The sequence below is a fragment of the Pseudomonas sp. LAIL14HWK12:I7 genome, from assembly GCF_000483465.1.
In the GTDB taxonomy this organism is placed as follows: domain Bacteria; phylum Pseudomonadota; class Gammaproteobacteria; order Pseudomonadales; family Pseudomonadaceae; genus Aquipseudomonas; species Aquipseudomonas kermanshahensis.
Window position 1 is genome coordinate 1 of the sequence record NZ_AXYZ01000012.1, and the last position, 115,006, is coordinate 115,006.

Below are 115,006 nucleotides of genomic sequence, written 5' to 3' on the forward strand. Positions count from 1 at the left end.
TGCTCATCGGAAATGGTGCGTGGTCGGCCAGAGCGCGGTTCATCGTTCAACCCCAACAGCCCCAACTTAGAGAAACGCTGTCGCCATCGTGACACCACATCCTTACTGGTACCCAAGCGCTGAGCGATGTCATTTCCTGACTCGCCTGCGGCACAGGCGAGGATTATCTCCGCGCGCAATCGAGCGTCCTGAGCGCCTTTACGGAGCTTGATGCGGCGTAGCAGCTCTGACTTTTCAGTTTCGGAAAGGATAATGACGGTTGCTGGTCGACCCATGTCGATGCCCTTGGATAGTGAGCTTCTACAGAGCCTAGCTCAGATTTTCAGCGGTACTTCTGAAACACCAGACTAGAAACGCAAAAGCCCCGTATTACGGGGCTTTGAGAGGTGGTGCCGGCACCAGGAATCGAACCCGGGACCTACTGATTACAAGTCAGTTGCTCTACCATCTGAGCTATACCGGCAATGGGGCGTCATTATAACGATCGTTTGGCGCCTGTAAACCACTTCCTTGCGATTGTTTGCAAATGAGCTAAGTCACCGGCTTAAAAGGAGATTTTTCCTACCAGCCGCGGTGGATCGTGTTGACGTTTGGCTCGGTTTTGCCGGGGTTGAAAAACAGCTTGTCGTTGTCGCAGCCGCGCTTTCGGCACGGGGTGTCGGCGCGCAGGGGGAGGCCTCGGTCGCCGCCCAGTTGCATGGCGGGGGTGTCCCAGCCCAAATTGCTGGAAGGTTGGCTTGGGGTGCCGCCGGCACACGCGGTCAGGGCCATGGCGAGGGTCAACAGGGCAAGGGGCTTGGCTTGGGTCACGATAAGGGTCCGTTGTTCCATTGTCGGCTCTGGCGCAACGCCAGAAGGTCGCAGGGCTGGCGGTCAGCGTGCGACGTGTCTTTTTAATGATTTGGGGGGCGGATAATACACCCTGGAAGGGGAGGCGGTGCGTGACCTGTAAGGCATTTCTGAAGCTGAAACCAAATGCTTCGGGGTTGGCCTGCTTCGGACCTATCCTACGCGGGCTGCCGAAGTATCGCTGTTGTCGGGGAAGTGCCTCACGGATACCGTTTTCGGGTCGTTTCGGCGACCGGGTGTGAGAACCCGATTATGAATGAGTGCTACCTCGTAATGGTGGCTGTACGCGGGCAGGCTTCGGTCTGGCCGGGCTTCCTTATTCACTCGGTTTCTCACCCCGCGTACGGCTGCCACCTAAATCCGTGAGAAAGATTCAGTGGCAGTACCTTAATTGAATAAGGACTTACGCCATGATCAAGATCGTCCCCGATCCACCCCAGCCCCACATTGAGATCACCACCGCAGGCCTGGAAACCTTCCTCGAAGTCGGCAACCCACCGGTTAACCTGCTGCGCGTACAACCCGGCATCCCCATCGACGACGCCTACGAGCAGGTGTCGATCCTGCTCGGCTATATCAAGCACCTGCTCAGGGAGGGCGATATGGAAGACGACCATAAGCAGTTGGGCGCAGCCGATTACCTGGCGGCGCTGGCCAAGGCGTTGATGAACGATATCGAGCTGGCCAAGAACAAAAACCGTTGACGCATCGGGCCGCTTTGTGGCCCCTGCAGAAAGCACAACAAAAGTTTATGCACAAGTAGCATTGCCAACTTGCGCGAAAGGCATGCCGAACCCATACGCCGCTGGTCTTTGCGCAAATGCCTGTTTTTGCGGGCCTTGAACTGCCTGCAGGAATAAGCCAAACGCTTGAAATAGCGCTTGGATCCAACCATTCATCAAAAGCTTGTGCACAGACTTATCCACAGGTTGTGCTGCGGCTAACGGTCGCGTTCCGCGAGGATGAGCAGGTTGCGTGGCGTGAGTGGATAGTCGCAGAACAAGCCAAGGCGCACGGCATAGCCTTGTTCTTCCATGAACAGGGCGCGGTCGAGTACCAGCCACAGTTCCAGGGGGCGGCGGAACAGGTTGCGCACCCGTTCGAGGTTGCGGACTTCGGCCAAGCGCTGCCAGCCGGCCGCCTCAAGGGCAGCCCAGTCTGGCGTGCCGCTTAGCGGGAGTTGCTTGAGTGCGGCCAGGTCGCGGCAATACGCCTCGAAGGGCTTGTCCAGCCAGGCCACCGGCAGCGACGGGGTGGGCAGGTAATCATCACACTGGCGCTGTTGGCGTTGCAGCAGGTCGAAGCCCAGGCGACGCGCCATCGAGGTGTCGCGCTGGCGGCGCACGCGGGCGCCGGCGGTGACGGTTTCACTCAATGGCAGGCCGAGGTCGTCCAGCGAAAGCTGTAGGTTGGAGGCGTGGGCGGCTGTGGATAACGGCTGGTAGTGCTGCGCTTCGATGCGGTTGTAGCAGCAGGGGGCCACCGCGACTTGGCGGCAGCCTTGCTGGCTGGCAAGGCGCAGCAGGCGTACGTGCAGGTCGCCGCAGGCGTGCAGGGCGACCACGGTTTTGTCGCTGTCGAGGTGGCGGGCGCTGTCGGCGGCCATTACGTCTTGATGCACATGGCGCGCGGGCAGGTGGTGGTGGTCACTCAGGGCTTGGCCGGCGGCGACGAGCTCGGCGTCGTATTCCAGGCAGGTCAGTTGCTGGCCGGGCTGCAGCAGGCGGCGGCCGAGGTGGCCTTTGCCGGAGCACCAGTCCAGCCAGTGCTGGGGTTGCTCGTTGAAGGCCAGACGGCGGGTAAAGGCTTCGATCTGCTGCCACTTGCGGCCGGGTACGCCGACGTCGAGGCGGTGGGCGGCGGGCGGCAGGCCGGCGTCGGGGAGTGTATCCAGGGCGCTGAGGTGGTGGGCTTGCCGGGCCAGTTGTGGGAAGGGCGCGGGCAGGGTGGTTGGGTCGGGCTCGGCGTCGACATCGGCCAGGGGGGATTGGCGCAGGTGGGCGGCGAGCGCTGGGTGTTTGGCTTCCCATTCCAGGCGCAGGGTGGTGAATGGCCTGGGTTTCCACAGGTGCTGGTGCTCGGTCAGGAACTGGTCGAGTGCCTGGAAGCGGTCGCTTAGCGGGTGGCTGTGGAGGATGGGGGGTGGGGTCATGGTTGTGGTCGGCAGGGTTGGGGCTGCTTTGCAGCCCTTCGCGGGCAAGCCCGCTCCTACAGGTGGGGCGCAAGGTTTGCGCCCGGTGGCATTCCTGTGGGAGCGGGCTTGCCCGCGAAGAGGCCAGTAAGGTTTAGCGCCCTTGGCAGGCGTCTACCCGCAACCAGCGCTCCAGCAGTTTGAAGCCTTGCACCAGCACAAACGAGATCAGCAGGTAGAACAACCCGGCAGCAAAGAAGATCTCCACCGGCAGGTAGGTGCGGGCGATGATGGTACGCGCCATGCCGGTCAGTTCCAGCAGGGTGACGGTACTGGCCAGGGCGCTGGCCTTGAGCATCAGGATCACTTCGTTGCTGTAGGCCGGCAGGCCGATCCGGGCGGCGCGCGGCAGCATGATGTAGAACAGGGTCTTGCCCCGCGACATGCCCAACGCCCGTGCTGCTTCGATCTCACCTTTGGGGATCGACTGCAACGCGCCGCGCAGGATCTCGGCGATGTAGGCGGCAGTGTGCAGGGTCATGGTCAGCACGGTGCACCAGAACGGATCGCGCAGGTAAGGCCACAACGAACTGTTGCGCACGGCGTCGAACTGGGCCAGGCCGTAATAGACCAGGAACAGCTGCACCAGCAGCGGGGTACCGCGGAAGAAGAAGATGTAGCTGAACGGCAGGGCGCGCACGTACCAGTGGCGGGACGAGCGGGCGATGCCCAGCGGGATGGCCAGGATCAGCCCGGCAACCACCGCGATGGCCACCAGCTCCAGGGTCAGGGTCGCGCCCTGCGCCAGGCGTGGCAGCCATTTGATGATGACTTCCCAATTCATGATTCAGCCCTCGCAAAGCCGCGAGCGGCGCGTTTTTCCATGAAGTGCATGCCGGTCATGGCGATGACGGTCAAGCCCAGGTAGATGCAGGCCGCGACCATGTAGAAGGTGAACGGCTCTTTGGTCATGGTCACGCCGATCTGCGCGTGGCGCATGATTTCTTCCAGGCCGATGACCGACACCAGCGCGGTGTCTTTCATCAGGATCATGAACAGGTTGCCCAGGCCAGGCAGGGCGATGCGCCACATCTGCGGCAGGATGATCCGCGACAGAATGCGCGCCTTGGACAGGCCCAATGCCAGGCCGGCTTCGCGGTGGCCCTTGGGGATTGCCAGGATGGCGCCACGGAACACTTCGGTGGCGTAGGCGCCGAAGCACAGGCCGAGGGCGATGACGCCGGCGGCGAAGGCACTGAGCTCAAGGCCGGGCATGTTGAGCGCCTCGCCGAGGCTGTTCATCATGCCGACGGTGCCGAAATAAATAAGCAGGACCCAAAGCAGTTCGGGCACGCCGCGAACCAAGGTCGAGTAGAAGCCGCCAAGCCATTGCAGTGGCTTGACCGGGGACGTTTTGGCGAGGGCACCGAGCAGGCCCAGGATCAGCCCCAGCAGCAAGGCGCAGAGCGCCAGTTTTACGGTCATCAAGGTGCCAGCCGCAAGGGCCGGACCGAATCCGTGCAGGTCGATAGTCATGGGTAGGGTCGTTCTAGGGACCAGCACGCCTCAAGGGCGTGCCGGTCGGGGCGAATCAATAGATGCTGAACGGGAAGTACTTGTCGTTGATCTTTTTGTAGGTGCCGTCGGCGACAATTTCCTTGAGTGCGGCATTGAGCTTGTTGCGCAGCTCATTGTCGCCTTTGCGTACGGCAATGCCGACCTTGTCGCTGTCGTTTACCGGTTCGCCTTTGAACTCGAAGTTTTTGCCGGCAGCGGACTTCAGCCAGTCGTAGTTGGCGTACTTGTCAGCGAGGATGGCGTCGAGGCGGCCGGAGGTCAGGTCCAGGTAGGCGTTTTCCTGGCCATCGTACAGGTTGACCTTGAACTCGCCGTCCATGCCGCCGTTGTCATCCAGCCAGGTGGCTGCCTGGGTGGCGCGCTGGGTACCGATGGTCTTGCCTTTGAGCGAGGCGAGGTCGGTTTTGAAGTCGACGTTTTTCGGGGCGATGAACTGCTGCTTGTTCGAGTAGTACGGGTCGGTGAAGTCGACGGCCTGCTTGCGCTCATCGGTGATCGACAGCGACGAGATCAGAAAGTCGAACTTCTTGGCGTTCAACGCCGGGATGATGCCGTCCCAGTCAGAGGTGACCACTTCGCATTCGACTTTCATCTTGGCGCACAGGGCGTCGCCGATGTCTTTGTCAAAGCCGACCACTTGGCCGCTGGCATCCTTGTTGTTGAACGGCGGGTAGGCCGCCTCGATGCCCATTTTGAGTTTTTCGGCTGCCATGGCATTTGCCGAGAACACCAGGGTGGCGGCAGCGGCCAGGAGGAATTTCTTATAGGTCTGCATTCGTGTTGCTCCGTTAGCGGTGGCTGGACATGAATTGCTTGCAACGCGCCGAGGTCGGGTTCTCGAAGACCTGCTGCGGCGATCCTTGCTCTTCAACCAGGCCCTGGTGCAGGAAGACGACTTCACTGGACACATGGCGGGCAAAGTTCATCTCGTGCGTGACCAGCAGCATGGTACGGCCTTCTTCGGCCAATGCGCGGATAACGTTTAGCACTTCCTGGACCATTTCCGGATCGAGCGCCGAAGTTGGCTCGTCGAACAGGATGACCTTGGGTTTCATGGCCAGGGTACGGGCAATGGCGGCACGTTGTTGCTGGCCACCGGAAAGTTGCGCGGGGTAGCTGTGGCGCTTGTCGAAAATGCCGACCTTGTTCAGCAAGGCTTCTGCGGCTTCGATGGCTTCGGCCTTGCTTTGGCCGAGCACGCGGCGCGGTGCCTCGATGATGTTGTCGAGGATCGACATGTGCGGCCACAGGTTGAAGTTCTGGAAGACAAAGCCGATCTCGCTGCGCAGGCGGTTGATCTGGCGGTTGTCGGCAGCGATCAGGTCGCCGTTTTTGGCGGCCTTGAGTTTGAGCGATTCACCGGCCACCAGGATTTCGCCCTGGTGCGGGTTTTCGAGCAGGTTGATGCAGCGCAGCAAGGTGGACTTGCCGGAACCGGACGACCCCAGGATGGAGATCACGTCACCGTCGCGTGCGGTCAGCGAAATGCCCTTGAGAATTTCCTGCTCGCCGTAGCGTTTGTGCAGATTGCGGATTTCCAGCGCGGGCGTGGCCTGAGCCATGTGCGGTCCTCATGTGTTCGGGTGCGTTCCCAGCTGTTGGCGGCCTTCCTGGCGTGCGCCAAGCTAGCATAGCGGCATTATGGCGGCCAACAGGGTCGCTAGGGGCTCGGGTCGCTGTCGGGGCAGATTGTCGCATCGCTGCAGTGCAACGTCGCGAGGATGACCGCGAAGGTCTAGCCCAACACCAGAGCCTTGATGAAAAAAGGCGCGATGGTGCCAGCTTTGGCCCGCGCTTGGAAGCGGTTTTGGACCATTCGCGGGTAATCCCCCTCTAGGCCATTGCTGACGCTTGCCAGGCAGGGTTGTACCTGCCGGTTGTACTTTTCTGCATTGCAGCGGTGCATAGGTGTTACCTGGGAGCACCTTTGGTGCATTTGTAAGTGGGTATTTCAGTAATCCGGACCTTGCACGGCGATTTGGCGGCCTTTCGGTCAACGCATGGCCGAAAGCCCTGCAAGCCGCGCCCTTTACGGTTGCCAGATTTTTCTGACGAATGCATTCAGCTGATGGCTCACTTATTGCCAGTAGGAAACCGCCGATTGCAGCGACGCTTAACTAACCCCAGGCGCGCTTCGTTCCCGTAGTCGGAGTGGTCCACTCCTTACAAAGGTAGTTTTATGAGCGGTAACAATTCCAATGACCTCGCTCAGGGGCTCAAATCGCGGCATGTCACCATGCTGTCCATCGCTGGCGTGATTGGCGCCGGTCTGTTCGTTGGCTCCGGCCACGCCATCGCCGCCGCTGGCCCGGCCGTACTGCTGGCCTACGCCGCCGCCGGTACCTTGGTCGTACTGGTCATGCGCATGCTTGGCGAAATGGCCATTGCTTCACCTGACACCGGTTCTTTCTCTACCTATGCCGACCGCGCCATTGGGCGCTGGGCCGGCTTCACCATTGGCTGGCTGTACTGGTGGTTCTGGGTGCTGGTGATTCCGCTGGAGGCCAACGCGGCCGCGGCCATTCTGCATGCCTGGTTCCCCGCTGTTGATCTGTGGGCCTTCTCCTTGATCATCACGCTGGTGCTGACCCTGACCAACCTGTGCAGTGTGAAGAACTACGGCGAATTCGAGTTCTGGTTCGCCTTGCTCAAGGTCCTGGCGATCATTGGCTTCATCGTCGTGGGTTGCGTGGCCATGTTCGGCCTGGCGCCTGGCAGCCAGGTAAGCGGTGTCAGCCACCTGTTCGACACCCAAGGCTTCATGCCCAATGGCCTGGGCGCGGTGCTGGCAGCCATGCTGACCACCATGTTCTCGTTCATGGGTACCGAAATCGTCACCATCGCCGCTGCCGAGTCCAAAGACCCGGGCAAGCAGATCAGCCGCGCGACCAATTCGGTGATCTGGCGTATCTGCTTGTTCTACCTGGTGTCGATCTTCCTGGTTGTGGCGCTGGTGCCGTGGAACGATCCGGCCCTGGCTGAACTGGGCTCTTACCAGACTGTGCTGAGCCGCATCGGTGTGCCGAATGCCAAGCTGATCGTCGACATCGTCGTGCTGGTCGCCGTCACCAGCTGCCTGAACTCGGCGCTGTACACCTCCTCGCGCATGCTGTTCTCCCTGGGCAAGCGTGGCGATGCCCCTGCCATGTCGCAACGCACCACCAAGGCAGGTACGCCGCATGTGGCGGTGTTGATGTCGACTGCGGCAGCGTTCCTGTGCGTGTTCGCCAACTATGTGGCGCCGGCCCAGGTGTTCGAGTTCTTGCTGGCCAGCTCCGGCGCCATTGCGCTGCTGGTGTACTTGGTGATCGCGGTGTCGCAACTGCGCATGCGCAGCCAGCGTGAAGCGCGTGGCGAGAAGATCGACTTCAAGATGTGGCTGTTCCCGGGCCTGACCTGGGCGACCATCGCCTTCATCGTTGCTGTGCTGGTGGTGATGGGGCTGCGTGAAGATCACCGCGCCGAGATCATCGCCACTGCCTTGCTGAGCATTGGTGTGGTGGCGGCCGGGCTGCTGGTGCATCGCAAGCGCGAAGCGGCTGGGCGGGTGGCGCTGGATAACTGATCTGCGCTGCTTTGAATGAAAAGGCCGCGCCCTGTGTAGGGCGCGGCCTTTGTGCATGTTACGGCCCGCTAGCGAATTCTGCGTCCCGCTGTAGGAGCAGCCTTGTGCTGCGAAGAGGCCGGTGAAAGCAGCCAATAGTTGCGGTGCATTCACCGGCCTCTTCGCAGCACAAGGCTGCTCCTACCCAGGGGTCGGTGCTGGCTTCTTTAGCCGAACTGCTTCTGCTGCTGTTGCTGCTTGGCCACAACTTCCGAGGCGGCGATGTAAGCCTCCTGGAACTCGTCGCTTTCCAGCCAGGCCATGGTGGTGTCTTCGTCGGCGCCATCCAGCCAGGTGCGGTAGGCATTGAACACCAGCACGATGTAGTCGGTGGCGTGCTCTTCCTTGTGCCCCTTGAGCACCAGGGCCAGCAGCGGGTCGACCAGGAACACCGAGATCATCGCGACCAAGCTGGTTTCCTGTGCCGCCTTCATCTTGTCGAACAACTCCTTGTAGCTGTCCGACTCCATGGCCTTGTTGAACACTTGCTCGATGCTGGCGCTGTCGCCGGCGCTGGCCTTGACCGCCTGGCCACTGCGCACCATGCGGTTTTGCTTGGCCTTGCTGGCGGCGCGCTTGGCGCGTTTCTGTTGCTTGGTCGTGGTGGCCATGGGTGAATCCTTGGGTGTGCCTGAAAAAGTGCGCGTATTGAATCGCACTTGCCCGCGAAACCCAAGCGACATGCGAGGGTCTCAGGCAAGCGGCCGGATGTCCGGCATCTACTCATGAGGAATTCAGGGATGAAAACACCGATCTCGCTTTGCCTGCTGGCAGTGGCGCTGGCCGGCTGCGGCAATATTGCCGCGGTCAAATCGTTCAACACGCCTTATGGCTCACCGACTTCAGGCGATACCGCACGCTTGCGGGTGATTGCCGACGGCATGGTGCGCGCTGTGCCGGGCAAGGATTGCGTTGACTGGTACAGCCCCGGCGCCGGGGTAATCGCCGTGCCGAAGGAGGGATTTGCCGACCGCAATGGCGAAACCCTGGGCATGCCCGCCAGCGCCCCGGTCATGCAGGGTGATGCGGTCAGCGAAGTGCTGGTGCCGGCCGGCAAGCCGTTCACCTTGCACTTTCTCGATGGTGGCCGGAGCAGCTACAACAGCGTGACCAACTGTTTGGGCATGTTCTACTTCGTGCCGCAGAAAGGCGCCGATTACGAAGTGGTGGTGCGCGGCTACAGCGCCTGCGGCGTCAAGCTGCGGCAGCTGGGGGTGGAGCAACCCGTACAGACCACCAAGGCTGAATACTGTAGCGCCATGGCCAACTTCTGATTGCCGCTGTCAGTGGGCGGCGGTAGGCGCCTCATCCTCTTCGAAGTCGCGTGATGCGCGCCCCACCAGCAGCGGGTCTGGGGCGTGCGCTACGGCCAGGTCCTTGCCTGGGTAATCCAGCGAGTGCAGGAAGTGCCGGATGCAGTTGATGCGCGCGCGCTTCTTGTCATCGGACTTGATCACCGTCCAGGGTGCATCGGCAGTGTCGGTATGGAAGAACATCGCTTCTTTGGCGGCGGTGTAGTCGTCCCATTTGTCCAGCGACTTGATGTCGATGGGCGACAGCTTCCAGTGCTTGAGCGGGTCGTCGCGGCGTGAGATGAAGCGCCGTAACTGCTCTTCGCGGTTTACCGAGAACCAATACTTGAACAGCAGGATGCCGCTGTTGCACAGCATGCGTTCAAGGTCGGGTGCCTGGCGCATGAACTCCAGGTACTGCAGCGGGCTGCAGAAATCCATCACCTTCTCGACCCCGGCGCGGTTGTACCAGGAGCGGTCGAAGAAGACCATTTCGCCCGCCGTGGGCAGGTGCTGGATATAACGCTGGAAGTACCACTGGCCCTTCTCCTGCTCGGAAGGCTTTTCCAGCGCCACAATCCGCGCGCCACGCGGGTTCAAGTGCTCCATGAAGCGCTTGATGGTGCCCCCTTTGCCCGCCGCGTCGCGCCCTTCGAACAGGATCACCACGCGCTGGCCGGTTTCCTTCGCCCAGCTCTGCACTTTAAGCAGTTCGATCTGCAGCGCGTGCTTGGCCTTTTCGTATTCCTGGCGGTGCATGCGGGTGCGGTACGGGTAGCTGGCCGGTAGGCGTGCGCGGGTGCTGTCTTCGTTACTGCCCTTGGGCGCCCTGGCCACTTCCATGGCTGCCGGTTGCTGGCTGACCTGGGTGATGACGGGGTCGGCGACTGCTTTGATGGCGGGTTTGCGCGGGCGTGCGCGGCGGTTGGGGCTGGTTGACGTGGCGTTCGGCGTGGCGTTCGAGGTGGATGTGAGTAGCAGGGTGGCGTCGTCGCTCATGGAGGTCCTGTCGGTTCTGATGTGCTTTTCCCATGCTAGGGGCGACAGGCCTGGCGCTTATTGATGCGGGTCAATTTACCCGGACAGGTGGGCTCGGCCCCAGCCTCAGGTGGGTGGTTTCCACCTGATACTCAAAGGGCGGGCGCAATAGCCTGATCTGCCCACGCTTAGGTGGGGCTAACAGGAGACGTTCCCATGAAGCATTACTTTCACCTGGTGTTGAGCTGTGTCAGCAACGACGGCACCGGTTACAACGATTGGCTTACCCTGGCCCTGGACGAGTACAAGATCACCGAGGCGGCGTTGGCAAAGGCGGTCGCATCCGTTGATGACGCCAGGGCGCTGCTGAGCATTTCCTATCGGGGGCAGATGACCCCCGAGGAATTCGATAGCCAGGCGTAATGGCTGATTTGTGACGAGGCCCTCTGTGCATTGCTCAGAGGGCTTTTTATTTGGCGGGGTTACAGATGGCCACTGCAAAAATCGCAGGCAACAAAAAACCCGCACTAGGCGGGTTTCTTGTTGTCGCTTCGGGTAACTTTGCAACCACCAGAAGCTGAAGGTGGTGCCCAGAGACGGAGTCGAACCGCCGACACGAGGATTTTCAATCCTCTGCTCTACCGACTGAGCTATCTGGGCGACGAGGTGAATTAAATAGATTTCCAGACCGTCCGTCAACGACTTTTTGAAAAAATTTTAAATTAATTCCGTCGCTTACGTTTTTTGGGGTCATTCAGCAGGCGGAACGTAGCCTTCGGCCTGGGCGTATTCTTCGCCAGCGAAAAACTTGTCCATCTCGGCCTGGAGGAATTTGCGGTCCTCGGCATTCATCATGTTCAGGCGCTTTTCGTTGATCAGCATGGTCTGGTGCTTCTGCCAGTCGGCCCAGGCCTTCTGCGAGATGTGATCGAAGATGTCCTGGCCCTTGGCACCTGGGTAGGGCGGGCGCTCCAGGCCTGGGAGTTCTTCTTTGTACTTGCGGCACATCACGGTGCGGGTCATCGGGCATCTCCTGCAATCAGTTCGTCGGCCGCGCGTTTGAGCAACTTCTTGACCGGGGCAGCGAGGCCCAGGCGCGGCGGGGTGGCGAGGTTATACCAGAGCCAGTCGGGCTCGGCCACGTGCTGGCCGACCGGGTCGACCTTCACCAACCAGGGCTCGATCGCCAGCTGGAAGTGGCTGAAGGTGTGGGTCAGGCCGTCTAGTGCGCGGCTCTCTGCCAGGCGCAGGCCATGCTGGTAGGCGAGGTCGTCGAGCTGCTCGATGTTCTCAAGCTCCGGCAGGCTCCACAAACCACCCCACAGGCCGCTGGACGGTCGGCGGTACAGCAGGATCGCGCCTTCGTGGTTGGCCAGCAGTGGCATCAGCGTCCGGCGTTGCGGCAGCGCCTTGCGTGGCTTGGGCTCGGGGTAGCGGGTTTCTTCGCCGTGCAGGTGCGCTTCGCAGCCGCGTTGCAGCGGGCAGATTAGGCAGCTGGGCTTGCTGCGGGTACACAGCGTGGCGCCCATGTCCATCATCGCCTGGGTGTAGTGGTTGGCGCGGGTTTGCGGGGTGTAGCGCTCTGCGCTGGCCCACAGCTGGTTAGCCACCTTGGGCTCGCCGGGGTAGCCGGCCTGGGCGGTAAAGCGGGCCAGCACGCGCTTGACGTTGCCGTCCAGGATGGGCGCGCGGATGCCCATGCTGATGCTGGCGATGGCACCGGCGGTGGAGCGGCCGATGCCAGGCAGTTCGGTCAGTTGCTCGACGCTACGCGGAAACTCGCCGCCATGCTGCTCGACGACGATTTTCGCGGCCTTCTGCAGGTTGCGCGCGCGGGTGTAATAGCCCAGGCCCGTCCACAGGTGCAGCACTTCGTCCTCCGGCGCTTCGGCCAGGGCCTGCACGGTGGGCAGGGCCTGCATGAAGCGGTCGAAGTAGTTGAGCACGGTGCTGACCTGGGTCTGCTGCAACATGATTTCCGACACCCACACCCGGTACGGGTTGATGCCCTGTTGCCAGGGCAGGTCGTGTCGGCCGTGCGCGTCATACCAGTCCAGCACGGCGCTGGAGAACTGCTCGGGGCTCATCGTTTGAACAGCCCCTTGAGCGCGTCTTTGAGTTCAGGGCTCACTTTGTCTCCGAGTTTTTCGTCGAGTTTTTCATCAATCTTGTCTTTCAGGCGGTTGCCGGCCAGTTTCGCGGCGACCTTGCCTAGGCCGTCCTGGTCCAGGCGGCAGGCCTTGGCGCCAAGCTCCAGCGGGCCGCGGCAGCGCAGCGGCACTTCAACGCCGACATAGCGCTCGTTGACCTGGCAGGCCGGGTCCGGCATGGCGCGTTGGTCGCCTTCGACGACCACGCCGACGTTGTAGTCCATGCCCAACACGCGCAGGTCGAGGTCGCCGTGGCCGTTGACGGTCAGGCCTGGGATGCGGGCCTTGAGGTCTGGGTTGCTGGCCACGCCATTGCGCACCACCAGGCTGCCACGCAGTTCCTCGAAGGGCGTGTCCTTGCCGCGCGGTTCGCCGCTGAGCGTTTTACGGTTCAGGGTGGCGATGGCCTGGCACAGTTGCTGTTCAAGGTTGGCATTGACCAGCACGCCATCGTTGATGGTGAAGTTGGCGCTGCCATTGAGGGTGTCGACCAATGCCTTCTGGCTGTTGCCGGTCGCGGTCAGGTCGCTGGTCAGGGTCAACAGGCCCTTGACCGGTGGCGTTTGCTCTTTGCCCTCGGCCTTGATGAAGTGCTCCACCGGTACCCGGTTGATCTTGGTATTGACGCCAAGCTGCGGCACGGCGGGGCGCACATCGACGGTGCCCTTGGCCTCGAAGCTGCCGTTGTAGAGGCCGCCGCGCAGGGTCTGCAGGGTCACCAGGCCGCCTTGGCCGGTGGCCTTGAGCTGGGCATCCTGAATGGGCAGTTTGTCCAGGGTCAGTGCGCCGAACGTCAGGTCGGCCTGCAGGTCGAGGGCGCGCAGGCGGTCCACCGGCAGCAGCTTGTCGTCGCTCCAGGCGACCTGGGTCGGGGCGTTGGGCAGCGGGGAGCTGCTGGCACCGGCCACGGCGCTGGCCTCCTGTTGCTTGACCTCGGCTTGGCGGGCGGCCGTCGCGCCTTTGGCTTGTTCGCTCTTGGCGGGCAGGTAGCGGTCGGCGTCGAAGGTGTCGGCCTTCAGTTGCAGGCGCAGGGCCTGTTTGGCGAAATCTTCGACAGCCACGCGGCCGGTGAAGGTGCTGTCGTCCAGCTTCACGGCCAGGTCTGCCAGGGCCAGGCTGTTCGACGTGCCTTGCAGGCGCGTGACCAGCTCCAGCTTGGTGAACGCGGCAGGGTCGTTTGTGGCGGGCAGCGGGCGGCCGATGCCGTCGAGGAAGGTGCGCAGGTCGAACTGGGCGATCGACAGGCCGCCGCTGAGTTGCGGTGCCTTGTCCAGGTCGCGCAGGTTGAGTTCACCCAGTGCACGCAGCTGGTTGGCCGAGATTTTCAGGCCGTTCCACGAAGCGACATTGGCTGCCAGGTCGACCAGCAGTTGGCCTTGTGCGGCGAAGGTCACGGTCTTGCCGGCAAACGGCTCGCCCGAGGTTTCGCCCGACAGGCGCATGTCTTCGAAGTTGTAGCGCTTGAGCTTGCGGTCAAAGCGCATTTCGCCGGCAAGCTCGGTGCGGGCCTTGATGCTCGGTTGGGTGGCGCTGAGGAAGGCACTCGCCTTAAGCGCAATGTTCGCGCCTTCGTGGACCGGGCCGGTGCTCAGTTGGATGCTTTCGGCGCTGTAGCTTTGGCCGTTTTTGGCATCGGTGTACTGCACGCGGGCGTTGTTCACGGTCAGGCTGTCGATGTCGAGTTTGACCGCACGCTCGCTGCCGCTGTCGGCTTGCGCCGGGGCCTGTTCGGCAGGTGCCTGGGCCGGTGTATCGGTTGGGGCGCCGTTAGGGGCGGGCAATGGCTTGCCGATGTCTTCCCAGTTGCCATGGCCATTTTCGTCGCGGGCCAGGGTCAGGTTCAGGCCTTCGACGCGCACATCGCTCATCTGCACTTCGCGGCGCAGCAGCGGCAGCACGCGTACCGACAGGCCGAGCATTTTCAGGTCGGCGAACGGCTCGCTGGGTTTGCTCAAGGTCGCGATGCTCGCGTCATGCAGCTCCAGGCCCAACCACGGGAACAGGCTCCAGCCGATGTCACCGTTGAGGGTCAGCTCGACATGAGCCTTGTCGCGCGCCAGCTGGCGAATCTCGTCTTTATAGTCGTTGGGATCAAAGAGGTGGGTCAGGGCGAAGCCCAGCGCCACGATGATCAGCAGCAACCCGAGAAGCCCCAGTCCCAGGATTTTGCCGAACGCTTTCATGGGCGAGTCCTTGTAGTCCGATTTGAATTTCAGCGGCAGAGTATAGCGCCGCAGTGCTTATCCCTGCGTATCCGGCAAGAGATACAGGGCATTTCCCTACGAATGGATCAGATGTTGCGGCTTTCGACAGTTCTCATATCTACAGTTCCAACGGCGCATGCAGCCATTGTAGGAGCAGCCTTGTGCTGCGAAGACGGCAGAGCGAACAACCCAGAATCAAGCTGATTTTTGCCGGCCTCTTCGCAGCACAAGGCTGCTCCTACAAGAATGGGGTGAACTCGAAATACCGTTTCAGCTACAGAAAAATCCACGATATCAGATTGCTTTCATCCCACCGGGTGCTGGTAACCTTGCGCCGCTTTCGGTGTGCCCGCGACCCATTGTCGCGGTGCGTCGCCCAGTAAAGGCCATACAAAAAGGATCAAACCCATGAGCAGTAACGTCACGGCGGGCACCTTGGCCGGTGCGCCGAGCTTCCTGTCGAAGGAGCGCATCATCGCCCGTCCGGGCTTCAACCGTTGGCTGGTGCCACCGGCCGCCTTGGCTATCCACCTGTGTATCGGCATGGCCTACGGCTTCTCGGTGTTCTGGCTGCCCTTGTCGCAAGCCATCGGCATCACCGCGCCGGTGGCCTGCTCGGCGGACATGGGGTTCATCGCCCGCTTGTTCAGCGCCGAGTGCGACTGGCCGATTTCGATGCTGAGCTGGATCTACACCTTGTTCTTCGTGTTCCTCGGCTGCTCGGCCGCGGTGCTTGGCGGCTGGCTGGAACACGCCGGGCCGCGCAAGGCCGGGCTGGTGTCGGCGCTGTGCTGGTGCGGCGGCATGCTGATCTCGGCGATTGGGGTGAAGACCCATCAGCTGTGGCTGATGTGGCTGGGCTCTGGTGTGATCGGGGGCATTGGCCTGGGTCTGGGCTATATTTCGCCGGTCTCGACGCTGATCAAGTGGTTCCCGGACAAACGCGGCATGGCCACCGGCATGGCGATCATGGGGTTTGGCGGTGGCGCGATGGTCGGCGCCCCCCTGGCGACCGCGCTGATGGGCCACTTTGGCAGCGCAGAAGACGTTGGGGTATGGCAAAGCTTCGTGGTGATGGCGGCGATCTACTTCGTGTTCATGACCGCCGGCGCCCTGGGTTACCGCGTGCCACCGACCGGCTGGAAGCCTGAGGGCTGGACCGCCCCGGCGAAAAAGGCCGGCAATGGCATGGTCACCGACCGCCATGTGCACGTCAGCGTGGCCTGGAAAACCCCACAGTTCGCCCTGGTGTGGCTGGTGCTGTGCCTGAACGTCTCTGCCGGCATCGGTATTCTGGGCATGGCGTCGCCGCTGTTGCAGGAAGTGTTTGCCGGCAAGTTGCTGGGCAACGAGCTGAGCTTCAGCGAACTGAACGCCACCCAGCTGGCGCAAATTGCCGCCATCGCAGCGGGCTTCACTGGCTTGCTGAGCCTGTTCAACATTGGCGGGCGCTTCTTCTGGGCGTCGTTCTCTGACTACATTGGCCGCAAGAACACCTACTTTGCCTTCTTCGCCTTGGGCGTGGGCCTCTACAGCCTGGTGCCGAACATGGGCCACCTGGGCAACGTGGCGCTGTTCGTGGCGGCGTTCTGCATCATCCTGTCGATGTACGGTGGTGGCTTTGCCACGGTGCCGGCGTACCTGGCCGACCTGTTCGGCACGCAGATGGTCGGTGCGATTCATGGGCGCCTGCTGACGGCCTGGGCGGCGGCGGGCGTGCTGGGGCCGGTGCTGATCACCTACCTGCGCGAGTCGCAGCTGGCGGCGGGCGTTGAGCGCGCGGCGGCGTATGACATGACCCTGTATATCCTTGCGGGCCTGCTGGTGCTGGGCTTTATCTGCAACATGCTGATTCGCCCGGTGGCCGACAAGCACTTCATGAGCGACCAGCAACTGGCCGCCGAGCGTGCGCTGAGCCATGACAAGGGTGCCGATGGCGCACGTTCGCTGGAGTGGCATGCCGCACCGGGCAGCTTGCCGTTGGTGCTGATCGCCTGGGCTGCGGTGGTTGTGCCGCTGGCTTGGGGGGTGTGGATTACGCTGCAGAAGACGGCTGTACTGTTCCATTGAAGGTAGGGGGGGCGCTGTGCGCCCCTTTCGCGGCGCAAGGCCGCTCCTACAAGGGCGTGGTTGGGTGCAAGAGCCGGCGAAAGGGCTGCAACGCAGCCCCAGATTCACAGCTTGTATAGACCTGTAACGGCATCTACCCCCCGTGATTGCTTGCTTTGCCATATGTCATCCGCGTTTCAAGCTGGCGCGTTCTGGGCCTATAATGGAGCCCTTTTCGCCCAATGATTTTGCGGAGCTGGTGATGGTCGAACGTAAGGCTTCCGTCGAGCGCAATACCCTGGAAACCCAGGTCAAGTGCTCGATCAACCTAGATGGCAGCGGCAAGGCCCGATTTGATATCGGTGTGCCTTTCCTTGAACACATGCTCGACCAGATCGCCCGACATGGGCTGATCGATCTGGACATCGAGTGCAAGGGTGACCTGCACATCGACGATCACCATACCGTCGAAGACGTCGGTATCACCCTGGGCCAGGCATTCGCCCAGGCGATCGGCGATAAAAAAGGCATCTTCCGCTACGGCCATGCCTATGTGCCGCTGGACGAAGCGCTGTCGCGCGTGGTCATCGACTTCTCTGGTCGCCCAGGCCTGCAGATGCACGTGCCGTACACCCGCGCCACGGTCGGTGGCTTCGATGTCGACCTGTTCCAGGAGTTTTTCCAGGGCTTCGTCAACCACGCCCTGGTGAGCCTGCACATCGACAACCTGCGTGGCCACAACACCCACCACCAGATCGAAACCGTGTTCAAGGCGTTCGGCCGCGCGCTGCGCATGGCCATTACCTTGGACGAGCGCATGGCTGGGCAGATGCCTTCCACCAAGGGATGCCTGTAAATGCAGACGGTAGCCGTAATCGACTATGGCATGGGCAACCTGCACTCGGTGGCCAAGGCGCTCGAGCATGTCGGCGCCGGCAAGGTACTGGTCACCAGCGACGCCGCGGTGATCCGCGAGGCTGACCGCGTGGTGTTCCCAGGCGTGGGCGCGATTCGCGACTGCATGGCCGAAATCCGTCGCCTGGGCTTCGACAGCCTGGTGCGTGAAGTCAGCCAGGACCGCCCGTTCCTCGGCATCTGTGTCGGCATGCAAGCGCTGCTCGAACACAGTGAAGAGAACAACGGCGTCGACTGCATCGGCCTGTTCCCAGGGCAGGTGAAGTTTTTCGGCAAGGGCCTGCAAGAGGATGGCGAGCACCTGAAGGTGCCGCACATGGGCTGGAACGAAGTCAGCCAGGCCAACCACCATCCGCTGTGGCACGACATCCCTGACCGCGCACGTTTCTATTTCGTGCACAGCTACTACATCAATGCCGGCAAGCCGAGCCAGGTGGTCGGTCGCGGCCACTATGGCGTCGACTTCGCCGCCGCGCTGGCCGACGGCTCGCGCTTTGCCGTGCAGTTCCACCCAGAGAAGAGCCACACCCATGGCCTGCAGTTGCTGCAGAACTTCGTCGCCTGGGACGGGCGCTGGTAAATGAGCCGATCGAAGACCAAGGCCCCGATCATTACCCTGGCCCCCGAGCAGGAGCGCGAAGCGCTCGATACGCTCAAGCGTTTTCTCGAAGACCGTTTCGAGCTGCAGTTGGGGTCGTTTGAAGTGGCCGAGGTCCTCGACCTGTTCAGCAAAGAGATTGCACCCCATTACTACAACAGGGCGATTGCCGATGTTCAGCTGCACCTCAAGGAGCGGTTCGAGAGCATCGAGAGCGACCTGTGGGCACTCGAGAAGCCCTGAAACCCAACAAATAGACAGGTTCCCAAGATGCTGATTATCCCCGCTATCGATCTGAAGGACGGTGCCTGCGTGCGCCTGCGCCAGGGCCGCATGGAAGACTCCACGGTATTTTCCGATGACCCGGTGAGCATGGCCGCCAAATGGGTCGAGGGTGGCTGCCGCCGCCTGCACCTGGTCGACCTCAACGGCGCCTTCGAAGGCCAGCCGGTCAACGGCGAAGTGGTTACCGCCATCGCCAAGCGTTACCCGACCCTGCCGATCCAGATCGGCGGCGGCATTCGCTCGCTGGAAACCATCGAGCACTACGTCAAGGCGGGCGTCAGCTACGTCATCATCGGCACCAAGGCGGTTAAGCAGCCAGCGTTCGTCGCCGAGGCCTGCAAGGCCTTCCCGGGCAAGGTCATCGTTGGCCTGGACGCCAAGGACGGTTTCGTCGCCACCGACGGCTGGGCTGAAGTCAGCACTGTTCAGGTCATCGACCTGGCCAAGCGTTTCGAGGCCGATGGCGTCTCGGCGATCGTCTACACCGACATCGCCAAAGACGGCATGATGCAGGGCTGCAACGTGCCCTTCACCAAAGCCCTGGCCGAAGCCACGCGCATTCCGGTGATCGCATCGGGTGGCATTCATAACCTGGGCGACATCAAGGCCCTGCTGGACGCCAAGGCCCCTGGCATCATCGGCGCCATCACTGGCCGTGCCATTTACGAAGGCACCCTCGATGTCGCCGAGGCCCAGGCCTTCTGCGACAACTACCAAGGCTGAGGACTGAACCATGGCACTGGCCAAGCGCATCATCCCTTGCCTGGACGTGGATAACGGCCGGGTGGTCAAGGGCGTCAAGTTCGAGAACATCCGTGATGCCGGCGACCCGGTAGAAATTGCCCGTCGCTACAACGAGCAGGGTGCCGACGAAATCACCTTCCTCGACATCACCGCCAGCGTCGATGGCCGCGACACCACGCTGCATACCGTCGAGCGCATGGCCAGCCAAGTGTTCATCCCGCTGACTGTGGGCGGTGGCGTGCGCACCGTGCAGGACATCCGCAACCTGCTCAATGCCGGTGCCGACAAGGTCTCGATCAACACGGCTGCGGTGTTCAACCCGGAGTTCGTGGGCGAGGCGGCGGACCGTTTCGGTTCGCAGTGCATCGTCGTTGCCATCGATGCCAAGAAGGTCTCCGCGCCGGGTGAAACGCCGCGCTGGGAGATTTTCACCCATGGCGGGCGCAAGCCGACCGGGTTGGATGCGGTGGAGTGGGCGAAGAAGATGGAAGGCCTGGGTGCCGGTGAGATCCTGCTGACCAGCATGGACCAGGACGGCATGAAGAACGGCTTTGACCTGGGCGTTACCCGGGCCATCAGCGATGCGCTGGGGATTCCGGTGATTGCGTCGGGTGGGGTGGGTAACCTGCAGCACCTGGCGGACGGGATTCTGGAAGGGCATGCCAGCGCGGTGTTGGCGGCCAGTATCTTCCACTTTGGCGAGTACACCGTTCCGGAAGCCAAGGCCTACATGGCTTCGCGCGGGATCGTCGTTCGCTGAGCCATTGCTGGGAGGGCATTGCCCTCCATTCGCAGCACAAGGCTGCTCCTACAAGAATACGCGCCCCCCTGTAGGGGCAGCCTTGCGCTGCGAATGGGCCGCAACGCGGCCCCAATGGCATCACCCGTGATTCTTGCCCAACAACGCGTGGTAAAGCTCGGTATCCCCAAGAATCCCCACCACCTTGTCGTTATCCTGCAGCACCAGCTTGTTGCCCGTCTGATAACGAATCTGCAGCGCCTCACGCATACCGATATCGGCGTGCACCACCGTCGGCCTGCGCTCCAGCAACTCTACATTCTGCCCTGGCGCCCAATTCTGCATATCCAGGCCGTTCTGGCCTTGGCGTGCGCGCTTGAGCGAGCCGCCTTCGCCAATGTCCAGCCATGAGTCGATACCCGGGTCCAGGCACACCGACCCATTGACCCGTTTGCAGTTGTCCAGGCTGCGCATCAGGCTGCGGCCGCACAGCACGTTCAGCGGGTTGGTGTGGGCAACGAAGGTGCGCACATAGTCGTCCGCCGGGTTCAGTACGATCTCTTCGGGCTTGCTGTACTGGATGATCCGGCCGTCCTTCATGATTGCAATGCGGCTGCCCAGCTTCAACGCTTCGTCCAAGTCGTGGCTGACGAACACGATGGTCTTGCTCAGCTTGCGCTGCAGCTCCAGCAGTTCGTCCTGCAGGCCCTGGCGGATCAGCGGGTCGAGTGCCGAGAACGGTTCGTCCATCAGCAGAATGTCGGCATCCATCGCCAGCGCCCGGGCCAGGCCCACCCGCTGCTGCATACCCCCGGACAGCTCGTCGGGCTTCTTGTTGCGCCACTGGGTCAGGCCAACCAGTTCAAGCTTCTCGTCCACCAGCTTGCGCCGCTCTTTCTCTGGGCGGCCCTGCATTTCCAGGCCAAAGCTGATGTTCTCGCGCACCGTCAGCCAGGGCATCAGGGCGAACTTCTGGAACACCATGGCGATGCGCTTGGTGCGCATCATCTTCAGCTCGGCCGGGGTGCAGTGGGCGATGTCGATGTGCTTGCCTTCATGCTCGACGAACAGCTTGCCGCGGCTGACCGTGTTCAGGCCGTTGATGCAGCGCAGCAGGCTCGACTTGCCCGAGCCGGACAGGCCCATGAGCACGCAAATTTCGCCTTTCTCGATATCCAGGTTGGCTTTTTCGACACCCACCACCAGGCCGGTCTGCTTGAGGATTTGCTCGCGGGTTTTGCCCTGGTCGAGCAGCGACAGCGCCTCGCGCGGTTTGTTGGAGAAGATGACGTCGACGTCTTCGAACCGAATGATGCTCATGCTTCACCCCTTACCGTGACTTCCGGTTGCTTGCAGATACGGTCGAGCATGATCGCCAGCAGCACGATCGCCAGGCCCGCTTCGAAGCCCAGGGAGATATCGGCGGTGTTCAGTGCGTTGACCACAGGTTTGCCCAGGCCGTCGGCGCCCACCAGGGCCGCGATGACTACCATCGACAGCGACAGCATGATGCATTGGGTGACACCGGCCGCGATGCTCGGCATCGCGTGGGGCAGTTCGATGCGGGTCAGCAGCTGACGGCGCGAGCAGCCAAAGGCCTTGCCGGCGTCGAGCAGCTCTTGTGGCACATCGCAAATGCCCAGGTAGGTGAGGCGGATCGGCGCGGCGATGGCGAACACCACCGTCGAGATCAGCCCCGGAACCACGCCCAGGCCGAACAGGGTCAGGGTCGGGATCAGGTAAACGAAGGTGGGTACCGTCTGCATCAGGTCGAGTACCGGGCGCATGGCGGTATAGAACATCGGTTTATGCGCGGCGACGATGCCCAGCGGCACGCCAATGGCCACGCAGACCACGGTGGCGAAGGTCACCTGCGCCAGGGTTTCCATGGTTTCCTGCCAGTAACCCAGGTTGAAGATAAGCAGGAACGACAGCGCAACGAACGCCGTCAGCCCCCACTTGCGCTGAATAACGTGCGCCAGGGCGGCGAACAGGGCGATGAGGACGAACGGGTTGAACCAGGTCAGGGTACTGGTGACGCCATGGATCATGAACTCCAGGCCTTGCGCGATGGCGTCGAAATAATTCGCGCCGTTCTGGGTCAGCCATTCGACGAACGACGCGATGTACTGCCCCAGGGGTATTTTCTGATCGATAAGCATGATAGCGAGCTTCCACCTGCAAAGATTGAAATCAGTCCGGGGCGGGCACGGTCCCGCCCCGAGGTAGCGCTATTGCGTGGTGCGTTATTGCGCCAGCTTGGCCTTGGCCGCCTCAAGGCCGGGTTTGCCATCAACGGTGGTAACGCCCGCCAGCCAGGTATCCAGCTTGCCGGGGTTGTCTTTAAGCCACTTCTTGGCGGCTGCTTCGGGTTTCATCTTGTCGTCCAGGACATAGCCCATCATGGTGCTTTCATCCTTGAGCTCGAACGACAGGTTCTTGAGCAGTTGGCCAACGTTGCTGCATTCCTGCACGTAACCCTTGCGGGTGTTGGTCAATACGGTTGCCTTGCCGAATTCGGGGCCGAAAAAATCATCCCCGCCGGTGAGGTACTGCATCTTGAAACGGGTGTTCATCGGGTGCGGTTCCCAGCCCAGGAACACCACCGACTCGTTGCGTTTCTGCGCCCGGTCGACCTGCGACAGCATGCCGGCCTCGCTCGACTGCACGATCTTGAAGCCCGCGTCCTTCAGGCCGAAGGCGTTCTTGTCGATCATGCTCTGGATGGTGCGGTTGCCGTCGTTACCCGGCTCGATGCCGTAGATCTTGCCGTCCAGTTCTTTCTTGAACTTGGGGATGTCGCTGAAATCCTTCAGGCCCTTGTCATACAGCGCCTGGGGCACGGCCAAGGTGTACTTGGCGTTTTCCAGGTTGGCGCGCACGGTCTCGACGGTGCCGGCGTCGCGGTACTGCTTGATGTCGTTCTCCATGGTCGGCATCCAGTTGCCGAGAAACACGTCCAGGTCCTTGCCGGTGGCCAGCGACTTATAGGTCACCGGTACCGAGATCATGGTGGTGTGGGTCTTGTAACCCAGGGCTTCGAGCACAACGCTTGTGGTGGCTGTCGTCACCGTGATGTCGGTCCAGCCGACATCGGAGAAACGTACCGTCTGGCACTGCTCAGGCTCGGCGGCCTGGGCCAGCAGCGGGGTGGACAACAACGCAACCAACAACAGCGAGGGTGAACCTTTCATGGATGGACTCCTGTGATTTTGTCTTCGGGTTCGCGTGGGTCGCCGGGCGTTCTGAAGGTCCGGTCGACCAGGCCTGCAGAGGGCAGGTTGCGTGGCCGTGCTATACGAGTCGCTTTTGATAATCCTCCAGCGCCGGGCAATCGCCTACTGGTGGGGTCGTATCCAGTACGGAACGGGTCGTATCCAGTACTGGCGATGTCGCATATGGATTTTTCCACCCCCTCGGCCGCGTTTTTGCGTCACCAGGCCGCTGGAAAACGGCGTGAAGACGGCAGTACCTCAGGTAAAAACAGCACGGCGCAGGTGGACAAAACTACGTCGGTTGCAGACGGCGAAGGGGTAGGCAAAAGGCCGATGATGCGTGCATTCATGGCGGCTCGCAGCTTCAGCCTAGCAGTTGCCCCGCCCTGCGCATGGCGCGCAGAGACAAGCCCAGCAAGAGGTGATTCGACAATGGCCATCAGCGTGTTCGACCTGTTCAAGATTGGTGTCGGGCCCTCCAGCTCCCACACCGTCGGCCCCATGCGGGCTGGCGCTCTGTTTGTGCAGGGGTTGCGCGAGCGCGGCGAACTGGAGCAGGTAAAACGGGTCGAGGTGCGGCTGTATGGTTCGCTCTCGGCCACCGGCATCGGCCACGGCACCGACAACGCCACCATCATGGGCCTGATGGGCGAGTGGCCGGACGCCATCGACCCGACCCAGATCGTCCCTCGCATCGCCGACCTGCGCGAAACCAACACCCTGCTGCTGGCCGGCCGCCTGCCCATCGAGTTTGTCTGGGCCCGCGACATGCTGTTGCTGGACGAGAACCTGCCGTACCACCCCAACGCCATGACCTTGATCGCCGAAGGCGCGCAGGGCGAGCTGCACCGTGACACCTACTACTCGGTGGGCGGTGGCTTTGTGGTCGATGCCGCGCAGGCCGCCAGCGGTGTGCTGGACGCCGACCAGACCGTATTGCCCTACGACTTCAACAGTGCCGCCGAGCTGCTGCAACTGTGCAAGCAAAACGACCTCAGCGTGTCGCAATTGATGATGGCCAACGAGAAGGTCTGGCGCAGCGAGGAAGAGATCCACGCCGGCCTGCAGAAGCTCTGGCAAGCCATGCAGGAGTGCGTCACCAACGGCCTGAAATACGAAGGCACGCTGCCCGGCGGCCTCAACGTACGGCGCCGTGCCGCCAAGCTGCACCGCAGCTTGCAAGAGATCGGCAAGCCCAACGTGATCGGCTCGACCATGAGCGCCATGGAGTGGGTCAACCTGTTCGCCCTGGCGGTCAACGAAGAAAACGCCGCCGGCGGGCGCATGGTCACCGCGCCCACCAACGGCGCTGCGGGCATCATCCCGGCGGTGCTGCACTACTACATGCGCTTCAGTGATGTGGTGGACGAGTCGAACGTGACCGACTTCTTCCTCGGGGCGGCAGCGGTCGGCATCCTGTGCAAGAAGAACGCTTCGATTTCCGGCGCCGAAGTCGGCTGCCAGGGCGAGGTCGGTTCGGCCTGTGCCATGGCGGCGGCAGGCCTTGCGCAAGTGTTGGGGGCGACACCCCCACAACTGGAAAACGCTGCCGAAATCGCTTTGGAACACAACCTTGGCCTGACCTGCGACCCGGTCGGTGGCCTGGTGCAGGTGCCGTGCATCGAGCGCAACGCGATTGCCGCAGTCAAGGCGATCAACGCAGTGCAGATGGCCCTGCGCGGTGACGGCGAACACTTCATTTCCCTCGACCAGGTGATCCGCACCATGCGTGACACCGGCGCCGACATGCACGACAAGTACAAAGAGACCTCACGCGGCGGCCTGGCGGTCAGCGCCATCGAATGCTGATGCGCTAATCACGCGCTGCTGGTCACCACGAAGCCCCACTATGGGGCGTTTGTGCATGACCGGCCGTCAGATGTCGCGATGAGTGTGGGCATTGTCGGTGACACTTAAGAGTGTCGTTTCTGGGCAACCCACAAGGCACGTGTCACCAAAGTGCTCAGCAGTTACAAGGAGCGCGCCTAGAACGGCGGTTCCAGAAGTTCAGCCAGCCCGCGCCGCAGGCCCTGATTTGCCGAGTAAAGGCGTCGTTTTCAGGTTTTTTCGGATAGCCGTTCAATTTCAGGCACGGCGTTTGCGTTGTGATTGGCAACAAGCCCCTACCTACGAAGAGGGGGCCATAACAAAAAAATCAGTGCCCGCCTGAGGCACACCCTGCATTTGTGTGAGGAGAAATCGCGATGACGTCGTACACCTCCGGGAATCCAACCCAGAACCGCACAGCTCCCCAGTCCATCGGGTTTCTTCTACTGGACAACTTCACCCTGATTTCCCTGGCGTCGGCGGTAGAGCCGCTGCGCATGGCCAACCAGCTTTCCGGCCGCGAGCTGTACCGCTGGCACACGCTGACCGTCGATGGCGGCCAGGTCTGGGCCAGTGATGGCCTGCAGATCACCCCCGACGCGGCCATGCACAATGCGCCGCCGATCGACACCGTGATCGTCTGCGGCGGTGTCGGCATTCAGCGCACCGTTACCCGTGAACACGTGACCTGGCTGCAGGCGCAGGCTCGCCAGTCGCGGCGCCTGGGCGCGGTGTGTACCGGCAGCTGGGCGCTGGCCTGTGCCGGGCTGCTCGACGGCTTCGATTGCAGCGTGCACTGGGAGTGCCTGGCCGCCATGCAGGAGGCCTACCCACGGGTGAACATGAGCACCCGCCTGTTCACCCTCGACCGCAACCGCTTCACCAGCTCCGGTGGCACCGCGCCGCTGGACATGATGCTGCACCTGATCAGCCGCGATCACGGCCGTGAACTGTCGGCGGCGATCTCCGAGATGTTTGTCTACGAGCGCATTCGCAACGAGCAAGACCACCAGCGCGTGCCGCTCAAGCACATGCTCGGCACCAACCAGCCGAAGCTGCAGGAAATCGTCGCGCTGATGGAGGCCAACCTGGAAGAGCCGATCGACCTCGACGAACTGGCGGTGTATGTGTCGGTGTCGCGGCGCCAGCTCGAGCGCCTGTTCCAGAAGTACCTGCACTGCTCGCCGTCGCGCTATTACCTGAAGCTGCGCCTGATCCGCGCGCGGCAGTTGCTGAAGCAGACGCCGATGTCGATCATCGAAGTGGCCTCGGTGTGTGGCTTCGTCTCTACCCCGCATTTCTCCAAGTGCTACCGCGAGTACTTCGGCATTCCGCCGCGTGATGAGCGCGTGGGCTCCAACACCGCGCAGCAGGTGGCGATGATGCCGATCCCGCAGGCCATGACCCTGTCGCCGCACAGCGGGCCGATGGCGGCCCTGAGCCAGGCACGCAACGAGTCGACGTTCGCCAGCGTAAGGCTGTAAACGCTACGCGCCCGTTTGTAGGAGCAGCCTTGTGCTGCGAAGAGGCCGGTAACAGTGTCATATAACGACCCTGTTTTCACCGGCCTCTTCGCAGCACAAGGCTGCTCCTACAGGTGAACACCGCCCGTGATCATGTATTGATAATGATTCTCGACTACGGGTAACATCGCCGCCCCCGATACTCCCTGGCATACCACCCCGTGGCGGACGACAAACTGCAGCTGTACTTGGCCCATCGGGCGGCGTTGGTCGATTATGCGCGCCCGATTGTTGGCTGCCGTGCCCGCGCCGAGGATGTGGTGCAGGAAGCCTGGCTGCGTTTCAGTGGGCAGCAGGATGATGCCGACATCCGCCACCCCGCCAGCTACCTCTACCGTATCGTGCGTAACCTGGCCCTGGATCAGACCCGCCGCACCGCCACCGAAAAAGCCCAGCCAGACGGCGACGAAATCCTCGCCGAGCTGCCTTCGAGCAGTGCCTCGCCCGAGCAGGCGGTCAGCCAGCAGAACGAGCTGGACGCCATCAGCCGAGCCCTCGAAGAGCTGCCGCAACGCACCCGCATCGCCTTCGAAATGCACCGCCTAGGGGGCTTCACCTTGCAGCAGGTGGCCAACCACCTGAACGTCTCCGTGAGCTTGGTGCATCAACTGGTGCGCGACGCCATGAGCCATTGCATGGCGCGGCTGGAGGACGACCTTTGACGGGGCTGTTGAAAAAACCAGGCGCTGGCGCGTCCTTTGCTCATCGGGCCGACTCTGTGCGACCCTTCGCGCCCCTCAGCCCCCAGGAGACGTGCCGGACATGACGCCAGCAGACCTCGTATCCAGCCGCCGCGAGCAGGCCCTGGACTGGCTCCTGCGCCTGCAGCAGGCCCCGCAGGATGGGCCGCTGCGTGCCGAGTTCGAGCAATGGTGCGCCAGCGATTCGGCCAACGCCGAGGCCTACCGCAAAGCCGAGCGGGTGTGGCAGCTGACGGGGCAACTGGCCCCTGCTACCACCGCGCAATGGCCGCAGGCCGAGGTGCTGCGTCTGCCTGTGCAACGCACATCTCGGCGCCGCTGGTGGCTGGGCGCTGCGGTCGCTGCCTGCTTGTTGGTGGCGCTGGCGCCTTCCTTGAGCCTGCGGCTGCAGGCCGACTACCGCACGGCCCAGGGCGAAACGCGCGACATCACCCTGGCCGATGGCAGCGTGGTGCAGATGGACAGCGACACGGCCATCGCTGTGGACTATGCGGGTGATCACCGTGATGTGCGCCTGCTCACCGGCCAGGCCTTTTTCCAGGTCACCCCCGACAAAGCCAAGCCGTTTCACGTGCGTGCCCAGGCGGTGCAGGTGACGGTGACCGGGACGGCGTTCAACGTCGCACTGCGGCCAGGCAGGGTAGGGGTGGATGTGCAGCACGGGTCGGTGCGGGTCGAGGACAGCGGCGATGGGCATGTGCTGTCCGGTGCGCTGACTGCAGGGCAGCGGCTGCGCTATGACGACGGGCTGGTACAGGTGCACACCTTCGTGCCCGCGCAGGCGGCCGCCTGGCGTCAAGGGCAACTGATTGCCGATGACCAGACGGTGGCCGAACTGGTTGCGGAGCTGGCGCGGTACCTGCCGGGCAAGGTGCTGCTGCGTGACGATGCGCTGGGGGCCAAGCGCGTCACCGGTGTGTATGACCTGCGCAAACCCGAGGCGGCGCTGCGTGCGGTGGTCCGGCCGCATGGCGGAGAGCTGCGTAGCTATGGGCCTTGGATGTTGGTGCTGAGTAAGCCCTGAAATTGCCGGGAGCCGCTTTGCGGCCCCAAAAAACGCGTCACAAAAAAACTAATTTCACAATTTTCTGAAAAATCCCCCCACTGCCCCGTCTTCTTCCCCGCGCGCAATAACTGATACCGATTCGTATTCAATTTTGCAGCCCGGCGATTGCCCGGGGTGGGGATGTGGGATGACTGAAACAACAAGCCGTATGCCTCGCCAAGCGCGGGGGTGGTCGTTGCGCCTGAAGCATTTGGCACGCAGTACGCTGCTTGGCGCAGGCTGTGCCCTGTTCGTGCCTGCAGTGTCGGCAAGTGAGGCCGCCGCCGCTTCGCAATTGGCGCAAGTGCATGCATTTGCTATCCCGGCGCAGGACCTTGCTGCCGCGTTGATCGCCTTCGGCCAGCAAAGCGGTCTGCAAATGACCGCCGATGCGCAGTTGCTGGAGGGCGCGCAAAGCAATGCCGTGCAGGGGCGTTTCAGCAACGAAGCGGCATTGGCTCGCCTGCTTTCTGGCAGTGGCCTGACCTGGGACTACGACGGTGGGGTGGTAAGCCTGCGCCTCCTGCACAGCGATGCAGATGCCGGCCCAATGGAATTGCATGACACCTTGGTGCTGGGCGATAGCGGCGACAATGGTTACCTGGGTGCCACGGTCATCAGCAATCAGGCCATCCGTGCCTTTCCTGGGGCCAACGGCGATATCACGACCCTGCTGCAGATGCACCCGAGCGTGCAATTTTCCAGCGCGCAAAAAAGCTCCAACACCCCGGGCGAAATCGACCCCGCCGACATCAGCATCAACGGCGCCAAGTTCTACCAGAACAACTTCATGATCGATGGCATTTCGATCAATAACGACTTGGACCCTGGCGCCCATGGCTACAGTGAAAACCGCCAATTCGATGCCGCGCCCAGTAACCCCCACGGCATAGCCCTGGACGCTGACCTGCTGCAGGAAGTGAAGGTCTACGACAGCAACGTTCCAGTCGAATACGGTGGCTTCAATGGCGGCGTGATCGATGCCATCACCCGTCGCCCGAGCAGAGAACTGCACGGCAAGATCTCCTATGCACTGACCCGCTCGGAGTGGACCCGCTACCACATTACCGAAGCCGATCAGGAGAGCTTCGACCACGCCTCTTCCGAGCAGTACCAGCCGGAGTTCGAGAAGACCACGTTGCGAGGCATGCTCGAGGGCCACCTGACCGACAATTTCGGTGCCATCTTGAGCTTTTCCCAGCGCCGCTCTGTGATCCCGCTCAACCGTTACGAAAATGGTTACACCAGCCCTAATGCCGACAGCAGCGCGGACCAGACCCGCCAGCTCGACAACTACATGCTCAAGACCTATTGGGACGTCAATGAGCGGTTGACGCTGGAAGGCTCGTTCATCCACGCGCCTCAGGAGAACGTGTTTTTCCGGCAGAATTTTCTCGACTCCGATTTCACCAACACCAATGGCGGCTGGCAGGGTTCGTTGAAGGCCGTCTGGGAAGGTGACCAAGCGCGCTGGACGCACACGCTGGCGCTTACCAACCTGTACAGCTCGCGAGAGGCCGACAGCAAGGACACGGTGTTCTGGTATTACTCCGATGAGAAGAACTGGGGTAACCCCACCGGCAATACAGCCCGCAGCGGTGAGGGCTCGTTCGGCAATCTGGACCAGCGTCAGCGCGGTCTTGATTACACGCTCAAGGGCCAATGGCAGACGTTCGATTTCGCCGGTACCAGCCACGCGTTCACGACAGGCCTTGAGTTGTCGCAAAAGCACGCGGAGTGGGAGCGCGAAGCAACCGGGCAGGGCGTGAGCGGGTTTAGCCGCGACGACGAAAGCCGCTGCGCAGGCGACGATCCGTGGTGCTCCGTCAGCCCGTTGCTCAACGGGAAAAGCCGCCAGTGGGCGAACCTGCGTACCCAGTACAACGCAGGCAAGCTGGACCTGACCGAAAATGCTTACGCCGTGTTCATCGACGACCAGATGCAGATAGGCAAGCTCAGCCTGCGCCCGGGCGTGCGCTTCGAAGGCGATGACTACATGCAGCAGAAGACCCTTTCACCGCGCTTTGCCGGTGACTACGACTTCTTCGGCGACCGCAGCACGGTGCTGGTTTTCGGCGCCAACCGCTATTACGGCCGCAACCTGTTCAAGTACCGCCTTGCCGATGGCCGCCAGGGCTTCAACACCACCTATACCCGCAGCAGCCAGACCAGTGAGTGGGTTGGTCGGCAAACGCTGAACACCAACCGTTTTTCAGACATGAACATCCCTTACGATGATGAACTGATGCTCGGCCTGGAACAGCGCTGGCTGAACACTGACTTTCGCCTGAAGTACGTACACCGCAAGGGCAAGGACCAGGTGGTGCGGTCCTCGTCGCGGGTGCTTGGCCTTGATCCCCTTGAGGGCTACCAGGCCATTTACTACACCTACGTGAATGCGGGTGCGAGCGAGAGCGACAACCTGTCCCTGACCGTTACGCCCAATCAGCCATTGCGGGTGCTGGGCAGTGTCACCAGCCTGCAACTGGCACTGGATTGGTCGCGCAGCAAGAATGCCTACAGCACCTATGAAGCTGGCTTCAATGACGCCGAATACGCGGATGGTGATGTGCTCTACGACGGCAAACGCATGGCTTACAGCCAACTCCCGGCCAGCGACTTCAACCGCCCTTGGACCGCCCGCCTGACCACCATTACCGAGATCCCGCGCTGGCACCTGAGCATCAGCAACTTCTTTCGTTACCGGGGTGCGTACGACCAAATCATCGACACCGGCCGCACCGCCGATGTGGACGGCGAGGCCCTGGCCGTTTACGACACCGCTTCGGTGGCTGGCGCACCCACCTGGGATATGCGCGTGAAATGGGAAATGCCCACCGCCAGGGAGCAGGCGCTGTTTGTTGCTGTGGACGTGACTAACGTCACTGACAAGGTCAACTCGATCGTCAGCAACAGCAGCACCGTCCGCACCACGTATGAAGTCGGCCGCCAGTACTGGCTGGAAGTCGGCTACCGCTTTTGACCCCATAAAAAACCGTGGACACCCTGATGAAAAAGCTCATTGCGGGCCTGCTCGGCCCGCTGCTGCTCGGCGCCTGCACCGCGCTACCCGAACCGGACTCGCCATTGCCTTGGGATGCCCAGGTCAGCCAAGGCACCCTGGCCAACGGCCTGCAATACCGGCTGGTGCGCGAGACCGCCCAGCCTGGCCGGCTCGACCTGCGCCTGACGGTCAATGCCGGTTCCATCGACGAAACCGACGAGCAGGTGGGCGTCGCGCACATGGTCGAACACCTGGTGTTCCACAGCCGCGCCGGGCAGTCGGGCAACCTGCGCCAGCGCATGACGGCGTTGGGCTGGGTGCAAGGCCGCCACTTCAATGCGGTGACCAACTACGAACGCACCCAGTTCATGCTCAGCCCGCCGGCCGGCGTGCGCCAGGCCCCGCAGGCTCTGCAAGCATTGGCCGACCTGGCATTCGCCGGCGACTACAGTGCTGCCGACCTTGAGCGCGAACGGCCGATCGTCATCGAGGAGTGGCGGGGCGGCCTGGGTGTGGCCCAGCGCATGAACCAGCAACGTACCGCGTCGCAACGGGTTGGCTCACGTTACCCAGAGCACCGCACCATCGGCAACGAGGCGGCCATCCGCAATGCCAGCCTGGCCAGCTTGCAAGGCTTTCAGGCGCGCTGGTACCAGGCGCCGAACATGGTGATTTCGGCGGTAGGCGATTTCGAGCCCAAGGCCATGCTGGCGCAGATCGAGCACACCTTCGGCAAGGCCAAAGGTGGTGCCAGCCCGGCTCGCGACTACCGCGACCTGCCGCTGGACAACGCGCTGAAAATCTTCCGCCTGCAAGACCCGCAGTCTGGCAGCAACCAGGTGGCGCTGTTGTTCCGCCTGCATGAACCGGACAGCCGCGGCACCACCCGCGCGGCGCTGCGTGAGCGGTTGATCGACCGCATGGCCTTGGCCGCGCTGCTCGACAGCCTGCGACGCCAGCCGCTGGCGCCCGGGGTGCGCAGCCTGGTGGCACAGAAAACCCTGATCGGCAGCCAGTCGACGGTGCTGGGTATCGCTGCCGGCGTCGAAGGCCAGCAGCACGAACAGGCGCTGCGCCAGCTGCTGACCGAGATCGAGCGCTTGCGTCAGCATGGCTTCAGCGAGCAGGACTACCAAAAACAGCAAGCCCATATTCGCGCCTTGGGCGACAAGACCTTGGCCAACCACGCGCCACGTACATTCGAGCAGTGGGTCGAACAGCTCAACAACGCCACCGCGGCAAAAGGCAGCGTGGTCGAGCGTCATGCTGCTGCCCGTCGCTACCTGCAGGTGCTGCCAGGCATCGAGCGGGAAGACCTCAATCACAGGCTGCGGCATTGGCTTGGCAGTGCCGATCGCGTGTTGCAGTTCAGCGTGCCTGGGCAGTCGCAGGTCGAGTTGCCAAGCGTGGCAGCGGTCGAGGCACTGCGGGTAGAGATCGCCAGCCAGAAGCTCTCCCCACCTGTTCAGCAGTCAGCTGAAACCCCGAGCGTAGCCAGTTACATGCCCGATGCACCGGGTACCGCAGGGCACATTGTCGACCGCAAGGCATTCCCTGCTGAGCACGTCGAACACTGGCGCTTGGGGAACGGCGACCGGCTGGTATGGCTGCGCCGTAACGGCCCAGAGGGCAAGTGGCTGTTACAAGCGGACTCGTCCGCCGGCTACCGCCTCGCCGATGCGCCTGCCTGGCGCTTACAGATGGCTGCCCAACTGGCCGTGCGCAGCGGGCCGGACGGTGCGCAGGCGTGGCGCCAGGCGCAAGGTGCCACCGTCAGCCTTGAGCATCAGCCACAGCGCCTGCAGTTGAACCTCAGCGCCCGCCCCGAGCAGCTTCCGGCCTTGCTGCAGAGCTACCGGCTGAGCCAACAGGCGAGCATCGACGCCACGTTGTTCGACGAGGCGCGCAGCGATCTGCAGCAGCGCCTGCGCAGTCGTCCCGAGGATGTGCGTGCGCGCCAGGAGCGCGAGCAGCGCGTACTCAAGTACGGCGCCGATCATTGGCGAACCCCTGACCAGGCTGCGCTGCAACAGCTCGATCGCAAGCAGTTGCAGGCGGACTGGCAGCGCCTTGCCCGTGCGCCGGTGACTTACTACCTGATGGCCGATGTGCCCGCAGAACAGCTCGAACCGCTGGTGCGCGGCTACCTGGCCAACCTGCCGCGCGGCGTCTCGCCAAACCCGCAAGCCGCGTTGCAGCAACCCGGCCAGCGCCGCAGCGACCTGGCGATAGCGCTCGAGCCCCGCGCTGTGCTGCAGGCCAGCAGCTACCAGCCGCACGCCTGGCAACCGCAGGCCGCCATGCGCGTCGCACTGCTGCGTGAGCTGGCCAACCAGCAGCTCAAACAGCAACTGCGTGGCGAGGCCTCGGGGGTTTATCGCCTGAGCTTCGATGCCCAGCTCGACCCCGATTCGCAGCGCATCGAAAGCACCCTGAGTTTTACCTGCGACCCGGCGCGTGTGGATGAGTTATGGGCACTGGCGCAGCAGACCCTGGCCGGGCTGAAGGTGGATGAGCAGTGGCTGTTGGCCGAGCGTCGCGAGCTGGTGCGCCAGGAGGCTAAACGCCGCGAAGACCCGCAAACCCAATTCAAGCGCTTGATCCTCAGTGAGCGCCACTGGCAGGACCCTCGCTACCTGAGCGAACAGGCGAGGCTGCCCGAGGCACTGACCGTGCCGGCCATGCAGCAACTGGCGCGGAAGTTGTTCCCCGTCGCCAACCAGGTGCAGCTGCGCCTGCTGCCATCGGCTGCCGCGCTGGAGCAGGCGTTGTGAATACCCTGCGCAGGTTCTACCGCCTGAGCCGGCCATTCTGGCAAGCCCGCCAGCAGTGGCTTGCCTGGCTGATGCTGGCGACGATCATCGGGCTTGGCCTGTTGATCGTGCAGATCAACGTGTTGATCAACAGCTGGAGTAAAACTTTCTACGACACGCTGGCGTCTTTCGACACCGAGGGGCTGTACGCGCTGGCCGGTGAGTACGCGCTCTATCTTGGGCTCTACGTGCTGATTTTTGTCGCCCTCGACTACCTGCGCAAAGGGCTGGTACTGCGCTGGCGCCAAGCGATGACCGGGCGTTTGATCGATGCTTGGCTGGGCGACCAGGCGTTCTACCGCCTGGGGCTCAGCGGCGAACCCGACAACCCGGACCAGCGCATCGCCCAGGACGTCGACCTGATGGTGGAGCTGAGCATCGAGCTGGTGGCCTCGCTGGTGGTCAACCTGGCCCAGGTCGGCGCGTTCGTGGTGATCCTGTGGAACCTGTCCGGGGTGCAGACCTTCCACCTGTTCGGCGAACCCTTCACCGTGCATGGCTACCTGCTGTGGATCGTGCTGGCCTACACCTTGATCGGCAGTGTCCTGACCCACCTGATCGGCAAACCCTTGCACGCGCTCAACTATGCGCGTGAGCAACGGGAGGCGGACTTTCGCGCGGGCCTGCTGCGCAAGCGCGACCACGCCGAGCAAATTGCCCTGTACCGAGGCGAGGCGGTCGAGCGCCAGCACTTGGCGCAGCGCTTCCAGGCGATTGCCGAGAACTGGCGACAACTCATGGGCCGTGAGCGTGACCTGAGCCTGTTCACGGTCGCCTACCAGCGCTTCAGCCTGATCGTGCCGGTATTCGCGGCGCTGCCCGCGTTCATGGCCAAGACCATCACCTTGGGTGGCCTGATGCAGATTCGCAGCGCGTTCAATGCCGTGCACGACTCGCTCAGCTGGTTCATCAAGCTGTACCACAAGCTGGTGCGCTGGAGCGCGGCGCTGGAGCGGCTCGACCAGTTCGAGCAGGCCATCGCCGCCAGCCGCCAGCAGGTGATCAAGGCGCCGCAGGGCCATTGCCTGTGCTTGCAAGGGCTGACGGTATGCCGGCCCGACGGCAGTCATTTGCTCCGCGACCTCAAGCTGCGCGTCGGCCAGGGGCAGTGGGTGCGGCTTGCCGGGCACAGCGGGTTGGGCAAGTCGACCTTGCTGCGCACCTTGCAGGGGCTGTGGCCCCATTGCACGGGTGATTGGCAATTGCCGCCGGGGCGCAGCCTGTTGTTGCCGCAGCAGCCGTATCTGCCGCAGATGAGCTTGCGTGGCTTGCTGGCTTATCCACAGGTGCGGTCGATAGACGATGTGCAGTTGGTCGATGTGCTGGGCAAGGTGGGGCTGGGGGGGTTGATTGGGCAACTGGACAGGCAGGTGGAGTGGGAACGGGTGCTTTCTGGCGGCGAGCAGCAGCGGGTGAGCCTGGCGCGGGCGCTGTTGTACCGGCCGGATACGTTGTACCTGGATGAGGCGACCAGTCAGCTGGATATCGGCAGTGCGCAGCGTTTGCTGGGGATGCTCAAGCGGGAGTTGCCGGGGTGTACCGTGGTGGCAGTAACCCACCAGGAAGGGCTGGCAGGGGTGTTTGGGAAAACGCTGGAGCTAGAGCCTGTGTGAACGTGCACCGGCCTCTTCGCGGGTGAACCCGCTCCCACAGGGGGCTCACAGCCTTTGAAGGCTCTGCTGAACCTGGGCTCACAGCCTTTGCAGGCTCTGCTGAACCTGTGGGAGCGGGTTTACCCGCGAAGAGGCCGGTGCAGGATTAATCAGTCAGGTGCGCTTGCTGAACTGCGCCAGCGCAGGCAAAAGCTGTTTGTCGATCGCCTGGCGCACGGCCGGCAGTATCGTCGCGCTGCCGGTATACATCTGCTCGACCATGCCCTTCAGCGCCTTTGCATTGGGCTCGGTCAGCCCACGCACTACCGCCTCGCAGGCCTGCTCGGCGCTGGCCCCGGCGGGGATGTCGAAACCGCGCGCGCGCAGGTGGCCGGCGAGGTCGTCCTGGTCAATCAAATCCGCATGCATCATGGCTGTTGTCCCTTTTATCGCTAAGCGAGTGCTGCTGTGATTTACGACCGATTCTGTGTCCACCGCGACATGCCCGCAAGGGCAGAATGTCGCAATGGCTGCTTTGGCTAAGAACAGGTCGTTTACGGCTAAATCACCCGCCCCTGAAGTGCGCACACTCAAGCCATCTACCGCAACGGAGGGTTTGGTCACCCTCGCTCGTGCACAGTGGATGTTGCTCGCTCTTGGCCCCGGATGCTCACGGCTTTCCGGGGTTATTTTTTGCCCATACTTCGCTGTTTTCCATGCCGCTACCTGACATTTCTGCCAGGTGACTAGCCTGCGTGTTACCTGCTCTGCTAGAGGCGATGGACTTCCAGTGGAGCGGGATTATGAAAATATCTGCCTATAGGGCATGGCTCGTCATAGCAGGGTGCGCGTTGCTCGCGGCTTGCTCGTCATCGACACCGCTAGAGAGCGGAACTTCAAGCGCGGTTACGCAACTGTTCACGCTTGAACCCACCCCAGATCGCAGTACGCTGCAGAAAACAGCCACGGGGTATCTGGCGACTCTGTTGGCGAATCCAGCTAACGAGGAAATAACGCTGGTTGAGGCCAATGCGGAGTTGATCAACAACAGCACTCAGCATTTGGCAGTGACATTGCCTGATGGTAAAATAGCCCAATTCAACGTGCGCGACTTTACTTCAATGGCCGGTGGTTACGAAGGCTGGGTGGGCTATAAACCTTCAGCGTGGAAGCTGAATAACCCTTCACCTGCTGAGATCGATTTTGACCCTCGCTATTACCTGTCGATCGTGCGCCACGGCACCCAGTTGGTCGGTAACTTGATCGTGGATGACCAGCGCTATCAACTGGAATACCTAGGAGGCAGACAGCATGCGTTAATAAAAATTGACAGTTCGAAGTTGCCGCCTGAGGACAGTCAGGATCCAAAGGGGCATGCAAATGAGGTATCGACAGTCAAGACCAACCTGCCGCCAAAATCAGCACACAGTACGATCAGGTTGCTGTTTGTCACTACCAAACAGTCCCGTGCTAAGAATCCAAACTACCGCGCCGCGCTGACCCTTGGGTTGCAGGATGCCAATCAGATCACAAAAAATAGCCAGGTCGCTATAACGTATGAATTAGCCGGTTTTATGGACGCTAATCACGATGAGACCGGCAAAGATTTTGTCACGCTTCTCAATGATCTGACGTACCGGATGCCGGAGGTGAAAGTTGTGCGGGATCGGGTGCGTGCTGATCTCGTCTCGATGTTAGTGGCCAATAACGAGCTGTGTGGTGGCGGTAAACCAGGCCCAGAAAAACATTTAGGTTTTTCGGCAATCTATTGCATCCCTTCATTGTCGCACGAGATCGGTCACAACTTCGGTATGTCCCATAGCTGGGACGGTGTGAGTAATGCTTACACGCATGGATATCAGTATAAACCTGCGTCGGGCTCCCTCAGGTTCCGCACGCAGATGGCTCCCGAGTGCAGCCCTGTCTGCCCTCGGCAATTGTTCTTCTCCAATCCACGCTTGAGTTATCAAGGGCAAGCTCTGGGTACGGTAGCGAACCATGATGTTGCTAGAGCGATGAATGAACGCAGAGAAACGGTCGAGAATTTCTACCCTCCCTTTACGGGTAAGAGAATCAGGAGTGTCGAACGCGCCAAATTAGGGCTTCCAGCCTGCTTGACGGTCACATCAAGTGATGTGCTGACTTTTGCGGATTGCGGAAATATCAGTGAAGGTGATTTTTGGTACTGGAACAACAATGCGCTGACGACCATTCGCGTCCAGCAAGGCGATGTTTTATCATGCCTTCAATGGACGGCAAATGGTGAGGCGGCAGGCATGGGTGCATGCTCAGGTCTGCGGTCAAACTTTAGTTTTGCGGGGGGGATGATTAAGTTTTCAGCCTTGGGTATCTCCAACTGCATGGAAGGTAATGGAAGAAGCGCCAGCCCTAAATTCAGCTATTGTTATGACAGAGATGATGCTCGATGGGAAACTATACCCTGACCGTCTAAAATGTATATTAGGGAACAGGTGGGGCTGCGGTACCTGGTTTGGACTTCGCCCCACCTGCATTACCGTGGCAGCAGGCCAATGATGCGGCCGACGTAGACGGGTGGTGGAATGCCGTATTGGAGCTTCGTTAGGCGTTGTATGCACTCGGTGGTCACATCACCGAATGGAGATGCCTTCGACGCTTTCAAGCAGACGTGCAATAACATCTGTTCACTGGCTGCCAAAGGCCCCTCAACATTTTCGCTGTGCAAGCTGTGATAAACATGCAAGCGCTTGTGATCAAAACCGATGATCTGCGTCTGCACCCACACCTCGGTACCCAGCTTCACTTCATGCAGGTAGTTGATGTGCGCTTCGAGCGTGAACAGCGAATGCCCACTTTGCCCGCGGCTGTCGGCATCCAGGCCGATACGCTCCATCAATGCATCGGTGGCATAGCTGAAAATCAGCAGGTAATAGGCATCGCGCAGGTGCCCGTTGTAATCCACCCAGTCCTCCTGGACCGGGGTGCGGTAGGTGATCAGTGCGGGCATTGCAGTCTCCTTAATCGCCAAAGGCCATGCCGTGCTTGGCCTTGCTGGTTTTCACCGCGTCCAGCACTGCCAACAGGGTGTCATCACGGTAGCGCTCCAGCGCCGCAATACTGCGTTCGCCCAGTTGGTCCGAGGTACCGTCCACTACATCGTCGATCAGCTTGTCGGTCAACTCGGGGGCTGGCAAGTAGGTCCAGGGCAGTTTCAGCGCCGGGCCGAATTGCGACATGAAGTGGCGCATGCCAGCATCGCCACCGGCCAGGGTATAGGTGAGGAAGGTGCCCATGAACGACCAGCGCAGGCCAGCACCAAAGCGGATTGCATCGTCGATCTCGCCGGTGGTCGCCACGCCGTCGTTGACCAGGTGCAGCGCCTCGCGCCACAGCGCTTCGAGCAGGCGGTCGGCAATGAAGCCGGGGACTTCCTTGCGCACATGCAGCGGGCGCATGCCGAGGGCGGTGTAGATGGTTTTTGCCGCGTCGATGGCCTCTGGCGAGGTGCGCTTGCCGCCGACGATTTCGACCAGCGGCAGCAGGTAGACCGGGTTGAAGGGGTGGCCGACTACGCAACGTTCGGGGTGGGTGGACGACTCGTAGAATTCACTGGGCAACAGGCCCGAGGTGCTGGAACCGATGATCGCATCAGGCTTGGCCGCTGCGCTGATCTTCGCGTGCAGGTCGAGCTTGAGGTCCAGGCGCTCTGGTGCGCTTTCCTGGATGAAGTCGGCGTCACGCACGCAGGCTTCGATGGTGCTGACGAAGGTCAAACGTTGTGGCGAAGCGCCTGGCGCCAGGCCTTGTTTTTCCAGCGCCGGCCAGGCGTTGGCGACGCGCTTGCGCAGGGCCTGCTCGGCGCCGGGGGCTGGATCCCAGGCGACGACATCCAGGCCGTGGGCGAGGGCGCGAGCGACCCAGCCGCTGCCGATCACGCCACTACCCAGGGCGGCGAAGGTCTTGATCTCGGTGATGAAAGGCATAGCGGTCTCCAGTGGGATCAGCGGCGTTTGAGGTTCATTTTTTCCCGGCCCTCGGCCGGGGTCAGCACGCGGGCGCCGAGGCGGGAGATGATCTCCACCGCGCGCTCGACCAGTTGGCCGTTGCTGGCCAGCACGCCACGGTCCAGGTACAGGTTGTCTTCCAGGCCGACGCGCACGTTGCCGCCCAGCAGCACGGCCTGCGCGGCCATGGGCATCTGCATGCGGCCGATGCCGAAGCCGGCCCAGGTGACGTTGGCGGGCAGGTTGTCGACCATGGCCTTCATGGTGGTGGTGTCGGCCGGCGCGCCCCATGGGATGCCCAGGCACAGCTGGAACAGCGGGTCGTCGAGCAGGCCTTCCTTGATCATCTGCTTGGCGAACCACAGGTGGCCGGTGTCGAAGATTTCAAGCTCGGCTTTCACGCCCAGCTCGGTGATGCGCTTGGCACCGGCGCGCAGTTGGGCCGGGGTGGAGACGTAGATCGAATTGCCGTCGCCGAAGTTGAGGGTGCCGCAGTCGAGGGTGCAGATTTCCGGCAGCAGCGCTTCGACGTGGGCCAGGCGCTCCAGCGGGCCGATCAGGTCGGTGCCTGGGCCGAATTCCAGGGGCGTTTCGCCTGGGCCGATTTCCAGGTCGCCGCCCATGCCGGCGGTGAGGTTGACGATGATGTCCACGTCGGCTTCGCGGATGCGTTCCATGACTTCGCGGTACAGGTTCACGTCGCGGCTGAAGCGGCCGGTTTGCGGGTCGCGGACGTGGCAGTGGACCACGGTGGCGCCGGCTTTGGCGGCTTCGACGGCGGCTTCGGCGATCTGCTTGGGGGTGACTGGGACCAGGTGGCTTTTGGAGGCGGTGTCGCCGGCACCGGTGAGGGCGCAGGTGATGATGACGTCGTGGTTCATTGTGGTTCCTTGTGATGTCGGTTCTGGCCTTTTCGCGGGTAAACCCGCTCCCACAGGGGATGGTGATGTCCCTGGCATGCGCTGAACCTGTGGGAGCGGGTTTACCCGCGAAAGGGCCGGATCAGTTGGCGGTAAGCTTGAGGTTGTCCGCAGCGGGCTTGCCATCGAAGGTGGTCACACCTTCAAGCCAGCGGGCCTTGTCCTCGGGGTGGTCCTTGAGCCACTGGCGGGCCGACTCCAGCGCGTCCTTGTGGTCGAGCAGCGGCTGCATCATGCGGCTCTCGTCCTCGGCGCTGAAATTCAGGTTGGCCAGCAGGCGGTGAGCGTTGGGGCAGCGTTCGGCGTAGTCCGGCGCGGTGACCGTCCACACCGTGGCGCGGCCTTCGTCAGGGCCGAGCGCGTCCTGGCTGTCGCCCAGGTAGGCCATGTCGATGTTCACGTTCATGGGGTGCGGCGCCCAGCCGAAGAACACCACCGCCTCCTTGCGCCGCACGGCACGGTCGACCGCGGCGAGCATGCCGGCCTCGCTGGACTCGACCAGCTGGAACTTGCCCAGGCCGAACTGGTTCTTGGCGATCATCGCCTTGATCTGGGTATTGGCCCCCGAGCCGGGCTCGATGCCGTAGATTTTCCTACCCAGTTCCTTTTCGAACTTGTGAATGTCGGCGAAGGTCTTCAACCCCTTGTCGGCCAGGTACTTTGGCACTGCCAGGGTCGCCCGGGCGTCTTCCAGGCTCGGCTTGTCGAGCACCTTGACCTGCTTGGCGTCGATGAACGGGGTGATGGTCTGGGTCATGATCGGGTTCCAGTAACCCAGGAACATGTCCAGGCGTTTGTCGCGGATGCCGGCAAAGATGATCTGCTGCGAAGCGCTGGTCTGCTTGGTCTGGTAACCCAGGCCGTCGAGCAGTACCTGGGCCATGGCGCTGGTGGCGATGACGTCGGTCCAGTTGACCACGCCCAGGCGCACGTTCTGGCAGGCGGCGGGCTCGGCGGCTAGAAGCGGGGTAGAGACGATGCTGCTCACGGCAAGGGTCAACAGGCTGCGGCGGATCAAGCTGTGCATGGTGGCTCTCCATCGGCAGTGCATATTGTTATGGGGATCGGTCTCTCTGGACCGTGTGAACACGCTACGCTGCTGTCGGGGTGGAAAATCGCACCCTGGCGACCAACACTTGCACCCAGGCGACCACCTTCACTGTGGAGCACAGCAATGCCGCAGATCATTCATTTCCTGTTGTTGCCCGGCTTCTCGGCCATGGGCTTTATCAGTGCCCTGGAGCCGCTGCGTGTGGCCAACCGCTTCAAGGGCCCGTCGTATCGCTGGCAGGTGCTGAGCCTGGATGGCGGCGCGGTGCAGGCCAGCAATGGGATGTCGGTGAACGCCGATGCGGCATTGGGCGCGGGCGAGGCGGGGGGCATTTTGCTGATCGTCGCCGGCTTCGAGCCTTTGGCCTGTTATGGGCCGCCGCTGCAGCAGGCGCTGCGCCGTCTCGATCATGACGGGGTGATACTGGGTGGCATCGATACTGGGGCGGTGGTGCTGGCCGAGGCGGGCTTGCTCGACGGCCACCGCGCGACCGTGCACTGGGAGGCGCTGGAAGCGTTCAAGGAAAACTACCCAGGTTTGCAGGCGACCCAAGAGTTGTTCGAAATCGACCGGCGGCGCATCACCTGCGCGGGCGGCACCGCCTCGATCGACCTGATGCTCGACTTGATTGCGCAAGCCCACGGCAGTGAGCTGGCGGTGCAGGTGTCGGAGCAGTTCGTGCTCGGGCGTATCCGCCCGCGACAAGACCACCAGCGCATGCAGATCGCCAGCCGCTATGGCATCAGCAACAAGAAGCTGGTGAAAGTGATTGGCGAGATGGAGCGCAATACCGAACAGCCTTTGAATACCCAAGTGCTGGCTGATGCGGTGCAGGTAACGCGGCGGCAGCTGGAGCGGCTGTTTCGGCTACACCTGGACGACACGCCCAGCGGGTTTTACCTGCGGCTGCGGTTGGACAAGGCGCGGCAGTTGTTGCGCCAGACCGACATGAGCGTGCTGGAGGTGGGGGTAGCGTGTGGGTTTGAGTCGGCGTCGTACTTTACCCGCTGTTACCGGGCGCGGTATCAGCGGTGCCCGCGGGAGGATCGGCTGGCCAGAGCGGTGTGAAGTAAACCTGTACCGGCCTCTTCGCGGGCAAGCCCGCTCCCACAGGGACCGCGCCGGTCGTAAGGAATGCGCAGTACCTGTGGGAGCGGGCTTGCCCGCGAAGAGGCCGGTGCAGGTTTACTGCTGCCCGATAGACTGCAGGTACTCCGACCGGTCATCACTGCGCTGCGCCACACAGGTGCCCCACGCCGCCTCGAACGCCTTGCTGCCAGGCTTCTCGGCAAAGGTCTCGACCTTGCAATCGGCATCGCGCAGCTGGGCCCAGAGTTTTTCCGCCGCCTCCATGCGCCCCACCAAGGCATTGGCCTGATCGGCTTCGTCGGCATACTGGTCGCGAATGCGCTGGATCAAGTCATCGTAAGCCGACTTCAGCTCCCGCTCGGCCGTCTGCTTGTTGAAGGCCGCGCACGCGTACGTCTGTTGGTCGGTCTCGACGTTGTCGCACGGGGTGCTTTCTTCCTCGCCGGCCTGGGCGCCCGACACGACGGCCAGCAGTACCAGGCATGCCATTGATTTCATCCTTTATCTCCTCAACAGGCTGACGAATCGCAGGGATTCTCGCTCAGCCGAAGGCAACGCGGTAGCTCCCTGACGAAATGTTCATGAAAGCGAGCAAAATGTCGTTATCGAGACTGTCTCTCATCGCCAGATAGCGTCGCAGAGGGCCTGTTGTCGCGCATTGACGCTTTCGGCAAACCCCCTGTCGTTTTTGCATCGGGGCGCCTCGGGGCACAGGCATATGCTGGCCCCAAAGCGCCGGCACAACGTTCGGCGTGACCCAACTCAATAAAAGGGGACAGCCTGATGAGCCCAGCCGAATTACACGCCGACAGCATCGTCATCGACGGTTTGATCATTGCCAAATGGAACCGCGAGCTGTTCGAAGACATGCGCAAAGGCGGCCTGACTGCGGCCAACTGCACGGTGTCGGTCTGGGAAGGGTTCAAGGCCACGGTCGACCAGATCGCCTCCAGCCAGAAGCTGATCCGCGACAACAGCGACCTGGTCATGCCGGTGCGCACCACCGCCGACATCCGCAAGGCGAAAGAACTGGGCAAGACCGGCATCCTCTTCGGCTTCCAGAACGCCCACGCGTTCGAAGACCAGATCGCCTACGTGGACGTGTTCAAGCAGCTGGGCGTGGGCATCGTGCAGATGTGCTACAACACCCAGAACCTGGTCGGCACCGGCTGCTACGAGCGTGACGGCGGCCTGTCGGGCTTCGGCCGCGAGATCGTCGCCGAAATGAACCGCGTCGGCATCATGTGCGACCTGTCCCATGTGGGCTCCAAGACTTCTGAAGAAGTCATCCTCGAATCGAAGAAGCCGGTCTGCTACTCCCACTGCCTGCCGTCGGGGCTCAAGGAGCACCCGCGCAACAAGTCGGACGAAGAGCTGAAATTCATCGCCGACCACGGCGGCTTCGTTGGCGTGACCATGTTTGCGCCGTTCCTGGCCAAGGGCATCGATTCGACCATCGACGACTACGCCGAAGCCATCGAATACACCATGAACATCGTCGGTGAAGACGCCATCGGCATCGGCACCGACTTCACCCAGGGTCACGGGCAGGACTTCTTCGAATACCTGACCCACGACAAGGGCTACGCCCGTCGCCTGACCAACTTCGGCAAGATCATCAACCCGCTGGGCATTCGCACCGTTGGCGAGTTCCCCAACCTCACCGAGACCTTGCTCAAGCGCGGCCACTCCGAGCGTGTGGTGCGCAAGATCATGGGCGAGAACTGGGTAAACGTCCTCAAGGATGTCTGGGGCGAGTAAGCCGCTCTCCAAGCCTGAAAGCCCCTGCCAGCAACGCCGGGGCATCCCAATAAAAAATTTTATGGAGTTGAGTTTCCATGGCCAAGATCGCCCCGCAATTGCCAATCGAAGTCGACAGTGAGACCGGTGTCTGGACCAGCGACGCCTTGCCAATGCTGTACGTGCCACGCCATTTCTTCGTTAACAACCACATCGGTATCGAGGAAGTGCTGGGCGCCGACGCCTATGCCGAGATCCTCTACAAGGCGGGCTACAAGTCGGCCTGGCACTGGTGTGAAAAAGAAGCCGAGTGCCATGGCCTGGAAGGCGTGGCGGTGTTCGAGCACTACATGAAGCGCCTGTCCCAGCGTGGCTGGGGCCTGTTCGAGATCCAGGACATCGACCTGGACAAAGGCACCTGCAGCGTCAAGCTCAAGCACTCCGCCTTCGTCTACGTGTACGGCAAGGTTGGCCGCAAGGTCGACTACATGTTCACCGGCTGGTTCGCCGGCGCAATGGACCAGATTCTCGCTGCCCGTGGCAGCAAGATCCGCACCGTGGCCGAGCAGGTCTATGGCGGGTCGGAAGAAGGCCACGAAGATGGCCTGTTCGTTACAAAGCCGTTGTAAGCCGGAGATAGCGTCATGGCATTCGAAGCAATGTTCCAGCCGATCCAGATCGGCAAACTGACCATCCGCAACCGCGTGCTCAGCACCGCGCACGCCGAGGTCTACGCCACTGACGGCGGCATGACGACCGACCGCTATGTGAAGTACTACGAAGAGAAGGCCAAGGGCGGCATCGGCCTGGCGATCTGCGGCGGCTCGTCCGTGGTCGCCATCGACAGCCCGCAAGAGTGGTGGGCGTCGGTCAACCTGTCGACCGACCGCATCATTCCGCACTTCCAGAACCTGGCCGACGCCATGCACAAGCATGGCGCCAAGATCATGATCCAGATTACCCACATGGGCCGTCGCTCGCGTTGGGACGGCTTCAACTGGCCGACCCTGATGTCGCCGTCGGGTATCCGTGAACCCGTGCACCGCGCCACCTGCAAAACCATCGAGGTGGAAGAGATCTGGCGAGTGATCGGCAACTACGCGCAGGCTGCGCGTCGTGCCAAAGAAGGCGGCCTGGACGGCGTCGAACTGTCGGCCGTGCACCAGCACATGATCGACCAGTTCTGGAGCCCGCGGGTCAACAAGCGTACGGACGAATGGGGCGGTACGTTCGAAGGCCGCATGAAGTTCGGCATGGAAGTGCTCAAGGCGGTGCGCGCCGAGGTCGGCGACGACTTCTGCGTGGGCATGCGTATCTGCGGCGACGAATTCCACCCCGATGGCCTGAGCCACGAGGACATGAAGCAGATCGCCGCGTACTACGACGCGACCGGCATGCTCGACTTCATCGGCGTGGTGGGCTCGGGTTGCGACACCCACAACACCCTGGCCAACGTTATCCCGAACATGAGCTACCCGCCGGAGCCGTTCCTGCACCTGGCGGCCGGCATCAAGGAAGTGGTCAAGGTCCCGGTGCTGCACGCGCAGAACATCAAAGACCCCAACCAGGCCACGCGCATCCTCGAAGGCGGCTATGTCGACATGGTCGGCATGACCCGCGCGCACATGGCTGACCCGCACCTGATCGCCAAGATCAAGATGGGGCAGATCGACCAGATCAAACAGTGCGTCGGTGCCAACTACTGCATCGACCGCCAGTACCAGGGCCTGGATGTACTGTGCATCCAGAACGCCGCTACCTCCCGTGAATACATGGGCGTGCCGCACATCATCGAGAAGACCACCGGCGTCAAACGCAAGGTAGTGGTGGTTGGCGCCGGCCCTGCCGGCATGGAAGCCGCCCGCGTGGCTGCCGAGCGCGGCCACGACGTGACCCTGTTCGAGAAGAAAGACCAGATCGGCGGGCAGATCACCATCGCCGCCAAGGCACCGCAGCGCGACCAGATCGCCGGTATCACCCGCTGGTACCAACTGGAACTGGCACGCCTGAAAGTCGACCTGCGCTTGGGCACCGCTGCCAGCGTGGACGCGATCCAGGACCTGCGCCCGGACGTTATCGTGCTGGCGGTGGGCGGCCATCCGTTCGTCGAGCAGAACGAGCACTGGGGCGCGGCCGAAGGGCTGGTGGTCAGCAGCTGGGACGTGCTCGATGGCAAGGTTGCGCCGGGCAAGAACGTGCTGGTGTACGACACCATCTGCGAGTTCACCGGCATGTCGACGGCGGACTACATTGCTGACAAGGGCAGCCAGGTCGAAATCGTCACCGACGACATCAAGCCAGGCGTGGCCATGGGCGGCACGACCTTCCCGACCTACTACCGCAGCATGTACCCCAAAGAAGTGATCATGACCGGCGACATGATGCTGGAAAAGGTCTACCGCGAAGGCGACAAGCTGGTGGCGGTGCTGGAGAACGAATACACCGGTGCCAAGGAAGAACGCGTGGTCGACCAGGTGGTGATCGAGAACGGCGTGCGCCCTGACGAGGAGCTGTACTACGCGCTGAAGGATGGCTCGCGCAACAAGGGCCAGATCGATGTGGAGGCGCTGTTTGCCATCAAGCCGCAGCCGATCCTCAGCCAGCCGGGCGAGGGCTACCTGCTGTACCGCATCGGTGACTGCGTGGCCCAGCGCAACGTGCATGCGGCGATCTACGACGCCTTGCGCCTGTGCAAGGATTTCTGATCGTTAACAGTCGCCGCCACTGAGCGCGGCCTCTGTGGGAGCGGGTTTACCCGCGAATGCGTCAGCTCTGACAACGCCGTTGCCTGACCGGACGCATTCGCGGGTAAACCCGCTCCCACAAGGGGCCAGTCTCGTCCTCAAGGCGGCGCAAGAATCCAGCTGTTGTGGGAGCCTCCCATGTTGAACACCCTTCTACCCATTCTGCTGTTCGCTGCCCTTGGCCTGGCGGTGCTCGGCGCCCTGCGCCGGGTGCGTATGTGGCGGCGTGGCCGAGCGTCCAAGGTCAATTTGATCGGCGGCCTGCTGGCCATGCCGCGACGCTACCTGGTCGACCTGCACCACGTGGTCGAACGCGACAAATACATGTCCAAGACCCACGTCGCCACAGCGGGCGGCTTTGTGCTGTCGGCGGCCTTGGCGATCCTGGTGCACGGCTTCGGCCTGCAGAGCAAGATCCTTGGCTACGCGCTGCTGGTCGCCACGGTGATCATGTTCACCGGTGCGATCTTTGTCTTCAAACGCCGCCTTAATCCACCCGCGCGCCTGTCCAAGGGCCCGTGGATGCGCCTGCCGAAAAGCCTGCTGGTGTTTGCTGCAAGCTTCTTCATCGCCACCTTGCCGGTCGCCGGCATTCTGCCCGCCAACACCGGTGGCTGGGTGATGGTCGGTTTGCTTGGCCTGGGTGTGCTGTGGGGCGTGTCGGAGCTGTTCTTCGGCATGACCTGGGGCGGCCCGATGAAACACGCCTTCGCCGGTGCCTTGCACCTGGCCTGGCACCGCCGTGCCGAACGTTTCGGTGGCGGCCGCTCCACCGGCCTCAAGCCGCTGGACCTGGAAGACCCGAATACGCCGCTGGGCGTGGAAAAACCGGTGGACTTCACCTGGAACCAGCTGCTCGGGTTCGATGCCTGCGTGCAGTGCGGTAAATGTGAAGCCATGTGCCCGGCCTATGCGGCCGGCCAGCCGCTGAACCCGAAAAAACTGATTCAGGACATGGTCATCGGCCTGGCCGGTGGCACCGACGCCAAGTTTGCTGGCAGCCCGTACCCGGGCAAGCCGATCGGCGAACATGGTGGCCACCCGCACCAGCCGATCGTCAACGGCCTGGTCGACGCCGAAACGCTGTGGTCGTGCACCACCTGCCGTGCCTGCGTCGAGGAATGCCCGATGATGATCGAGCACGTCGATGCCATCGTCGACATGCGCCGCCACCTTACCCTTGAAAAAGGCGCGACCCCGAACAAAGGCGCGGAAGTACTGGAAAACCTGATCGCCACCGACAACCCAGGCGGCTTCGCCCCAGGCGGGCGGATGAACTGGGCGGCAGACCTCAACCTGAAACTGCTGTCGGACGTGAAAACTACCGAAGTGCTGTTCTGGGTGGGCGACGGCGCCTTCGACATGCGCAACCAGCGCACCCTGCGCTCGTTCGTCAAAGTGCTCAAGGCCTCGGGTGTGGACTTTGCCGTGCTTGGCCTGGAGGAACGCGACAGCGGTGACGTGGCCCGTCGCCTGGGTGATGAAGCAACCTTCCAGCAATTGGCCAAACGCAATATCCAGACCTTGGCCAAATACACGTTCCAGCGCATCGTCACCTGCGACCCGCACAGTTTCCATGTGCTGAAAAACGAGTACGGCGCGCTGGGTGGGGATTACCAGGTGCAGCACCACAGCACCTACATCGCCGAACTGATCGCAGCCAAGAAGCTCAACCTCGGCCAGCACAAGGGCGGCAGTGTCACCTACCACGACCCGTGCTACCTGGGCCGTTACAACGGTGAATACGAAGCGCCCCGTGAAGTGCTCAAGGCGTTGGGTATCGAAGTGCGCGAGATGGAACGCTCGGGCTTCCGTTCCCGTTGCTGTGGCGGTGGCGGCGGTGCGCCGATCACCGACATCCCGGGCAAGCAACGTATCCCCGACATGCGCATGGACGATATTCGCGAGACCCAGGCGGAGCTGGTTGCAGTGGGCTGCCCACAGTGCACCGCGATGCTCGAGGGCGTAGTCGAACCGCGCCCACAGATCAAGGACCTCGCCGAGTTGGTAGCCGATGTGCTGATCGAAGAGGAAACCCCTGCGGCCCCAAAGTCGCCAACGGTTAAACGTGAACCTGCGGAGGTGCACTGATGAGCGACATCATCCGCCGCGACCCACGCGCCGAGTGGATCGCCCGTAACCGTCTGCACCCGCTGCACGCGGCCATGCAGACGCAACAAACCAGCTGGATGGGGCCGAACGGCCTCATGCGCAAGAACCCCCATGCCATCGCCGCCGGTTTCATCGGCCCCAGTGGCATCAAGCGTATCGACCGCAGCGGTGCCCAGCAGGGCACGGGTGTGGGCGGGCGACGCACAGCGGCGGCGGCCGTCCAGTTGCCGCTGCACCAGGTGCCGGCGCCGGCGTTCTACATTGCTGTGGTGCCGGACATGGTCGGTGGCCGCCTGAGCAGCCACGACCGCGACCTGCTGGGCCTGGCCCATAGCCTGGCCGGCAACGACGGCGCAGTGTTGACCGTGGTATTTGGTGAACACAAGGAAAGCAATTTTTCCACAGCCGGCGTCGACCGCCTGCTGGTTATCGAAGGCGAAGCGTTCGAGGGTTATGCACCGGAGCAACTTGTGCAGGGGTTGCGGGCTGTGGATAACCAGTTCACACCGCGCCACTGGCTGCTGCCCGACAGCCGCACCGGTGGCGGCGAGCTGGGGCGGCGCTTCGGTGCCGCCTTGGGCGAACGGCCCGCGACGCGGGTTTGGCAGGTCAAGGACGGCCAATGCATCGGCCGCGCCGGTGCGGGTCAACAGGACCTGCAACGCGCCGTGCCACGGTTGATCCTGGCGGCGGCGGAATGCGCGGAGCCGGTCAGCGAAACCCGTCACGAAGCGCTGCCCGTAGAGTTGTCCACAAGCGTCGCACGCAGCCTGTCGCGTATCGAAGACCTCGGCTCGGTGGCCGTGGACCCGGCCACCATTGCCATGGCCGAGTCCGAGTTCATCGTTTCGGGCGGCAACGGCGTCAAGGACTGGGACCTGTACCACAAGGCAACTGCGGCCCTGGGCGCCACCGAAGGCGCCTCGCGGGTGGCGGTGGACGACGGCTTCATGCCGCGCAACCGCCAGGTCGGTGCTACCGGTACCTGGGTCACGGCACGGGTGTACGTGGCTGTGGGTATCTCTGGCGCGATCCAGCACCTGCAGGGCATCGGTGCCTGCGACAAGGTGGTGGCGATCAACATGGACCCTGGCTGCGACATGATCAAACGGGCTGACCTGTCGGTGATTGGCGACAGTTCGGCGATTCTCAAGGCGTTGATCGAGGCTGTGGACAACTTCCGCAGCGGCGGCCAGCGCGACGCGGCATAAGGGCACGAGCATGAGTACGAAAGTCATCAGCCTGGTTTCCATCGGTGCTCACCCAAGTTCTGGCCGCGCGCGCCGCGCCGAGCAAGATGCCCGCGCGGTGGAGCTGGGGTTGCAACTGGCTGGGGATAACTTGCAGGTAGTGCATGCCGGTGACCCGCGGGAAGAGGCGCTGCGGGCCTATCTGGGCATGGGCCTGGAGCACCTGGACGTACTGGAACAGCCAGCCGGGGCGGATGTGTTGGGCGTGCTTGGCGACTACCTGCGCGACGCTGGCGCCCAGCTGGTGCTGACCGGGACTCAGGCCGAAACGGGCGAAGGTTCGGGCATGTTGCCGTTCCTGCTGGCTGAGAAGCTGGGCTGGCCGTTGATCGTTGGCCTGGCGGAAGTGGAGTCGATTGAAAATGGCACCGCCCAGGTGCTGCAGGCACTGCCACGCGGGCAGCGGCGTCGCCTGAAGGTGCGCCTGCCGTTGTTGGCGACTGTGGATAACGCCGCGCCCAAGCCACGCCAGAGCGCGTTCGGGCCGGCGCGGCGGGGTGTGTTGGCAGCACGTAACGTGGCGATTGTCGAAGACGACCTGCTGGCCGAGGCAGAGCTGCAACCGGCCCGCCCACGGCCCAAGCGATTGAAGGTGATCAAGGCCAAAAGCGGCGCCGACCGGATGAAGGCGGCAACGGCCAAGGCCAGTGGCGGCGGGGGCAAGGTGCTCAAGGATGTATCCCCGCAAGAAGGCGCCGAGGCAATCCTCAAGCTATTGGTGGAGGAAGGGGTCCTGCGCTGAATTATCTGCCGTGCGTCATGCGCGCACTTTGTAGGAGCAGCCTTGTGCTGCGAAGAGGCCGGTAAATGCACAGTGAATCTTCGCTGCTGTCACGGGCCTCTTCGCAGCGCAAGGCTGCTCCTACAGGGCCGGTTTGCTGGGCCGTCAAGGCAGCTCGCCAGCCACATTGAAGGCCCAGAAGGCCAACCCTTCGATCACCGGTTCGAAGGTGACCCGCTCCCCCTCCAGCAGCCGCACCCTGCCCACCATCAGAATTGCACACCGTGCCACGAAATAGTCCCCGCTGCCGTCCTCAGCCTTGATCACTCCCACTCCCTTCACCTCGTGGAACCACTTCACAGTGCCGTTTAGGCGCCTGTGCATAAGTGACCTCTGGCTAAGCTCAACCTGTGGCTTTAATCAAACACAAAGGGGGGTTATGTGGAAACTGGCAGAAATGACAGGTCCGGTGGAATCTTACCCCCGGAATCTGTTCGCCAAGGTGTGGATAAAGTGTTCGTGCTTCGCTACAGCCCAAGAGGGATGCGGGATTCAAGGGCATGATCGAATAATGATCAAATAAAAGCTGGCATTGGGCTGTTTGAATGCGGGGCTAATGCGCGAAGTTCCCCACAATCGCTGTTGGCGGCTCTGTGGATAAGATGTTGGCTGTCGTCTGTAGCACACGTACATAGCGGGCTTGGCGATATCGTTCAAATAATGATCAAGTCTTCTCCGTATTGCGCAAACCGTTACCAATTGGGCCTTTCAGGCATTTATTCACAGCCTTGAACAGACAACAGGAGGAGTTGTTAACGAATTCTGTTCATCCACCTGTGGGCAAGGTGTTCGTGAATGGTCGTAGCCCTTGTAGGGCCTGGGCTGTAGAGTTTTGCTCAAAATTCGACCAAGGCGACTGTCATTTCTGCCAGTTTCCTAATGTGCTCACCGGTACTATCGTCTCGTTATTCCATCGAAACGAGCTCAGACTATCGATGAATAATCTTTTGCTGATGACGGATAGGCAGCGTTCAGTGTTGGCGGGGCGCAGCTCAAGCTCGATAGAAAGAGCCTTCACACCATACGGCTACGCGCCACTGGGGGCAGGCCCTCTCACGGCCTTTGCGGGGCAGCGTCATGATCCATTGACAGGGTGCTATCACCTTGGCAACGGACATAGGCTGTATAGCCCTCGCCAGATGCGTTACTTGAGCCCAGATCGCCTGAGCCCCTTTGGCAGGGGCGGGTTGAATGCATATGCCTACTGTGCAGCGGACCCTGTGAACCACATCGACCCTAGCGGCAGGTTCCTGGCGGTACTGACTTCAATTGAAGCTTCCAGAGCTACGACCCTTGCGGCCTATGCCGGCCTCAATGTGGCTGCCTGGATGACGCGTGCCCCAAACAACGCGAGTGTCTGGGGGCTGCGGCAACTGGCAGTCGAAACAGCATTGGTGACGACAGGCGTGGGTATGTTGTTTACCGGCTCGCCTAGTTTGCAGCCCGTGGCGTTGGGCTTGGTTACCGCTGGCAATACAACTTCGATCTTTAAATCGTTAATAACGATCGGGCAAAGGTTGGGAAATGGGTTGGGAGAAGCTTGGAGGTCTATAGGAGACAATATCCGCAGTGTTTTCAGTATAAAGCGTGAGCAAAAACAAATTCTGCCTCCCACGCCTAGCCCAGTGTCGTCAATACCTGCTATTTCCAATACTGTCAGGGAGCTCAGAATCGATATGGACTCGGGCCATATGAGCATTCAGATGCATGAAATAGTCTCGGAGGTCAGATCTGGGGAGGTGAGTCCCCCTCAGAATTTACAGATGACTTGGCTGTGATGCGCCATACCCGCTCACGTAGCTATACCGCCTATGGTGCTGTGTGTGGGGTGGTGTCTGGCTCCCGCCTGGCATTTTGCGGGGAATACCGCGACGCATTGGCTGGGCATTACCTTCTCGGTAACGGTCGACGGGCCTACAACCCAGCGCTCATGCGCTTCAACAGCGCCGATACGCTCAGCCCGTTTGGCAGGGGCGGGATAAATACCTATGCCTATTGCTTAAACGATCCGATCAACCGGGTCGATCGCAATGGCGCATTCTCCTTTCCCAAATCAGTTTATTTTGCTGTCTTGGCGATGTCGTGGTGCCCTATCTGTGGAAATCACCAGGCCAGATACCCGGCGTGGTCGTGGACCTTATGCGGATTCAGACAGGAATTAGCCCGGTGCAGACGATTGTTAGTAACGTTGTGCAGAAGATCCGTGGAAACCCGGTGGGCACGATTGATCGTGCATGAAGGTCATAACCAGGCAGCCAATTTTCTGCCTGCCTGGTTCACTATTGTTTACTGCGCCTGCACTTCCTTCAAATACGGCGCTGGCTCCGCCCCCAGGTTCTCCAGCACCCGCTGGCTGTACCAGTCGATGAAGTTCACCACACCAAACTCATAAGTCTTCGAGTACGGCCCTGGCTGGTACGCCGTGGAGTTGATCCCGCGCTGGTTCTCTTCCGCCAGACGGCGGTCCTGGTCGTTGGTGGCATCCCACACCTTGCGCATCTGCGCAGGGTCGTAGTCGACGCCTTCGACCGCGTCCTTGTGCACCAGCCACTTGGTGGTCACCAAGGTCTCCTGGGCGCTGATCGGCCACACGGTGAAGACGATCATGTGATCGCCCATGCAGTGGTTCCACGAGTGCGGCAGGTGCAGGATGCGCATCGAGCCCAGGTCCGGGTTCTTGATGCGGCCCATCAGCTTCTGGCAGGCCTGCTTGCCGTCCATGGTCATCGACACGGTGCCCTTGAGCAGCGGCATGCGCACGATGCGGTTACGCAGGCCGTGGCTCTTGTGCAGGTACGGGATTTTCTCGGCGTCCCAGGCAGCGGCAGAGGCGGCCACGTGGTCCTTGAATTCCTGGCTGGCACGCGGGTCGTTGGTGTCGTCCCATTCAAGCAGGGTCTTCAGCAGCTCGGGGTGCGAGCCGCTGCAGTGGTAGCACTCGCGGTTGTTTTCCAGTACCAGCTTCCAGTTGGCCTTTTCCAGCAACTGGGTCTGCACCGCGATCTTGGTGTTCTCCATGTCGTACGGTTCCATGTAATGGTCCAAAGTGGCCAGGAACTCGTCGATGGCTGGCGGGTTTTCCGCCAGGCTGATGAAGATGTAACCCCCCGCGACCTTCACGTTCACAGGCTTGAGGCCGTATTCCTTCATGTCGAAGTCGGCGCCCATTTCGGTGCCGGCGAACAGCAGGCGGCCGTCCAGCTCGTAGGTCCACTGGTGGTAATGGCAGACCAGCTTGGCCACCTTGCCCTTGTCGCTGGTGCACAGGCGCGAGCCGCGGTGGCGGCAGACGTTGTGGAAGGCATGTACCTTACCTTCGGCGCCACGGATGACGATGATCGGGTTCTTGCCGATCTGCAGGGTGATGAAGTTGCCTTTGGCCGGAATCTCGCAAGTCATGCCGGCGATCAGCCACTCTTTGTGGAAGATCTCCTGCATGTCGATCTGGAACAGACGCTCGTCGGTGTAGAAAGGCTGGGGCAGCGAGTAGGTGCGCTCGCGGGTTTGCAGCATCTCGGCGGTGGCCTTGCGTGCTGCTTCCAGTGGATCGCCCAGGCTCAGGGTTGCGGTGACGTCCATCGTGTGGTCCTCGGGGCCGTGTGCGGCCGGCAAAAGGTGGCTAATCATTGTTGTGGTGCCGCAAGGCTGTCGTTAAAAAAACAGCAGGTTCTTTTGCCGTGGAGTGTGCGTCCGAAGGCGTCGTGAACCGTATCCATGGGCGACATGGCCGATTTGAATAACGACGCCACAGCCCTTGTAGCATGGGGCTGGTCGCGATAAGTACGCCGATGTCGCAGGCAGGAATGTACGTCGCCTTCAGCTTGCGCATTATCGACGCCATAAAAAGGCCAATAGTCGGCTGCTGGAGATGAACATGTCCGATACCTTCCTCAATCCGGTCACCACCCAGACCTGGGCCAACGGCCGCCACATCGTGCGCTGCGTCAAGGTCATCCAGGAGACCTGGGACGTGCGCACCTTCTGCTTCATGGCCGACCAACCGATCATGTTCTTCTTCAAGCCAGGGCAGTTCGTCACCCTGGAGCTTGAGATCGAAGGCAAGCCGGTGATGCGCTCCTACACCATCTCCAGTTCGCCGTCGGTGCCTTACAGCTTCTCGATCACCGTCAAGCGTGTGCCGGGTGGGCATGTCTCCAACTACCTGCACGACACCATGCACGAAGGCGCCGAACTGCCCGTGCACGGGCCGGTGGGGTTGTTCAACGCCATCGACTTCCCGTCGGGTAAGGTGCTGTACCTCTCGGGCGGTGTCGGTATTACCCCGGTGATGTCGATGGCGCGCTGGTTCTACGACACCAACGCCAATGTCGACATGGTGTTCGTGCACAGCGCCCGTTCGCCGAAAGACATCATCTTCCACCGCGAGCTGGAGCAGATGGCCTCGCGCATCCCCAACTTCAGCCTGCACATCATTTGCGAGAAGCACGGGCTGGGCGAGCCGTGGGCGGGTTACCGCGGGTACCTGAACCAGCGCCTGATGGAACTGATCGCGCCCGACTATATGGAGCGCACGGTGTTCTGCTGCGGCCCGACGCCGTACATGACTGCGGTCAAACGCATGCTGGAAGCCGTCGGCTTCGACATGAAGAACTACCACGAAGAATCGTTCGGCGCGACGCCCGCAGAAGCCAAGGCCGATGCCGTGGAGCATGCCGAGCAGGCCGCCGATGCGCCGGAAGTGGATGTTTCGGACCTCAACCTGGTGGAGTTCATCGGCAGCGAGAAGAGCATCCGCATCGCCCCGGGCGAGACCGTGCATGCGGCGGCGGCGAAAGTTGGGCTGATGATCCCCAAGGCTTGCGGCATGGGCATTTGCGGGACATGCAAGGTGCTCAAGCTGGGCGGCGAGGTGGAGATGGAACACAACGGCGGGATTACCGAGGAAGACGAGGCCGAGGGGTACATTCTGTCGTGCTGCAGTGTGCCGAAAGGGGATGTGCGGATCGATTACTGATCCGTAGATCCAAGGGGCCGCTCCCACAGGTTCACCGAGTACTTCAGGCTTGCGCATAACCTGTGGGAGCGGGCTTGCCCCGCGAAAGGGGCCGCAGGTCAGGTACGGAAGCGCGCTACCAGCCCATTCAAATCCACTGCCAACCGCGACAACTCGGCACTCGCTGCGCTGGTCTGATGCGCCCCGGTCGCGCTCTGCACCGACAGGTCATTGATATTCACCAGGTTGCGGTCCACCTCGCGGGCCACCTGGGCCTGCTCTTCCGCCGCGCTGGCAATCACCAGGTTACGCTCGTTGATCTGCGCCACCGCACCCGCAATGGTGTCCAGCGCCATGCCCGCACCCCGGGCGATATTCAAAGTTGACGCGGCACGTTCGGTGCTGGTGCGCATCGACTCCACCGCCTCTTCGGTCCCGCCCTGGATGCTGCCGATCATCCGCTCGATTTCGCTGGTCGACTGCTGGGTACGATGGGCCAATGCCCGCACCTCATCCGCCACCACGGCAAAGCCTCGGCCTGCTTCACCGGCACGGGCCGCTTCGATCGCGGCATTGAGCGCTAGCAGGTTGGTCTGGTCGGCCAGGCCGCGAATCACATCCAGCACTTTGCCGATGTCACGCGACTGCTCGGCGAGGTGAGTGATCAGCGTGGCAGTGGCCTGCACATCACCGCTCATGCGCTCGATGGCGCCGACGGTTTCCAGTACCAGGTCGCGCCCGTCGCCGGCCGAACGGCTGGCTTCACCAGAGGCCTCCGAGGTGCTGACCGCATTGCGCGCCACTTCTTCCACGGCACTGGTCATCTCGGTGACCGCAGTGGCAGCCTGCTCGATTTCGTTGTTCTGTTGCTGCAAGCCACGGGCGCTTTCGTCAGTGACGCTGTTGAGCTCTTCCGCCGCCGAGGCCAGTTGGGTTGCCGAACCGGCAATCAATTGCAGGGTGTCGCGCAGTTTCTCCTGCATGCGGGCCATGGCGCGTAGCAGGCGCGCGGCTTCGTCGGTGCCTTCGGCACGGATGACGTGGGTGAGGTCGCCGTCGGCCACCTGCTCGGCGCATTTGAGCGCCTCTTCAATCGGTTTGACGATACTGCGGATCAGCAGGAAGGCGCACAGCAGGGTCAGCACCGTGGCTGCGATCAACAGGCCAATCACCAGGGCGAAGGCAGAGGCGTACTGGCTGGCAGCCGTTTCATTGGTGGCGCGGGTCTGGTCGGTGTTGATGCGCACCAAGGTGTCCATGACCTTGTTGATCTGCTCGGAGTTGGCCAGCAGGTCGCGGTTGAGCAGGTCGCGCAGTTCGTCGGTGCGGCCTGCCTGGCTCAGGCTGCGCATGCGCGCCTCCAGCTGGCGGTACTGATTGAGCAGTTGGCTGTATTGATCGTAAGCCGCTTGCTCGTCGCGTGCGCCAATCATGGGCTCGTAGGCACGGCGCGCCTGGTCGATCTGGGTGTTGCGTTGGTCCAACAGGTTGAGGGTGTCGCGCTGCGTCTCGGGGTCGCGGTTGAGCAGCAGGCGATAGGAAAGGGTGCGCATGCGCAGGTTCAGCGCAGTAAGTTCGTCCAGCGTCTTGATGCTGGGCACGCTGATGCTTTCGATGGCAACGCCGGCCTGGCGGATGTTGCCCATCTGCATCAGCGAGAAGATGCCGAGGCCGAGCATCAACAGGCCGATCAGCGCGAAGCCGAGCAGCGCGCGCGGGGCGATATTCATGTTGCGTAGGGACATGAGGGGCGTAATCCAGGCAAGGGAAAGAGGTCGCAGGGGAGGGCGACGAAATATGACTTGCCTGGCTATCGGTCGTGACTGGTCAGTCTTGAGCGAGACCGGTGAAAATTGTGAGCGCGCTAACCTTTTCCTGACCGGCGGTTGATCCAGGTCGGAACAAGCGGGCGCTTACCCTGTCAATCTGCGGGTTAGAAACCTTAAGAATCCGATATTTAATGGCGAGGACTCACGCTTTTCTTTATCGTGTGCGGCCTTTGCAACAACCTGAGATAGACCCCATGCTGGAAGCCTCCCTGAATCAAATCGAGCAACTGGTCAGCGACCTGATGCAGAAAAACGCTCAACTCACCGAGCAGAACACTACCCTGGGTCAGCAATTGGCACAGGCTAAGGAAGAAAACGAGACCCTGCAGCTGTCGCTGATGGAGCAGGAAGAGAAGAACGGCGCCACCGCCGCGCGCATCCAGGCGCTGGTTGACCGCGCCAATGCGGGTGTCGTCAACGCATGAGTCTGCAAGCGCAGCCGGTCAATGTCGTGTCGATCCTCGGCAGCGACTATTCGATCAAGGCGCCCGAAGGCCAGGAAGAAACCCTGGCGCAGGCGGTGCGGATGCTGAACACCGCCCTGGCCGAGACCAAGCGTTCGTACCCGACCCTGATCGGTGACAAGCTGCTGGTGCTGGCGGCCCTGAACCTGTGTTCCAAGCAGGTTGAGCTGCAGAAAGAGCATCAACAGACGCTGGCGCGTACCCAGGCGCAGATCGACGCCACGGTGGACGCGATCGTTCGGACTATCGCCGAACAATAAAGCACTCCGCGACCCCTTGTAGGAGCAGCCTTGTGCTGCGAAGAGGCCGGTGAAAACGCAGGGATTTCCGCTGCTGTCACCGGCCTCTTCGCAGCACAAGGCTGCGCCTACAATGTCCCAGATCACTGGAATAACTGGATACGTAAGTGTATACACTTCCCCCAAAACAATAATTGGCGGGGAGCACGGGCATGCGTATCTGGCGGCAAAGTATCCAGTGGCAATTGATCGCAAGCATGGGCGCAGCCCTGCTGGCGAGCATCCTGGTGGTGGTGATCATCTTCACGGTGGCGCTCAACCGCCTGACCGAACGCTACCTGGTCGACACAGCGCTGCCAGCCAGTGTCGAGGCAATCCGCAACGATATCGAGCGCATGCTCGGCCAGCCGCTGGTGGCGGCCGCCGACATAGCCGGCAATACCCTGCTGCGCGATTGGCTTGCGGAGGGCGAAGACCCCGCTCAAACCTCACGCTTTATCGAATACCTCGAGGCTGCCAAGCAGCGCAACAAGGCCTTTACCACGCTGTTCGCCTCCACCGAAACCGGCCACTACTACAACGAGAAGGGGCTGGACCGCACACTCAGCCGGGCCAACCCGAAGGACACGTGGTTCTACGGCTACATCGACAGCGGCGCCGAGCGCCTGATCAATATCGACATTGACGGTGCCACGGGCGAGTTGGCGCTGTTCATCGACTATCGCGTGGAAAAAGACGGCAAGCTGGTTGGCGTGGCGGGTATGGGCTTGCGCATGACCGAGTTGTCGAAGCTGATCCACGATTTCAGCTTTGGCGAGCACGGCAAGGTATTTTTGGTACGCAATGATGGGCTGATCCAGGTGCACCCGGACAGCGCCTTCAGCGGCAAGCGCCAGCTTGTCGACCAGCTTGACGCACAGGCCGCGAAAGCGGTGATGAGTGGCGACCAGGGCCTGCGTACCAGCCGCTTCCAGCGTGATGGCGAAAGCTACCTGGCGTTAGGCTTGCCACTGCGCGACCTGAACTGGACCTTGGTCGCCGAAGTGCCTGAGGCCGAAATCTACGCGCAGATGCATCAGGCAGTCTGGCTCACCACCTTGATCGGTGGTGGCGTGGCGCTGTTGTCCTTGCTGCTGGTGGTGTTGCTGGCGCGCGGCTTGGTACGGCCGATCCGCCGCGTCACGGCCGCACTGGTGCAGATCGGCAGCGGCGCGGGAGACCTCAGCCACCGCCTGGATGATTCGCGCCAGGACGAACTGGGTGACTTGGCCAGAGGCTTCAACCGCTTTCTCGACAGCCAACGGGGGTTGATCGGCGAGGTGCTGCGCACGACTGAACGCTTGCACTTGGCCGTCGAACAGGTGACCCAGGTGGTGGACAACACGGCCGAGCGCTCCGGTCGCCAGCAGGAAATGACCGAAATGGTCGCCACCGCCGTGCATGAGATGGGCCTGACCGTGCAGGACATCGCCCGCAATGCCGGCAATGCCGCTGAAGCGTCACAATCGGCGCGCGACGAAGCCTTGCAGGCGCGTGACGTGGTGCGGCGCTCGATCCAAGGTATTGAAGGCATGTCCGGCGACATTGGCAAGGCGGCGGATGCGGTCGCACAGTTGGCCGACGAAGTCGCCTCGATCGATGAAGTATTAGCGGTGATCCGCAGTATTTCCGAGCAAACCAACCTCTTGGCGCTGAACGCTGCGATCGAGGCGGCGCGGGCAGGGGAGATGGGGCGTGGCTTTGCCGTGGTCGCCGATGAGGTGCGTACCCTGGCGCGGCGCACGCAGCTGTCTACCGATGAAGTGCAGCAGATGATCCAGCGCTTGAAGCAGGGCGCAGGCTCGGCGGTGACGTCGATGCAGGCAGGGCAGCAGGCGACGGGTAGCGGCGTTGAATCGAGCCAGCGCACCGGTGCCTCGTTGGGGGCGATTACCGACAAGGTCGAGCACATCAGCGACATGAACCATCAGGTGGCGACGGCGACTGAAGAGCAGTCAGCGGTGACGGAGGAGATCAACCGGACGGTACAGGGGATTTCCGACCTGGCCAGGGAGACAGCGGCGGAGGTGCAGGGGTGCCGGGCGGAGTGCCAGGCGTTGCGTGGGTTGGCTGATGATTTGGCGCGGCAGATGGGTGGGTTCAAGCTTTAGAGGGTTGGAGCTGCTGCCATCGCATTCGCGGGGCAAGCCCGCTCCCACAGGTCCCGCACAGTTTCAGCATCTGTGAGGACCCTGTGGGAGCGGGCTTGCCCCGCGAATGCGATCTATCAGGCAGTGATGATCGCGCGGATATCCGCCGCCAGCTCACGCACCCGATCTTCTTCAGTATCCCAGGAGCACATGAACCGCGCCCCGCCACTGCCAATAAAGGTATAGAACCGCCAGCCCTTGCCCCGCAGCGCTTCAATCGCGTGCTCTGGCATCTGCAGAAACACCCCGTTGGCCTCCACCGGGAACATCAGCTCAACCCCTGGCAGGTCGCTCACCAGCGACGCCAGCAGCTGCGCGCAGTGGTTGGCGTGCGTGCCGTGGCGCAGCCAGGCGCCATCTTCCAGCAGCCCAACCCAGGGCGCAGACAAGAAGCGCATCTTCGACGCCAACTGCCCGGCCTGCTTGCAGCGGTAGTCGAAGTCTTCGGCCAGCTGGCGATTGAAGAACAGGATCGCCTCGCCCACCGCCATGCCGTTTTTGGTACCGCCAAAACACAGTACATCGACGCCGGCCTTCCAGGTCAACTCCGCCGGGCTGCAACCGAGGAACGCGCAGGCATTGGTGAAACGCGCGCCGTCCATGTGCAGGTTAAGGCCCAGTTCCTTGCAGGTGGCGCTGATCGCCTTGAGCTCGTCGGGGCGGTACACGGTGCCCACTTCGGTGGCCTGGGTGAGTGTTACCACACGTGGCTTGGGGTAGTGGATGTCCTGGCGCTTCAACGCCACTTCACGGATCGACTCAGGCGTCAGCTTGCCGTTGATGCTGGGCGCGGTGAGCAGCTTGGAGCCGTTGGAGAAAAACTCCGGCGCGCCGCATTCATCGGTTTCGACGTGGGCGGTCTCGGAGCAGATCACGCTGTGGTAGCTCTGGCACAGCGAGGCCAGGGCCAGGGAGTTGGCTGCAGTGCCGTTGAAGGCGAAAAACACTTCGCAGTCGGTTTCGAACAAGTTGCGGAAGTACTCGGCGGCGCGCTCGGTCCACTGGTCATCGCCATAGGCGCGTTCGTGGCCCATGTTGGCCTTGGCCATGGCGGCCCAGGCTTCGGGGCAGATGCCGGAATAGTTGTCGCTGGCGAATTGTTGGCTCTTATCTGTCATGACACGGTCCTGTGAACGACGCAGAACAGCACTCTAAACCATCGATTCAGCAGTTGCCTATACAACCCATACATAAGCTGATTTCAGGGTTGTTTGAACGGGCCTCTTCGCGGGTAAACCCGCTCCCACAGGGATACCCAAAGGCTTCAAGCACCGCCGTACCTGTGGGAGCGGGTTCACCCGCGAAAGGGCCGGCACAAACAGCAAATCAGCGAATGTCGTAAACGCGCCATTGCAAGGCGTGCGCAGGCATCTGACCCACCCCGGCCAGTCATACCATCGCCACAAAGGGCCACAGTGCTCTACAGACAAGAAACGATCGCTGCCGGGAGACAACAAGATGTTCAGCAAGCAAGACCAGATCCAGGGTTACGACGACGCACTGCTGGCGGCGATGAATGCCGAAGAACAGCGCCAGGAAGATCACATCGAGCTGATCGCCTCGGAGAACTACACCAGCCAGCGCGTCATGCAGGCCCAAGGCAGCGGCCTGACTAACAAATACGCCGAAGGCTACCCAGGCAAGCGCTACTACGGTGGCTGCGAGCACGTGGACAAGGTCGAGGCACTGGCCATCGAGCGCGCCAAGCAGCTGTTCGGTGCTGACTACGCCAACGTCCAGCCGCACTCCGGCTCTTCCGCCAACGGCGCGGTGTACCTGGCCCTGCTGCAGGCCGGTGACACCATCCTGGGCATGAGCCTGGCCCACGGCGGCCACCTGACCCACGGCGCCAAAGTGTCGTCCTCGGGCAAGCTGTACAACGCGGTTCAATACGGCATCGACACCAAGACCGGCCTGATCGACTACGACGAAGTCGAGCGCCTGGCGGTCGAGCACAAGCCGAAAATGATCGTCGCCGGCTTCTCGGCCTACTCCAAGACCCTCGACTTCCCACGCTTCCGCGCCATCGCCGACAAGGTCGGTGCGCTGTTGTTCGTCGACATGGCCCACGTTGCCGGCCTGGTTGCCGCGGGCCTGTACCCCAACCCGATCCCGTTCGCCGACGTGGTCACCACCACCACCCACAAGACCCTGCGCGGCCCACGTGGCGGCCTGATCCTGGCCAAGTCCAACGAAGAAATCGAGAAGAAGCTCAACGCTGCCGTGTTCCCCGGCGCCCAGGGCGGCCCGCTGATGCACGTCATCGCCGCCAAGGCCGTGTGCTTCAAGGAAGCGCTGGAGCCAGGCTTCAAGGCCTACCAGCAACAAGTCATCGAAAACGCCCAGGCCATGGCCCAGGTGTTCATCGACCGCGGCTACGATGTGGTTTCCGGCGGCACTGACAACCACCTGTTCCTGGTCAGCCTGATCCGCCAGGGCCTCACCGGTAAAGATGCCGACGCCGCCCTGGGCCGCGCGCACATCACCGTCAACAAGAACGCCGTACCGAACGACCCGCAGTCGCCGTTCGTCACCTCGGGCCTGCGTATCGGCACCCCGGCCGTCACCACCCGCGGCTTCAAGGTCGCTCAGTGTGTGGCCCTGGCCGGCTGGATCTGCGACATCCTCGACAACCTCGGTGACGCTGACGTCGAAGCCGATGTGGCGAAGAACGTCGCGGCGCTGTGCGCAGACTTCCCTGTTTACCGCTGAGTGGAGTAAACGACCATGCAACGCTACTCGGGCTTCGGCCTCTTCAAACACTCCCTCAGCCACCACGAAAACTGGCAGCGCATGTGGCGCACGCCGACCCCTAAAAAGGTCTACGACGTGGTCATCGTTGGCGGTGGCGGCCATGGCCTGGCCACGGCCTACTACCTGGCCAAGGAACACGGCATCACCAACGTCGCAGTGATCGAGAAGGGTTACCTGGGCGGCGGCAACACCGCCCGTAACACCACCATCGTGCGTTCCAACTACCTGTGGGACGAATCGGCGCAGTTGTACGAGCACGCCATGAAGCTGTGGGAGGGCCTGTCCCAGGACATCAACTACAACGTGATGTTCTCCCAGCGCGGTGTCTACAACCTGTGCCACACCTTGCAGGACATTCGTGACTCCGAGCGCCGCGTCAGCGCCAACCGCCTCAACGGCGTCGATGGCGAACTGCTGAACACCGCCCAGGTCGCGGCCGAAATCCCGTACCTGGACTGCTCGAAGAACACCCGTTACCCGATCCTCGGCGCGACCGTTCAGCGCCGTGGTGGCGTTGCCCGTCACGACGCCGTGGCCTGGGGTTACGCCCGTGCTGCCGACGCCCTGGGCGTGGACCTGATCCAGCAGACCGAAGTGATCGGTTTCCGCAAGGAAAACGGCGCGGTCATCGGTGTCGAAACCAACAAAGGCTTCATCGGCGCCAAGCGTGTCGGCGTGGTCACTGCGGGTAACTCCGGGCACATGGCCAAACTGGCCGGCTTCCGCCTGCCGCTGGAATCGCACCCGCTGCAAGCCCTGGTGTCCGAGCCGATCAAGCCAATCATCGACAGCGTGATCATGTCCAACGCCGTGCACGGCTACATCAGCCAGTCCGACAAGGGCGACCTGGTGATCGGCGCCGGTATCGACGGTTGGGTCGGCTACGGCCAGCGCGGTTCGTACCCGGTGATCGAGCACACCCTGCAAGCGATCGTCGAGATGTTCCCCAACCTCTCGCGCGTGCGCATGAACCGCCAATGGGGCGGCATCGTCGACACCTCGCCGGACGCCTGCCCGATCATCTCCAAAACCCCGGTCAAGAACATGTTCTTCAACTGCGGTTGGGGTACCGGTGGCTTCAAGGCGACCCCGGGTTCGGGCAACGTCTTCGCTGCCAGCCTGGCCAAAGGCGAGATGCACCCACTGGCCGCGCCGTTCTCCATGGACCGTTTCTACAACGGCGCATTGATCGACGAACACGGCGCCGCCGCCGTCGCCCACTAACCGGAGACACCGTCATGTTGCATATTTTCTGTCCCCACTGCGGCGAGCTGCGCTCCGAAGAAGAGTTCCACGCCTCTGGCCAGGCGCACATCGCCCGCCCGCTGGACCCTGCCGCCTGCTCCGACGAGGAGTGGGGCACCTACATGTTCTTCCGCGATAACCCGCGCGGTATTCACCATGAACTGTGGGACCACGTTGCCGGCTGCCGTCAGTACTTCAACGTCACCCGCGACACCGTGACCTACGAGATTCTGGAAACCTACAAGATTGGCGAGAAGCCGCAGGTGACCGCCAACGGCAAGCAAAACAGCGCACCGTCGACCGTCAAAGGCCAAGGGGAAAAAGTATGAGCCAGACCTATCGCCTCGCCAGCGGCGGCCGTATCGATCGCAGCAAGGTCCTGAACTTCACCTTCAACGGCAAGACCTACCAGGGTTATGCCGGTGACAGCCTGGCCGCTGCGCTGCTGGCCAACGGCGTCGACATCGTCGGCCGTAGCTTCAAGTACTCGCGCCCGCGCGGCATCATTGCCGCCGGTACCGAAGAGCCGAACGCCATCCTGCAGATCGGCTCCAGCGAAGCCACCCAGATCCCTAACGTGCGTGCCACCCAGCAGGCGCTGTACGCCGGCCTCGTCGCCACCAGCACCAACGGCTGGCCTAACGTCAACAACGACGTCATGGGCATCCTTGGCAAGGTGGGCGGCAGCATGATGCCGCCGGGCTTCTACTACAAAACCTTCATGTATCCGAAATCGTTCTGGATGACGTACGAGAAGTACATCCGTAAAGCGGCCGGCCTTGGCCGTGCACCGCTGCAGAACGACCCGGACAGCTACGACTACATGAACCAGCACTGCGACGTGCTGATCGTCGGTGCCGGCCCTGCTGGCCTGGCCGCCGCCTTGGCTGCTGCCCGCAGTGGCGCCCGCGTAATCCTCGCCGATGAACAGGAAGAGTTCGGTGGCAGCCTGCTCGACACCCGCGAAACCCTCGACGGCAAGCCTGCCGCTGATTGGGTCAATGCGGTGGTCAAAGAGCTGGAAAGCCTGCCGGAAGTGACCCTGCTGCCCCGCGCCACGGTCAACGGCTACCACGACCACAACTTCCTGACCATCCACGAGCGCCTCACCGACCACCTTGGCGACCGCGCCCCGATCGGCCAGGTGCGTCACCGCGTGCACCGTGTGCGTGCCGGCCGTGTGGTACTGGCCGCTGGCGCCCACGAGCGCCCGCTGGTGTACGGCAACAACGACGTCCCGGGCAACATGCTGGCCGGCGCTGTGTCCACCTACGTACGCCGCTACGGTGTGGCCCCGGGTCGCAAACTGGTGCTGTCGACCAACAACGACCACGCCTACCGCGCTGCGCTGGACTGGCACGACGCTGGCCTGCAAGTGGTCGCCATCGCCGACGCCCGCCACAACCCACGCGGCTCGCTGGTTGAAGAAGCGCGTGCAAAAGGCATCCGTATCCTCACTTCCAGCGCCGTGGTCGAGGCCAAAGGCAGCAAGCACGTGACCGGCGCCCGCGTGGCCGCCATCGACGTGCAGGCCCACAAAGTCACCAGCCCAGGCGAAACCCTCGAGTGCGACCTGATCGCCAGCTCCGGCGGTTACAGCCCGATCGTCCACCTGGCGTCGCACTTGGGCGGTCGCCCGGTCTGGCGCGATGACATTCTCGGCTTCGTGCCGGGCGATGCACCGCAAAAACGCGTTTGTGTCGGCGGTATCCATGGTGTCTACGCCCTCGGCGACGTGATTGCCGACGGCTTTGAAGGCGGCGTTCGCGCAGCCACCGAAGCCGGCTTCAAGGCCACCACCGGCACCTTGCCGAAAACCGTGGCACGCAAGGAAGAGGCCACCGTGGCGCTGTTCCAGGTGCCACACGACAAGGGCAGCAAAGGGCCTAAGCAGTTCGTCGACCAACAGAACGACGTGACCGCTGCCGGTATCGAGCTGGCCACCCGCGAAGGCTTCGAGTCGGTCGAACACGTCAAGCGCTACACCGCGCTGGGTTTCGGTACCGATCAGGGCAAACTGGGCAACATCAACGGCCTGGCCATCGCCGCCCGTTCGATCGGCATCACCATCCCGGAAATGGGCACCACCATGTTCCGCCCCAACTACACGCCGGTCACCTTCGGTGCGGTAGCGGGCCGTCACTGTGGGCACCTGTTCGAACCTGTACGCTTCACCGCCCTGCATGGCTGGCACGTGAAGAACGGCGCCGAGTTCGAAGACGTTGGCCAGTGGAAACGCCCGTGGTACTTCCCCAAAGCCGGTGAAGACATCCACGCCGCCGTGGCCCGCGAGTGCAAGGCCGTGCGTGACAGCGTCGGCCTGCTCGACGCCTCGACCCTGGGCAAGATCGACATCCAGGGCCCGGACGCGCGTGAGTTCCTCAACCGCATCTACAGCAACGCCTGGACCAAGCTCGACGTGGGCAAGGCCCGCTACGGCCTGATGTGCAAAGAAGACGGCATGGTCTTCGACGACGGCGTGACCGCCTGCGTTGGCGACAACCACTTCTACATGACCACCACCACCGGCGGCGCCGCACGCGTGCTGCAGTGGCTGGAGCTGTACCACCAGACCGAATGGCCAGAGATGAAGGTGTACTTCACCTCGGTCACCGACCATTGGGCGACCATGACCCTGTCCGGCCCCAACAGCCGCAAGCTGCTGAGCGCGCTGACCGACGACATCGACCTGGACAAGGACGCTTTCCCGTTCATGACCTGGAAGGAAGGCACCGTCGCCGGCGTACCGGCCCGTGTGTTCCGCATCTCGTTCACCGGTGAGCTGTCGTACGAAGTGAACGTGCAGGCCAACTACGCCATGGGCGTGCTGGAAAAGATCATCGAGGCGGGCAAGCAATACAACCTGACCCCGTATGGCACCGAGACCATGCACGTGCTGCGTGCCGAGAAGGGCTTCATCATCGTCGGCCAGGACACTGACGGCTCGATGAACCCAGACGACCTGAACATGAGCTGGTGCGTCGGCCGCAACAAGCCATTCTCGTGGATCGGCCTGCGTGGCATGAACCGCGAAGACTGCCTGCGCGACAACCGCAAGCAGCTGGTCGGCCTCAAGCCGGTGGACCCGACCCAATGGCTGCCAGAAGGCGCGCAACTGGTGTTCGACCCCAAGCAACCGATCCCGATGGACATGGTTGGCCACGTCACCTCCAGCTACGCGGCCAACTCCCTGGGGTATTCGTTCGCCATGGGTGTGGTCAAAGGCGGCCTCAAGCGCATGGGCGAGCGGGTGTACTCGCCGCAGGCTGACGGCAGCGTGATCGAGGCGGAAATCGTGTCTTCGGTGTTCTTCGATCCGAAGGGTGAGCGGCAGAACGTTTAAGGCCCCGGATGCTGGCGTCGAACCCTGTGGGAGCGGGTTTACCCGCGAATGCGATGTTGGCCTCACTGGCCTCTTCGCGGGTGAACCCGCTCCCACAGGTTCGGCGTTGCTCGGAACTACAGAATTCAAGGCAGGTAAGAAATGAGCGCTATCAACGTCTTCCAGCAAAACCCCGGCGCCGACGCCAAGGCCCAGTCGCCGCTGCACCATGCCGACCTGGCCAGCCTGGTTGGCAAGGGCCGCAAGAACGCAGGCGTGACCCTGCGTGAGAAAAAATTCCTCGGCCACCTGACCCTGCGTGGCGACGGCCATGACCCGGCCTTCGCCGCAGGCGTGCACAAGGCCCTGGGCCTGGAGCTGCCGGTGGCCCTGACCGTGGTCGCCAACAGCGACATGTCGCTGCAGTGGATGGGCCCCGACGAGTGGCTGCTGATCGTCCCGGGCGGCCAGGAGTTTGCCATCGAGCAAAAACTGCGCGCGGCCCTCGACGGCCTGCACATCCAGGTGGTCAACGTCAGCGGCGGGCAGAGCCTGCTGGAACTGCGCGGCCCGCACGTGCGCGAAGTGCTGATGAAGTCCACCAGCTATGATGTTCACCCAAACAACTTCCCGGTGGGCAAGGCCGTCGGTACGGTGTTCGCCAAGTCGCAACTGGTGATCCGCCGCACCGCCGAAGACACTTGGGAACTGGTGATTCGCCGCAGCTTCGCCGATTACTGGTGGCTGTGGCTGCAAGACGCTTCGGCCGAATACGGCCTGAGCATCGAAGCCTAAGGAGAGCCGCACATGAGTCGGGCACCGGATACCTGGATTCTCACCGCCGACTGCCCGAGCATGCTCGGTACCGTCGACGTGGTGACGCGTTTCCTCTACGAGCAGCGCTGCTACGTCACGGAGCACCACTCCTTCGATGACCGGCAGTCGGGGCGTTTCTTCATTCGCGTCGAATTCCGCCAGCCGGACGATTTTGACGAGGCGGGCTTCCGTGCCGGCCTCGCTGAACGTAGCGAAGCGTTCGGCATGGCCTTCGAGCTGACCGCGCCTAATCACCGCCCCAAGGTGGTGATCATGGTGTCCAAGGCTGACCACTGCCTGAACGACCTGTTGTACCGCCAGCGTATTGGCCAACTGGGTATGGACGTGGTCGCAGTGGTGTCCAACCACCCAGACCTCGAACCGCTGGCGCATTGGCACAAGATTCCTTACTACCACTTTGCACTCGACCCCAACGACAAGGCGGGGCAAGAGCGCAAGGTGCTGCAGGTGATCGAGGAGACTGGCGCGGAACTGGTCATCCTTGCCCGCTACATGCAAGTGCTATCGCCCGAGCTGTGCCGGCGCCTCGACGGCTGGGCGATCAACATTCACCACTCGTTGTTGCCGGGGTTCAAAGGCGCCAAGCCTTATCACCAGGCCTACAACAAGGGCGTGAAGATGGTGGGCGCGACCGCGCACTACATCAACAACGACCTCGACGAAGGGCCGATCATTGCCCAGGGGGTCGAGGTGGTAGACCACAGCCATTATCCCGAGGACCTGATTGCCAAGGGGCGGGATATCGAATGCCTGACCCTGGCGCGGGCGGTGGGGTATCACATTGAGCGGCGGGTGTTTCTTAACGCCAACCGGACTGTCGTTCTCTGACTATTTTGGGGCTGCTTTGCAGCCCATCGCAGGCAAGCCAGCTCCTACAGGTGCACCGCCGCTTTCGAATGCGGCGCTGTACCTGTGGGAGCGGGTTTACCCGCGAATGGCCCAACACATTATCCCCTGCCGTAAAAAGGCATCCCCCTGTCGTTTTCAGTCAGCGCAACTCGCCCCATCAGGCCCACAATTCCCCTCATCCCAGTAACACATGCCGCCCATGGATGGCGGCGCTTCAACCAACGCTGCATAAATAAAAATCAAGCGAGGTAAGAGCATGTCTGGCAATCGTGGAGTGGTGTATCTCGGCGCCGGCAAGGTCGAGGTGCAGAAGATCGACTACCCGAAAATGCAGGACCCGCGCGGCAAGAAGATCGAACACGGCGTCATTCTCAAGGTGGTCTCCACCAACATCTGCGGCTCCGACCAGCACATGGTCCGCGGCCGTACCACTGCCCAGGTCGGCCTGGTTCTGGGCCACGAAATCACCGGTGAAATCGTCGAGTTGGGGCGTGATGTCGAACGCCTGAAAAAAGGCGACCTGGTGTCGGTACCCTTCAACGTCGCTTGCGGCCGCTGCCGCTCCTGCAAAGAAATGCACACCGGCGTCTGCCTCACTGTAAACCCGGCCCGCGCCGGCGGTGCCTACGGCTACGTCGACATGGGCGACTGGACCGGTGGCCAGGCCGAGTACGTGCTGGTGCCGTACGCTGACTTCAACCTGCTAAAACTGCCGGACCGCGACAAGGCCATGGAAAAAATCCGTGACCTGACCTGCCTGTCCGACATTCTGCCGACTGGCTACCACGGCGCCGTGACGGCGGGCGTAGGCCCAGGCAGCACCGTTTACGTCGCGGGCGCCGGCCCGGTCGGCCTGGCCGCTGCTGCCTCGGCACGCCTGCTGGGCGCTGCCTGCGTGATCGTCGGCGACCTCAACCAGGCCCGCTTGGCGCACGCCAAGTCGCAGGGCTTCGAAGTGGTCGACCTGTCCAAGGACACCCCGCTGCACGAGCAGATCATCGACATTCTCGGTGAGCCAGAAGTGGACTGCGCCGTCGATGCCGTTGGCTTCGAGGCCCGCGGCCATGGCCACGAGGGTGCCAAGCATGAAGCCCCGGCCACCGTGCTGAACTCGCTGATGCAGGTTACCCGCGTTGCCGGCAGCATCGGTATCCCGGGCCTGTACGTGACCGAAGACCCGGGCGCCTCCGATGCCGCTGCCAAGATCGGCGCCCTGAGCATCCGCTTCGGCCTGGGTTGGGCAAAATCGCACAGCTTCCACACCGGCCAGACCCCGACCATGAAGTACAACCGCCAGCTGATGCAGGCGATCATGTGGGACCGTATCAACATTGCTGAGGTGGTGGGTGTGCAGGTGATCAACCTGGACCAGGCGCCGGAAGGGTATGGCGAGTTTGATGCGGGTGTGCCGAAGAAGTTTGTGATTGACCCGCACAAGATGTGGGGTGCGGCGTAATTTAAGTTGAGCTAAAAGCCCCTCGAATGAGGGGCTTTTTTCTAGACACACATGCTATTCATTCATGGCGATGTGACGGCGCCCTTGGAAACTCGTCAGTGGGTTGCCTAATGTAGCTAGCCTTTGAACTGAAAGTACTATTCTGTGCTGCATTCCAGGTCATGACGGGGTACGGAAGTTGGGACAGTGAGTCGGGGCTAGGGGGGCGTGAGCCTGAAGGGGTGCTATCGCTTGATACCACTGGCGATGCTATAGGCGCGTCGCGCCTTTGTGTATTTCGCCTGGTCGTGGTCTGGGCGGCAAGTTGCGGTTTAGCAGGTGGCTGAGGAGCGACCTGGGGCGAGTTTAAGTAATGGCCTTGCGCAGGGTCATGCTGGGAAGCGGGTGACGGTGTGGGCTTCGGTGGTGCTGTGGGTTTTGGACCAATAGCAACGGCCATATTCTCGTTGACTTTGTATAATTGGCCGTTTTTTAAAGCAATGCGCTTCATATATCCACTTGGGCGCTCCATATGTCCACTTGGGTCGACAAAGTTGATGGGGTCACCCCCGCAGTAGCAATAAGCATTCAAGCCACCTTTTCCGAATGGGCTCCAGTTGTCTGCAGCACAAAAGCGTCTAAGGCGAGGAGAGTAGCTACGCAATCCAAGGCCCAGCAGGTAACTGGCCAAAACTGACTCGTAAGCTTCGCCATTAAAGCCAGTCGTTGTTCGCATCGAGGGCAAGGTCGGATCGTGGCCGTAGGCTGAGAAGTTATGGCCTTCCAGGCCATCCACATCTTGAACGCTGAGCACGGACCCCTTGTCATCGGTTGCGAGTACCCCGCCGCCAGACATTTCGCCCGTCTGCACCTCGGCCAGGGGCATATCCGCATGGCGGAAGATGGCGTGGTGGTGGTCGCCTTGGTTGACGGTGATCAGCTTGTTGCCCTGGTAGAAGAAAAGCGAGCGGTTCGATGCTTTGCTCATGATTCAGGTCTCTGCTGCTCTGGATGTATGGGGTGTGCCTGACGCCCATTCTGAACAGTCGCAAGAATTTCGATACTGGCAGAAATAACAGTTTTACAGCTTCCCCAGCACTGCCTCATAACCTGTGGGGTTTGCCCGCGAAGAGGCCAGCCCTGCCAACCCATGACTCAGTGCATCATCCCCAGCTCGGCATCAGATCGGCACGCTGAGCTTCCGCTTCGTCTTGAACTGGGTTGAATCGCATAGTTTCCACGCCAGCGGGACCCAGACCTTCGAAGGGTTTTTGTGGTCAGCATCGCCGAATCTATGTGTTACTGATTTCTCATGAAAGAAATTGTATTCTCCAAACTGTTTATTTTTCTATCTAGAGATGTAATTTTTAGATCAAGTTTTAGGTTGTTATTATAGAGTTCGTACATTTTCTGAACTCCTGGATTTACGTTGTAATAATGTTTTACGGCGCTTTCAGCTTGTTGTGCGTCGACGATTTGCCTGAACGCATCGCCAGGGTTCCAGTGACCTTCCTCTGCTATTTTATTTTTAAATCGAGCGGTTTGTATAAGGTCATGCGCTTGTTGAAGCTTGCCTCGGTGTTTGAGTGAATAGTTCAAAACTGCTTGATTGTCTTCTTTTAGGCTAGGGTTATCCAGCTCCAGCTGGGCGCGCTCTTGTTTTAATTTATTTAGCCGAAGCGTCATGGGGCTTTCTGACGGCGAAGGTGCGAAGGTTACTTTGCGGGTGCTAGTGCCTGCCGAATCGTGTTTTTTCCCTGGGGGGGCATGACCTGAGGGGTCTAAGTGATTAATGGGGTCTCCGGCACAATAGGCATATCCGTCAATGCCTCCGTCATCGAAGGGGCTTAGCGAATCAGGAGATAAAAATCGCATCAGTATGGGACTAAACACCCGATAGCCATTGCCCAGTACATAGCTTTCAGACCCTGTGTCGAGCCGTTCTGCATTAAAACCTAAGACAGTGCTTGACGAGGGGAGAGTTGGATCGTAACCGTAAGCAGTGAATGCATGGACTTCTGTTTTTGGGGGGGCATGCAACCTGAGCACCGAACCGCCATTTTCTACTGCCAACAGTCCAGTACCCAATAGTGTATCGGTATTTCGTTGTGCAAGTGGAATGTCAGGAGTTTGTATGCTCCTGGATATTTGGCCACCTTGCTGTACGCTGGAGAGCTTGCCGCTTTGGTAGAAGTAATGGACAGTGCCTTCGCGTTTCATGGTACATCCATAATAATTTGTGAGAAATGTAATGCTTTGATAAATGTAGCTATGCGTTATTGGTTTAACAACTAGCAAAAATGATAGGTGCTTGGGTCGAGCGATCACCACCAGGCTGGGAGCTAGGTCTACGGTCCCGGAATGAGAGCGTGCGGATTGACAGTGAGGGTTGGGCCTGTCAGTTAGCGGGGCCGCTGCGCGGCCCTTCGCGGGCAAGCCTGCACACAGAGGGTACGCGACATACCCCGATACGCGGCCTGGAACAAACCACCAATCCTCCAGTCGAATGCCTCGTTTCCCAGGCCATCCCGGCCCACGAGGTCCCTCCCGATGAAAGCATTCACCCTGGCAACCCTGATGACCCTGGCCGCAAGCCCGGTGTTCGCCTTCAACCTCAGCGATGCCGCCAATGCCGTGTCGGCCATGCAGAACCAAAAACAACAGGGCCAGGTCCAGGCGCCCGAGGCGCAGGCCAATTTGCTCAATACCTTGGGTAGTGAACTCAAGATCACCCCGGAACAGGCCGTGGGCGGGGCGGGGGCGATGCTGGGTTTGGCGCGCAATAACCTGAGTTCCGACGACTACGGTCAGTTGACCAAGGCCGTGCCTGGGTTGGACTTGCTGTCCGGTGCCAATGCGCTGGGCGGGTTGAGTGGGTTGGGTGAGCTGCTGGGCAAGAACAGCGAAAGCCAGTCGGCGTTGAACAATGCGCTGGGCAACAACGTGGAGAACCGCAGTGACCTGGACAGCGCGTTCAAGGCGCTGGGCATGGATACCGGGATGATCGGGCAGTTTGCGCCGTTGATTCTGCAGTACCTGGGGCAGCAGGGGATTGCAGGCTCGTTGCTGCAGAACCTGGGTAGCCTGTGGACTACCCCGGCGCCTCTGACCCAACCTTCGGTCTGAAGGCAGGACGCGGGCCCTGTGGGAGCGGGTTTACCCGCGAATGCGATAGTGACTTCACCGCCGCCTTCGCGGGTAAACCCGCTCCCACAGTTACAATGTTGCTCAAGTGGCTTCTGTGAAGTCCACCAGGCTGACCGGACGGCGGAAGCCGCTAGTCAGTACGGCCAGGTACGCAAGGCCCAGCGCAAACCAGCACAGCCCAATCACCAACGTCAGCGCCGACAGGCTGGTCCATAGCCACAGCGTCAGGCCCAATCCCACCAGTGGTACCGCGCCATAGCACAGCAGGCCTTTGAGGTTGCGCTGTGCGCTGTCACCCATCAGGTGGGTCTTCACCACCGCCAGGTTCACCGCCGAGAACGCCACCAGCGCGCCAAAGCTGATCAGCGAGGCGAGGGTAGCCAAGTCGATCACCAACGACAGCAGCGAGAACGCCGACACCAGGGCAATGGCGAACACTGGCGTACCGAAGCGTGGCGACAGGTAACCGAAGCTGCGCCGTGGCAGCACATTGTCGCGCCCCATGGTGAACAGGATGCGCGACACCGCGGCCTGCGAGGCCAGTGCCGAACCCAGGCTGCCGGCGACGAAGGCGGCGGTGAAGAAGTTGGCGAGGAATTGCCCGCCTGCCTTGAACATCACTTCATTAGCCGCCGCATCGGCGTTTGCAAACGTGCTGCCCGGCAGCACCAGCTGGCTGACGTAGGCCAGCGCGGTGAACAGTACGCCGGCGAAGAGCGTGGTGAGGATGATTGCCCGTGGTACGTCGCGGCGGGCATCGCGGCATTCTTCGGCGAGGGTGGAGACGGCATCGAAGCCGAGGAACGACAGGCACAGTACTGCGGCGCCCGCCATCAGCGGGCCGAAGCCAGGTTGTGTGCCGTCACCCATCAGCGGCGAGAGCAGGTCTACCGGCTGGCCGGCCAGGGTCTGGCAGGACAAGGCCACGAACACCCCGATAAACACGATCTGCGCACCGACGATCAGGTTGCTGGTTTTAGCCACCGAGTTGATGCCGACCACGTTGAGCACGGTGACTAGGGCGATGGAGGCGAGCACGAAGGCCCAGGCGGGCACAGCCGGGAAGGCGATGTTGAGGAACAGGCCGATCAGCAGGTAGTTGATCATCGGCAGGAACAAGTAATCGAGCAGCAGCGACCAACCCGCCAGGAAACCAACGTTCTGGCCGAAGGCCATGTTGGTGTAGGAGTAGGCCGAGCCCGCGACCGGGAAGCGTTTGACCATGAAACTGTAGGACGCGGCAGTGAACAGCATGGCCACCAGCGTAACCAGGTAGGCGCCAGCGGTGCGGCCACCGGTGAGTTCGGTGACGATGCCGTAGGTGGTGAAGATGGTCAGCGGGACCATGTACACCAGGCCGAAGAAGACCAGGGCGGGCAGGCCCAGGACGCGACGAAGTTGGGCGGGGGTGGAGCAAGGTTGGTTGGCCATCGATCGATCCAGGCAATTTTTTGTAGTTGTGCTTTGATCGATTTTTATCCACTTAGGTGGAGGGTGACAAAGAAGTAATCCTTATGTTGATTATTAGCCTGGGTTTTAATCGGATTTGTGCTGTGCCTGTGCTGGCCTCTTTGCGGGCAAGCCCGCTCCCACAGGTTCACTACAGGTCTTGAGAGCGGTGGTAGAACTGTGGGAGCGGGCTTGCCCCGCGAAGAGGCCGGACCAGCCAACATGGCCTAGCGCAATTCTCCGCGCAACTCCTCGATACGCTGATCCTTCTCCAGCCACAGCTGGTTCACCCAAGCCTGCACGGTCTGCCGGAAGGCCGGGTCATTTTCATAATCCCCATCCCACAACGCCGGGTCCAGCTCACGCACCTGAATGTCGATAATCACCCGGCTAATGCTGCCATTGAGCAAGTCCCAGAACCCCGGCGCCTGGTTGCCCGGGTAAACGATGGTCACGTCCAGCAGCGCATCCAGCTGCTCGCCCAGCGCCGCCAGCACGAATGCCACGCCGCCGGCCTTGGGCTTGAGCAGGTGGCGGTAAGGCGACTGTTGCTCCTGGCGCTTGGCCTCGGTGAAGCGCGTGCCTTCCAGGTAGTTGACCACGGTTACCGGCTGGCGCTTGAACAGCTCACAGGCTGCCTTGGTGATCTCCAGGTCCTTGCCCTTGAGCTCGGGGTGCTTGTCCAGAAACGCCTTGCTGTAGCGCTTCATGAACGGGTAATCCAGCCCCCACCAGGCCAGGCCCAGCAGTGGCACCCAAATCAGCTCCTTCTTGAGGAAGAACTTGAAGAACGGCGTGCGGCGGTTGAGGCTTTCGATCAGCGCGGGGATGTCGACCCAGGTCTGGTGGTTGCTCACGGCCAGGTACGAGGTGTCCTTGCGCAGGCGGTCGACGCCCCGGATATCCCACTGGGTGGGGATGCACAGGGCGAAAATCGCCTTGTCGATCTCTGACCAGGTTTCGGCGACCCACATCACCGCCGCAGAGGCGTAGTCACGGCCACGGCCCGGCAGCACCAGCTTGAGCAGGGCAAAGACCAGCAGCGGGCAGATCAACACCACGGTGTTGAGCAGCAGCAGGAGGGTTGTGAGAATGCCGGTCAGCAGGCGACGCATAAAGGAACTCTTGTAGTGAGATAAAAACAGCCGGCAATGATAAGCAGCGATGCGGCCTACGCCAAATGCCCAATGCCCAGCGGCGAGGACAAATGTTTCACATTGTGTTGATTACCGTGTACAGACGAACCTATTCAACTCATGCAGTCTAAGCACTGTCTGCACTCAAGGAAGCGTAACCCGTGAAATCACTGCTTGCCCTGTTGTCACTGTTCGCCTTGCCGGTCATGGCCGCCGAGCCGACGATTTATGGCCGTTACGAAAACATCGCCTTGCCGGAGATTGGCGAGACCTTAAAGGCCAAGATGGACACCGGTGCCTTCACCGCATCGCTGTCGGCCAAGGACATCGAGCTGTTCACCCGCGATGGCGATGAGTGGGTACGCTTCCGCCTGGCGACCAAAGAGTCCGACGGCAAGGTATACGAGCACAAGGTCTCGCGCATCAGCAAGATCAAGGGCCGTGCCGACGAAGAGGAAGAGGGCGATGCGCCGGAAATTTCCAAGCGCCCGGTGGTCGACCTGGAGCTGTGCCTGGGTGATGTGAAGCGCACGGTTGAAGTGAACCTGGTGGACCGCAGCAGTTTCAACTACCCGCTGTTGATTGGCTCCAAGGCGTTGAAGAAGTTCAAGGCGGCAGTCGACCCCGCCAAGAAGTTCACTGTTGGCAAGCCTGAATGCTAATTTTCGGCCGTTTGTGAATGCCCGTCGAGGGGCTGCTTTTGAAAAATATACGCAGCACTTGACGGGCGGGAAAATGGACGAGCGGCTTTGCCTTCTGAGTCGTTCGTAAAATGAGATGAGGTGAGTGGAATTGCGCTAAACATTGGATTGTAGCCTGTGCGATTCTCTTGCCCTAAATCACCTGATGAGCAGTATCGAGTGGTGCTGCTATTAAGGTGTGTACGGAGGCAGAATAGGGCGGTGATAGTTTGCAATCATTTGCATTCGGATACTTTCCTGCGTTTCGCTTATCGCATTAAATACTTGCGTGCTATTGGCGGTGTGAGGCTGGTTACCTGTGCGCAACTGTGCTTTCTGCATGATAAGGAGGTCGTATATTTTTGCAAGAGAAGTAAGGTCTTCTTTTATCTCTTCGAGCGTCCCTGGTCTGTGGACGCCGTGACGATCAAATGAAATATTTTTTGTAGATTGTCCGACCGTCGGAAGTTCGCTATATTTGGGTAAGTCTAACCAGGAGCGTCCTTCAGGAGGGGGGATGGCATGTTGGTAGCGGGGTAGTTCGGGTTGAATTTGAGTTATATGGATTGGAACTCCATCCAGGTCGCTCGGCGTAAATAACCTTTGTGATTGTGTTGGTGTTTTTTTTGACCATGACCATGACCATGACCATGACCATGACCATGACCATGACCATGGCAATTCCCAGCGACCCGTTGGGTCAATATTGTTTACAGGATCGTTTAGGCAATACGCAAAGCTATTAATACCTCCTGCGCCAAATGGGCTATGCCTGTCAGGGCTAATAAACCTGCGTAAAGTTGGACTGAATGCGCGGTAGCCATTACCTAGCAGATAATACTCGGTCAACCTATCTGGCAATTCTCCATTGAAACCAGGGATAGCATATGTACGAAGGTGAGGCTCATGGCCATAAGGCGCGTATGCCATATTTTTTTCGGGGTTCGACACTCGCGCGCGTAGTGTAGAGCCCTGGGTGTCAGCCATCAATAACTTGCTGTGATGAGCGTCTTGGGTAGCCAATACGTGCCTACCTGATCTCATTAGCAGTAGAGCGTTATCGCTCAGGATCGTCCCTAGATAATGGCCTTGGTAAAAAAATAGGGAGCGAAGTTCTTGAGTTTTCATGGTGTCAGACTTTAGTCTTCAGTTATTCCGGAGTCTAGAGTGGTCTGCGTATTTTTAAAACTGACATAAATAACAGTTGCAAAACTTTGCCAATTAAAGTCGGTATATGAACTGTCTTCGGTTCGAATGTGCTACAGAGGCGCGGGGCTCAACGTGATCAACGTGGGTGTGGGCTTACCCGCAAAGACTCCGGTGCGCACAACCCACATCCCGCTGCTTGCCACAGCCCTTGAATCCCCTAAGAATCCAGCTATGCCCCCAGCCAGGCCGGACACCATGCCCCATATCCTCATCGTCGAAGACGAAGCCGCCATCGCCGACACTCTGGTCTACGCCCTGCAGGCCGACGGCCACAGCACCGAGTGGGTGACCCTGGGCAGCGCCGCCCTCGACCAGCAGCGCCAGCGCCCGGCCGACCTGATCATCCTCGACATCGGCCTGCCTGATATCAGTGGTTTCGAAACCTGCCGCCAACTGCGCCGCTTCAGCGAGGTGCCGGTGATGTTCCTCAGCGCCCGCGATGGCGAAATCGACCGGGTGGTGGGCCTTGAGATCGGCGCCGACGACTACGTGGTCAAACCCTTCAGCCCCCGCGAGGTGGCGGCACGGGTGCGGGCCATCCTTAAACGCATGGCACCACGTGTTGAGCCCTCCGCCGCGGCAACGGTGTTCCAGCTCGACACCCTGCGCATGCAGATCAGCTACCGTAACCAGCCGCTGAGCCTGACCCGCCACGAGTTTCGTTTGCTGCAGTGCCTGCTGGAACAGCCCCAGCGGGTGTTCAGCCGCGAGCAACTGCTCGATGCCCTGGGCGTGGCGTCTGACGTGGGCTACGAGCGCACCATCGACAGCCACATCAAGAGCCTGCGGGCCAAGTTGCGCCTGGTCGCCAGCGAGGCAGAACCGATACAGACCCACCGCGGCCTCGGCTACAGCTACAGCCCGGATCACGCCTGATGCGCCTGGGCATCCGGATCTTCCTGGTGTACTTCCTGTTCGTCGGGCTGGCGGGGTACTTCCTGCTTAACACGGTGCGCGAACAGATCCGCCCGGTGGTGCGCCAATCGTCCGAAGAAACCTTGGTCGACACCGCCAACCTGCTGGCGGAGATTTTGCACGATGACGTCAAGGCCGGTACCCTCGGGCAAAGCCGCTTGCCCGAAGTACTCAAGGCTTACGGTTCGCGCAGCCCGGGCGCGCAGATCTGGGGCTTGGCGAAGAACCAGGTCAGCCACCGCATCTACGTGACCGACGCCAAAGGCATCGTGCTGCTCGACTCCAGCGGTGAGGACCTGGGCAAGGATTACTCGAAGTGGAATGACGTTTACCTCACCCTGCGCGGCGAGTACGGCGCCCGCTCCACGCGCAGTGTCGCCGATGACGAAAGCACTTCGGTGATGCATGTGGCCGCGCCGATCATCGAAGACGGCCAGATCATCGGCGTGGTTACCGTGGCCAAGCCCAACAGCTCGCTGCAACCCTACATCGACCGCTCCGAGCAGCGTTTGCTCACGTTGGGCCTGGGCTTGATCGGCCTGGGCTTGTTGATTGGCGCAGCGCTGTCGTGGTGGCTGGCGCGCTCGCTGCGCAGGCTGGCCCGTTACGCCCAGGCGGTCAGCGAAGGTGAGCGGGCGGCGCTGCCGCATTACAAGGGCGGTGAGCTGGCGCACCTGGCCAATGCAGTCGAGCGCATGCGCACGCAGCTGGAAGGCAAGGCCTACGTCGAGCGCTATGTGCACACCTTGACCCACGAACTGAAAAGCCCACTGGCGGCCATCCGCGGAGCCTCCGAGCTGCTGCAGGGCGATATGCCGGCCGAACAGCGGGCGCGCTTTGCCGGCAACATCGAGCGCGAAAGCGAGCGCCTGCAGCAGATGATCGAACGCCTGCTCAACCTCGCCCGCGTGGAGCAGATGCAGGCGCTGGAGGATGAACAGCAGGTGGCGTTGGCGGCACTGGTCGACGAATTGCTGTTGGCCCATGCGGCACGCATCGAAGCGGCGGGCCTGCAGGTGCGGCAGCGGGTGCCGGCCGGTTTGCGGTTGTTGTGCGATCCGTTTCTGATGCGCCAGGCGTTGGCCAACCTGCTCGACAATGCGCTGGACTTTACCCCGGCCGGTGGGGCGTTGTTGTTCGAGCTTGAGCGCGACGGTGGGCGGGTGGCGTTGAGCCTGTTCAACCAGGGGCAGGCGATACCGGCGTATGCCATTGGGCGGGTGAGTGAGCGGTTTTACTCGCTGCCGCGGCCGGGGAGTGGGCGCAAGAGCACCGGGCTGGGGCTGAATTTTGTGGCCGAGGTGATGCAGCTGCATGGCGGTTCGCTTGCAGTAGATAACGTCGATGGCGGTGTGCGGGTGCGGTTGTGGCTGCCGGTGCGGCGTATCAGCTGAGATTGCCGGGTCCGCTGCGCGGCCCATCGCCGGCAAGCCAGCTCCCACAGGTACTCCACAGCTTGGGACCTTATGTTGTACCTGTGGGAGCTGGCTTGCCGGCGATAGGGCCCTTGAAGTACACACAATCTCCACACAGTCTCCCCAAGGTCTCCACGCAAGGCGCAGACACTGCGCCCACTGCCAAAGGAGGCCCTATGAACAAGACCCTTGGATTCAAGCTCGGCATGATTGCCCTGCTGATGGTGCTGTTGCTGATCCCGCTGCTGATGATCAACGGCCTCATCGACGAGCGCCAGACCCTGCGTGACAGCGTGGTGCGTGACATCGCCCAGAGCGCCAGCTTCGACCAGCAACTCAGTGGCCCGCTGCTGGTGGTGCCGTACCGCAAGTACCAGCGCCGTTGGATCGACAAGGACGGCGAGCGTACCCAGGAGACCAGCAGCATCGCCGGCCACCTGTACTTCCTGCCGGAAACCTTCGAGGCCGACCTGGGTGTCGACACCGAGCTGCGCTCACGCGGCATCTACCAGGCGCGGCTGTTTCACGCCAAAGGCCGCATCAGTGGCCGCTTCAAGCTCCCCGAACGCTGGGGCATCGACAAGGATTTTGAAGACTACCGGTTCGACAAGCCCTTTCTGGTGGTGGGCATCAGCGACATTCGTGGCATCGAGAATGGCCTGGAGCTGACGCTCGACGAGCGCAAGTTGCCCTTTGAAGCGGGGACCGGGCTCGACTGGATGCGCGGTGGCGTGCATGCCAGCGTGCCAGGGCTGGATGGCTTGCAAGCGCGGGAGTTCAGCTACGGCTTCGACCTGGCGCTGCAAGGCACTGGCCAGTTGCAGGTGTTGCCGGTTGGCCGTACCAGCAGTGTGGATATGCACGCCAACTGGCCGCACCCAAGCTTCATCGGCAGTTACCTGCCCAGCCGTCGCGACATCGATGCCCAAGGCTTCACTGCCCACTGGCAGACGTCGTTCTTCGCCACCAACCTTGAAGATGCCCTGCGCCAGTGCGCCACGGCCGGGCACTGTGAGGACTTCAGCGAGCGCACCTTTGGCGTCAGCTTTGTCGACCCGGTTGATCAGTACCTGAAGAGCGAGCGGGCGATCAAATACGCGCTGCTGTTCATTGCCCTGACCTTTGCCGGCTTCTTCCTGTTCGAGGTGCTGAAGAACCTCAGCGTGCACCCGGTGCAGTACATCCTGGTGGGTGTGGCGTTGGCGTTTTTCTACCTGCTGTTGCTGTCGATGTCCGAACACATCGGCTTTGGCCCGGCGTATGGGCTGTCGGCTTCAGCCTGTGTGTTGCTGATTGGCTTCTACCTGAGCCACGTGCTGCGCAGCCTGGGGCGTGGGGTTGGGTTTGCGGCGGGGTTAGCGGCGTTGTACGGGATGCTTTATGGGCTGCTCAGCGCCGAGGACTACGCGCTGTTGATGGGGTCGTTGCTGTGCTTTGGTTTGTTGGGCGTGTTCATGGTGCTGACCCGGCGGCTGGACTGGGCGCGGGTGGGGAGGGCGGCATGAGGGAGGACAGAGAAATCGGGCGGTGGTTGGCACGCAGGATTGGGCAGTTGTTTCCTGTGATACCGAGGTAAGGCATTCGCAGCACAAGGCTGCTCCTACAGGACGCGCGCTACCGTGTAGGAGCAGCCTTGTGCTGCGAAGAGGCCCGTCAGGCCACAGGAGATGTGGCAACCATCGACGGCCGCTTGATCACCTCGGCATACCACGCCGCCAGCCCAGGCTGGCGCTCACGCCAACCAAATTCAGGCTGACGCAAATCCAGATAACCCAGCGCACAGGCAACACCAATGGCAGCCAGATCAAAGCCCGAGATCAGCTCCGCCAGATGTTCCTGTTCCAGGTTGGCCAGGCTGCGGCGGATCTTGTCACCCTGCGCCTCGAGCCAGCCATCCCAACGCTTGTCCTCAGGCCGCAGGAAGCTCTCATAGCGGCTCGACACCGCCGCATCCATGATCGCATCGGCCTGCGACGCCAAGGTCATGCGCCGCCAGCGCGCCGAGCCCTCACGCGGCAGCAAGGGCAGGCCGACGTGCTGCAGGTCGAGGTACTCGCAAATCACCCGGCTGTCGTGAAGCACCGTGCCGTCATCCAGGCGCAGGGCCGGGATCTTGCCGATCGGGTTGCCCTGGTTGAGCTGGTCATCACCACTCACGGGGCTGATGTTCACCGGCTGCAGGGTGACGCGGTCAAGCTGGCCGGTCTCGTGCAGCACCACCATGACCTTGCGCACGAAGGGCGACAGCGGCGAGTGGAACAGGGTCATCGTGGCCATGGTTCAGTTGCCCTGCCGGCTGGGTGGCAGGCACACACCGGTACCGCCAATACCGCAGTAGCCGTCCGGGTTCTTGGCCAGGTACTGCTGGTGGTAGGCCTCGGCGAAGTACACGGTCGGGGCCTGGTCGATCTCGGTGGTGATCTCACCGAAACCGGCCTTGTTCAGCTCGGCCTGGAAGGCGTCGCGGCTGGCCTTGGCTTCTTCGAGTTGCTGCGGCGAGGTGCAGTAGATGGCCGAGCGGTACTGGGTGCCGACGTCGTTGCCCTGGCGCATGCCTTGGGTCGGGTTGTGCAGCTCCCAGAACATGGCCAGCAGCTCGCGGTAGCTGACCTTGTCCTTGTCGAACACCACCAGCACCACTTCGGTGTGGCCGGTCAGGCCCGAGCAGACTTCTTCGTACGTGGGGTTGGGGGTGAAGCCGCCGGCATAGCCGACCACCGTGCTGACCACGCCTTCACGCTGCCAGAAGCGGCGCTCGGCGCCCCAGAAGCAGCCCAGGCCGAAGATGGCGAAGTCGATGGCACCTTCGAAGAAGGGGCCGAGCAGGGGGGTGCCTTCGAACACATAGTGGAACTCGGGCAGCGACATTGGCGTTTCGCGGCCAGGCAGGGCCTGCTCCGCGGTTGGCATGACGTTTTTGTTCACCAGGATTTCCGAACGCAGGACCATGGCCGTTCCTCTGTGTTTTTTCAGTTGGATTGGTGGTGAGGCCTTCGCAGCACAAGGCTGCTCCTACAGGGAGCGCGCACTGCTGCAAAAGGGCCCGAATGGGCTCTATAGTGCCCGAGGTTAACGCTGCTGTCAGGCCATTGGACCGCGCGGATAGCGCTTCAGTCGCTCGGCCAGTTCACGCCCCGGAATCGGCCGATCGAACAGGTACCCCTGGCCCACGTCGCACCGGTGCCTGCGCAGAAACGCCAGCTGCGCTGGGGTCTCGATCCCTTCGGCGACCACCTTGAGCTTGAGGTTGTGGGCCATGGCCACCACCGCCGAAGTGATTTCCATGTCGTCCTGGTTATCCGGGATTTCGTTGATGAAGCTGCGGTCGATCTTGATGATGTCGATCGGAAACTTCTTCAAGTAGCTCAACGATGAATAGCCCGTGCCGAAATCGTCCATCGCCAGCGTCAGGCCCAAGGCCTTGAGCTCGTCGAGTTGGCGGTGGGTGTCTTCGGTCGCTTCCAGCAGCAGGCCTTCAGTCAGCTCCAGCTCCAGCAGGTGCGAGGGCAGCGCTTCTTCCTTGAGGATCGAACTGATCGAGGCTACCAGGTCCGGGTCGGAGAATTGCTTGGGCGACAGGTTGATGGCCACGTGCAAGTTGCCCAGGCCGGCCTCGCGCAGTTGCTGGCTCATGCGGCACGACTGGCGCACCACCCACTTGCCGATGGGGATGATCAGGCCGGTTTCCTCGGCCACGCTGATGAACTGGTCCGGGCGGATCATGCCGCGCTCGGGGTGGTTCCAGCGCAGCAGTGCTTCCAACCCCAGCAGGCGGCCGCTGCGCAGGCACAGCTTGGGCTGGTAGAACACTTCCAGTTCGTTCTGGGTCAGGGCGCGGCGCAGGTTGTTCTCGACGAACAGCTTGTAACTGGCCTCGGCATTGAGCACTTCGGTAAACACCTGCACCTGATGCTTGCCGTTGGCCTTGGCCTTGTGCAGCGCCAGGCCTGCGTTTTTCATCAGGCTCGCCGGGTCGATGCCGTGCAGCGGCGCACAGGCAAGGCCCACCGAGGCGGTGACGTTGATCAGCTGGTTGTCGACGAACATCGGCTTGTCGAGGGTGTGCAGCAACTGCTGGGCGACGTCCTGGCCGTCTTCCAGGCGGGTGTCGTCGAGCAGCACAGCGAACTCGTTGCTGGCGAAACGCGCCAGGATGCCACCGGCGCTGAGGCTGTTGCGCAGGCGGCGAGCCAGGCTCACCAACAGCTTGTCGCCGGTCTGGTGGCCGAGGCTGTCGTTGATGCGCTTGAAGTTGTCGATGTCCACCAGCAGCAGGCACATCGAGCTCTCGCTGTTACGGGCAAAGCGCTCGTCGAGGCTGCGGATGAACGCCGGGCGGTTGCCCAGGTTGGTCAGGTTGTCGGTGTAGGCCAGGCGCTCGATGCGCTGTTGGGCCAGCTTGGTCTGGGTGACGTCTTCGTAGATGCCGATGTAGTGGGTCAGCTCACGGTTGTCGCCATACACCTTGGATATCGACAGTTGGCCCCAGTAGGGCTCGAGGTTTTTGCGCCGGCTCTTGAATTCGCCTTGCCAGCTGTTGCCCATGGCCAGGCTCGACGGCGAATCGAACAGCAACTCGCTGAGGTTTTCCAGGGCTGGCAGCTCGGCCAGTTGGCGCCCCTGCACTTCATCGGTGCTGTACTGGGTGATCGCCGTGAAGCTTGGGTTGACGTATTCCACCACGCCGTCGCGGTTGACCAGCAAAAAGGCACTGGCGCTTTGTTCCACGGCGCGCTGGAACAGGTGCAGGGCGCTGGCCGCAGTGCGTCGGTTGTGGTTGGTGATGACCTGGGCGAACTGGTCGGCCAGCTCACCGGCAAAGGCGATTTCATCGGACTGCCAGGCCCGCGGCTGGCCGCTCTGCTCCAGGCACAACACCCCGATTACCTGGCCATCGACGCGCACGCTGGCATCGAGCATGGCTTTGTTGTCGGGGCACAGGCTCTGGGTCAGGGCGCGGGTGCGCGGGTCGTGGTTGGCGTTATGAGCGTCGATGGCGCGGCTGGCGTGCAGTGCGTCGAGGTAGTCGGGAAAGTGGCTGGCATCGATGGCTTCGGGCAGGCGATGTTCCTGCTCGTGGCGGTACCAGGCACTGATCGGCTCCAGGCGCTGGCCTTCCAGGTGCCAGATGCTGGCGCTGTCGACCTTGTAGATTTCGCAGGCGCTCTGGGTGATCAGCTCGGCGGCTTCGAGCAGCGAGTTCTCTGCGCTGTAACGCTGGCGGGCCAGGCGCAGGATCAGGTCTTGCTGGCCACGCACACGCTCCAGGTGTTCAAGCTGTTCTTGCTGGGCGCGCTGGTTGAGCTGCAGGGCCAGTTGCAGGCGGTTGTTGCGCGATTCCAGGTCACTGGCGTCGGGGTCGGCGGCGTCTTCGGGCGGGTCGTCGAGTACGCTCAGGTAGCCGCGCAGCAGTTGCCGGTTGTGTTGCCTGTAGGCTTCCCCGGCCTCCAGCAGGCGCAGTGACGCGCCAGGGGCATGCAAGGTGTAGCGCACGCGGTAGTAGCCACGCCGGGCAAGCTGCGACTGGATTTCGTCGTGCAGCCTGTAGCGGGCTTCGGGTTCCATCAGGCTGGCATAGGGCGAATCGACCAAGGCGCACAGCTCGCCTGCCTGCAGGCCGAACTGGCGTTCGCAGGTGGGGTCGAGGTAGAGCATGGCCCAGGTGGCTTCGTTGAGCCTTTCGAAACGCAGCATGCCGAGCCGCGAGGGCACGGGTAGCTGCGTGACGACCTCGGCCGCCACACGGCTGGCGGCATCGGGTTGGCTTTTCATCGAAGACTCGCTTGAAGAGGGAAACACGGCCTGGTCGGCGGCGTATCTGGCAAGGTTGCATCATGTCCCGAGGGCTGGCAAGCGGCCATGTGTGATGCTGTGTACGGGTTATCGGCAGAGGTACCACAAACTATAGGCGCACCCCTTGTAGGAGCAGCCTTGTGCTGCGAAGAGGCCCTGCCAGGCGCTGCAAATGTTGGCGGTGGTACCCGCCCTTTCGCAGCACAAGGCTGCTCCTACAAAAAAAACGGTGAGGTGTGAGCCGCAGGCAAAAAAAAGCCCCGCCAAATGACGGGGTTGAGGTACGAGCGTGGCAGCTCGAAAAGGGTACTGCCCCTCTTGCGAGGGGCAGCGTGCCGCCTTACAGCAGCAGGGTGCGGATATCCGCCAGCACGTCGCCCAGGCGCTTGGTGAAGCGCGCGGCGGCAGCGCCGTTGATCACACGGTGATCGTAGGACAGCGACAGCGGCAGCATCAGCTTCGGCTGGAAGGCTTTGCCATCCCAGACTGGCTGCATGGTTGCCTTCGAAACGCCCAGGATCGCCACCTCAGGCGCGTTGACGATCGGCGTGAAGCCGGTGCCGCCAATGTGGCCGAGGCTGGAGATGGTGAAGCAGGCGCCTTGCATGTCGTCGGCCGACAGCTTTTTGGTGCGCGCCTTCTCGGCCAGTGCAGCGGCTTCGGCAGCCAGTTGCAGCAGGCTCTTCTGGTCGACGTTCTTGATCACAGGGACCAGCAGGCCATCCGGGGTGTCCACGGCAAAGCCGATGTTCACGTATTTCTTGCGGATGATCGCTTTGCCGCTTGGCGCCAGCGAGCTGTTGAAGTCCGGCATTTCCTTGAGCAGGAATGCGCTGGCCTTGAGCAGCAGTGGCAGCACGGTCAGCTTGACGCCAGCCTTCTCGGCCACGGCCTTCTGCGCAACGCGGAAGGCTTCCAGCTCGGTGATGTCGGCGGAGTCGAACTGAGTTACGTGCGGCACGTTCAGCCAGCTGCGGTGCAGGTTGGCGGCACCGACCTGCATCAGGCGGGTCAGGGCCACTTCTTCCACTTCACCGAACTTGCTGAAGTCCACGGCAGGGATTGGCGGGATGCCAGCGCCGCCGGTTGCGCCGGCGGCTGCCGGGGCTTCCTTGGCCTTCTGCATCATCGCTTTGACGTAAACCTGCACGTCTTCTTTCAGGATGCGGCCATGCGGGCCGGTGGCCGCGACAGCGCCCAGCTCGACACCGAATTCACGGGCCAGCTGACGGACGGCTGGGCCAGCGTGAACCTTGGCGTTGTTGCCAGCAGCCGGCGCGGTAGCGACCGGAGCAGGGGCAGCAGCCGGGGCGGCAGCGGCAGGTGCGGCAGCAGGCGCAGCCTCAGCCTCAGCCTTGGCCGGTGCAGCAGCGGCCGGAGCCGGTGCGGCAGCCGGCGCTGCGCCAGCAACCTTCAGCTTGAAGATCAGGTCGCCAGTGCCGACTTCATCTTCCAGCTTGCACAGCACTTCTTCGACCACGCCAGCAGCAGGCGATGGGATCTCCATGGAGGCCTTGTCGGACTCCAGAGTGATCAGCGACTGGTCGGCTTCGACGGTGTCGCCGACCTTGACCAGCACTTCGATGATCTTGGCCTTGCCCGACGAGCCGATGTCCGGCACGTGGATGTCTTGCACGCTGGCGGCAGCCGGGGCTGCAGCAGGCGCAGGCGCAGCTTCGGCGGCCGGCTTTTCAGCGGCGGCCGGCGCAGCGGCAGGCGCAGGTGCGGCGGCTGGCGCCTCGGACGCCGCAGCGCCCTCGGCTTCCAGCACCAGCAGCTCGTCGCCTTCTTTCAGGCGATCGCCCAGCTTGACCTTCAGCTCTTTGATCACGCCGGCCTTAGGGGCCGGGATCTCCATGGAGGCCTTGTCGGACTCCAGGGTCAGCAGGCTCTGGTCAGCCTCGATACGGTCACCGACCTTGACGAACAGCTCGATGATTTCACCTTCACCGCTGCCGATGTCAGGTACGCGAATGAGTTCGCTCACTTAAAAATACTCCTCAGCAGTCCAGTGGGTTGCGCTTGTCCGGATCGATGCCGAACTTGACGATAGCGTCAGCCACCACTTTCGGTTCGATCTCGCCACGGTCAGCCAAGGCTTCCAGGGCAGCCAGCACCACGAAGTGGCGGTCAACTTCGAAGAAGTGACGCAGCTTCTTGCGGCTGTCGCTGCGACCGTAACCGTCGGTACCCAGGACTTTGAACTCTTTGCTCGGCACCCACTGGCGAATCTGTTCGGCGAACAGCTTCATGTAGTCGGTGGAGGCGATGACCGGGCCTTTGCGACCGTTCAGGCATTCTTCGACGTAAGTCAGCTGAGGCTTCTGGCCAGGCTTGAGGCGGTTGGCGCGTTCCACGGCCAGGCCGTCGCGACGCAGTTCGTTGAAGCTGGTGACGCTCCACACGTCGGCACCGACGTTGAACTCTTCACGCAGGATCTTCGCCGCTTCGCGAACTTCGCGCAGGATGGTGCCGGAGCCCATCAGCTGAACGTGGTGCGCGGCTTCGCGGGTGTCTTCTTCGAGCAGGTACATACCCTTGATGATGCCTTCCTCGACACCGGCCGGCATGGCTGGCTGCTGGTAGGATTCGTTCATCACGGTGATGTAGTAGAAGATGTCCTGTTGCTCTTCGGTCATCTTCTTCATGCCGTCCTGGATGATCACCGCCAGCTCGTAGCCGTAGGTCGGATCATAGGTGCGGCAGTTCGGGATGGTGCCCGCCATCATGTGGCTGTGACCGTCTTCGTGCTGCAGGCCTTCACCGTTGAGGGTGGTACGGCCGGCGGTACCGCCGATCAGGAAGCCACGGGTGCGGCTGTCGCCAGCGGCCCAGGCCAGGTCGCCGATACGCTGGAAGCCGAACATCGAGTAGAAGATGTAGAACGGCAGCATCGGCTGGTTGTGGCAGCTGTACGAGGTACCGGCAGCGATGAACGACGACATGGCGCCGGCTTCGTTGATGCCTTCCTCGAGAATCTGGCCCTTCTTGTCTTCGCGGTAGAACATCACCTGGTCTTTATCGACTGGCTCGTAGAGCTGGCCGACGGACGAGTAGATGCCCAACTGGCGGAACATGCCTTCCATACCGAAGGTACGGGCTTCGTCCGGGATGATCGGGACGATGCGCTGGCCGATTTCCTTGTCCTTGACCAGCTGCGCCAGGATGCGCACGAAGGCCATGGTGGTGGAGATTTCGCGGTCGCCCGAGCCGTCCAGGATCGCTTTCAGCGTTTCCAGGGATGGGGTCGGCACGCTGAAGCTCTTGGCGCGACGTTGCGGCACGAAGCCACCCAGGGCAGCGCGGCGCTCGGCCAGGTACTTGGCTTCGGCAGAACCTTCTTCCGGCTTGAAGAACGGCAGGTTCTCAAGGTCAGCATCCTTGACCGGGATGTCGAAGCGGTCACGGAAGTGACGCAGGCTGTCGACGTCGACCTTCTTGGTGTTGTGCGCGGTGTTCTTGGCTTCGCCTGCACCGGTGCCGTAACCCTTGATGGTCTTGGCCAGGATGACAGTCGGCTGCTCTTTGTGGTTCACCGCCTGGTGATAAGCCGCGTAGACCTTGTACGGGTCGTGGCCGCCACGGTTGAGCTTCCAGATCTCTTCGTCGGACAGGTCTTCGACCATGGCCTTGAGCTCTGGGGTGTTGAAGAAGTTCTCACGCACGTACGCGCCGTCTTTGGCTTTGTAGTTCTGGTACTCGCCGTCGATGACTTCGTCCATGCGGCGCTGCAGGGCACCGTTGGTGTCCTTGGCCAGCAGTGGGTCCCAGAAGCGGCCCCAGACGACTTTGTTGACGTTCCAGCCACCGCCACGGAACACGCCTTCGAGTTCCTGGATGATCTTGCCGTTGCCGCGAACCGGGCCGTCGAGGCGCTGCAGGTTGCAGTTGATGACGAAGATCAGGTTGTCCAGCTTCTCGCGGCCAGCCAGGGCGATTGCGCCCAGGGATTCCGGCTCGTCGCACTCGCCGTCGCCCATGAAGCACCAGACCTTCTGCTTGCCGGCCGGGATGAAGCCACGGGCCTCCAGGTACTTCATGAAGCGCGCCTGGTAGATCGCCTGGATCGGGCCCAGACCCATCGAAACGGTCGGGAACTGCCAGAAGTCAGGCATCAGCCATGGGTGCGGGTACGAAGACAGGCCGTTACCGTCCACTTCCTGACGGAAGTTGTTCATCTGGTCTTCGCTGATGCGGCCTTCCATGAAGGCACGGGCGTAAACGCCTGGCGAAGCGTGGCCCTGGAAGAACACCAGGTCGCCGCCGTGTTCTTCGGTCGGGGCCTGGAAGAAGTAGTTGAAGCCGATGTCGTACAGGGTGGCACTGGAGGCGAAGCTGGAGATGTGGCCGCCCAGGTCCGAGTCCTTCAGGTTGGTGCGCATCACCATGGCCAGCGCGTTCCAACGCACCAACGAGCGAATGCGGCGTTCCATGAACAGGTCGCCAGGCATGCGTGCTTCGTGGGTGACAGGGATGGTGTTGCGGTATGGCGTGGTGATCGCATACGGCAGCTGGGAGCCACTGCGGGTGGCCAGCTCGCCCATACGGGTCATCAGGTAATGAGCGCGGTCTTCGCCTTCTTTGTCGAGGACCGACTCCAGGGCATCCAGCCATTCCTGGGTTTCGATTGGATCGAGGTCTTGCATGGCTTGCTCCAGGGCGGAAAGGCAACCAGAATCGATTGCCTGAGTTTGCGACTGGCCTTATGGGCAGACGTCGTGAATTCTTGGATTACCGGAGTGTGATCCGGCGCCGTGTAGTTTTACTACAAATGCATTCGCATTTCATGCTTTTAGACAGTCGGGGTAGTAGTAAAACTACACAAATGCGGCTTTTGGTCGCACCCCGGCTTGTGGGGAAAAACGTTCATGTTGGTTGGCGATGTGTCGCGAACGGGTGATTCTTGATGTTTTTTGCCAGTGATTGCTTTTTTTCAGCTATTTCCAACTTTTGTATGACAGTCCAACCGTGGTCCGCCTTCCATTTGGCCGCCTTTACCCCTCTCTTTCACGCCGATCAAGGATAGTCCATGCGCCTGCCTTTGCCGCTCGATCTGCCCGCCACCCTGCAACCGCTGGTCGCTCGTAATCAGCAGTTCCTCAGCGAAGCTGTGGCTGGCCACCCCGAACTCGACCTGAACGGTTGCAGCCCGGCCCATCGGCAACAGTTTGACCAAGTTGCTGCCGCCAGCGACTTCGTCCTTGGCCTGGCCCAGCGCGAACCGGCCATGCTGCTCGCCCAGATGGCCAGTGGTGAACTGGACCGCCGCTATGCGCCCGGCGAGTTGCGCGGGCAGATCGCCGCAGTGGCCCAGGCAGCGCAAAGCGAAGACGAGCTGGCGCGTAACCTGCGGCGCGAGCGCAATCGCCAGCAGTTGCGCATCATCTGGCGCGACATTACGCGCCAGGCCGAGCTGGGCGAAACCTGCCGTGACCTGTCCGACCTTGCCGACGCCGCCATCGACGAAGCGTATCAATGGCTGTACCCACGCCATTGCCAGCAGTTCGGCACGCCCATCGGCCACCGCAGCGGCCTGGCGCAGCACATGGTGGTGCTGGGTATGGGCAAGCTGGGGGCGGTGGAGCTGAACCTGTCGTCGGACATCGACCTGATCTTCGCCTTCCCCGAGGGCGGCGAGACTGAAGGGGTGAAGCGCTCGCTGGACAACCAGGAGTTCTTCACCCGCCTGGGTCAGCGCCTGATCAAGGCCCTGGACCCGGTCACCGTCGACGGTTTCGTGTTCCGCGTCGACATGCGCCTGCGCCCTTACGGTTCGGCCGGTTCGCTGGTGCTGAGCTTCAATGCCCTGGAGCAGTACTACCAGGACCAAGGCCGCGACTGGGAACGCTACGCCATGATCAAGGCGCGGGTGGTGGCCGGTGACCAGGCGGCAGGCGCTCAGTTGCAAGAGATGCTGCGCCCGTTCGTCTACCGCCGTTACCTGGACTTCTCGGCCATCGAAGCCCTGCGCACCATGAAGCAGCTGATCCAGCAGGAGGTACGGCGCAAGGGCATGTCCGAGAACATCAAGCTGGGTGCTGGCGGCATCCGCGAGGTGGAGTTCATCGCCCAGGCCTTCCAGCTGATTCATGGCGGGCGAGACCTGAGCCTGCAGCAACGGCCCTTGCTCAAGGTGCTGGCGACCCTCGAAGGGCAAGGTTACCTGCCACCCGCGGTGGTGGCCGAGTTGCGCGAAGGCTACGAATTCCTGCGTTATACCGAGCACGCTATCCAGGCCATCGCCGACCGCCAGACGCAGATGCTGCCGGACAACGAAATTGACCAGGCGCGGGTCGCCTACATCCTCGGCTTCGCCGACTGGCAGGGCTTCCATGACCAATTGATGTACTGGCGCGGCCGGGTCGATTGGCACTTCCGCCAGGTGATTGCCGACCCGGATGATGAGGACGGCGAGGGCGAACTGGTGGTCGGTGGCGAATGGTCGCCGCTGTGGGAGCAGGCGCAGGATGAAGACGCCGCCTGTCGTCAGCTTGAAGAAGCCGGGTTCAAACAACCCGCCGATGCGTTGCGTCGCCTCGCCGGGTTGCGGGGCAGCCCGCAATTGCGCTCGATGCAGCGCATTGGACGCGAACGTTTGGACGCCTTTATTCCAAGGCTCTTGGCCCAGGCCGTGGAGCACCAAGACCCTGACCTGGTGCTTGAACGCGTGCTGCCGCTGGTCGAAGCGGTTGCGCGGCGGTCGGCCTACTTGGTGCTGCTCACCGAAAACCCGGGTGCCTTGCGCCGCCTGTTGACCCTGTGCGCGGCCAGCCCTTGGATCGCCGAGCAGATTGCGCGCTACCCGTTGCTGCTCGACGAGTTGCTCAACGAGGGCCGGCTATTCAGCCCGCCATTGGCGCCGGAGCTGGCCAGCGAACTGCGCGAACGTTTGACGCGCATCCCCGAAGACGACCTGGAACAGCAGATGGAGGCGCTGCGCCACTTCAAGCTGGCCCACAGCCTGCGTGTGGCGGCCTCGGAAATCAGTGGCAACCTGCCGTTGATGAAAGTCAGCGATTACCTGACCTGGCTGGCCGAAGCCATCCTCGACCAGGTGCTGGCCCTGGCCTGGCGCCAGACCGTAGCCCGCCACGGCCAGCCCAAGCGCAGCGACGGCAGCCTGTGCGATCCGGGCTTCATCATCATTGGTTATGGCAAGGTCGGTGGGCTTGAACTGGGCCATGGCTCGGACCTGGACCTGGTGTTCATTCACGATGGCGACCCCCAGGCCGAAACCGATGGCGCCAAGCCGATCGACAGCGCGCAGTTCTTTACCCGCCTGGGCCAGCGCATCATCCACTTGCTGACCACCCAGACCAACTCTGGCCAGCTGTATGACGTGGACATGCGCCTGCGCCCGTCCGGCGCTTCGGGGCTGTTGGTCAGCTCGCTCGGTGCCTTCGAGCGCTATCAACAGAAGGAGGCCTGGACCTGGGAGCACCAGGCCTTGGTGCGTGCGCGTGTGCTGGTCGGCTGCAAACAGGTGGGCGCGGCGTTCGAAGGCGTGCGCGCCAACGTCCTGGGCCAACCCCGTGACCTTGAGACGTTGCGCACCGAAGTCAGTGAGATGCGCGCCAAGATGCGCGGCAATCTCGGCACCAAGGCCACGGCTGCCGGCACCGCAGCCAATGCCTTCGAGGCCGGTGTACCCTTCGATATCAAGCAGGATGCCGGCGGTATCGTCGATATCGAATTTATGGTGCAATACGCGGCTTTGGCCTGGTCTCACGACCACCCGGCCATACTCCGATGGACCGATAACATCCGCATTCTGGAAGAGCTGGAGCAGGCAGGTTTGATGCCGGCCAGTGACGCGGTGCTGTTGCGTGAAGTGTACAAGGCGTTCCGTTCTGCCTCGCACCGCCAGGCCCTGCAGAAGCAGGCCGGGGTGATCGATGCGGCGCAGTTTGCCGATGAACGCCGCGAGGTGCGGCGGATCTGGGGCGAGCTGGGTTTGACTTGATACCGCTGGGGCCCCTGTAGGAGCGGCCTTGTGCCGCGAAGGGCTGCAAAGCAGCCCCAAAGGTCCATGCCTCACCACCGGTGGTACACTGCACGCCACATAGCCTGAATATAAAGAGGGGAGGCCAGGCTGTACCGCAGCCTGTAGCCTCCCCGAGCGTTTCTGGACTAAGCATGAGAATACTGATCATTGGCCCCAGCTGGGTCGGCGACATGGTAATGGCGCAGACCTTGTTCCAGTGCCTGAAACAGCAGCACCCCGACTGCGTGATCGACGTGCTGGCGCCCGAATGGAGCCGGCCGATCCTCGAACGCATGCCCGAGGTGCGCCAAGCGTTGAGCTTCCCGCTTGGCCACGGTGCGCTGGAACTGGCCACCCGACGTCGCATCGGCAAGTCCCTGGCCGGCCAGTACGACCAGGCAATTCTGCTGCCCAACTCGATGAAATCGGCGTTGGTGCCGTTCTTTGCCGGTATTCCCAAACGCACCGGCTGGCGCGGCGAGATGCGCTTCGGCCTGCTCAACGACGTGCGCAAGCTGGACAAGGCACGCTACCCGCTGATGATCGAGCGCTTCATGGCCCTGGCCTATGCGCCGGGCACCGAGCTGCCTCAGCCTTACCCACGCCCCAGCCTGCAGATCGAACCGCAGAGCCGTGACGCCGCCCTGGCCAAGTTCGGCCTGGCACTCGACCGCCCGGTGCTGGCGCTGTGCCCCGGTGCCGAGTTTGGCGAGGCCAAACGCTGGCCGGCCGAGCACTACGCCGCCGTGGCCGAGGCGATGATCCGCCAGGGCTGGCAGGTGTGGTTGTTCGGTTCGAAAAGCGATCACCCCGTCGGCGAGCAGATCCGCGACCGGCTGATCCCGGGCTTGCGTGAAGAATCCTACAACTTGGCCGGCGAAACCTCGCTGGCCGAGGCCATCGACCTGATGTCTTGCGCCGATTCCGTGGTGTCCAACGACTCCGGGCTGATGCACGTGGCGGCCGCGCTGAATCGCCCGCTGGTCGCCGTGTATGGCTCGACCTCGCCGGGTTTCACGCCGCCGCTGGCCGAGCAGGTGGAAGTGGTGCGCACCGGCATCGAATGCAGCCCGTGCTTCGACCGCACCTGCCGCTTCGGCCACTACAACTGCCTGCGCCTGCTCGACCCGCAGCAAGTCATCGCCGCCTTGCACAGCCTGGGCGGTCCGAACCTGATCGATACCGTGGCCGAGGTCGACTAAGTGCGGGTACTGATCATCAAGACATCGTCGCTGGGGGATGTGATCCACACCCTGCCGGCGATCACCGATGCCGCCCATGCGATACCGGGCATTCGTTTCGACTGGGTGGTGGAAGAAGGCTTTGCCGAGATCCCCAGCTGGCACCCGGCAGTCGACCAGGTGATCCCGGTGGCGATCCGTCGCTGGCGCAAGAACATCTGGCAGACCCTCAAGAGCGGCGAGTGGAAGGCGTTCAAGCAGCGCGTTCGCGCGCGCAAGTACGACCTGGTGATCGATGCCCAGGGCCTGGTCAAGTCGGCCTGGCTGACCCGCTACGTCAAGGCACCGGTGGCAGGGTTAGACCGCTACTCGGCGCGCGAAGGCCTGGCCAGCCGTTTTTATGACCGGCGCCTGTCGGTCGCCACGGGCCAGCACGCGGTCGAACGTGTGCGCCAGCTGTTCGCCCTGGCCCTGGCCTACGACTTGCCGGAAGGCATCGGCAACTACGGCCTGGACCTCGATCGCCTGCAATTGCCGCCCGCCGCGCCCTACGTGGTGTTCCTGCACGGCACCACCTGGGCCACCAAGCATTGGCCCGAGGCTTACTGGCGCGAGCTGGCCGAGCGCATGGGCCGGCGCAAGCTGCAAGTGCGCCTGCCGTGGGGCAACCCGGCCGAGAAGGCACGCGCCGAACGTATCGCCCAGGGCTTGAATAACTGCCAGGTACTGCCCAAGTTGAACCTTGTCGGCGTTGCCCGCGTGCTGGCGGCGGCCAAGGCCTGCGTGGCGGTGGACACCGGCCTGGGCCATTTGGCTGCGGCGCTGGATGTGCCGACCATTTCACTGTTCGGCCCGACCAACCCGGGCCTGACCGGCGCCTATGGCCGCGCCCAGGTTCACCAGGCCAGCGATTTCCCCTGTGCGCCGTGCCTGCAGAAAAAGTGCACCTACAAGCCGAGCGCCGATGACCTGCGCCGGTTCGATCTCAAACGCGAGTGGCCGCTGTGCTTCACTCGCCTGAATCCCGAGCATGTGGCGAGCCGCTTGAGCGCGCTGCTGCTGGCTGAGGATGTTCGTTGATGCAACTGGCTTTCGTGCTTTACAAATATTTCCCCTTCGGCGGGCTGCAGCGCGATTTCATGCGCATTGCCCTGGAATGCCAGAAGCGGGGCCACCAGATCCGTGTGTACACGCTGATCTGGGAAGGTGACATTCCGCCTGGCTTCGAAGTGCTGGTGGCGCCGGTCAAGGCGCTGTTCAACCACCGCCGCAACGAGAAGCTCAGCGCCTGGATGGAAGCCGACCTGGCCAAGCGCCCGGTCGACCGCCTGATTGGCTTCAACAAGATGCCGGGGCTGGACGTGTACTACGCCGCCGACGGCTGCTTCGAGGACAAGGCTCAGACCCTGCGTGGTGGCCTCTATAAGCGCTGGGGCCGCTACCGGCACTTTGCCGAGTACGAGCGGGCGGTGTTCGCCAAAGATTCGAAAACCGAGGTGCTGATGATCTCGGAGGTGCAGCAGCCGCTGTTCGTCAAACACTACGGCACCCCGGCTGAACGCTTCCACCTGCTGCCGCCGGGCATTTCCCAGGACCGTCGGGCGCCGGCCAACGCCGCCCAGATCCGCGCCGAGTTCCGCCAGGAATTCAACCTGGGCGACGATGACCTGCTGCTGGTGCAGATCGGTTCGGGCTTCAAGACCAAGGGCGTCGACCGCAGCCTCAAGGCTTTGGCCGCGCTGCCGTCGGCCTTGCGCAAGCGCACCCGGTTGATGGTCATCGGCCAGGACGACCCCAAGGTCTTCCAGTTGCAGAGCGCCACCCTCGGCCTGGGCGACCAGGTGCAGTTCCTCAAGGGGCGTAGCGATATCCCACGCTTCCTGCTGGGCGCTGACCTGCTGATCCACCCGGCCTACAACGAAAACACCGGCACCGTGCTGCTCGAAGCGCTGGTGGCAGGCCTGCCGGTGCTGGTTTCCAAGGTGTGTGGCTATGCCCATTACATCGCCGAAGCCGACAGCGGCTTGGTGCTGGACGAGCCGTTCGAACAGGAACAGCTCAACGGCTACCTGCAACGCATGCTCGAAGACCCGCAGGCCCGTGCCGACTGGTCGCGCAACGGCCTGGCCTTTGCCGATACGGCCGACCTGTACAGCATGCCGCAGCATGCTGCTGATGTGATCCTGGGGCAGGAGACCGCATGAAGCTGATACTGGCCGAACCCTTCAAGCGCTTGTGGGCCGGGCGTGATGCCTTCGAGGCCGTGGAAGCGCTGCAAGGCGAGGTGTACCGCGAGCTGGAAGGGCGCCGCACGCTGCGCACCGTCGTCGAGGGCGAGGGGTTTTTCGTCAAGATCCACCGCGGCATCGGCTGGGGTGAGATCTTCAAGAACCTGTTCAGCGCCAAGCTGCCGGTGCTCGGTGCCGGCCAGGAATGGCGAGCCATCCAGCGCCTGCACGAGGTCGGCGTGCCGACCATGACCGCCGTCGCCTATGGCGAGCGCGGCAGCAACCCGGCCACTCAGCATTCGTTCATCGTGACCGAAGAACTGGCGCCGACCATCAGCCTGGAAGACTTCAGTATCGACTGGGTCAAGCAGCCGCCCGCGCCACGCCTCAAGCGTGCGCTGATCGCCGAAGTGGCGAAGATGACTGGCGGCATGCACCGCGCCGGGGTCAACCACCGCGACTGCTACATCTGCCACTTCCTGCTGCACACCGATCGCCCGGTGACGCCAGAAGACTTCAAACTGTCGGTCATCGACCTGCACCGTGCCCAGACCCGGGCGAAAATCAGCCGCCGCTGGCGTGACAAAGACCTGGCCGCGCTGTACTTCTCGGCGCTGGACATCGGCCTGACCCGGCGCGACAAGCTGCGCTTTTTGCGTGGCTACTTCCAGCGCCCGCTGCGCCAAGTGCTTGCCGACGAGGCCGCGTTGCTCGCCTGGCTGGAACGCAAGGCGCAGAAACTCTATGACCGCAAACAACGCTATGGGGATGCACTCTGATGGCGGGTTGGACACTGGCGCCAGGCTACGAACACCTGGCGGCGGATTTCGGCAGCCTTGACGCAGTCTTCGCCCTGCAGGGTGAACGCCTGACCCGCGACCCGCTCAGTGAAGTGGTGCGCATCGAGCGCGAGGGCGTCAATTACTACGTCAAGCGTTACACCGGGGCGGGCAAGCACATGCGCCGCTACCTCGGCCGGCCGCGCATCAAGGCCGAATGGCAAAACCTCAAGCAGTTCGCCAAGTGGGGCATTCCCACCGCCGAAGTGGTCGCCTGGGGCCTGGAGCGCAAGGGCCTGGCGTTTGGCCGCGGGGCGATGATCACCCGCGAGCTGCCGCGCACCGAAGACCTGTCGGCCTTGGCCGAACGCAAAGACCCGCGCCTGGCTGACCCCGCCTGGGTCGACCACGTCAGCCGCCAACTGGCGCGCCACACTCGGGTCATGCACGAGCACCGTTTTGCCCACAACGACTTGAAGTGGCGCAACCTGCTGGTCGACGACCAGGGCACGCTGTTCTTCATCGACTGCCCGACCGGCGACTTCTGGCGCGGCTTCATGTGGCGGCACCGGATGATCAAAGACTTGGCGTGCCTGGACAAGGTCGCCAAATACCACCTGTCGGCGACCCAGCGCCTGCGTTTCTACCTGCAATACCGTGGTCGCGACAGGCTCAACGCCCGCGACAAGCAGCGGATTCGCCAAGTGCTGAGCTTTTTCGAGGGAAGGGAATGACCGATTACCTGGCCAGCGCGGACCTCGCGCTGCTCAAACGCCACGGCTTGAACGATTTCGACGCGCTGTGGGCGCTGCAGCTCGATGCCGTGGACGAGCCCAACACCGGGCGTGGGGGCTGGAGCAGCGTGTTCCGCCTGGAACTCGAAGGCAAGGGCTACTACCTCAAGCGCCAGAGCGACTACCTCACCCGTACCTTGCACCGGCCATTCGGCGAGCCAACCTTCGCCCGCGAATTCCGCAACATCAGCCGCTACCAGAAGCTGCACATTCCGGCCTTGCAAGCGGTGTTCTATGGCGAGCGCAAGCAGGCCGGCGAGCACCGGGCGATCCTCATGACCCGTGCCCTGGACGAGTGGGCCGACCTGGACAGCCTGCTGGCTCAGTGGCCGCAGTTGGGCGAGGCCGAACGCAACGGCATCCTCGAGGCCTGCGGCCAGTTGGCGCGCACGCTGCACAGCGCTGGCCAGGTGCACGGCTGCTTCTACCCCAAGCACATCTTCCTACGGCAACGCCGCGAAGGCTGGGACGCCCAATTGATCGACCTGGAAAAAACCCGGCCCCTGCTGTTCGGCATGCGTGACCGGCTCAAGGACCTGGAGCCCCTGTTGCGCCGTGCCCGGGCCTGGAGCGAGGCGGATGTGCGCCACCTGCTGGCAGCCTACCTGGTGCAGCCGGCGGACAGCACGCTGGTCGGCACCTGGCTGCAACGCCTGACGCAACGCCGTCGTGAAAAAGAGGCCCGCTGATGCGTTTGTCTGAACTGAAAGAGGCCGGGCGCGCCCCGGCGTTGCCCCTGAACGTGAGCTTGGCCGATGCCGCCGGCAGCGCCGAGCTGCAACTGCTCAGCCTGCTGCGCGTGCTGCCCGGCCAGCGTTATGTGGGTGCTGGTGTCTGGCGCGGCACGCCGGTGCTGGCCAAGCTGTTGGTGGGCAGCAATGCTGCCCGGCACTTCCAGCGCGAGCTGCAAGGCGTCAAGTGGCTGGCCGAGCAGGGCCTGACCACGCCGAAACTGCTGGCCGATGGTTTGAAGGAAGGCGAGGGCGGCTGGCTGCTGTTCGCGTTTCTGGATGGCGCCGAAAGCCTGGCCGATGCCTGGGCCGCCGTGGAGCACCTGCCGGTACTGGCAGACGAGCAACACGCGGTGTTGGGTGAGGCGCTGACGGCGGTGGCGCAGATGCACGCCAAGGGCTTGTGGCAGGAAGACCTGCACCTGGACAACCTGCTGCGCCATGGCGGCAAGCTGTACCTGATCGACGGCGCGGGCATCAAGGCCGAGACCCCGGGCCAGCAGTTGTCGCGCCCGCGTGTGCTGGAAAACCTCGGCGTGTTCTTCGCCCAATTGCCCAAGCGCCTGGAGCCGTTCATCGAAGAGCTGTTGGTGCATTACCTGTTGGCCAATGCCGAGCACGCGCTGCCACTCGAAGCGCTGCAGAAGCAGGTGGACAAGGTGCGCAACTGGCGCCAGAAGGACTACCTGGAAAAGGCCGGCCGCGAGTGCTCGCTGTTCAGCGTCGAGCGCAGCCTTTCGGGCCTGCGGGCGATTCGCCGCGCTGAGGTGCAGGCCATGCTGCCGGTGCTGGAACACGCTGATGAGCTGATCGACAAGGGCCACTTGTACAAGACCGGTGGCGCCGCCAGTGTGGCCCGCATCGAGGTCGATGGCCGGCAACTGGTGCTCAAACGCTACAACATCAAGAACACTGCGCACTGGTTCAAGCGCTTCTGGCGCCCGAGCCGGGCCTGGCACTCGTGGATCGAAGGCCATCGCCTGGAATTTCTCGACATCGCCACGCCACGCCCTCTGGCAGTGCTAGAGGAGCGTGTCATGGGCCTGCGCAGCCGTGCCTATCTGGTCACCGACTATGTCGATGGCCCGGACCTGACCGCGTGCTTCGCGCCCTATGTGGAAAACGGCGAGGCACCTGAAGAGCAGGTCGACGCGCTGGTGAAGGTCATGCAGCAACTGATCCGCGAGCGCATCAGCCATGGCGACTTCAAGGGCCATAACCTGTTCTGGGATAACGGCCAGTGGTCGCTGATCGACCTCGATGCCATGTGCCAGCACGCCACCCAGCTCAGCTTCGCCCCGGCCTATGCCCGTGACCGGGCGCGGCTGCTGCGCAACTGGCCGCGTGACAGTGCCTTGCATCAGCGGCTGGACCGGTTGCTGCCGCGGTTGTCCGAATAAGCTGCCGGCAGCGCCAGCCAGTTGCTGCTGCGGCCGGTCTGGCGCACGCGGATGCGCCATTGCGCATCCTGCCAGCGCAGCACTGCCCACGCGGGCACCGCGCCGCGCAGCGTCTCAGGCAGTACCAGGTGGTAGTGAGCGGCGAGCAGATGGCGGCGCACGGGTAACTGGTGGCTGCCTAGTTGCAGGTACAGCGTGGTGTTGTCCTGAATCAGCTGGGCATCGTCTTCGCTCGCGGTGCCTTGTAACGGGGTGGACAGGCGGCAGTCTTCCAACAGTTGCTGGATATTCGGCAACCCGTCGTACCAGAGCACTGGGGAGTCGACCACCCAACTGCCATCCAGGCAGCGCTTGATCGGCAGCTTCAGGTAGGTGTTCGGCTGGTTCGGGTCGGTGGCGCGCCAGCGTGTGCCGTCGAAGGTGACATTGAAGTAGCGGCCCAGGTTATCCCTCACGTAGTACTGCGACAGGCCGGGGCTCGCCGACTGCTGTTCGTACACGGCCTCGTCGTGCAGCGCATCGATGCGGTAGCGCAGCCTGGCTACGTCAGGGGTCGCTTCGTAATGCCGGGGCAGCGGCACCGGTGGCGGCTTGGGCAGGCCGCGCATGACCCGGCGCATCAGCCCAGAGCCTGCCATGTCGTTGATCCCCGCGGTGGCGTGGCCAAGAGCGGCGACTGCGTGATGGAGCGCGCCGTTATGGTCGGCCCGGTCGAGCGCTTCGAAACCGTCCCAGATGGAAATGCCCATGCGCCCGAACGCCAGTGCGGTCGAGCCCGCCTGCGGCAGCACCAGGGTGAGGATATCCAGCACCAGCCTGAGCACATTGACCGAAAACTCCCCCAGCAGCTCTTGATTGCTGCGGGTCACGGCATTGGCTTGGGCCATCAGGGTGTTGACCTCGGCGCGGTAGAGGGCGTCGTACAGGTTGCCGGTGATGGTCTGCAAGCTGATGTGTGAGCCCAGGCGGCCCTGTACCAGCAGTGCCTCCAGGCTTCTTCGGTTGCCCAGCGGCAAGCGTTGCAACACATAGTGGCGCAACTGCGCATCGCTGCGCACGGCGCGGATCAGCGCCCGAGCGTTGTTGTATTCACGCCAGGGGCGGCGGTCTGGCGCGTCGGGGCTGTAGACCACGATGCGGTAAGAGTGCTCTGGCGAGACCAGTAGCACGACACCTTGCAGGGTTTGCCCCTGGATCAGCATCTGCCGGGCGATCACCTGTTGTTCGTTGCGGTGCGGCCGGTTGTGGCTGTCGGGTGAGTGAATGACGCAGTCGGCCCAGCCATAACCCTGTTCGAGCGTGCTCGGCTGAAAATGCCCGGCATAACGCGCCTTGACCGCTTCGGCGTGCATGCGCGTGCGGCTCAGGTGCGCGTAGGCCTGCTGGCGCCAGCGGCCATGGGGCGATTCGAGCAGTTGGGTTCGCAGGTAGGCTTGGTAGCCGCTACCAGCATTCAGGCGCCGCACGATTTGCTTGACCCGCAGTGGCGTCAGGGCTGGCAGCGGCTGGTCGGCGTCGAGGTGCACGCGGGCGGTCAGCCAGTAATCGACGTCGAACCAGGCGATATTGAGCAGTGCCAGTTCATCTAACCGGTAGCTTTGGTTGACCAGTTCAATCGTCCCGCCAGCGTGCGGGCGGCTGGCCACGGGGATGTAGGCGCTGGTGTCGAGCGGGTTGCTGACGGGGCCGACCTGGCGCGCCAGGGTCACGCTGATCGAGATCTGCTCCGGTGCGGTGTCGATACCGGGGTCTTGCTGCAGAAACTCGCGCAGCCGCTGGCGCACCCAGGCCAGCAGGGTGTGGCGTTGGTTGAACTGCTCCAACGTGAGGATGCCTGGCGCGGCGGCGGCCTTGATGGCCGCCACCTGCTCTTGCATGGCTTGCATGATGTGGGCAACGCCTTGCTGCGAGGTCGAGCGCAACCAGTCGGGCATGTGCTTTTCCAGCAACAGGCCATAGCGGGTGGCTACAGGACCTTGGCTGCCGAGCTCGCGGTGCAGGTCCAGTGCGTTGCTCAGTTGGGCGTCGAGGTGTTCGATACTGCGTTGCAGGCCCTGCGCCCAGGCGGCCTGCCAAGCGGCGGTCAGGCGCTTGCCATGGGCCTCGCGAATGGCCAGGGCCTGCGCCTCGGCGAGGTCCTCGCTGAACCAGTCGTAGCGCAGGCGTTCGGCCCGGTGGGCATGTTGGCGGTCTGCGCTCACCACCAGCAGCCGGGTCAGCGGTTCGCTCTGCACCGGGTCTTCGAGGCGTTCGCATAATTCCACGTGCAAGGCGGCCAGGCTGTCGAACGCTTCGATGCCATGCACGATGCTGCACAAAAGCACCCGCCCGACCGGTTCCTGCGCGTCGAGCAAGCGGCCCTCCGGGCCGTTCTCGGTGAGGATCAGCACGCCTGGCAAGTGGCTGCGCCAGTTGGGCGCCGAGCCCGACAGCAACGGGCGGTACAGCTGCGGGCGGCTGGCGGCGGGCAGGTGCTGGCGTTGCCAGGGCTGTGGGTATTCAAGGCAAGTAGTCAGCAACCGGGCGTGCTCCACAGACAAGGTCTGGTCGTGGCTGCGCAAGCGCATCTCTGTGAACAGTTGATCGCGGCGCAGGATGGCCAGGCGTGCTTGCCGGCTCAGTCCATTTTCGTCACGCGCCAGCCAATAGCTGGCCAGGCGCGCATGCAGGTCTTGGCGAAGCGTCGCGCAGAAGCGTTCGATGTGGGCGTTGAAGTCGCTTGGCAGGTTGAGCGGGCGGTCGTCGTGTCGGGCTTGCGCACCGGCCGGTGGCTTGAAGGCGCCGCCGTCGAACAGGTGAAAGCCGACCAGGTCCAGCAGGCGCAAGCGCCCGAAGTACAAGGTTCGGGCGGTGATCGCTGAGTTGGGGAACAGGGTGTTCAGGGCTTGGTCGAGGCTGTGTTCCACACCCGGCAAGGGGGGCAGTAGTGCGTCGAGTTGGCTGTCCAGCGACTGGAGGCGCAGCAGCGGTGTCATGGCCTATCTCCTGGTGAAAGAGGACCATGCTGCACCGCGTTGGCCGGGTGGCTGCGTTAACCCGTTACCTCAGCGCCGCCAGAAGCCGCGCAGTGCCAAGTACGCCGGCAGGCCCAGGCCCACCCAGGACAAGCCATCCCACGCGCCGTCGCCCAGCAGCGCAGCGAACAGGCCCAAGGCACCGAGCAGGGCGATGAGTGCCGGCCAGGCGAAAATCTTAGTGGTCGATCGCGACGCGTGGCTCATGGCTTGGCCTCCCGTGGTTTGCGCTGCTTGCCCCACCACAGGTACAGGCCGCTGCCGAGCACGATGAGGGTCAGCACGTCGAGCACCGCCCAGAGGATCTGCATGGGGCGCCCGCCGTAGTCACCGAAGTGCAGCGGCTGCGACAGGCCCATGGCGTCCATGTACCAGGGCCGTTCGCCGACGGCGGTCACCTGCAGGGTCTGCGCATCGATCAGCACCGGGGTGAGCAGGTGCGAGGTCAGGTGCGTGGCGCCTTTCATGAACACGGCGTAGTGGTGCTCGCTGGAAAAGCGCGTGCCAGGGAAGGCGATGAAATCCGGGCGCATGCCGGGCGCCGCGTGCTCAGCGATGGCCAACAGGCGGCTGGCCGGAGCGCGTTCGGTGAGCGGCGGGGCATCACGGTAGGGGGCGACCATGGCGGCCAGGCTGTCGTTGCGCCAGGCGGCGATGACCAGGTCGGACAGTGCACTGATCACACCGGTGACGCCAACCGTCAGCGCCCAGGCCAGGGTCACCACGCCGATCAGGTTGTGCAGGTCGAGCCAACGCAAGCGGCGGGACTTGTCGTGGCGCACCGTGGCGAAATCCAGGCGGCGCATGAACGGCGCGTAGAGCACGGTGCCAGAGACGATCGCCACGACGAACAGCACGCCCATGAACGCCAGCAGCAACTTGCCAGGCAGGCCGGCGAACAGGTCCACGTGAAGGCGCAGCATGACCATCATGAACCCGCCGTTCGCAGCCGGCATGGCAACGGCTTCGCCGGTGCGGGCGTCGAGCATGAAGGTGTGCGACGAATTGGGCTCGCTGCCGGCGGTCGCGGCCATGATCGCCACCACGCCGTTGGGCTCGTCCTCGTCATAGCCAAAGTACTGCATCACCTCGCCTGGGCGGTGTTGTTCGGCCTTGAGCACCAGCTGTTGCAGGTCGAGGTGCGGGGTGCCGGCGGGCATCTCGCGCAGTTCGGGAGCGTCACCGAGCAGGTGTTCCAGCTCGTGGTGGAAGATCAGCGGGAGGCCGGTGAGGGCCAGCAACAGCAGGAACAGGGTACAGACCAGGCTGCTCCAGGTGTGGATGAAGGACCAGCGGCGGATGGTTGAGCTTTTCATATCATTTTGTTTCTCGACGTCCAGAAAGACCAAAGCCGCCCCTTGAAGGACGGCTTGGTCGGCGCGCGTGGGTCGTCAGGTCATCACCATTTGTAGGTGGCGCTGGCGACGACGCTGCGCTCATCTCCGTAGTAGCAGTAGTAACTGTCACAGGTGGAGAGGTAGTCCTTGTTGAACACGTTGGTCGCGTTGACCGCCACCGACGCGCCTTTGAGGCTGTTGTTCAGGCGGCCGAGGTCATAGTGCACCGAGGCATCGAACACGGTGTAGGCATTGGCCTTGCCCAGGTAGGTGTTGGCCTGGTCGCCATAGGTATTGCCGGTGTAGCGCGCGCCACCGCCGATGCCAAAACCGTCAAGCACGCCGCTGTGCCAGGTGTAGTCGGCCCACAGCGAGGCTTGCTGGTTGGGCATCAGTTGCAGGCGGTTGCCTTTGTAGTCGCCTTTTTGCACTTCGGACTTGGCCAAGGTGTAGGCAGCAGTCAGCTTGAGGTTTTCGCTGACGTCGGATACCGCTTCCAGCTCCAGGCCGCGCACTTTCACTTCGCCGGTCTGGCTGGTGACGCTCACGTTGCCGATGGTGTTGGTGACCGAGACGTTTTTCTGGGTCAGGTCATACACGGCGGCCGACAGCAACGTGTTGGAACCTGGCGGTTGGTATTTGATACCCAGCTCCCATTGCTTGCCTTCGGTCGGTTTGAACGACTCCGTGGCAGACACGGCGGCATTGCTGACCGGCTGGAACGACTCCGCATACGACAGGTACGGTACAAAGCCCGAGTCGAACACATAGCTGATCGCCGCGTTACCGCTGAATTGCTTGTCACGTTGGGTGTTGGTGGCATCGCCCTGGTTGAGGTACTTGGTGCCGGTGTGCACCCAGTCTTCCCGGCCACCCAGGGTCAGGCGCCAGTTGTTCAGTGCCATCTGGTCCTGAACATACAGGCCCGTCTGACGGGTTTTCTGGTTGTAGTCATAGAACGCCGTGGAGCGATCCGGGCGGGTGATCGGCAGCCCGTAAACCGGGTTGTTGACGTTGCTGTTCGGTACGTTGAAGCCGTAGATCGACAGGTAGTTGGTGTTGACGCGCTGGTGGTCCAGGCCGATCAGCAGGGTGTGGGTAATGTCCCCGCTGGCGAAGTCAGCCTGGAAGTTGTTGTCCACGGCGAATTGGCTGATGTCTTCGTCGACGTTGGTGGACATGCGGCTGACGGTACCATCGTCTTGCACCGGGCCACCGGGCGCGTAGTAGCTGCCGGGGGTGATGGTCTGGAACGCCAGGTCCGACTTGGTGTAGCGCAGGTTTTGGCGGAACTGCCAGACATCGTTGATGCGATGCTCGAAGGCATAGCCCAGCGCGTAGTAGGTACGGTCGTAGAACTCGTAGTCCGGATCGCCCAGGTTTTTGTGGTGGGAGATCTTGCCGAACGGCATGTCGATCTTGGTGCCCTGGATCGGCCGAAACTGGCTGGTGGCGCCGGTATCGTCGCGGGTGAACTGGGTCAGCAAGGTCAGCGAGGTGTCGTCGTCGATGTTCCAGGTCAGGCTCGGGGCGATGTTGTAGCGCTTGTCGTCGATATGGTCGATCTGGGTGCCGCCATCGCGGATCACGCCACTGACGCTGTACAGAAACTGGCCCTGGTCGTCGATTTTGCCGGTGCTGGCGAAGTTGATCTGGCGGTGGTTGTCGCTGCCGTACTGCAGTTCGATTTCGTGGGCGCTTTCAGCTTGTGGGCGACGGCTGACCATGTCCAGCAGGCCGCCCGGTGGGGTTTGCCCGTAGATCGAGGACGCCGGGCCGCGCAGCAGTGCGAGGCGGTCGAGGTTCCAGGTTTCGGCTTTCGGGTTGGCGTACACGCCACGGGGCAATGGCAGGCCATCGAGGAACTGGGTCGGCTCGAAGCCACGCACGCGCATCCAGTCATAGCGTGTGTCGCTGCCGAAGCTGGCGGACACGATGCCGGGCATGTAGCGCACGGCATCATCCAGGCTGTGCACGCCGCGGTCGGCCATTTGCTGGCGCGTGGCAACAGAGATTGAGCGGGGCACTTCGACCAGCGCGGTATCGGTCTTGGTGCCGGCGGCGGTGCGCTGGGCGAGGTAGCCCTCTACCGGGCCCCAGGCGCTTTCGCTGACGCTGTCGGCGTTCACGGTGGTTTCCGGCAGTGCCAGGGTGCCGTCCGGGACGGCCACCAGGCTGTAGCTGCCAACGCTGCTCTGCTGCAGCTGCAAGCCGGTGCCGCGCAGGGCGGCCTGCAGGGCGCCGATGCCGTCGTACTGGCCGTTGACCGGGGCCGAGGTGCGGCCGCTGACCAGCGCCGGGTCGATGGCCAGGGCGATGCCTGATTGGCTGGCGATCTGGTTGAGGGTGCTGGCCAGGGGCGCGCTAGGCAGGTCGTAGGCGCGCTGGGCGGATTGCTCGGCGGCGAACAGGGCAGGGCTGGCCAGCGGCACGGCCAGGCCGATGGCCAGGGCCATCAGGCTGGGGCGCAGGATACGATCGACAGTACGGGACATGCAGCGGCTCCAAGACGGATAAGTGCTAACTGCTTCCTTGCCGAGCGAGATTTCAAAAGTGACAGGGGCTGTCGAAAAAAAAGTAAAAAGACTTCAAGAGCCGGCGATGCCCGTTCAAACGCCATCCGCTGTAGGAGCAGCCTTGTGCTGCGAAGAGGCCAGTGAAAGCAGCGAAGATCCACTGTGTTGTCGCGGGCCTCTTCGCAGCGCAAGGCTGCTCCTACAGTGCATTCGCGCCAAAACAACAGATCACTATTTGGCCTTGACGGTCACCCACCACGGCGTATGCCGCTCGATCTGCACCGGCAGTGCCGGCACCAGCGACGCCAGGGCCAGGTCGGTGTCGGTCAGCGGGAAACTGCCGGTGACACGCAGGTCGGCGACTTCGTCAGCCACCCCGAGATGGCCGCTGCGGTAATGCCCAAGCGCGGCCAGCAAGTCAGCCAGGCGCACGTTGTCCACCACCAGCATGCCGCGGGTCCAGGCATCGGCACCGACGGCGACTGTGCCGACCTGGCCAAGCCCGTTGGCATCCATGAGCACTTGCTGGCCTTCGCGCAATACCTGCTCGTCGCCACTGTTCAGCGGCATGGCCGCGACTGAGGACTGCAGCACTTCCAGGCGTGTGCCCTGTGCCTCACGGCGCACCAGGAAGCGTGTGCCAAGCGGGCGCAGGCGACCGTCGTCGGTGCGTACCAGCAACGGGCGTGGGTCTTGGTGGCCAGTCTCGACCGAGATCTCGCCCTGGTGCAGCACGATCACCCGTTGCTCGCCTTGGTAGTCGATATCCACCGCGGTATGGGTGTTCAGGCTCAGCAGGGTTCCGTCTTCCAGGCGCAGGGTGCGCAGCTCGCCGGTGGCTGTGCGTTGGTCGGCGAGCCAGTAGTTCGGTGACAGCGAGGGGGCGCCGACCCAGGCCAGCAGCGAACCCAGCAGCAACATCCCGGCCAGGCCGCTGCCAACCTTGCCGATGCGCCGCCGCAGCCCGGCCCGCGACTGCAGCAGTGCCTGGCGCGCAGGCCCGGCAGCGGCGCTCACGCGCTGGTCGAGGCTGCCCAACTGGCGCCAGGCGCGGGCATGCTCTTCGCTGGCGGCGTGCCAGCGCATGAACGCGTTGCGCTCATCAGGCGTGCCACTGCCTTCATCCAAGCTCAGCTTCCAGGCGATGGCCGCTTCCAGGACGCGGGACGATACCGGTGAGCCGTTCACGTCGGCTCCCCGTACAAGGCCACATAGCACTGGCGCAAGCCTTGGGCGATGTACTGGCGTACCCGCGAGACCGAAACGCCAAGGCGCTCGGCGATGTCGGCATGGCCCATGCCGTCCAGGCGGTTGTACAGGAAGGCCGCCCGCGCTTTGCTCGACAGCTTGCCCAGCAGGCGGTCGATGGCTTTGAGGTCTTCGAGAATCAGGTGTTGGGTTTCCGGGGAGGGGTGTTCGGCTTCGGGCAGCAGGGCGAGCTCGGCCAGGTAGGCCTGCTCCAGCGCGGTGCGGCGGAAATGGTCGAACATCAGCCCCTTGGCCACGGCGGCCAGAAAGGCGCGCGGCTCGCGGGGCGTTTCCAGCCGATCACGGCCGAGCAGGCGCACGAAGGTGTCCTGGCTCAGGTCTTCGGCACGCTGACGGCAGGCCATGCTGCGTTGCAGCCAGGCGAGCAGCCAACTGCGATGGTCGCGGTAAAGCGCACCGACCAGCTCGGCGTGTGGGCTGTGTGCAGAAGACAAGCAGCGTCCCCCCGGAACGAATGCATTAACTAACGATAATTATTCGCGATTGTTGCAGAGGCAGGGGGCGGGGCGCAATGGACGCTTATCGGATTGCCACTATGGTGCTGTGTTTCCTATGCCGGCCCCTTCGCGGGCAAGCCCGCCCACAGGATCTCACTGGCTTCAAGGGCAGCGCATTCCCTGTGGGAGCGGGCTTGCCCCGCGAAAGGGCCAGTGGGGCCATCATAAAATTCACAGGCCGTGACTATGCACCTTGCGCCGACGCCACCCCCGCAACCGCTGCTCCAGCTGCAACGGGCTGTCCAACTGCTGGCGGCGGGCCTGGCTGAACAGGATCAAGGCCAGCTCAGCAGTCACCTGGGCATCGGCACTGGCATGGTGGCGCTCTTCCACCTGCAGGCCAAAACGCGCAACCCAGTCATCCAGCCCGGCTTCGCGCAGCACCGTGTCGGGGTTGAGCATCGGCGCCAGTTCGGCAACATCGAGAAACGGCAACTGCAGGCGATAGCCCAGGCTTTCTTTCAGCGCACGCGCGAGCATGCGCTGGTCGAAGGGCGCATGGAACGCCAGCACTGGGCTATCGCCAATGAAGTCGAGCAGGTCGAGCAAGGCCTCGACCGGGTCGCAGCCGGCCGCCAGGGCACTGGGCCCCAGCCCGTGGATCAACACGCTGGCGTTGGTCTTTTGGGTCGGGCGGTACAGGGTGCGTTCAAACTGCTGGGCAAAGTCGATGGCGCCGTCTTCAATGGCCACCGCGCCAATCGACAACACCTGGTCACGGTTGGGGTTGAGGCCGCTGGTTTCCAGGTCCAGCACCACCCAGCGCTGTTCACGCAACGTGCACACCCCCAGCGCCGACGGCTTGGGCAACTGCGCCAGGCGCTGGCGCGAGGCGTCGTCCAGGTCGGGCATGCTGGGGCGTAGCCAGGCGAACAGGCTCATAGCTGGTACCGCAAGGCCAGGCTGCTTTGCAGGCGCTGCGCCTGGCGCAGCGACTCCCGCAGAATGCGCCGGTCCAGGTGGTTGAGGCTGTCGGGGTCGACGCGGTTGGAGTAGGGCAGGTTATCGCGGGTCTGGCGCTGGTGCTGCTGCATGCGGGTTTGCTGGATGAAGTGGTAAGCCTCTTCATACGCTGCGCCGTCGAGTGGCTCGATGACGCCTTTCGTCACCAGTTGGCGCAAGCGCTCGAGGGTGTTGCAGGCACCGATGCCATTGGCCAGGGCCAGCAACCGCGCGCCATCGACGAAGGGCGTCAGGCCCTGCACCTTGAGGTCGAGGGTGGCGGCCTTGTCATTGCCTTGGCGGGTCAGCACGAATTCACGCAGGCGGCCCACGGGTGGGCGCTGGCGCAGGGCGTTGTCGGCCATCATGCGCTGGAAGAGGCGGTTGTCGGCCACCTGCGCCAGCAGGCTTTGGCGCAGTTGCTCACAGCCTTGCTCGTCACCCCAGACCACGCGCAGGTCGAAATAGATGCTCGAAGCCAGCAGGTTTTCCGGGCTGGCCTCGCGGACGAAGCCGGCAAAGCGCTGTGCCCATTCGCTGCGTGACAGGCACAGCTCCGGGTTGCCGGCCATGACATTGCCTTTGCACAGGGTAAAACCGCACTGGGCCAGGCATTGGTTGATGTACTGCGCCAGTGGCAGCAGGCGGGCTCGGACCGCGTCGGCTTCGGCGCTGTCGCGGGCGTCGAACAGGATGCCGTTGTCCTGGTCGGTGTGCAGGGTCTGCTCGCGCCGCCCTTCGCTACCGAAACATAGCCAGCTGAAGGGCACGCCTGGGTCACCGCGCTCGGCCAGGGCCAGTTCGATGACCCGGCAGACGGTGTGGTCGTTCAGCAGCGTGATGATCTGGGTGATCTGCGTCGACGAGGCGCCGTGGGCGAGCATGCGCTCGACCAGTTGGCTGATTTCACCGCGCAGGGAAACCAGGGTTTCCAGGCGCGGTGCATGACGAATGGTACGCGCCAGGTGCACCAGGTCGACCCGTTGCAGGGAGAACAGGTCACGTTCGGAGACCACCCCGCACAGGCGTTGGTTGTCCACCAGGCAAACATGGGCGATGTGCCGCTCGGTCATGGCCATGGCGGCGTCGAAGGCGCTGGCCAGCGGGCTGAGGTAGAACGGTTTGGCGGTCATGTGCTGCTCGATCGGCGCACCCAGGTGGGCATCGGCGGCGGCTACCACCTGGCGCAGGTCGCGCAGGGTGAAGATGCCGATCGGGTAGCGTGCGGGGTCGACCACGACAATGCTGCCGACCTGCTGCTCGTGCATCAACCGCACGGCGTCGCGCAGCGGCATGTCGGGGCTGCAGACCACCGGGTGACGCATGGCCAGTTCGCCCAAGGGGGTATTCAACGAGTACTGGGTGCCGAGGGTTTCCACGGCACGTTGGCGCACTTGCTGGTTGACCTGGTCGAGCAGGCTGCTGACCCCGCGCAGGGCGAAGTCGCGGAAAGCTTCCGACAAGGAGAACACGCGGATGAACGCGGCCTTGTTCAGTTGCAGGCAGAAGGTGTCCTCACCGGCCAGGTGCTCGGTGCGGGTGGCACGCTCGCCCAGCAGCGCGGCCAGGGGGAAGCACTCGCCGCTGGTGATCTCGAAGGTGGTTTCCACCCCGGGTTTGACCAGGTGCTGGCGCTCGCCCACGACGCGCCCCTGCTTGACGATGTAGAAGTGTTCGACTGGGCCATCGGCGGGTTTGACGATGCTTTCGCCGCTGGCATAGAAGCGCAGCTGGCACTGCTCGACCAGATACGCCAGGTGGCCGTGCTCCATCTGGTTGAACGGGGGGAAGCGCTGCAGAAACTGCAACGTGCCTTGTATGTTCTGTAGCACAGCCGTCCTGCCCGCCTGGCTGTAGGCGTCCTTTTTACTCATGAAGCTGACCGTATCGCTACGCCGAACTATATATATCTATATATAGGTGCCGGCCTTGTTGTTCTCGGTCCCCATGGTCGGCTGGCTGCGCTGTGGTGCCCATTGGACGTAAGTCTATGAGCGGCGTGTGATCAATATCGCAAGATGCGGTCTTACCGTGAGCACGACTTTTTGACGAGATGACCATGGTTGAGCATGACGACCTCCTGAGTGACGCCGAACGCGAGGCACTGGCCGTGGTAAGTGCGCCTGTTGCGCCCCGACCGGTGGTGCTGGTGGTCGATGACAATGCCGTGAACAGGAAGGCGCTGAGCTACTACCTGAAAAGCAGAGGCATCGATTGCATGACGGCCGACGGTGCTCTTGAAGCGCTGTGGAAGCTGCACTGGGAACCCAGAATTGCCCTGATGATTACTGATCTGCGCATGGAACCCAAGGATGGAATGGCGTTGATCCGGCAGATTCGTGAGTCGAGGTGGGCTGCGTTGTCGATCATCGTGGTGTCGGGTGACACCGATGTGAAAGAGGCGGTGGATGTGATGCACCTTGGGGTGGTGGATTTTCTGCTCAAACCTGTGGATCTGGAGAAACTGCTGGGGTTGGTAAAGAAAGAGTTAAGGCTCAAGTAGGTCGGTTGCTTGTGCCATAGCATTCGCGGGCAAGCCCGCTCCCACAAGTACCCCATCGCATTCGAGCTGAGTGGGGTACCTGTAGGAGCGGGCTTGCCCGCGAATGGGCCGCACAGCGGCCCCTTGCGATTTACAGCCCGTTACGCGCCTTGAACTCGCGACGGCGGCGGTGCAGCACCGGCTCGGTATAACCGTTCGGCTGCTTGCCACCTTCGATCACCAGCTCTACAGCCGCCTGGAACGCGACGTTATCGTCGAAGTTCGGCGCCATCGGGCGGTACAGGGCGTCGCTGGCGTTCTGCTGGTCAACCACCACCGCCATGCGCTTGAGGCTTTCCAGCACCTGCGCCTCGCTGACCACGCCATGGCGCAGCCAGTTGGCCAGCAACTGGGCCGAGATGCGCAAAGTGGCGCGGTCTTCCATCAGGCCGACGTTGTTGATGTCCGGCACTTTCGAGCAACCC

The 115,006-nt window shown here is 62.4% G+C and carries 95 protein-coding genes, 2 tRNA genes and 3 pseudogenes (1 of these 100 cut by a window edge); 53 read left to right on the forward strand and 47 right to left on the reverse strand.

The window, feature by feature from the left end; all coding sequences use genetic code 11:
- The 3 genes from D886_RS27785 to D886_RS0112495 all read right to left on the reverse strand — a co-directional run.
- Positions 1-275: helix-turn-helix domain-containing protein (locus tag D886_RS27785; RefSeq protein ID WP_155951419.1), on the reverse strand; the 275-nt coding region annotated here is incomplete at its 3' end.
- Positions 276-387: 112 nt separating this feature from the next.
- A tRNA-Thr gene (locus D886_RS0112490) sits at positions 388-463 on the reverse strand.
- A 98-nt stretch (positions 464-561) separates the two neighbouring features.
- Positions 562-810, reverse strand: a complete 249-nt coding sequence (locus tag D886_RS0112495; RefSeq protein WP_027594254.1) for a hypothetical protein — start codon at positions 808-810, stop codon at positions 562-564.
- Positions 811-1,259: 449 nt separating this feature from the next.
- On the opposite strand from D886_RS0112495, the gene D886_RS0112500 reads away from it, so the two are divergent.
- Positions 1,260-1,553 carry a DUF3077 domain-containing protein gene (locus tag D886_RS0112500; protein ID WP_033694190.1) on the forward strand — a complete coding sequence of 98 codons (294 nt, stop codon included), beginning with the start codon at positions 1,260-1,262 and terminating at the stop codon, positions 1,551-1,553.
- 236 nt (positions 1,554-1,789) lie between these two features.
- Here D886_RS0112500 and D886_RS0112505 read toward each other — a convergent pair whose 3' ends face one another.
- From D886_RS0112505 to D886_RS0112525, 5 genes are all read right to left on the reverse strand, one after another.
- On the reverse strand, positions 1,790-3,001 hold the full coding sequence (locus tag D886_RS0112505; protein WP_033694194.1) for a methyltransferase: 1,212 nt from the start codon (positions 2,999-3,001) through the stop codon (positions 1,790-1,792).
- Positions 3,002-3,134: 133 nt separating this feature from the next.
- On the reverse strand, positions 3,135-3,824 hold the full coding sequence (locus D886_RS0112510) for an ABC transporter permease (RefSeq protein WP_027594257.1): 690 nt from the start codon (positions 3,822-3,824) through the stop codon (positions 3,135-3,137).
- The gene (locus D886_RS0112515; RefSeq protein WP_027594258.1) at positions 3,821-4,516 is read right to left on the reverse strand and encodes an ABC transporter permease; all 696 of its coding nucleotides are present in this window, start codon (positions 4,514-4,516) and stop codon (positions 3,821-3,823) included. Before D886_RS0112515 ends, D886_RS0112510 begins: the two co-directional genes overlap by 4 nt.
- Positions 4,517-4,571: 55 nt before the next feature.
- A complete protein-coding gene (locus tag D886_RS0112520) occupies positions 4,572-5,333 on the reverse strand; it encodes an ABC transporter substrate-binding protein (RefSeq protein WP_027594259.1) in 762 nt (253 codons plus the stop codon).
- Positions 5,334-5,346: 13 nt separating this feature from the next.
- Entirely contained in the window at positions 5,347-6,120 is a 774-nt protein-coding gene (locus tag D886_RS0112525) for an ABC transporter ATP-binding protein (protein WP_027594260.1), read from the reverse strand.
- Between the two features lie 617 nt (positions 6,121-6,737).
- On the opposite strand from D886_RS0112525, the gene gabP reads away from it, so the two are divergent.
- On the forward strand, positions 6,738-8,123 hold the full coding sequence (gabP, locus tag D886_RS0112535) for a GABA permease (RefSeq protein WP_027594261.1): 1,386 nt from the start codon (positions 6,738-6,740) through the stop codon (positions 8,121-8,123).
- Positions 8,124-8,329: 206 nt separating this feature from the next.
- On the opposite strand, the gene D886_RS0112540 is transcribed toward gabP, so the two are convergent.
- Positions 8,330-8,773 (reverse strand): hypothetical protein, encoded by a 444-nt coding sequence (locus D886_RS0112540; RefSeq protein WP_027594262.1) that lies wholly within the window; start codon positions 8,771-8,773, stop codon positions 8,330-8,332.
- Positions 8,774-8,902: 129 nt separating this feature from the next.
- On the opposite strand from D886_RS0112540, the gene D886_RS0112545 reads away from it, so the two are divergent.
- Positions 8,903-9,436 (forward strand): hypothetical protein, encoded by a 534-nt coding sequence (locus D886_RS0112545; protein WP_027594263.1) that lies wholly within the window; start codon positions 8,903-8,905, stop codon positions 9,434-9,436.
- A gap of 9 nt (positions 9,437-9,445) precedes the next feature.
- Here the strand turns inward: D886_RS0112545 and ppk2 are convergent, their stop codons facing one another.
- Entirely contained in the window at positions 9,446-10,297 is an 852-nt protein-coding gene (gene ppk2, locus D886_RS0112550) for a polyphosphate kinase 2 (RefSeq protein WP_225876717.1), read from the reverse strand.
- A 351-nt stretch (positions 10,298-10,648) separates the two neighbouring features.
- Between ppk2 and D886_RS0112555 the strand changes: the two genes are divergently transcribed.
- On the forward strand, positions 10,649-10,855 hold the full coding sequence (locus D886_RS0112555; RefSeq protein ID WP_027594265.1) for a hypothetical protein: 207 nt from the start codon (positions 10,649-10,651) through the stop codon (positions 10,853-10,855).
- 161 nt (positions 10,856-11,016) lie between these two features.
- On the opposite strand, the gene D886_RS0112560 is transcribed toward D886_RS0112555, so the two are convergent.
- The 4 genes from D886_RS0112560 to D886_RS0112575 all read right to left on the reverse strand — a co-directional run bounded on the left by D886_RS0112560 (position 11,017) and on the right by D886_RS0112575 (position 14,765).
- A tRNA-Phe gene (locus D886_RS0112560) sits at positions 11,017-11,092 on the reverse strand.
- A 90-nt stretch (positions 11,093-11,182) separates the two neighbouring features.
- The gene (locus D886_RS0112565; RefSeq protein ID WP_027594266.1) at positions 11,183-11,455 is read right to left on the reverse strand and encodes an oxidative damage protection protein; all 273 of its coding nucleotides are present in this window, start codon (positions 11,453-11,455) and stop codon (positions 11,183-11,185) included.
- Positions 11,452-12,519, reverse strand: coding sequence for an A/G-specific adenine glycosylase (gene mutY / locus D886_RS0112570; RefSeq protein ID WP_027594267.1), 1,068 nt, complete (start codon positions 12,517-12,519; stop codon positions 11,452-11,454). The genes D886_RS0112565 and mutY overlap by 4 nt, the downstream gene beginning before the upstream one ends.
- Complete coding sequence (locus D886_RS0112575; RefSeq protein WP_027594268.1) at positions 12,516-14,765, reverse strand: AsmA family protein; 2,250 nt, start codon at positions 14,763-14,765, stop codon at positions 12,516-12,518. Before D886_RS0112575 ends, mutY begins: the two co-directional genes overlap by 4 nt.
- A gap of 429 nt (positions 14,766-15,194) precedes the next feature.
- Between D886_RS0112575 and D886_RS0112580 the strand changes: the two genes are divergently transcribed.
- From D886_RS0112580 to hisF, 6 genes are all read left to right on the forward strand, one after another.
- Positions 15,195-16,856: an OFA family MFS transporter gene (locus D886_RS0112580; RefSeq protein ID WP_027594269.1), complete on the forward strand. Its 1,662-nt coding sequence runs from the start codon at positions 15,195-15,197 to the stop codon at positions 16,854-16,856.
- Positions 16,857-17,097: 241 nt separating this feature from the next.
- Positions 17,098-17,691 carry an imidazoleglycerol-phosphate dehydratase HisB gene (gene hisB, locus D886_RS0112585; protein ID WP_027594270.1) on the forward strand — a complete coding sequence of 198 codons (594 nt, stop codon included), beginning with the start codon at positions 17,098-17,100 and terminating at the stop codon, positions 17,689-17,691.
- Positions 17,692-18,330: an imidazole glycerol phosphate synthase subunit HisH gene (hisH, locus tag D886_RS0112590; protein WP_027594271.1), complete on the forward strand. Its 639-nt coding sequence runs from the start codon at positions 17,692-17,694 to the stop codon at positions 18,328-18,330.
- On the forward strand, positions 18,331-18,591 hold the full coding sequence (locus D886_RS0112595; RefSeq protein ID WP_027594272.1) for a DUF2164 domain-containing protein: 261 nt from the start codon (positions 18,331-18,333) through the stop codon (positions 18,589-18,591). It begins immediately after the preceding gene.
- Positions 18,592-18,618: 27 nt separating this feature from the next.
- Positions 18,619-19,356 carry a 1-(5-phosphoribosyl)-5-[(5-phosphoribosylamino)methylideneamino]imidazole-4-carboxamide isomerase gene (hisA, locus tag D886_RS0112600; RefSeq protein WP_027594273.1) on the forward strand — a complete coding sequence of 246 codons (738 nt, stop codon included), beginning with the start codon at positions 18,619-18,621 and terminating at the stop codon, positions 19,354-19,356.
- A gap of 10 nt (positions 19,357-19,366) precedes the next feature.
- The gene (gene hisF / locus D886_RS0112605) at positions 19,367-20,137 is read left to right on the forward strand and encodes an imidazole glycerol phosphate synthase subunit HisF (RefSeq protein ID WP_027594274.1); all 771 of its coding nucleotides are present in this window, start codon (positions 19,367-19,369) and stop codon (positions 20,135-20,137) included.
- Positions 20,138-20,257: 120 nt separating this feature from the next.
- Here hisF and choV read toward each other — a convergent pair whose 3' ends face one another.
- The 3 genes from choV to D886_RS0112620 form a co-directional block, all read right to left on the reverse strand.
- Complete coding sequence (choV, locus tag D886_RS0112610) at positions 20,258-21,436, reverse strand: choline ABC transporter ATP-binding protein (protein ID WP_027594275.1); 1,179 nt, start codon at positions 21,434-21,436, stop codon at positions 20,258-20,260.
- Positions 21,433-22,281: a choline ABC transporter permease subunit gene (gene choW / locus D886_RS0112615; RefSeq protein ID WP_172960399.1), complete on the reverse strand. Its 849-nt coding sequence runs from the start codon at positions 22,279-22,281 to the stop codon at positions 21,433-21,435. The genes choV and choW overlap by 4 nt, the downstream gene beginning before the upstream one ends.
- A gap of 81 nt (positions 22,282-22,362) precedes the next feature.
- On the reverse strand, positions 22,363-23,310 hold the full coding sequence (locus tag D886_RS0112620) for a choline ABC transporter substrate-binding protein (RefSeq protein ID WP_027594277.1): 948 nt from the start codon (positions 23,308-23,310) through the stop codon (positions 22,363-22,365).
- 453 nt (positions 23,311-23,763) lie between these two features.
- On the opposite strand from D886_RS0112620, the gene D886_RS0112625 reads away from it, so the two are divergent.
- From D886_RS0112625 to D886_RS0112655, 7 genes are all read left to right on the forward strand, one after another.
- On the forward strand, positions 23,764-25,140 hold the full coding sequence (locus tag D886_RS0112625; protein ID WP_027594278.1) for an L-serine ammonia-lyase: 1,377 nt from the start codon (positions 23,764-23,766) through the stop codon (positions 25,138-25,140).
- Between the two features lie 395 nt (positions 25,141-25,535).
- Positions 25,536-26,642 carry a GlxA family transcriptional regulator gene (locus tag D886_RS0112630; protein ID WP_027594279.1) on the forward strand — a complete coding sequence of 369 codons (1,107 nt, stop codon included), beginning with the start codon at positions 25,536-25,538 and terminating at the stop codon, positions 26,640-26,642.
- A 200-nt stretch (positions 26,643-26,842) separates the two neighbouring features.
- Positions 26,843-27,343, forward strand: coding sequence for a sigma-70 family RNA polymerase sigma factor (locus D886_RS0112635; protein ID WP_027594280.1), 501 nt, complete (start codon positions 26,843-26,845; stop codon positions 27,341-27,343).
- A gap of 100 nt (positions 27,344-27,443) precedes the next feature.
- Entirely contained in the window at positions 27,444-28,406 is a 963-nt protein-coding gene (locus D886_RS0112640; RefSeq protein ID WP_027594281.1) for a FecR family protein, read from the forward strand.
- A gap of 169 nt (positions 28,407-28,575) precedes the next feature.
- Entirely contained in the window at positions 28,576-31,410 is a 2,835-nt protein-coding gene (locus tag D886_RS0112645; protein ID WP_050580748.1) for a TonB-dependent receptor, read from the forward strand.
- A gap of 26 nt (positions 31,411-31,436) precedes the next feature.
- Complete coding sequence (locus D886_RS0112650; RefSeq protein WP_027594283.1) at positions 31,437-34,205, forward strand: M16 family metallopeptidase; 2,769 nt, start codon at positions 31,437-31,439, stop codon at positions 34,203-34,205.
- Positions 34,202-35,857 carry an ABC transporter ATP-binding protein/permease gene (locus tag D886_RS0112655; protein WP_027594284.1) on the forward strand — a complete coding sequence of 552 codons (1,656 nt, stop codon included), beginning with the start codon at positions 34,202-34,204 and terminating at the stop codon, positions 35,855-35,857. Before D886_RS0112650 ends, D886_RS0112655 begins: the two co-directional genes overlap by 4 nt.
- A 153-nt stretch (positions 35,858-36,010) precedes the next feature.
- Here D886_RS0112655 and D886_RS0112660 read toward each other — a convergent pair whose 3' ends face one another.
- Positions 36,011-36,268, reverse strand: a complete 258-nt coding sequence (locus D886_RS0112660; RefSeq protein WP_027594285.1) for a hypothetical protein — start codon at positions 36,266-36,268, stop codon at positions 36,011-36,013.
- A gap of 371 nt (positions 36,269-36,639) precedes the next feature.
- Between D886_RS0112660 and D886_RS26945 the strand changes: the two genes are divergently transcribed.
- Positions 36,640-38,280 carry a reprolysin-like metallopeptidase gene (locus D886_RS26945; protein ID WP_155951420.1) on the forward strand — a complete coding sequence of 547 codons (1,641 nt, stop codon included), beginning with the start codon at positions 36,640-36,642 and terminating at the stop codon, positions 38,278-38,280.
- 68 nt (positions 38,281-38,348) lie between these two features.
- On the opposite strand, the gene D886_RS0112670 is transcribed toward D886_RS26945, so the two are convergent.
- From D886_RS0112670 to choX, 4 genes are all read right to left on the reverse strand, one after another.
- Positions 38,349-38,822, reverse strand: a complete 474-nt coding sequence (locus tag D886_RS0112670) for a thioesterase family protein (RefSeq protein ID WP_027594286.1) — start codon at positions 38,820-38,822, stop codon at positions 38,349-38,351.
- 10 nt (positions 38,823-38,832) lie between these two features.
- Positions 38,833-39,798 carry an L-carnitine dehydrogenase gene (locus D886_RS0112675; protein ID WP_027594287.1) on the reverse strand — a complete coding sequence of 322 codons (966 nt, stop codon included), beginning with the start codon at positions 39,796-39,798 and terminating at the stop codon, positions 38,833-38,835.
- 17 nt (positions 39,799-39,815) lie between these two features.
- Entirely contained in the window at positions 39,816-40,700 is an 885-nt protein-coding gene (locus tag D886_RS0112680; RefSeq protein ID WP_027594288.1) for a 3-keto-5-aminohexanoate cleavage protein, read from the reverse strand.
- Between the two features lie 121 nt (positions 40,701-40,821).
- Positions 40,822-41,766 carry a choline ABC transporter substrate-binding protein gene (gene choX, locus D886_RS0112685; RefSeq protein WP_027594289.1) on the reverse strand — a complete coding sequence of 315 codons (945 nt, stop codon included), beginning with the start codon at positions 41,764-41,766 and terminating at the stop codon, positions 40,822-40,824.
- 147 nt (positions 41,767-41,913) lie between these two features.
- Between choX and D886_RS0112690 the strand changes: the two genes are divergently transcribed.
- On the forward strand, positions 41,914-42,858 hold the full coding sequence (locus D886_RS0112690) for a GlxA family transcriptional regulator (protein WP_027594290.1): 945 nt from the start codon (positions 41,914-41,916) through the stop codon (positions 42,856-42,858).
- Positions 42,859-42,975: 117 nt separating this feature from the next.
- Here the strand turns inward: D886_RS0112690 and D886_RS0112695 are convergent, their stop codons facing one another.
- Entirely contained in the window at positions 42,976-43,377 is a 402-nt protein-coding gene (locus tag D886_RS0112695; protein WP_027594291.1) for a lysozyme inhibitor LprI family protein, read from the reverse strand.
- Between the two features lie 285 nt (positions 43,378-43,662).
- On the opposite strand from D886_RS0112695, the gene D886_RS0112700 reads away from it, so the two are divergent.
- The 6 genes from D886_RS0112700 (at position 43,663) to D886_RS0112725 (ending at position 51,467) form a co-directional block, all read left to right on the forward strand.
- Positions 43,663-44,640: a dipeptidase gene (locus D886_RS0112700; protein WP_027594292.1), complete on the forward strand. Its 978-nt coding sequence runs from the start codon at positions 43,663-43,665 to the stop codon at positions 44,638-44,640.
- A gap of 77 nt (positions 44,641-44,717) precedes the next feature.
- Positions 44,718-45,248, forward strand: a complete 531-nt coding sequence (locus D886_RS0112705) for a DUF5943 domain-containing protein (RefSeq protein WP_027594293.1) — start codon at positions 44,718-44,720, stop codon at positions 45,246-45,248.
- Positions 45,249-45,263: 15 nt separating this feature from the next.
- Entirely contained in the window at positions 45,264-47,324 is a 2,061-nt protein-coding gene (gene dgcA, locus D886_RS0112710) for a dimethylglycine demethylation protein DgcA (RefSeq protein WP_027594294.1), read from the forward strand.
- 177 nt (positions 47,325-47,501) lie between these two features.
- Positions 47,502-49,454 (forward strand): dimethylglycine demethylation protein DgcB, encoded by a 1,953-nt coding sequence (dgcB, locus tag D886_RS0112715; protein ID WP_027594295.1) that lies wholly within the window; start codon positions 47,502-47,504, stop codon positions 49,452-49,454.
- The gene (locus D886_RS0112720) at positions 49,454-50,686 is read left to right on the forward strand and encodes an electron transfer flavoprotein subunit alpha/FixB family protein (protein WP_027594296.1); all 1,233 of its coding nucleotides are present in this window, start codon (positions 49,454-49,456) and stop codon (positions 50,684-50,686) included. The genes dgcB and D886_RS0112720 overlap by 1 nt, the downstream gene beginning before the upstream one ends.
- A 10-nt stretch (positions 50,687-50,696) precedes the next feature.
- Positions 50,697-51,467: an electron transfer flavoprotein subunit beta gene (locus D886_RS0112725; protein WP_027594297.1), complete on the forward strand. Its 771-nt coding sequence runs from the start codon at positions 50,697-50,699 to the stop codon at positions 51,465-51,467.
- A 144-nt stretch (positions 51,468-51,611) separates the two neighbouring features.
- On the opposite strand, the gene D886_RS0112730 is transcribed toward D886_RS0112725, so the two are convergent.
- Complete coding sequence (locus D886_RS0112730; protein ID WP_027594298.1) at positions 51,612-51,830, reverse strand: cold shock domain-containing protein; 219 nt, start codon at positions 51,828-51,830, stop codon at positions 51,612-51,614.
- Positions 51,831-52,459: 629 nt separating this feature from the next.
- On the opposite strand from D886_RS0112730, the gene D886_RS27465 reads away from it, so the two are divergent.
- Both D886_RS27465 and D886_RS28580 read left to right on the forward strand, forming a co-directional pair.
- Complete coding sequence (locus tag D886_RS27465) at positions 52,460-53,284, forward strand: RHS repeat-associated core domain-containing protein (RefSeq protein ID WP_256215054.1); 825 nt, start codon at positions 52,460-52,462, stop codon at positions 53,282-53,284.
- Positions 53,284-53,541, forward strand: a pseudogene (locus tag D886_RS28580) (RHS repeat-associated core domain-containing protein); the annotation flags it as partial. The gene D886_RS27465 and the pseudogene D886_RS28580, both read left to right, overlap by 1 nt.
- Positions 53,542-53,792: 251 nt before the next feature.
- Here the strand turns inward: D886_RS28580 and gbcA are convergent.
- Positions 53,793-55,085: a glycine-betaine demethylase subunit GbcA gene (gbcA, locus tag D886_RS0112740; protein ID WP_027594299.1), complete on the reverse strand. Its 1,293-nt coding sequence runs from the start codon at positions 55,083-55,085 to the stop codon at positions 53,793-53,795.
- A gap of 295 nt (positions 55,086-55,380) precedes the next feature.
- Here gbcA and gbcB point away from each other — a divergent pair, with 295 nt between their 5' ends.
- Positions 55,381-56,481, forward strand: coding sequence for a glycine-betaine demethylase subunit GbcB (gbcB, locus tag D886_RS0112745; RefSeq protein ID WP_027594300.1), 1,101 nt, complete (start codon positions 55,381-55,383; stop codon positions 56,479-56,481).
- A 98-nt stretch (positions 56,482-56,579) separates the two neighbouring features.
- Here gbcB and D886_RS28805 read toward each other — a convergent pair whose 3' ends face one another.
- Both D886_RS28805 and D886_RS28810 read right to left on the reverse strand, forming a co-directional pair.
- Positions 56,580-57,452, reverse strand: a complete 873-nt coding sequence (locus D886_RS28805) for a methyl-accepting chemotaxis protein (RefSeq protein ID WP_371097753.1) — start codon at positions 57,450-57,452, stop codon at positions 56,580-56,582.
- Positions 57,435-58,205 (reverse strand): annotated as a pseudogene (locus tag D886_RS28810) (MCP four helix bundle domain-containing protein); the annotation flags it as partial. The gene D886_RS28805 and the pseudogene D886_RS28810, both read right to left, overlap by 18 nt.
- 278 nt (positions 58,206-58,483) lie before the next feature.
- On the opposite strand from D886_RS28810, the gene D886_RS0112755 reads away from it, so the two are divergent.
- The 4 genes and pseudogenes from D886_RS0112755 (at position 58,484) to D886_RS28820 (ending at position 61,142) form a co-directional block, all read left to right on the forward strand.
- On the forward strand, positions 58,484-58,714 hold the full coding sequence (locus tag D886_RS0112755; RefSeq protein ID WP_027594302.1) for a hypothetical protein: 231 nt from the start codon (positions 58,484-58,486) through the stop codon (positions 58,712-58,714).
- The gene (locus tag D886_RS0112760) at positions 58,711-59,013 is read left to right on the forward strand and encodes a cell division protein ZapA (protein ID WP_027594303.1); all 303 of its coding nucleotides are present in this window, start codon (positions 58,711-58,713) and stop codon (positions 59,011-59,013) included. The genes D886_RS0112755 and D886_RS0112760 overlap by 4 nt, the downstream gene beginning before the upstream one ends.
- Positions 59,014-59,249: 236 nt before the next feature.
- Positions 59,250-60,278 (forward strand): annotated as a pseudogene (locus D886_RS28815) (cache domain-containing protein); the annotation flags it as partial.
- 135 nt (positions 60,279-60,413) lie between these two features.
- Positions 60,414-61,142, forward strand: a complete 729-nt coding sequence (locus D886_RS28820) for a methyl-accepting chemotaxis protein (RefSeq protein ID WP_371097754.1) — start codon at positions 60,414-60,416, stop codon at positions 61,140-61,142.
- Between the two features lie 116 nt (positions 61,143-61,258).
- On the opposite strand, the gene D886_RS0112770 is transcribed toward D886_RS28820, so the two are convergent.
- Complete coding sequence (locus D886_RS0112770) at positions 61,259-62,299, reverse strand: low specificity L-threonine aldolase (RefSeq protein ID WP_027594305.1); 1,041 nt, start codon at positions 62,297-62,299, stop codon at positions 61,259-61,261.
- Positions 62,300-62,639: 340 nt separating this feature from the next.
- On the opposite strand from D886_RS0112770, the gene D886_RS0112775 reads away from it, so the two are divergent.
- The 7 genes from D886_RS0112775 to fdhA all read left to right on the forward strand — a co-directional run bounded on the left by D886_RS0112775 (position 62,640) and on the right by fdhA (position 71,644).
- Complete coding sequence (locus D886_RS0112775; RefSeq protein ID WP_027594306.1) at positions 62,640-63,893, forward strand: serine hydroxymethyltransferase; 1,254 nt, start codon at positions 62,640-62,642, stop codon at positions 63,891-63,893.
- A gap of 15 nt (positions 63,894-63,908) precedes the next feature.
- Entirely contained in the window at positions 63,909-65,159 is a 1,251-nt protein-coding gene (locus D886_RS0112780) for a sarcosine oxidase subunit beta family protein (protein WP_008089646.1), read from the forward strand.
- Positions 65,160-65,173: 14 nt separating this feature from the next.
- Complete coding sequence (locus tag D886_RS0112785; RefSeq protein WP_027594307.1) at positions 65,174-65,509, forward strand: sarcosine oxidase subunit delta; 336 nt, start codon at positions 65,174-65,176, stop codon at positions 65,507-65,509.
- Complete coding sequence (locus D886_RS0112790) at positions 65,506-68,523, forward strand: sarcosine oxidase subunit alpha (RefSeq protein ID WP_027594308.1); 3,018 nt, start codon at positions 65,506-65,508, stop codon at positions 68,521-68,523. The genes D886_RS0112785 and D886_RS0112790 overlap by 4 nt, the downstream gene beginning before the upstream one ends.
- A gap of 141 nt (positions 68,524-68,664) precedes the next feature.
- Positions 68,665-69,297, forward strand: coding sequence for a sarcosine oxidase subunit gamma (locus tag D886_RS0112795; protein WP_027594309.1), 633 nt, complete (start codon positions 68,665-68,667; stop codon positions 69,295-69,297).
- A gap of 12 nt (positions 69,298-69,309) precedes the next feature.
- A complete protein-coding gene (gene purU / locus D886_RS0112800) occupies positions 69,310-70,167 on the forward strand; it encodes a formyltetrahydrofolate deformylase (protein ID WP_027594310.1) in 858 nt (285 codons plus the stop codon).
- A 277-nt stretch (positions 70,168-70,444) separates the two neighbouring features.
- The gene (fdhA, locus tag D886_RS0112805) at positions 70,445-71,644 is read left to right on the forward strand and encodes a formaldehyde dehydrogenase, glutathione-independent (RefSeq protein WP_027594311.1); all 1,200 of its coding nucleotides are present in this window, start codon (positions 70,445-70,447) and stop codon (positions 71,642-71,644) included.
- Positions 71,645-71,702: 58 nt separating this feature from the next.
- Here fdhA and D886_RS27805 read toward each other — a convergent pair whose 3' ends face one another.
- Positions 71,703-72,611: an RHS repeat-associated core domain-containing protein gene (locus D886_RS27805; RefSeq protein WP_081717493.1), complete on the reverse strand. Its 909-nt coding sequence runs from the start codon at positions 72,609-72,611 to the stop codon at positions 71,703-71,705.
- 311 nt (positions 72,612-72,922) lie between these two features.
- On the reverse strand, positions 72,923-73,843 hold the full coding sequence (locus D886_RS27810) for an RHS repeat-associated core domain-containing protein (RefSeq protein ID WP_081717494.1): 921 nt from the start codon (positions 73,841-73,843) through the stop codon (positions 72,923-72,925).
- A gap of 330 nt (positions 73,844-74,173) precedes the next feature.
- Between D886_RS27810 and D886_RS0112820 the strand changes: the two genes are divergently transcribed.
- Positions 74,174-74,749, forward strand: coding sequence for a DUF2780 domain-containing protein (locus tag D886_RS0112820; protein WP_027594313.1), 576 nt, complete (start codon positions 74,174-74,176; stop codon positions 74,747-74,749).
- A gap of 102 nt (positions 74,750-74,851) precedes the next feature.
- Here the strand turns inward: D886_RS0112820 and D886_RS0112825 are convergent, their stop codons facing one another.
- The gene (locus tag D886_RS0112825) at positions 74,852-76,201 is read right to left on the reverse strand and encodes an APC family permease (protein ID WP_027594314.1); all 1,350 of its coding nucleotides are present in this window, start codon (positions 76,199-76,201) and stop codon (positions 74,852-74,854) included.
- A 245-nt stretch (positions 76,202-76,446) separates the two neighbouring features.
- Positions 76,447-77,334, reverse strand: coding sequence for an acyltransferase (locus tag D886_RS0112830; protein ID WP_027594315.1), 888 nt, complete (start codon positions 77,332-77,334; stop codon positions 76,447-76,449).
- Positions 77,335-77,516: 182 nt separating this feature from the next.
- Between D886_RS0112830 and D886_RS0112835 the strand changes: the two genes are divergently transcribed.
- Positions 77,517-78,017 carry an ATP-dependent zinc protease gene (locus D886_RS0112835; RefSeq protein ID WP_027594316.1) on the forward strand — a complete coding sequence of 167 codons (501 nt, stop codon included), beginning with the start codon at positions 77,517-77,519 and terminating at the stop codon, positions 78,015-78,017.
- 210 nt (positions 78,018-78,227) lie between these two features.
- On the opposite strand, the gene D886_RS27815 is transcribed toward D886_RS0112835, so the two are convergent.
- Complete coding sequence (locus D886_RS27815; RefSeq protein WP_081717495.1) at positions 78,228-79,163, reverse strand: RHS repeat-associated core domain-containing protein; 936 nt, start codon at positions 79,161-79,163, stop codon at positions 78,228-78,230.
- A gap of 276 nt (positions 79,164-79,439) precedes the next feature.
- On the opposite strand from D886_RS27815, the gene creB reads away from it, so the two are divergent.
- The 3 genes from creB (at position 79,440) to creD (ending at position 83,079) form a co-directional block, all read left to right on the forward strand.
- Positions 79,440-80,120, forward strand: coding sequence for a two-component system response regulator CreB (gene creB, locus D886_RS0112845; RefSeq protein WP_027594317.1), 681 nt, complete (start codon positions 79,440-79,442; stop codon positions 80,118-80,120).
- Positions 80,120-81,553: a two-component system sensor histidine kinase CreC gene (gene creC / locus D886_RS0112850; protein ID WP_027594318.1), complete on the forward strand. Its 1,434-nt coding sequence runs from the start codon at positions 80,120-80,122 to the stop codon at positions 81,551-81,553. The genes creB and creC overlap by 1 nt, the downstream gene beginning before the upstream one ends.
- Positions 81,554-81,750: 197 nt before the next feature.
- Positions 81,751-83,079, forward strand: coding sequence for a cell envelope integrity protein CreD (creD, locus tag D886_RS0112855; protein ID WP_027594319.1), 1,329 nt, complete (start codon positions 81,751-81,753; stop codon positions 83,077-83,079).
- A 148-nt stretch (positions 83,080-83,227) separates the two neighbouring features.
- On the opposite strand, the gene D886_RS0112860 is transcribed toward creD, so the two are convergent.
- The 5 genes from D886_RS0112860 to aceE form a co-directional block, all read right to left on the reverse strand.
- Positions 83,228-83,851, reverse strand: a complete 624-nt coding sequence (locus tag D886_RS0112860) for a glutathione S-transferase (protein WP_027594320.1) — start codon at positions 83,849-83,851, stop codon at positions 83,228-83,230.
- A 3-nt stretch (positions 83,852-83,854) separates the two neighbouring features.
- Complete coding sequence (gene msrA, locus D886_RS0112865) at positions 83,855-84,523, reverse strand: peptide-methionine (S)-S-oxide reductase MsrA (RefSeq protein WP_027594321.1); 669 nt, start codon at positions 84,521-84,523, stop codon at positions 83,855-83,857.
- Positions 84,524-84,655: 132 nt separating this feature from the next.
- Positions 84,656-87,346: a bifunctional diguanylate cyclase/phosphodiesterase gene (locus D886_RS0112870; protein WP_027594322.1), complete on the reverse strand. Its 2,691-nt coding sequence runs from the start codon at positions 87,344-87,346 to the stop codon at positions 84,656-84,658.
- A 361-nt stretch (positions 87,347-87,707) separates the two neighbouring features.
- Entirely contained in the window at positions 87,708-89,354 is a 1,647-nt protein-coding gene (gene aceF, locus D886_RS0112875; RefSeq protein WP_027594323.1) for a dihydrolipoyllysine-residue acetyltransferase, read from the reverse strand.
- Positions 89,355-89,367: 13 nt separating this feature from the next.
- Positions 89,368-92,013: a pyruvate dehydrogenase (acetyl-transferring), homodimeric type gene (gene aceE / locus D886_RS0112880; RefSeq protein ID WP_027594324.1), complete on the reverse strand. Its 2,646-nt coding sequence runs from the start codon at positions 92,011-92,013 to the stop codon at positions 89,368-89,370.
- Positions 92,014-92,396: 383 nt separating this feature from the next.
- Between aceE and glnE the strand changes: the two genes are divergently transcribed.
- The 8 genes from glnE to D886_RS0112920 all read left to right on the forward strand — a co-directional run bounded on the left by glnE (position 92,397) and on the right by D886_RS0112920 (position 102,464).
- Entirely contained in the window at positions 92,397-95,330 is a 2,934-nt protein-coding gene (glnE, locus tag D886_RS0112885) for a bifunctional [glutamate--ammonia ligase]-adenylyl-L-tyrosine phosphorylase/[glutamate--ammonia-ligase] adenylyltransferase (protein WP_027594325.1), read from the forward strand.
- A gap of 173 nt (positions 95,331-95,503) precedes the next feature.
- Positions 95,504-96,553 (forward strand): lipopolysaccharide heptosyltransferase II, encoded by a 1,050-nt coding sequence (gene waaF, locus D886_RS0112890; RefSeq protein WP_027594326.1) that lies wholly within the window; start codon positions 95,504-95,506, stop codon positions 96,551-96,553.
- Entirely contained in the window at positions 96,554-97,612 is a 1,059-nt protein-coding gene (gene waaC, locus D886_RS0112895; protein WP_027594327.1) for a lipopolysaccharide heptosyltransferase I, read from the forward strand.
- A complete protein-coding gene (locus D886_RS0112900; RefSeq protein ID WP_027594328.1) occupies positions 97,612-98,736 on the forward strand; it encodes a glycosyltransferase family 4 protein in 1,125 nt (374 codons plus the stop codon). The genes waaC and D886_RS0112900 overlap by 1 nt, the downstream gene beginning before the upstream one ends.
- A complete protein-coding gene (gene rfaP, locus D886_RS0112905; RefSeq protein WP_027594329.1) occupies positions 98,733-99,539 on the forward strand; it encodes a lipopolysaccharide core heptose(I) kinase RfaP in 807 nt (268 codons plus the stop codon). Before D886_RS0112900 ends, rfaP begins: the two co-directional genes overlap by 4 nt.
- On the forward strand, positions 99,539-100,273 hold the full coding sequence (locus tag D886_RS0112910; protein ID WP_027594330.1) for a lipopolysaccharide kinase InaA family protein: 735 nt from the start codon (positions 99,539-99,541) through the stop codon (positions 100,271-100,273). The genes rfaP and D886_RS0112910 overlap by 1 nt, the downstream gene beginning before the upstream one ends.
- Positions 100,270-101,022, forward strand: coding sequence for a lipopolysaccharide kinase InaA family protein (locus tag D886_RS0112915; protein ID WP_027594331.1), 753 nt, complete (start codon positions 100,270-100,272; stop codon positions 101,020-101,022). The genes D886_RS0112910 and D886_RS0112915 overlap by 4 nt, the downstream gene beginning before the upstream one ends.
- A complete protein-coding gene (locus D886_RS0112920) occupies positions 101,022-102,464 on the forward strand; it encodes a lipopolysaccharide kinase InaA family protein (RefSeq protein ID WP_027594332.1) in 1,443 nt (480 codons plus the stop codon). The genes D886_RS0112915 and D886_RS0112920 overlap by 1 nt, the downstream gene beginning before the upstream one ends.
- Here the strand turns inward: D886_RS0112920 and D886_RS0112925 are convergent.
- The 8 genes from D886_RS0112925 to D886_RS0112960 all read right to left on the reverse strand — a co-directional run bounded on the left by D886_RS0112925 (position 102,425) and on the right by D886_RS0112960 (position 113,913).
- Positions 102,425-105,439 carry a dermonecrotic toxin domain-containing protein gene (locus tag D886_RS0112925; RefSeq protein WP_027594333.1) on the reverse strand — a complete coding sequence of 1,005 codons (3,015 nt, stop codon included), beginning with the start codon at positions 105,437-105,439 and terminating at the stop codon, positions 102,425-102,427. The genes D886_RS0112920 and D886_RS0112925 overlap by 40 nt on opposite strands.
- A 69-nt stretch (positions 105,440-105,508) precedes the next feature.
- The gene (locus D886_RS28370) at positions 105,509-105,685 is read right to left on the reverse strand and encodes a hypothetical protein (RefSeq protein WP_172960334.1); all 177 of its coding nucleotides are present in this window, start codon (positions 105,683-105,685) and stop codon (positions 105,509-105,511) included.
- Positions 105,682-106,794 carry a PepSY domain-containing protein gene (locus D886_RS0112935; RefSeq protein WP_027594334.1) on the reverse strand — a complete coding sequence of 371 codons (1,113 nt, stop codon included), beginning with the start codon at positions 106,792-106,794 and terminating at the stop codon, positions 105,682-105,684. Before D886_RS0112935 ends, D886_RS28370 begins: the two co-directional genes overlap by 4 nt.
- An 83-nt stretch (positions 106,795-106,877) precedes the next feature.
- Positions 106,878-109,310, reverse strand: coding sequence for a TonB-dependent siderophore receptor (locus D886_RS0112940; RefSeq protein ID WP_027594335.1), 2,433 nt, complete (start codon positions 109,308-109,310; stop codon positions 106,878-106,880).
- Positions 109,311-109,562: 252 nt separating this feature from the next.
- Positions 109,563-110,519 (reverse strand): FecR domain-containing protein, encoded by a 957-nt coding sequence (locus tag D886_RS0112945; protein ID WP_027594336.1) that lies wholly within the window; start codon positions 110,517-110,519, stop codon positions 109,563-109,565.
- The gene (locus D886_RS0112950; protein WP_027594337.1) at positions 110,516-111,034 is read right to left on the reverse strand and encodes an RNA polymerase sigma factor; all 519 of its coding nucleotides are present in this window, start codon (positions 111,032-111,034) and stop codon (positions 110,516-110,518) included. Before D886_RS0112950 ends, D886_RS0112945 begins: the two co-directional genes overlap by 4 nt.
- Positions 111,035-111,268: 234 nt before the next feature.
- Positions 111,269-111,979 (reverse strand): PolC-type DNA polymerase III, encoded by a 711-nt coding sequence (locus tag D886_RS0112955; RefSeq protein WP_027594338.1) that lies wholly within the window; start codon positions 111,977-111,979, stop codon positions 111,269-111,271.
- Positions 111,976-113,913 (reverse strand): DUF294 nucleotidyltransferase-like domain-containing protein, encoded by a 1,938-nt coding sequence (locus D886_RS0112960; protein ID WP_027594339.1) that lies wholly within the window; start codon positions 113,911-113,913, stop codon positions 111,976-111,978. Before D886_RS0112960 ends, D886_RS0112955 begins: the two co-directional genes overlap by 4 nt.
- A gap of 179 nt (positions 113,914-114,092) precedes the next feature.
- Here D886_RS0112960 and D886_RS0112965 point away from each other — a divergent pair, with 179 nt between their 5' ends.
- Positions 114,093-114,542, forward strand: coding sequence for a response regulator (locus tag D886_RS0112965; protein WP_256215050.1), 450 nt, complete (start codon positions 114,093-114,095; stop codon positions 114,540-114,542).
- A gap of 130 nt (positions 114,543-114,672) precedes the next feature.
- On the opposite strand, the gene D886_RS0112970 is transcribed toward D886_RS0112965, so the two are convergent.
- A protein-coding gene (locus D886_RS0112970) for a malate synthase G (RefSeq protein ID WP_027594341.1) crosses the window boundary here: on the reverse strand, positions 114,673-115,006 show its 3' portion. The gene runs 1,844 nt beyond the window's last position; the window shows 334 of its 2,178 coding nt (coding positions 1,845-2,178); the start codon falls outside the window, past its right edge; it ends in the stop codon at positions 114,673-114,675.

What these genes read in the sequence shown, in the direction of transcription:
- D886_RS0112500 (WP_033694190.1), top strand. Translation starts at nt 1,260, where the DNA reads ATGATCAAGATCGTCCCCGATCCACCCCAGCCCCACATTGAGATCACC.
- D886_RS0112505 (WP_033694194.1), bottom strand. Translation starts at nt 3,001, where the DNA reads ATGACCCCACCCCCCATCCTCCACAGCCACCCGCTAAGCGACCGCTTC.
- D886_RS0112510 (WP_027594257.1), bottom strand. Translation starts at nt 3,824, where the DNA reads ATGAATTGGGAAGTCATCATCAAATGGCTGCCACGCCTGGCGCAGGGC.
- D886_RS0112515 (WP_027594258.1), bottom strand. Translation starts at nt 4,516, where the DNA reads ATGACTATCGACCTGCACGGATTCGGTCCGGCCCTTGCGGCTGGCACC.
- D886_RS0112520 (WP_027594259.1), bottom strand. Translation starts at nt 5,333, where the DNA reads ATGCAGACCTATAAGAAATTCCTCCTGGCCGCTGCCGCCACCCTGGTG.
- D886_RS0112525 (WP_027594260.1), bottom strand. Translation starts at nt 6,120, where the DNA reads ATGGCTCAGGCCACGCCCGCGCTGGAAATCCGCAATCTGCACAAACGC.
- gabP (WP_027594261.1), top strand. Translation starts at nt 6,738, where the DNA reads ATGAGCGGTAACAATTCCAATGACCTCGCTCAGGGGCTCAAATCGCGG.
- D886_RS0112540 (WP_027594262.1), bottom strand. Translation starts at nt 8,773, where the DNA reads ATGGCCACCACGACCAAGCAACAGAAACGCGCCAAGCGCGCCGCCAGC.
- D886_RS0112545 (WP_027594263.1), top strand. Translation starts at nt 8,903, where the DNA reads ATGAAAACACCGATCTCGCTTTGCCTGCTGGCAGTGGCGCTGGCCGGC.
- ppk2 (WP_225876717.1), bottom strand. Translation starts at nt 10,297, where the DNA reads ATGGAAGTGGCCAGGGCGCCCAAGGGCAGTAACGAAGACAGCACCCGC.
- D886_RS0112555 (WP_027594265.1), top strand. Translation starts at nt 10,649, where the DNA reads ATGAAGCATTACTTTCACCTGGTGTTGAGCTGTGTCAGCAACGACGGC.
- D886_RS0112565 (WP_027594266.1), bottom strand. Translation starts at nt 11,455, where the DNA reads ATGACCCGCACCGTGATGTGCCGCAAGTACAAAGAAGAACTCCCAGGC.
- mutY (WP_027594267.1), bottom strand. Translation starts at nt 12,519, where the DNA reads ATGAGCCCCGAGCAGTTCTCCAGCGCCGTGCTGGACTGGTATGACGCG.
- D886_RS0112575 (WP_027594268.1), bottom strand. Translation starts at nt 14,765, where the DNA reads ATGAAAGCGTTCGGCAAAATCCTGGGACTGGGGCTTCTCGGGTTGCTG.
- D886_RS0112580 (WP_027594269.1), top strand. Translation starts at nt 15,195, where the DNA reads ATGAGCAGTAACGTCACGGCGGGCACCTTGGCCGGTGCGCCGAGCTTC.
- hisB (WP_027594270.1), top strand. Translation starts at nt 17,098, where the DNA reads ATGGTCGAACGTAAGGCTTCCGTCGAGCGCAATACCCTGGAAACCCAG.
- hisH (WP_027594271.1), top strand. Translation starts at nt 17,692, where the DNA reads ATGCAGACGGTAGCCGTAATCGACTATGGCATGGGCAACCTGCACTCG.
- D886_RS0112595 (WP_027594272.1), top strand. Translation starts at nt 18,331, where the DNA reads ATGAGCCGATCGAAGACCAAGGCCCCGATCATTACCCTGGCCCCCGAG.
- hisA (WP_027594273.1), top strand. Translation starts at nt 18,619, where the DNA reads ATGCTGATTATCCCCGCTATCGATCTGAAGGACGGTGCCTGCGTGCGC.
- hisF (WP_027594274.1), top strand. Translation starts at nt 19,367, where the DNA reads ATGGCACTGGCCAAGCGCATCATCCCTTGCCTGGACGTGGATAACGGC.
- choV (WP_027594275.1), bottom strand. Translation starts at nt 21,436, where the DNA reads ATGAGCATCATTCGGTTCGAAGACGTCGACGTCATCTTCTCCAACAAA.
- D886_RS0112620 (WP_027594277.1), bottom strand. Translation starts at nt 23,310, where the DNA reads ATGAAAGGTTCACCCTCGCTGTTGTTGGTTGCGTTGTTGTCCACCCCG.
- D886_RS0112625 (WP_027594278.1), top strand. Translation starts at nt 23,764, where the DNA reads ATGGCCATCAGCGTGTTCGACCTGTTCAAGATTGGTGTCGGGCCCTCC.
- D886_RS0112630 (WP_027594279.1), top strand. Translation starts at nt 25,536, where the DNA reads ATGACGTCGTACACCTCCGGGAATCCAACCCAGAACCGCACAGCTCCC.
- D886_RS0112640 (WP_027594281.1), top strand. Translation starts at nt 27,444, where the DNA reads ATGACGCCAGCAGACCTCGTATCCAGCCGCCGCGAGCAGGCCCTGGAC.
- D886_RS0112645 (WP_050580748.1), top strand. Translation starts at nt 28,576, where the DNA reads ATGACTGAAACAACAAGCCGTATGCCTCGCCAAGCGCGGGGGTGGTCG.
- D886_RS0112650 (WP_027594283.1), top strand. Translation starts at nt 31,437, where the DNA reads ATGAAAAAGCTCATTGCGGGCCTGCTCGGCCCGCTGCTGCTCGGCGCC.
- D886_RS0112660 (WP_027594285.1), bottom strand. Translation starts at nt 36,268, where the DNA reads ATGATGCATGCGGATTTGATTGACCAGGACGACCTCGCCGGCCACCTG.
- D886_RS26945 (WP_155951420.1), top strand. Translation starts at nt 36,640, where the DNA reads ATGAAAATATCTGCCTATAGGGCATGGCTCGTCATAGCAGGGTGCGCG.
- D886_RS0112670 (WP_027594286.1), bottom strand. Translation starts at nt 38,822, where the DNA reads ATGCCCGCACTGATCACCTACCGCACCCCGGTCCAGGAGGACTGGGTG.
- D886_RS0112675 (WP_027594287.1), bottom strand. Translation starts at nt 39,798, where the DNA reads ATGCCTTTCATCACCGAGATCAAGACCTTCGCCGCCCTGGGTAGTGGC.
- D886_RS0112680 (WP_027594288.1), bottom strand. Translation starts at nt 40,700, where the DNA reads ATGAACCACGACGTCATCATCACCTGCGCCCTCACCGGTGCCGGCGAC.
- choX (WP_027594289.1), bottom strand. Translation starts at nt 41,766, where the DNA reads ATGCACAGCTTGATCCGCCGCAGCCTGTTGACCCTTGCCGTGAGCAGC.
- D886_RS0112690 (WP_027594290.1), top strand. Translation starts at nt 41,914, where the DNA reads ATGCCGCAGATCATTCATTTCCTGTTGTTGCCCGGCTTCTCGGCCATG.
- D886_RS0112695 (WP_027594291.1), bottom strand. Translation starts at nt 43,377, where the DNA reads ATGAAATCAATGGCATGCCTGGTACTGCTGGCCGTCGTGTCGGGCGCC.
- D886_RS0112700 (WP_027594292.1), top strand. Translation starts at nt 43,663, where the DNA reads ATGAGCCCAGCCGAATTACACGCCGACAGCATCGTCATCGACGGTTTG.
- D886_RS0112705 (WP_027594293.1), top strand. Translation starts at nt 44,718, where the DNA reads ATGGCCAAGATCGCCCCGCAATTGCCAATCGAAGTCGACAGTGAGACC.
- dgcA (WP_027594294.1), top strand. Translation starts at nt 45,264, where the DNA reads ATGGCATTCGAAGCAATGTTCCAGCCGATCCAGATCGGCAAACTGACC.
- dgcB (WP_027594295.1), top strand. Translation starts at nt 47,502, where the DNA reads ATGTTGAACACCCTTCTACCCATTCTGCTGTTCGCTGCCCTTGGCCTG.
- D886_RS0112720 (WP_027594296.1), top strand. Translation starts at nt 49,454, where the DNA reads ATGAGCGACATCATCCGCCGCGACCCACGCGCCGAGTGGATCGCCCGT.
- D886_RS0112725 (WP_027594297.1), top strand. Translation starts at nt 50,697, where the DNA reads ATGAGTACGAAAGTCATCAGCCTGGTTTCCATCGGTGCTCACCCAAGT.
- D886_RS0112730 (WP_027594298.1), bottom strand. Translation starts at nt 51,830, where the DNA reads ATGCACAGGCGCCTAAACGGCACTGTGAAGTGGTTCCACGAGGTGAAG.
- D886_RS27465 (WP_256215054.1), top strand. Translation starts at nt 52,460, where the DNA reads ATGACGGATAGGCAGCGTTCAGTGTTGGCGGGGCGCAGCTCAAGCTCG.
- gbcA (WP_027594299.1), bottom strand. Translation starts at nt 55,085, where the DNA reads ATGGACGTCACCGCAACCCTGAGCCTGGGCGATCCACTGGAAGCAGCA.
- gbcB (WP_027594300.1), top strand. Translation starts at nt 55,381, where the DNA reads ATGTCCGATACCTTCCTCAATCCGGTCACCACCCAGACCTGGGCCAAC.
- D886_RS28805 (WP_371097753.1), bottom strand. Translation starts at nt 57,452, where the DNA reads ATGGCCCGCATGCAGGAGAAACTGCGCGACACCCTGCAATTGATTGCC.
- D886_RS0112755 (WP_027594302.1), top strand. Translation starts at nt 58,484, where the DNA reads ATGCTGGAAGCCTCCCTGAATCAAATCGAGCAACTGGTCAGCGACCTG.
- D886_RS0112760 (WP_027594303.1), top strand. Translation starts at nt 58,711, where the DNA reads ATGAGTCTGCAAGCGCAGCCGGTCAATGTCGTGTCGATCCTCGGCAGC.
- D886_RS28820 (WP_371097754.1), top strand. Translation starts at nt 60,414, where the DNA reads ATGGTCGCCACCGCCGTGCATGAGATGGGCCTGACCGTGCAGGACATC.
- D886_RS0112770 (WP_027594305.1), bottom strand. Translation starts at nt 62,299, where the DNA reads ATGACAGATAAGAGCCAACAATTCGCCAGCGACAACTATTCCGGCATC.
- D886_RS0112775 (WP_027594306.1), top strand. Translation starts at nt 62,640, where the DNA reads ATGTTCAGCAAGCAAGACCAGATCCAGGGTTACGACGACGCACTGCTG.
- D886_RS0112780 (WP_008089646.1), top strand. Translation starts at nt 63,909, where the DNA reads ATGCAACGCTACTCGGGCTTCGGCCTCTTCAAACACTCCCTCAGCCAC.
- D886_RS0112785 (WP_027594307.1), top strand. Translation starts at nt 65,174, where the DNA reads ATGTTGCATATTTTCTGTCCCCACTGCGGCGAGCTGCGCTCCGAAGAA.
- D886_RS0112790 (WP_027594308.1), top strand. Translation starts at nt 65,506, where the DNA reads ATGAGCCAGACCTATCGCCTCGCCAGCGGCGGCCGTATCGATCGCAGC.
- D886_RS0112795 (WP_027594309.1), top strand. Translation starts at nt 68,665, where the DNA reads ATGAGCGCTATCAACGTCTTCCAGCAAAACCCCGGCGCCGACGCCAAG.
- purU (WP_027594310.1), top strand. Translation starts at nt 69,310, where the DNA reads ATGAGTCGGGCACCGGATACCTGGATTCTCACCGCCGACTGCCCGAGC.
- fdhA (WP_027594311.1), top strand. Translation starts at nt 70,445, where the DNA reads ATGTCTGGCAATCGTGGAGTGGTGTATCTCGGCGCCGGCAAGGTCGAG.
- D886_RS27805 (WP_081717493.1), bottom strand. Translation starts at nt 72,611, where the DNA reads ATGAGCAAAGCATCGAACCGCTCGCTTTTCTTCTACCAGGGCAACAAG.
- D886_RS27810 (WP_081717494.1), bottom strand. Translation starts at nt 73,843, where the DNA reads ATGAAACGCGAAGGCACTGTCCATTACTTCTACCAAAGCGGCAAGCTC.
- D886_RS0112820 (WP_027594313.1), top strand. Translation starts at nt 74,174, where the DNA reads ATGAAAGCATTCACCCTGGCAACCCTGATGACCCTGGCCGCAAGCCCG.
- D886_RS0112825 (WP_027594314.1), bottom strand. Translation starts at nt 76,201, where the DNA reads ATGGCCAACCAACCTTGCTCCACCCCCGCCCAACTTCGTCGCGTCCTG.
- D886_RS0112830 (WP_027594315.1), bottom strand. Translation starts at nt 77,334, where the DNA reads ATGCGTCGCCTGCTGACCGGCATTCTCACAACCCTCCTGCTGCTGCTC.
- D886_RS27815 (WP_081717495.1), bottom strand. Translation starts at nt 79,163, where the DNA reads ATGAAAACTCAAGAACTTCGCTCCCTATTTTTTTACCAAGGCCATTAT.
- creB (WP_027594317.1), top strand. Translation starts at nt 79,440, where the DNA reads ATGCCCCATATCCTCATCGTCGAAGACGAAGCCGCCATCGCCGACACT.
- creC (WP_027594318.1), top strand. Translation starts at nt 80,120, where the DNA reads ATGCGCCTGGGCATCCGGATCTTCCTGGTGTACTTCCTGTTCGTCGGG.
- creD (WP_027594319.1), top strand. Translation starts at nt 81,751, where the DNA reads ATGAACAAGACCCTTGGATTCAAGCTCGGCATGATTGCCCTGCTGATG.
- D886_RS0112860 (WP_027594320.1), bottom strand. Translation starts at nt 83,851, where the DNA reads ATGGCCACGATGACCCTGTTCCACTCGCCGCTGTCGCCCTTCGTGCGC.
- msrA (WP_027594321.1), bottom strand. Translation starts at nt 84,523, where the DNA reads ATGGTCCTGCGTTCGGAAATCCTGGTGAACAAAAACGTCATGCCAACC.
- D886_RS0112870 (WP_027594322.1), bottom strand. Translation starts at nt 87,346, where the DNA reads ATGAAAAGCCAACCCGATGCCGCCAGCCGTGTGGCGGCCGAGGTCGTC.
- aceE (WP_027594324.1), bottom strand. Translation starts at nt 92,013, where the DNA reads ATGCAAGACCTCGATCCAATCGAAACCCAGGAATGGCTGGATGCCCTG.
- glnE (WP_027594325.1), top strand. Translation starts at nt 92,397, where the DNA reads ATGCGCCTGCCTTTGCCGCTCGATCTGCCCGCCACCCTGCAACCGCTG.
- waaF (WP_027594326.1), top strand. Translation starts at nt 95,504, where the DNA reads ATGAGAATACTGATCATTGGCCCCAGCTGGGTCGGCGACATGGTAATG.
- D886_RS0112900 (WP_027594328.1), top strand. Translation starts at nt 97,612, where the DNA reads ATGCAACTGGCTTTCGTGCTTTACAAATATTTCCCCTTCGGCGGGCTG.
- rfaP (WP_027594329.1), top strand. Translation starts at nt 98,733, where the DNA reads ATGAAGCTGATACTGGCCGAACCCTTCAAGCGCTTGTGGGCCGGGCGT.
- D886_RS0112910 (WP_027594330.1), top strand. Translation starts at nt 99,539, where the DNA reads ATGGCGGGTTGGACACTGGCGCCAGGCTACGAACACCTGGCGGCGGAT.
- D886_RS0112915 (WP_027594331.1), top strand. Translation starts at nt 100,270, where the DNA reads ATGACCGATTACCTGGCCAGCGCGGACCTCGCGCTGCTCAAACGCCAC.
- D886_RS0112920 (WP_027594332.1), top strand. Translation starts at nt 101,022, where the DNA reads ATGCGTTTGTCTGAACTGAAAGAGGCCGGGCGCGCCCCGGCGTTGCCC.
- D886_RS0112925 (WP_027594333.1), bottom strand. Translation starts at nt 105,439, where the DNA reads ATGACACCGCTGCTGCGCCTCCAGTCGCTGGACAGCCAACTCGACGCA.
- D886_RS28370 (WP_172960334.1), bottom strand. Translation starts at nt 105,685, where the DNA reads ATGAGCCACGCGTCGCGATCGACCACTAAGATTTTCGCCTGGCCGGCA.
- D886_RS0112935 (WP_027594334.1), bottom strand. Translation starts at nt 106,794, where the DNA reads ATGAAAAGCTCAACCATCCGCCGCTGGTCCTTCATCCACACCTGGAGC.
- D886_RS0112940 (WP_027594335.1), bottom strand. Translation starts at nt 109,310, where the DNA reads ATGTCCCGTACTGTCGATCGTATCCTGCGCCCCAGCCTGATGGCCCTG.
- D886_RS0112955 (WP_027594338.1), bottom strand. Translation starts at nt 111,979, where the DNA reads ATGAGCCTGTTCGCCTGGCTACGCCCCAGCATGCCCGACCTGGACGAC.
- D886_RS0112960 (WP_027594339.1), bottom strand. Translation starts at nt 113,913, where the DNA reads ATGAGTAAAAAGGACGCCTACAGCCAGGCGGGCAGGACGGCTGTGCTA.
- D886_RS0112965 (WP_256215050.1), top strand. Translation starts at nt 114,093, where the DNA reads ATGACCATGGTTGAGCATGACGACCTCCTGAGTGACGCCGAACGCGAG.